The sequence below is a fragment of the Parasaccharibacter sp. TMW2.1882 genome (genome assembly GCF_023337635.1).
GTDB classification, from domain to species: domain Bacteria; phylum Pseudomonadota; class Alphaproteobacteria; order Acetobacterales; family Acetobacteraceae; genus Bombella; species Bombella apis.
In genome coordinates, this window is record NZ_NWUT01000002.1 from 115,343 (window position 1) to 230,685 (window position 115,343).

Consider the following 115,343-nt stretch of genomic DNA (forward strand, 5'->3'; position numbering starts at 1 on the left):
CTCGTCGTGCCCGGCAATGCCATACAGACAGGCCCTGACGGTGCCTTTGTCTATGCCGTACAGCAGGACATGACCGTGGCCATCCGCCTCGTGAAGACAGGCTATAGCGATGACCACCATACCGTCATTCTTTCCGGTCTCCAGGAAGGGGACCAGGTCGTGACAGATGGCGTCAACCATCTGCGCCCTGGCAGCAGGGTCACCATTGCTGCCGGGCCCGGTTCCTCACCGAACCCTGCCACCACCCAACCGCACTGATGCCTGCAAGGATGCCCACGCCCCTCTCCTGCCCGCCGACCGGAAGCCCGAGCCCGTGAATCCCTCGCGCATCTTCATCGAACGTCCCGTTGCCACCAGCCTGCTCATGCTGGCCATCATGCTGGCCGGTGTGCTGGGGTACCACTTCCTGCCCATCTCGGCCCTGCCGGAAGTGGAATATCCCACCATCACGGTCTCCACCTTCTATCCCGGTGCCAGCCCGGACGTGATGAGCACCTCCATCACCGCCCCGCTGGAAACACAGCTGGGACAGATGGCCGGGCTGGACCAGATGACCTCACAGTCCTCCGGCGGCGCCTCCGTCATCACGTTGCGCTTCGGGCTGAACATGAAGATGGACATTGCCGAGCAGGAAGTGCAGGCCGCCATCAACAATGTCGGCTCCCTGCTGCCCAGCGACCTGCCTGCACCCCCCATCTATGCCAAGGTCAACCCGGCGGACACGCCTGTCATGACGCTGGGCATCACCTCCCGCATCATGCCGCTGCCGGAGGTGGAGGATTACGTCAACACACGGCTTGTCCAGAAGATCAGCCAGATTTCCGGCGTCGGGCTGGTGACGCTCTCTGGAGGCAACCGCAAGGCCTACCGGGTGCAGATCAATGTTCCAAAGCTGACCTCCTACGGCATTGCACTGGATACGGTCCGGACCATCATCGGCACAGTCAACGTCAACTCTCCGACAGGGACCTTCGATGGTCCCCAGCACGCCACCTCCCTGCGGATTGACGGGCAGATACAGTCTGTCGAACAGCTGATGGACCAGGTCATCGCCTATCAGAACAATGGGCCCATCCGCCTCCGTGATGTCGGGCGCGTGGTGGAGGGCGCAGAAAACAGCCAGCTTGCCGCCTGGGCCAACAGGACACCGGCTCTCATCCTCAACATCCAGCGGCAGCCCGGTGCCAATGTCATTGCCGTGGCGGACAATGTGCTGGCCATCCTCCCCCGCCTGAAACAGGAACTGCCACCGGGCATCGACATCATCCCCCTGACCGACCGCACGACCACCATCCGGGCGTCCGTCAAGGATGTGGGGTTCGAGCTTGTTCTGGCCATGCTGCTCGTCGTGGGGGTCATCTTCGTCTTTCTCTGCAATGTTCCGGCCACCATCATTCCGGGTCTCTCCGTCCCCCTCTCGCTGATCGGCACCCTGTCGGCGATGTACATGCTGGGCTTCTCGCTGGACAATCTGTCCCTCATGTCCCTCACCATCGCCTCCGGCTTTGTGGTGGATGATGCCATCGTGGTCATCGAGAACATTTCCCGCTTCGTGGAGGCTGGGGACGACCGCTACACTGCGGCCCTGAAGGGCGCAAAGGAAATCGGTTTCACCATCATCTCCCTGACCGTCTCCCTGATCGCCGTCCTCATTCCCCTGCTCTTCATGAGTGACGTGGTAGGCCGTCTCTTCCACGAATTCGCCATGACGCTGGCCATCACCATCACCATCTCGGCCCTGGTCTCCATCACGCTCGTGCCCATGATGTGCGCCCGGATGCTGAGCGAGCATGGCCCCACCAGACATGGCCATACCCGCCGTGAAGGTCGTCTGGCCATGTTCGCCCGAAAAACCGGCCAGATGATGGACTGGTGTATCCGCCATTATGACCATGCTCTCGGCATCGTCCTGCGGCACCAGCCCCTGACACTGCTCACCACGCTCGCCAGCCTCATCATGACCGGCCTGCTGGCCTGGTCCATCCCGAAAGGCTTTTTCCCCCCGCAGGATACGGGAGTGATCCAGGGTATTTCCATCATGCCAGCCAACATCTCTTTTGAAGGCATGAAGAAAAAGCAGGCCGAACTGGGAGCGCTCCTCCTCCAGAACCCGGATATTGTCAGCCTCTCCTCCTTCATCGGGATTGACGGCCAGAACATGACACTCAATTCCGGCCGTTTCCTCATCAATCTCAAGCCCAAAGAGATGCGGACCCACTCACTGGCAGAGATACAGGCCGGACTGGAAAAAGCCGCCACAGCCCTGCCGGGAGTTCACCTTTATACCCAACCCGTACAGGACCTCTCACTGGAATCATCCGTTTCGGCCATGCAGTACCAGTTCCTGCTGGAAACACCCGATTATGATGACTTCTCCCTCTGGGTGCCCCGCTTCCTTGATGCGCTGAAACATGAACCCTCTCTGGGAGGGGTCACCTCCGACCTTCAGGCGGATGGTCTGACCGCCATGCTGACGCTGGACCGGACCAACGGTGCCCGCTACTCCATCACCCCGCAGACGGTTGACAACCTGCTCTATGACAGTTTCGGCCAGCGGCAGGTGTCCACAATCTACACGCAGTCCAACCAGTACCGCGTGATTCTGGAGACAGACCCACGCTTCCAGAAACATGAAAGCAGCCTCTCCCAGCTCTATCTGCCCGGCATCTCTTCGGAGGCCGGAGGCAGCACGAGCGGCCCCAGCCGCCAGCCCACATCGGGACTGGTCCCGCTCCTCCAGGTCACGAGCCTTTCCCGCATCGTGTCTCCCCTGCTCATCACCCATTACGGGCAGTTCCCCGCCACGACGATCTCCTTCAATGTCGCACCGCATCATGCGCTGGGGGAGGCCACGACAGCCATTGACCATATCCGCCAGAAGATAGGCCTGCCCGCCACATTCCAGACAGCCTTCCAGGGGACAGCAGCCGCCTTCCGGAATTCCCTGACCAATGAGCTGGGGCTGGTCGTTGCTGCCATCGTGGCCGTTTATATCGTGCTGGGTGTGCTGTATGAGAGCTTCATCCACCCCGTGACGATCCTTTCGACCCTGCCCTCGGCGGCCATCGGTGCCCTGCTCGGGCTGTACGCATTCGGTATGCCGCTGGACATCATGGGCATCATCGGCATCGTGCTGCTCATCGGCATCGTGAAGAAGAACGCCATCATGATGATCGACTTCGCCCTCCAGGCCGAACGTCAGGACGGGCTGGCACCTCCCGAAGCCATACGCCAGGCCGCCCTGCTGCGCTTCCGCCCCATCCTCATGACAACCCTTGCTGCCCTCTTTGGGGCGCTGCCGTTACTTCTCAGTGTCGGGACAGGGGCGGAGCTGCGCCGCCCACTGGGCGTGGCCATCGTCTTCGGGCTGATGCTGTCCCAGCTTCTCACCCTTTTCACCACACCTGTCATCTATCTCTTCATGAACCAGTGCAGCCTGAGGGTGAAGCGCTTCTTCCGGACCTCAGCCGATGACAGCGGCCTGCCTGCCGATACACCGTGAGTCTGATCCGCCTCTTCGTCACCCGGCCTGTCGGCACCATCCTCATGACACTGGCCATGTTCCTTGCAGGCTGCATCGGCTATGTGAACCTGCCTGTCTCCGACCTGCCTGATGTCGATTTTCCGGTTGTCATGGTCATTGCCAACCAGCCGGGCGGGTCTCCCTCCGAAATCGCCAGCACGATTGCCGAACCACTGGAGCGCCACCTTGGCGCCATCGCTGGAATCCGGGAGATCACCTCCCAGTCCACCGTGAACCAGACCCGGATTCTTCTCCAGTTCGATCTGTCCCGGGACATTGACGGGGCTGCCCGGGATGTACAGTCCGCCCTGCGGGCCGCCCGGCAGGACCTGCCCACCACCCTGCGCAGCGACCCAAGCTACATGAAGGCCAACGCAAACGGGCCGCCCATCATGGTCCTTTCGTTGACTTCACCCACCCGCACGCCGCAGCAGCTCTATGATTTTGCCAACAATGTCATCATGCCCGGCCTCAGCCAGGTCGAAGGGGTAGGCAATGTGGACATCCATGGCAGTGCGCTGCCTGCTGTCCGGGTGGAAATCAACCCCCTGCGCCTCTTCCGTTACGGCATCGGCTTTGAGGACATCCGGGCCGCCCTGACCTCCGCCAACGCCCATACACCAAAGGGCTTCATAGAGCTTCAGGGGCAGCGCCTCATCCTTGCCACCAACGACCAGGCCACGAAAGCAGGTGCCTACCGGTCTCTCATCATCGCCTACCGCAACGGCCAGCCTGTGCGTCTCTCCGACGTGGCTGATGTCGTGGACAGTGCAGAGGACCTCCGACAGGCCGGTTATGTCAACGGTGAGCCGGACATCATCTGTACCGTCTATCCCCAGAGCGGGGCCAATGTCATCAGAACAACCGATGGACTGAAAGCCCGCCTGCCCCAGCTGCGCACGGCCCTGCCGGGCAATACGAAACTGGACCTCCAGCTGGACAGGTCCATCACCATCCGGGCCTCTCTGGCCGATACGCAGCGCACGCTCATCCTGTCCGTCATTCTGGTCGTGTTCGTGGTGCTGCTCTTCCTGCGGGACGGTATTGCCGTCCTCATCCCGGCCATTACTGTTCCCGCCTCTATCGTCACCACATTCGCCCTGATGGATCTCCTTGGTTATCAGCTCGACATCATGTCGCTCATGGCCCTGACTATCGTGACCGGCTTTGTGGTGGATGATGCCATCGTCGTGCTGGAAAACATCACCCGCCACAGGGAAATGGGCAAGACAGCCCAGCAGGCTGCCATAGAAGGCACCGGAGAAGTCATTTTCACCGTCATTTCCATCACACTGTCGCTGATCGTCGTGTTTGTGCCCATCCTGCTCATGGAAGGGGTATCCGGCCTGTTCTTCCACGAATTTGCCATGACGATCATTCTGGCACTCTGCGTCTCCATGCTGCTCTCCCTCAGCCTGACCCCCATGCTCGGGGCCCTGCTGCTCGCCCCGGGGGACAGATACCGCCCCACTCTGGTCCGGCGAGGCCTGCGCTGGTGTGGGGCCAGGCTGGATGATGGCTTCCGGATGCTGACAGCAGGCTACATGAGGTCACTCCATGCCATCATGCGCCATCCCGTACCCGTACTGCTCTCCCTGCCTCTCAGCCTGCTGCTGGCAGGCTGGCTCTTCGTCATCCTGCCGAAGGAACTGTTTCCCCAGCAGGATGAAAGCATGCTCATGGGACGGCTGGTAGCTGACCAGGACATTTCCTTCCATGCCTTGCAGGCCCTGACCATCCGGGTGGAAAAGCGGCTGGCAAAGGACCCGGATGTCGTCAGTGTCATTGGGGGGCCGGGCAAGCGTTCCGCCAACTCCGTGAATCTCTTCGTCACGCTGAAGCCAAAAGCCGAACGGAACGATGATATTTCCGCCACGGTCAGCCGGCTGAATCACATATTCCGACACAGGGCCGGTTTTTCCATCAGGTTGCGCCTGCCCAGCATGATCGGCGGAGGGGCACGATCAACAGACGGCGCTTATCAATACAGCCTTCAGGGCGACTCTGCGGAGGAGCTGTATCAATGGACACCCCGGGTCGTGACGGCGCTCTCCCACCTGCCCCTGCTCTCGGACGTGACCTCCGACGTGGAGGAGGGTGGCCGTGGCATCACGCTGGCCATCAACCGGGACATGGAGGCCCGCTACAGCATCACACCACAGCTTGTCAGCAACGCCCTGTACGACGCCTTTGGCCAGCGGGCTGCCTCCATCATCTATGAGCCCCTCAACCAGTACCGTGTCATCATGGAAGCTGCGCCCGTTTTCTGGGCCGATCCCGCTTTTCTGGAACAGATGCGTGTCAGTGTTACAGGGGGAACGGCCAACGGGGCCTATGCGTCCAACAACATCCGTGTCCGGGCCAGCAGCCGCCCTGCCACCATGTCGCAGAGCCAGCTTTCCTATCTGAATTCCGTGGCCAATGCTCTGGCCGGTGGCCGATCAGCCTCCAATGGTTCGGCTGTTACCACCAGCAGCGAAACCATGGTCCCCCTGCCATTGCTCGGACCGCTGAAAGCAGTCAATGCGCCGCTTGCTGTCAACCATCAAGGCCAATTTGTCGCCACGACCATCTCCTTCAATCTGGCACCGGGGGCCAGCCTGGGACCCGCCATACAGGCGGTGGAAGGCACCATGGTCCGCCTTCACCTTCCCCACACCATACAGGGGGGATTCACCGGCAACGCCGCCAGTCTGAAAAAATCCGTCAGCCGGGAGCCACTCCTGATCCTCACAGCACTGGTAGCCGTCTATGTCGTGCTGGGCATCCTGTATGAAAGCCTGATCCACCCACTCACGATTCTCTCCACACTGCCTTCTGCCGGTGTGGGGGCTCTGTTGACCGTTGATCTGTTCGGGCAGCCTTTTTCACTTCTGACCCTGATCGGCGTCATTCTGCTCATCGGCATCGTCAAGAAAAATGCCATCATGCTGATCGACTTTGCCACCCATGCCCGCCATCAGGGCAAGACGGCAGAGGAAGCCATTCTCACAGCCAGCCATCTGCGTTTCCGCCCTATCCTCATGACAACGGCAGCCGCTGCCCTCGGAGCTGTTCCACTGCTTGTCGGTGGTGATTATGGCAGTGAAATGCGCCAGCCCCTTGGCCTCGCCATCCTGGGGGGGCTCTGCCTCAGCCAGCTTCTGACACTCTATACGACACCACTTGTCTATCTGTCACTCGACCGGCTGAGCCACAGGGTGCAGCGTTCACTCTTCAAGAAACATACATGACGTAATCTGCCCTCCGTATTGGAAAAACAAAAATCTCCTCCAATACGCCATGACAGATGTGATCGAATCATTCCTTGGAGAGAAAATTGCTTCAGAAAGACTGAAATACCTGATGGTTGTATGCATCGTATCTTATATATTCTTTTTTTGGATCAAACAGATGAAGAAATCATAAATTCAGCCATGCGTGGGGACCGACAGACCTGTGACGGAAGGAATAGGCATCCACATACAGACCTGTCATCACACCACATTCAGACAGGCTGAGCCTGTTAAAAATTCTACTGCACATCTTTTGCCATCCTGGCTCAGTCATGCAAAACATCACATCCTGCCTTTCTTTCCCCACAAGATACCGCTAGCACCTTACCGGGCTTCCCTCAGCTCGCTGATATTCTTTATTCCAAAAACGTAATAATGCTCATGAACGTGCCTCCATCTGATATAACACCTCCTCACACAACACATTACCTTATCCATCATCACGCCCGGATTTTCATGTCGCTTCCCTTTCGTGCCCTTCGCTCTGCCGTTCTGACAACAGGCCTGCTTGCTACACTGGGGGGCTGCATGGTCGGGCCGGATTATCACCGGCCAAAAGCGATCATCTCCTCACGCTTCAAAGAAGCCCCTCCACCTGAGGGCTGGACAAAAGCCAATCCGGCCATGAGCAACATGCCCAAGGGAAACTGGTGGACCGTTTTCAATGATCCCACGCTGAACGGACTGGAAGAGGAAATCAGCCGTTCCAACCAGAGCCTGAAGCAGTATGAGGCGCAATACCGCAAAGCACGGGCCATGATCGACTCCGTGCGGGCCAGCCTTTTCCCTACCCTCAACGGCAAATTCGGCTTCAACCGCAATTCCAGCGGGGGCAGGACCATCAGCGGCCTGAATGCCGAACCCCATACCTTCGTCAACACCACCAACACCTGGACCATGGGGCCCAGTGCCAGCTGGACGATTGACGTCTGGGGCATGATCCGGCGGCAGATAGAACAGCAGGTCAGCTCGACACAGTCCAGCGCAGCCCTGCTGGCCAACATGCAGCTCTCCTACCAGCTGGAGTTGGCCACCGATTATATGAACCTGCGTTATCAGGACAGCCTGATTGACCTCTTCACACGCAATGTCGGCCTGTACCAGCATAATCTGGAGATTCTCAGCAACCAGCTGGCCGCCGGTGTCGCCGACCCCACCAGTGTGCTACAGGCCAAATACCAGCTGGAATCAACCCAGGCCAGTCTGGCCAACGCCCATGTGGCCCGTGCCCAATACGAGCATGCCATAGCCGTGCTGATCGGCCGTCCTCCGGCTGACCTGACCATTCCCCATGCACCGCTGCCCTTCACGCTGCCACCCATTCCACAGTTCCTCCCCTCCGACCTTTTGCAAAGGCGACCAGACATCGCCCAGGCCGAGCGGGAAATGGAAGGATACAATGCTGAAATCGGGTACGAGATCGGGGCCTTCTATCCGCAGATCACCCTGTCAGCCAGCTATGGCTACAGCGGAAATCCTATCCAGCATCTGATCCAGCTGGCAACACGCACATGGTCGCTCGGTGCAGCCGCCAGCGAGACCCTCTTCAATGGTGGGGCCCGTTCCGCTGCCGTACGGGAAGCCGAAGCCGACTACGACAACGCTGTTGCCAATTACAGACAGGTCGTGCTGAAGGCCCTGCAGGATACGGAGGACCAGCTCTCCAACCTGCATTATCTCGGCGACCAGATGACCTACCAGAATCAGGCTGTAGAGAGCGCACAGCGGGCCGTGGAAGTCTCCATGAACGAGTATCTGGCCGGAACACAGATATACACCACTGTCATCACGGCGCAGCAGACAGCCCTGCAATATGAAGAATCCCGCCTTCAGATACAGCAGCAGCGCCTCAACAGTGTCATCCGCCTCATCACCGATATTGGTGGCGGCTGGAGCACAGACCAGCTACCCAGCAAGGATTCCCTCCAGACTGACAATCCCTTCCTGCCCAGCTTCATCCAGAAAGACAAAAACTGACCGCATCAAAAAAGGCGCCCTCTCCTCTGGGGAGAGAGATGCCTTTCCACGAGGACATGATTCTGTCCCGTGCCTTCAGGAAGGCTGCTGCTCCTGACAAGGCTTCTTCTTTCGGCCCAAAAGTATCCCTACGAAAAAAGCAAATCCAGTCCATCCCCAAGGATGGTCCATTACCAGATCCTCAATTACGTCCTGCACCATCCCCAGAATCGGGCTGCTTACGTCTTTCAGATTAGAACTCATGGCATTACCTGCTTTTCTATCGGGTACTCTTACCCCGTGAAAAAAGGCCGATGCCTGATGGCACCGACCTTTCCTTTATTCTCCCATTGGAGAAAAAGCTCAAGCAGCTTCCTGATCTTCTTTCTGAACAGGGCCGCTATCTTTGCCCTTGGCCTCGACATCACGCTCGACCAGCTCAATCACGGCCATGTCGGCATTGTCGCCATAGCGGACGCCAGCCTTCAGCACACGGCTGTAGCCACCTGCACGGCCTGCATAACGCTTGCTCAGCTCAGAGAAGAGCTTGGTGACGATGGCATCATCACGCAGCTGGGCAAAAGCCTGACGGCGTGCATGAAGTGTGCCACGCTTGCCCAGCGTGATCAGCTTCTCGACAACCGGGCGAAGCTCTTTGGCCTTCGGCAGAGTCGTGGAGATCTGCTCATGCTTGATGAGCGCAACAGCCATGTTGCGGAACATCGCAGCGCGATGAGTGGAGGTGACGCCAAGTTTACGTCCGCTCAGATTATGACGCATGTTGTTTCCCTAATCCTTCTACCCGAACTTCCCAGCCGGGGTTCTTAGAATGTCTCGTCGAGACGCCGGGCCAGATCCTCGATGCTCTCCGGCGGCCAGGCCGGGACATTCATCCCCAGCGAAAGCCCCATGCCTGTGAGCACTTCCTTGATCTCATTCAGCGACTTACGACCAAAATTCGGAGTCCGCAGCATTTCCTGCTCGCTCTTCTGCACGAGGTCGCCAATATACACAATATTGTCGTTCTTCAGGCAGTTTGCGCTACGCACGGAAAGCTCAAGCTCATCCACCTTACGCAGAAGGTGACGGCTGAACGGCAGATCATCCTGCGGCTCTTCATTCTGAACCGGACGCGGCTCATCGAAATTGATGAAGAGCTGAAGCTGATCCTGCATGATGCGGGCAGCCAGTGCCAGTGCGTCTTCCGGAGTGACGACTCCGTTTGTCTCGACACTCAGCAGCAGCTTGTCATAGTCGGTGACCTGTCCAACACGGGTCGGCTCCACCTTGTAAGACACACGCTGCACCGGCGAATAGATCGCATCAATGGGGATCAGCCCGATCGGTGCATCATCCGGACGGTTGGCAGAAGCAGGGACATAACCCTTGCCCATGTTCACCGTGAATTCCATGCCAAGCTTGACATCATCGTCAAGCGTGCAGATCACCAGCTCCGGATTCATGATCTCAATGTCATGGCCCGTCTGAATCTGCCCAGCCTTCACTTCTCCCGGCCCTGTTGCCGTGAGAACCATACGCTTCGGGCCCTCACCATGCATGCGCAAAGCAAGCTGCTTCACATTCAGCACGATGTCGGTCACATCCTCACGCACACCCGCAACGGATGAGAATTCGTGAAGGACCCCGTCAATCTGGATGGCCGTAACAGCAGCACCCTGAAGGGAGGAAAGAAGAATACGACGCAGGGCGTTGCCCATCGTCAGGCCAAAGCCACGCTCAAGCGGCTCTGCAACGATGGTTGCCATACGGGAAGGAACCGGGCCAGGCTCGACTTCAAGCTTCTCCGGTTTGATGAGAGACTGCCAATTTTTCTGGAGAACCAAGATCATGGCCTTTCAAACAACGAAGCCCGCCACAGGATGGCGGTGCCAGGCCCGCACTGTCGTGCGGTACGAACTCACCAAGGTCAATCTGGCTGCACCATCCATTCGTGACAGCCAGACCTACCAGATTTTTGCGTCCAGATCAGACGCGGCGACGCTTGCGCGGACGGCAACCGTTATGCGGCACCGGCGTCATGTCGCGGATGGATGTGATCGTGAACCCGACAGCCTGAAGGGCACGCAGAGCGCTCTCACGCCCTGAACCAGGACCGGAAACCTCAATCTCCAGCGTTTCCATGCCATGCTCGCGGGCCTTGCGCCCTGCATCCTCGGCAGCAACCTGAGCTGCATACGGGGTGGACTTGCGGGAGCCCTTGAAACCCTGTGCGCCGGAGGAGGACCAGGCGATGGCGTTGCCCTGGGCATCAGCAATCGTGATCATCGTGTTATTGAAGGTGGAAAGAACGTGAGCAACACCGGAAATGATGTTTTTACGTTCCTTCTTACGGATACGCGGTGCGGCAGCCTTGGCCATAGTATGCTTGTCCTATTAAATCTGCGATAGGGTGAAAGAAGCGGCGCCTATCAGCGCGTTGCCTTCTTCTTACCTGCAATGGCAACAGCCTTACCCTTGCGGGTACGGGCGTTGGTATGCGTACGCTGACCACGAACCGGCAGACCACGACGATGACGCAGGCCACGATAGCAGCCAAGGTCCATCAGACGCTTGATGTTCATCGCCGTCTCACGACGGAGATCACCCTCCACACGATAATCGCTATCGATCAGGTCACGAATCTTCGTCACCTCATCATCAGACAGCTCATTCACGCGCTTGGCATTGTCGATACCGAGCTTCTCACAGATAGCCTGTGCGCTCGAAGGACCAATGCCATAAACATAGCGCAGACCGATGACCACCCGCTTGTTGGTCGGAATGTTTACGCCGGCAATACGTGCCACGCCAATTCTCCCATCCACACGGCCCAAAGCCGTGTTTACAAAAATCTTTGTCTGACCGGACCATGGCCGCTCACCGGCGTCGGTCCCCAGAACGATTCCAGCCCCACCATCAGGGCCGTACGCTCACCTTATGCTGGGCGAATATACTGCCCTGCCAGACAAGTCAAACCATAAAGATCACTTTTTCGTGATCAGCTCATTCATTCAGGAGCCTGCCCGATCGAGAATGGCATCAATCGCCCTCCCGACTGTTTCGACATCCTGCATACCATCAATGCGGTTCAGACGACCGTTCTGCTCATAATAGGGCAGGATGGGGGCCGTCTGCTTCCGGTACATCTCCAGCCGGGCATGGATCACCTCAGGATGATCGTCAGCCCTGCGAGAGCCATCTTCATGCTGCCGTTCAGACAGACGCTTCACCAGCGCTTCCTCACTGACCTCCAGAAGAATGACTGCATCAATCTTAAGCCCCTGCTCCTTCAGCATGGAGTCCAGAATCTCTGCCTGGCTTTCAGTCCTCGGGAAACCATCAAGGATGACACCCTTTCCACAGTCAGGCTGAGCGATACGGTTTTCAATCATCTGAACGATGATCGGATCAGGAACAAAATGCCCCTTCTCCATCAACGCCTTCACCTCCACACCAATCGGTGACTGCGCCTTCACCTCGGCACGAAGCATGTCCCCTGTTGAGATCTGCTTCATGCCCCGGCTGTCTTCAAGACGTTTTGCCTGTGTCCCTTTGCCCGCACCCGGCGGGCCAAGAAGAATGATGTTCACCGTAAGTTCCTTCTTTCCTTGCCCGCCCGGCCACGGGCTCCCTTCCGGCCACGCTGCTTGCGGATGAGCCCCTGATACTGATGGGCCACCAGATGGGACTGGACCTGTGTGACCGTATCGATCGTCACGGAGACAATGATGATCAGACTGGTTCCCCCAAAATAGAACGGCACATTATATTTGTTGATCAGGAACTGCGGCAGCAGACAGACCAGCACCATGTAGGCGGCACCGATAGTCGTCAGCCTTGAGAGAATCCGGTCAAAATAACGGGCCGTATTCGCACCCGGCCGGATACCCGGTACAAAACCACCCTGCTTTCTCAAATTCTCAGCTGTCTCTTCAGGATTGAAGGTTACCGCAGCATAGAAATAGGAGAAAAAGACGATCATGAAGGCATAGAATGCCATGTAAAGTGGCTGCCCCTGGGAAAGCCACTGCCCGACATGCCCCAGAAATCCACCATTGTTATGCATGAAGCCTGACAGCGTTGCCGGCACCAGCAGAACGGATGATGCAAAGATCGGCGGGATGACCCCGGCTGTATTGACCTTCAGCGGCATATGCGTGGAATCGCCACCATAAATGCGGTTACCCACCTGCCTCTTGGGATACTGGATCACGACACGCCGTTGTGCCTGCTCCATGAACACGATGAAGGCAATGACAGCCAGCGCCAGCAGCAGGAAAACCACGACAAAAACCGGAGACAACGCGCCAGTACGTCCCAGCTCCAGCAGGCTCCCCAGCGCATGAGGCAGGTTGGCCACGATACCCGAGAAAATGATCAGGGAAATACCGTTCCCGATACCCCGGGAGGTTATCTGCTCACCCAGCCACATCAGGAACAGGGTTCCCGTTACCAGCATCACGACATAAGAGACGAGGAAAGTCGGACCCGGCGAGATGACAGCACTGAGCCCTGCCTGCGTGTGCATGCTGCTCAGCCCCATGGCAAAGCCATAGGCCTGCACGATGGCGATCAGCACCGTCAGATAACGGGTATACTGGTTCAGTTTTTTGCGCCCACTCTCCCCTTCTTTCTTCAGCGCTTCCATGGAAGGCAAAGCCGTGGAAAGAAGCTGGATGATGATGGATGCACTGATGTAGGGCATGATGTTGAGAGCAAAAATGGTCATGCGCCCCAAAGCGCCACCCGTGAACATGTCAAACATGCCCAGGATGCCACCCTGCTGCTCCCCAACAAGCTGCCCCAGCACAGAGGCATCAATCCCCGGAACCGGGATGAATGTTCCCAGTCGATAAACAATCAACGCACCCAGCGTGAACCAGATCCGTTTTTTCAGCTCCGTCGCCTTCGCGAAGGCACCCATATTCAGGTTACCGGCCAGCTGTTCTGCGGCAGAAGCCATCTCCCCGTCCTTTCATGAAAACAGCGCCACCGCACATCGTACGGGACGCTGTTCACTAGTTCACCGTCGTCCCAGCAGGCTGGGCAGGACAGGCTCAGGCTTCAGCCTGAGCATCCTTCTTTACGGCCAGAACCTTCACAGAGCCACCGGCCTTCTCCACTGCAGCCACAGCAGCAGCAGAGGCACCGGACACTTCAAAGTTCACGCCTTGAGACAGTTCACCTTTTGCCAGAAGACGCACACCAGCAACCTTGCGGCTACCGACCAGACCAGCCTGGTACAGTGCTTCTTCCGTCACAGGAGCAGAGGCGGAAAGCTTGCCAGCCTCCAGAGCCTTGCTCACTGCACCGATATTCACCGCAGCATATTCCTTGCGGAAAATGTTGACGAAGCCACGCTTCGGCATACGGCGATAGATCGGCAGCTGACCACCCTCAAAGCCATTGATGGCCACGCCGGAGCGTGCCTTCTGACCTTTGTGACCCTTTCCGGAGGTCTTGCCCTTGCCGGAACCGATACCACGCCCGAGACGCTTCTTGTGATAGCGTGCCCCGGCGTTGTCGCGCAATTCATTCAGGTTCATATCAACCCTCCACCTTCACCAGGTGGGACACCTTGCGGATCATGCCACGGACAGAAGGGGTATCCTCCAGCTCACGGCTGGAACCGATGCCACGCAGGCCCAGCCCCTTCACCGTTTCCGCCTGACCCGGTTTGGAACCGATCACAGAAGCGATCTGCGTCACCCGGATTGTCTTGCCTTTTGTCTCAGACATTGGCAGCCTCCGTCTCTGACTGCTCACGACGTCCGAACAGCTCGAATGTCTTCTTGCCACGGCGGGCCGCAACCTGACGCGGGCTGCTTGCACGCTCAAGAGCGTTGAAAGCAGCTTTGATCATGTTGTGCGGGTTCCGGGTCCCGAGGCTCTTGGCAACAACGTCGCTGATGCCCAGGCTCTCGAAGACAGCACGGATCGGACCACCAGCGATGATCCCCGTACCAGCCTCAGCTGCACGAACGACAACCTCACCAGCACCGAAATGGCCCACTGCATCATGATGCAGAGTCCGGCCTTCTTTCATCGGTACACGGATCATGTTGCGACGGGCGCGCTCGGTTGCCTTACGAATGGCTTCCGGCACCTCACGGGCCTTGCCAGCACCGTAACCGACACGCCCCTTCTGGTCGCCAACAACGACCAGAGCCGCGAAGGCGAAACGCCGACCACCCTTAACAACCTTGGCGACACGGTTGATGGTTACCAGCTTGTCAACCAGCTCATCACCCTGCTCGCGCTCACGACCACCACGGCCGCCTTCTCTTGGCTCACGTGCCATGTGTGATCCTCCTTAGAAAGACAGCCCGCCCTCACGGGCAGCCTCTGCCAGGGCTTTCACCCGGCCATGATAGAGATAGGAGCCACGGTCGAACACGACTTCCTTGACCCCAGCCTTGACAGCGCGCTCGGCAACGAGCTTACCGATAACGGTAGCTGCTGCGATATTCGCACCCGTTTTACCGGCTTCACGAACACTCTTCTCAAGCGTAGAGGCGCTGGCCAGCGTAATTCCACGGGCATCGTCGATGACCTGGACGTGGATATTCTTGCTGGAACGGAAGACCGACAAACGCGGCCGGCCGCCGCTCTTGCGACGAAGCTGGAAACGCAGCCGCTTGCGGCGGCGTTCCTGCAATCCTTGCAGCGATGCCATTACTTCTTCTTACCTTCTTTCTGACGCAGAACTTCGGTCTCATACCGGACACCCTTGCCCTTGTAAGGCTCGGGCTTGCGGAAGCTGCGGATATCCAGAGCTACCTGACCAACGCGCTGCTTGTCGTTACCTTCAACCAGAATGGCTGTCGGGCGGGGCGTCGTGATTTTCACATCGGACGGGATCGGATAGATCACATCGTGAGAGAAACCGAGGTTCATGACCAGATTGGAACCCTGAACAGCAGCACGGAAACCCGTACCCTGGATCTCAAGCCCCTTCTGGAAGCCCTCAGAGACACCTTTGATCATGTTGGCGAACACCGCGCGGGATGTCCCCCACATCGTCCAGCTCTTGTTGGTACGACCACCCAGCGGAGACACGGTAACCTTGCCGTCGGCAATCTTCACATCAACATGAGAAGATACCGGCACGCTGAGCTCACCACGTTTACCCTTGACGCAGAACATACCGTCCTTGACAGCTGCTTCCACGCCTGCGGGGAGGTCAATAGGATATTTACCTACGCGAGACATATTCCCTCCTTAGAAGACGCGGCAGAGGATCTCGCCACCAACATTGGCAGCCCGAGCCTCGACGTCTGAAAGAACACCGCGCGGCGTGGAGAGGATGGAAACACCCAGACCAGCATAAACACGCGGCAGCTCTTTGATTTTGGAGTACACACGGCGACCCGGACGGGACACGCGATGAATCTCGCGGATCACCGGCTGACCATCTGTGTACTTCAGCTCGATACGGAACTGGGAAATGCCCTTGCGGACTTCCTCGGTCGTGTAACCGCGGATATATCCTTCGCGTTTCAGTGCTTCAAGAACACTGGCACGCAGCTTGGACGCCGGAGCAACGCAGGCAGCATGGCGGGCACGCTGAGCGTTACGGACCCGGGTGAGCATATCACCCAAAGGATCAGACATAGACATTCAGACTACCCTTTTACCAGCTGGACTTGACCATGCCGGGGATCTGCCCCGTAGAAGCAAGGTCACGCAGAGCAATACGACACAGTTCAAACTTGCGGTAGTTCCCACGGGGACGACCGGTCAGTTTGCAACGCAGGCGCACACGGGTCTGGGACCCATTACGCGGCAGCTTGGCCAGTTTAAGTGTCGCTTCGAAGCGCTCCTCCATGGAGAGAGAGCGGTTCTTGATAGTATTTTTGAGAGCGGTCCGCTTTTCAAGGTCACGCTGCGCCATGGCAGCACGACGATTATTACGGTTCACCGCAGAGACTTTCGCCATCTCGAATCTTCTCCCGGAACCTGTCAGGCCTATCCCGACGGTTTTCCAATCACCGGACTTGTAACGGAAACTCCCCCCTCATGTGAAGGGGGAAAGTCCATTTTCCCGTGATTGATACGAAAAATTGTCGCTCAGGACACGAACGGCAGATCAAATGCCTTCAGAAGAGCTTTCGCTTCTTCATCAGTTTTTGCCGTTGTCACAAAGATGATGTCCATACCACGGATGGCATCAACCCTGTCATAATCAATTTCCGGGAACACGATCTGCTCTTTCAGACCCATGGCAAAATTGCCACGGCCATCAAAGCCCTTGTTCGCCGGAAGACCGCGGAAGTCACGGATACGCGGCATGGCGATCGTCACCAGACGATCCAGGAACTCGTACATGCGAGCCTTGCGCAGCGTTACCTTACAACCGATCGGCAGCCCTTCACGAATACGGAAGCCCGCAACAGCCTTGCGTGCCACAGTCTTGACCGGCTTCTGACCAGAGATCAGAGCCATCTCTTCAACAGCGGCATCCAGCTTCTTCTGGTCAGCAGCAGCCTCACCGACCCCCATGTTCAGGACAATTTTCTCCAGTTTGGGGATCTGCATGTCGCTCTTATACCCGAACTGCTCACGCAGCTTGGCGCGGAGCTTGTCCTGATATTCCTGCTGCAGACGGGGCAGAACGGCACTCTTGTTATCGCTCATCGTTCGCTCCTCAGCCTTCGATCACTTCGCCGGTCACCTTGGCAACACGGACCTTGCGACCATCTTCCAGAACACGGAAACCAACACGGGTCGGCTTACCACTCTTCGGGTCGATCAGCTTCAGATTGGACAGATGAACAGGCATCTCACGCTCGATGATGCCGCCACCCTCGCCCATACGGTTCGGCTTGGAGTGGCGCTTGGCAACAGCCACGCCACGCACCACAGCCTTTTCCACCTTCGGCAGAACGGAAAGGACTTCCCCACGCACACCGCGGGAACGCCCTGTCAGGACCAGAACCTGATCACCTTTTTTGATACGTGCAGCCATTACAGCACCTCCGGAGCCAGGGAGATGATCTTCATGAACTTGCGGGCACGCAGCTCACGAACAACCGGGCCAAAAATACGCGTACCAATCGGCTCCTGCTGCTTGTTCAGCAGGACAGCAGCGTTCCGGTCAAAGCGGATGGCGGAGCCATCTGCACGACGCACCGGGTAAGATGTGCGAACGATGACAGCCTGATGGACGTCACCCTTCTTCACCTTCCCGCGGGGAATTGCTTCCTTGACGGATACGACAATGATGTCGCCGACCGAGGCGGTCTTCCTCTTGGAGCCACCCAGCACTTTGATGCACTGCACCCGACGTGCACCGGAGTTGTCAGCTACGTCAAGGTTGGTCTCGGGATGAATCATGTGTCTACCCCCTTATGCGCCGACAGAAGTCGAAGCGGCCTCGGCAACATCGACTCCATTACGGGAAACGACCGTCCACGTCTTACGCTTGGAGAGAGGTGCGCACTCAACGATGCGGACCACATCACCAACCTTGCATGCATTGGCGCCATCATGCGCTGCATACTTCTTGGAACGGCGGATAAACTTTTTATAGAGCGGATGCATGACACGACGATCAACAAGAACGGTCACCGTCTTGTCCATCTTGTCACTTGTCACCCGCCCTGTCAGGACGCGCCTGGGCATCGTCCGTCTCCTCTCAGGACTTGGCGGCGGACGTTTTTGCGCCCGCACGGTTCTTCGACTGGTTCAGCAGTGTCTTGATGCGGGCGACAGCACGACGCACGATCCTGACACGGCTGGTGTTCTCGGACTGGCCTGTAGCCGCAGAGAAACGCTGGTTGATCTGCTCACGCTTCAGATCCAGCAGGAGAGCCTTGAGCTCATCCTCGCTCTTTGCGCGCAGCTCGGCAACCTTATAGGTCGTCTCAGCCATTCTCAAGCCTCCCCGATACGCTGAATGAACTTGGTCTTGATCGGCAGTTTTGCAGCTGCCAAGCTAAGAGCCAAGCGAGCAACCTCCGGCGGCACCCCTTCAATTTCGAAGAGGATACGACCCGGCTTCACACGGGCTGCCCAGTACTCGGGGTTACCTTTACCGGAACCCATACGCACTTCTGCCGGCTTTGTCGAGACCGGAGTGTCAGGAAAAATACGAATCCAGACACGTCCGGCACGCTTCATGGCACGCGTGATGGCACGACGGGATGCCTCGATCTGACGAGCCGTGATACGCTCAGGCTCCAGAGCCTTCAGACCATACGCACCGAAATTCAGCTGCGTACCGCCCTTGGCCATCCCATGAATGCGGCCCTTGTGGGCCTTACGAAACTTTGTCCGCTTTGGAGAAAGCATGATTTTCTATCCTCACATCAAGCACCTCGGATAAAAGACGGGGGAAGCCCCCCGCCCCTTAACGCTGAGGAGCCTGCTCCGCAGCACGACGGTCCTGGGCCATCGGGTCGTGAGCCAAGATCTCACCCTTGAAGATCCAGACCTTCACGCCGCAGGAACCGTAAGTGGTGTGCGCTGTAGAAGTCCCATAGTCGATGTCGGCACGCAGCGTATGCAGCGGTACACGACCCTCACGATACTGCTCGTCACGAGCGATCTCGGCGCCACCAAGACGTCCACTGCATGTCACGCGGATACCCTGGGCACCCAGACGCATTGCAGACTGGATGGAGCGCTTCATCGCACGGCGGAAGGCCACACGGCGCTCCAGCTGCTGGGCGATGTTGTCTGCCACCAGAGTCGCATCGATTTCCGGCTTGCGGATCTCGACAATATTCAAAGCGACATCAGCCTTGGCCATGGCGCTGAGGGTCTTGCGCAGGGCATCAATGTCCTGACCCTTTTTGCCGATGATCACGCCAGGACGTGCGGCGTAGATCGTCACACGAGGCTTCTTGGCAGGACGTTCGATGACCACACGGGAAACACCAGCACCCGAAAGCTTCTTGCGCAGGAAAGAGCGCAGCTTCAGATCCTCATGGAGCAGACGGGCATAATCCCCGCCTGCATACCAGCGGCTGTCCCATGTACGATTGACACCGAGCCGAAGCCCGATCGGATTAACCTTATGTCCCATAGATCAGGCTGCCTTCTGCTCTTTTGAGTTCTTGCCGGCCTTCGGAGCTTCCTCAGCTTCAGCGCGCTCAGCAACAACAATCTTCAGGTGGCTGAAAAACTTCTCAACACGAGCAGAGCGACCACGGCCCCGTGCATGGAAGCGCTTCATCACGATCGACTTGCCAACCTCAGCAGTCTTCACCACCAGCTTGTCAACATCAAGCTGATGATTGTTTTCTGCATTGGCCACGGCACTCTCAAGAGCCTTCTTGACCTGCTGGGCGATACGGCGACGGGAGAACGTCAGCGCAGCGATTGCCTTGCCTGCCGGCTGGTTGCGGATCGTGGCAGCAACCAGATTCAGCTTGCGTGGGCTGACACGGATGTTGCGGGCAACAGCCTGTGCCTCTGTATCAGCCAGGGTACGGATATGCTTAGGCTTACTCATGCTCAGCCTCGCTTCGACTTCTTATCGGAACCATGACCGGTATAAGTACGGGTGGGTGAGAACTCACCAAACTTATGACCGACCATATGCTCCGTCACCTGCACAGGCAGGAACTTCTGACCATTATAGACGCCGAACGTCAGCCCGACGAACTGCGGCAGGATGGTGGAACGACGGGACCAAATCTTGATCACCTCATTCCGGCCCGATGCACGGGCCTTCTCAGCCTTGCCAAACAGATACCCGTCGACGAACGGGCCTTTCCAGACGGAACGTGCCATCTTCTATGCCCCTCTCTTACTTGCCGGTTTTACGACGACGGATAATCAGGCTGTCCGTCTTCTTGTTGGTACGGGTCTTGTAGCCCTTGGTCGGCACACCCCACGGTGTGACAGGATGACGGCCACCAGAGGTACGACCCTCACCACCACCATGCGGATGGTCGACGGGGTTCATGACCACACCACGGTTGTGTGGACGACGCCCCATCCAGCGACGACGACCTGCCTTACCAAAGTGCTGGTTCATGTTGTCCGGGTTGGAAACCGCACCAACAGTTGCCATGCACTCGGCACGCACGATACGCAGCTCACCGGACTGCAGCTTGATCTGTGCGTAACCGGCATCCTTGCCAACGAGCTGGGCATAGTTGCCAGCCGAACGGGCCAGCTTGCCACCAGCACCGGGCTTCAGCTCGATGTTGTGGATGATCGTACCAACCGGCATGGAAGCCAGCGGCATGGCGTTGCCCGGACGGACGTCAGCATGATGGGCAGCAACCACACGGTCACCAGCCTTCACGCGCTGCGGAGCCAGGATATAGGCCAGCTCACCATCCTCATAGCGGACCAGTGCGATGAAGGCCGTACGGTTCGGGTCATATTCCAGACGCTCGACCGTGCCGACAACATCGAACTTGCGACGCTTGAAATCAACATAACGGTAGGACTGCTTGTGCCCGCCGCCACGGAAGCGTACGGTTGTACGCCCGTAGTTGTTACGGCCACCAGTCTTGTTCTTGCCTTCCGTAAGCTGCTTGACGGGCTTGCCCTTCCAGAGCTCGCTCCGGTCAATCAGCACGGTACCACGAGTGCTTGGTGTCGTGGGATTAAAGTGCTTCAATGCCATGGTATCTTACCCCGCGCCTCAACCAAGCTTCGCTGTGAGGTCAATTGACTGACCTTCAGCAAGCTGGACATACGCCTTCTTGATGTCAGAACGGCGACCCGGACGACCTTTGACGCGCTTTGTCTTACCTTTCTGGATCAGGGTGCTGACACCAGCCACCTTGACGTTGAAAAGCTTCTCGACAGCGACCTTGATCTGCGGCTTCGTTGCTTCCAGAGCCACCTTGAACACAACCTGGTTCTTCTCAGAAGCCATGGTTGCCTTTTCAGTGATCAGCGGTGCACGCAGCACATCAAACAGAGCTTCCTGAGACAGGCCAGCAGCCGCCTTGCGTGCATTCAGAACTGTTTTCGTTGTCATGCCAGACGCTCCTTGAGACCCTCAAGAGCAGCGTGGGTAATCACCAGCACATCATGCTTGAGAATATCATAAACATTTGCCCCGATCGTGGGCAGGAGATCGATCTTGGGCAGATTGGCAATCGCACGGGCAAACGGCTGGTCAGCAACCTGATCCACGATCAGCGCAGACGAGCAGCCAAGAGCCTTCAGACGGGCAGCAGCCTCACGGGTCTTCTCAACGCCAGCCAGATCCTTCAGGATGATCAGCTTGCCTTCAGAAGCCTTCTGGGAAACGGCAGAGCGCAGCCCGAGACGACGCACCTTCTTGGGGAGGTCGAAACCATGATCACGGGCGACCGGACCATGCACAACACCACCGGTACGGAACTGCGGAGCTCTCAGAGAGCCCTGACGAGCAGAACCTGTCCCCTTCTGGCGATACGGCTTCTTGGTTGTGCCAGAAACGACACCCCTGCCCTTTGTTGCGTGTGTGCCAGCACGACGTTTGGCAAGCTGCCAGTTCACGACGCGGGCCATGATGTCCTTGCGGGGAACAATCCCGAAAATCTCTTCCGGCAGTGCGATTTTACCGGCACTTCCGTTTTCGAGGGTTTTGATATCGTATTCCATATCCCTCACCCGGCGGCCTCAACGGTCGCTGCCGGATATGGCGCGTCCGCATTACGGGCCTTCTTGATTGCATCGCGAACCAGAACAACACTGTTCTTGGCACCTGGGATAGCACCGCGCACCATGATCAGGTTACGCTCTTCATCCACAGCAGCAATTTCGAGGTTTTGTGTTGTCACGCGCTTGTCACCGAGGTGACCAGCCATCTTCTTGCCCTTGAAGACCTTACCAGGATCCTGGCGCTGACCTGTAGAGCCGTGAGAACGGTGACTGATGGACACGCCGTGTGTCGCCTCAAGACCGGCAAAGTTGTGGCGCTTCATGACACCAGCAAAACCTTTACCCTTGCTGCGGCCCGTGACATCCACTTTCTGACCAACCACGAAATGGGCAGCAGAAAGCTTCGTCCCCGGTTCCAGCAGGGCATCCTCTGCCACACGGAACTCGGCCAGCTTCTTCTTGGGCTCAACCTTCACACGGGCAAAATGCCCACGGTTCGCTTTTGTGACGTGCTTGGCCTTTGCAGCCCCCATACCAAGCTGGACAGCCGTATAGCCATCACGCTCCTGTGTACGGGCATCCACAACCTCGACAGCATCAAGGTGCAGCACCGTCACCGGCACATGTGTGCCGTCTTCTTTAAAGAGCCGGGTCATCCCCAGCTTTTTTGCAATCAATCCGGTACGCATCGTCTGGACCTTAGAGTTTAATCTCGACATCTACGCCAGCGGCGAGATCGAGCTTCATGAGGGCGTCCACGGTCTGCGGGGTCGGCTCGACAATGTCGAGCAGCCGGCGGTGCGTTCTCATTTCGAACTGCTCGCGGCTCTTCTTATCCACATGCGGTGAACGATTCACAGTAAACCGGGCAATATGCGTCGGCAGGGGGATGGGACCCCGAACCCGCGCACCCGTACGCTTCGCCGTATTGACGATCTCTTTCGTGCTGTTATCCAGCACGCGATGATCATACGCTTTGAGGCGAATGCGGATGTTCTGGTCGTCCATGATTTCACTTCATCCTTAATAAACCGGATGCCGTCCTACTGCATTTCTCCTAGAAATGGAACCCCGGCCGAAAAAAATTCGACCGGGGCACCAGATTCCGAAGTCAGCAGGGACTTAGGCGCTGATGGAAGCCACCACGCCGGCACCCACTGTACGGCCACCTTCACGAATAGCGAAGCGGAGACCTTCGTCCATGGCGATCGGAGCAATCAGCTCGACATCCATGGTAGCGTTATCACCCGGCATCACCATCTCGGTGCCTTCCGGCAGGGTCACAACACCCGTCACGTCCGTCGTACGGAAGTAGAACTGCGGACGATAGTTGGTAAAGAACGGCGTATGACGGCCACCCTCTTCCTTCGTCAGGATGTAGGCCTCAGCCTTGAACTTGCTGTGCGGGGTGATGGTGCCCGGCTTTGCCAGAACCTGACCACGCTCAACATCTTCGCGCTTCGTGCCACGCAGCAGAGCACCGATGTTGTCACCAGCTTCACCGCGATCCAGCAGCTTGCGGAACATCTCGACGCCCGTAACTGTCGTCTTGACGGTAGGACGCAGACCAACGATCTCGACCTCGTCACCGACGTTGACTTCACCACGCTCGACACGGCCAGTCACAACCGTACCACGCCCGGAGATGGAGAACACGTCTTCGATCGGCATCAGGAACGGACGGTCAACCGGACGCTCCGGCTGCGGGATGTAGCTGTCAACAGCCTTCATCAGCTCCAGGATGGCTTCCTTGCCCTGTGCCGGGTTACCATCTTCCAGAACGGCCAGAGCAGAACCCTTGACGATGGGGATATCGTCACCAGGGAAGTCGTAGGAGGACAGAAGCTCACGAACTTCCATCTCCACCAGCTCCAGCAGCTCCGGATCGTCAACCTGGTCAACCTTGTTCAGGAAGACCACCAGAGCCGGCACACCGACCTGACGGGCCAGCAGGATGTGCTCACGTGTCTGCGGCATCGGGCCGTCAGCAGCGGAGACAACCAGAATAGCGCCATCCATCTGGGCCGCACCGGTGATCATGTTCTTCACATAGTCAGCGTGGCCGGGGCAGTCCACGTGAGCGTAGTGACGGTTTTCCGTCTCATACTCAACGTGAGCTGTGGAAATCGTAATACCACGAGCGCGCTCTTCAGGAGCCTTGTCGATCTGGTCATAAGCACTGAAGGTTGCACCACCGGTCTCAGCCAGTGTCTTTGTGATTGCAGCCGTCAGCGTGGTCTTACCATGGTCAACGTGACCAATCGTGCCGATGTTAACATGCGGCTTTGTACGCTCAAATTTAGCCTTTGCCATCGTCTCTCTCCAAAACCTTGACCCACAAGGGCCAGAGGTATGACTGAAACTTCATGCTGGCCACCCTGGAAACCAGAAAATGGCCAGAAGCCTTATTACCGGTAAAAATTACCAGCGATAATGACTGAATGCCTTATTGGCTTCAGCCATACGGTGAGTGTCTTCCCGCTTCTTGACGGCTGCACCGCGGTTGTTCACCGCGTCCATCAACTCATTGGAAAGACGGTCCTGCATGGTGTTCTCACCACGCTTGCGGGACGCCTCAATCAGCCAGCGGATAGCCAGCGCCTGACGGCGTTCTGCACGAACCTCTACCGGAACCTGATAGGTCGCACCACCAACACGGCGGGAACGGACCTCAACGGCCGGCTTTACATTATCCAGTGCTGAGTGGAACATGGCCACCGGGTCCGCAGAAGACCCGCCACGCTTACGCAGCACTTCCAGCGCTCCATAAACGATGCGTTCAGCAGTAGATTTCTTACCATCATACATCAGCGCATTCATGAAGCGCGTAATGACGGCATCTCCGAATTTTGGATCGGGAAGGATCTCACGCTTGACAGCGCGATGACGGCGACTCATTCCAAATACCCCTTATTTCGGCCGCTTTGCGCCATACAGCGAACGGCGCTGACGGCGTTTTGCGATACCCTGCGTATCCAGCACACCACGAAGAATGTGGTAACGCACACCGGGAAGATCCTTCACGCGACCACCGCGGATCAGAACAACGCTATGCTCCTGGAGGTTGTGCCCCTCACCCGGAATATAGCTCACCACCTCATACCCGTTGGTCAGACGCACCTTGGCGACCTTACGCAGGGCGGAGTTCGGTTTTTTCGGCGTTACAGTATAAACACGTGTGCAAACACCACGCTTCTGCGGACATCCCTGCAGAGCAGGAACCTTGTTCCGCTTTGCGGCCGGCTCACGGCCCTTTGCGATCAACTGGTTGATGGTCGGCATGCGCCCTTCCCAATCCTTGTCCATATGCTGGCGGGGAAACCCCCGCCACGACATTCCGTTCTAACCGACATGCGGCTGAACCGCCTGTCTTCGCACGATTGCACAGAAGAAAGGAAAGAATCTTCCCTCCTCCAAAGCTACTTGCCTCTGGACTTAACCTTTTTTTCCAAGAAACAAAAGTAGTGCCAGATGCTATTTTTTATTCTGGGACGATTCCTTCACCTTAACAGGCGGGAACTGTCTAAGGCGCGGACCCTAAGTTGGGTTGGCCCGAGAGTCAAGCCTCTCTGCCATAACAGAGAGGCTTGACCCCAGAATTCCTCACTCAGCAGCGTCTTCTACCTCAGCTCTCCCCTTATCGAGGCGAGCCGGGGCCTGGTCTGCTGCAAGATTACGCAGACGCCGCATGGCACCGCCCGTCCCTGCCGGGATGAGACGGCCCACGATCACATTCTCCTTCAGGCCACCAAGCGTATCGATTCTGCCAGATGTGGCGGCATCGGTAAGCACACGCGTAGTCTCCTGGAAGGAGGCCGCAGAGATGAAGGACTGCGTCTGTAGAGACGCCTTGGTAATACCCTGAAGGATCGGCATGGCCTTTGCCGGCTCACGCCCCTGCTCCAGAAGCATCCTGTTGTCCCGCTCGAACTCGATCCGGTCCACAGTCTCACCAATGAGATAGGTGGAATCACCCGGCTCCAGAACCTCAACCTTCTGCAACATCTGACGGACGATCACTTCAATATGCTTGTCGTTGATCTTCACGCCCTGCAGGCGATAGACGTCCTGAATCTCATTGACCAGATAGTCGGACAGGGCTTCCATCCCCATGACCTTGAGGATGTCATGCGGCACACGGGGACCATCGACCAGCGGGTCACCCTTCTGGACAAAGTCACCTTCCTGCACGGAAATATGCTTGCCTTTGGGTATCAGGTAATCCGTCCGCTCACCCGTCTCGTCATTATGTACGATGACACAACGCTTCGACTTGTAGTCCTTGCCGAACTCGATGCGGCCATCACCTTCGGCAATGATCGCATGGTCCTTCGGACGGCGGGCTTCGAACAGCTCGGCCACACGTGGCAGACCACCGGTAATGTCACGGGTCTTGGAACCCTCGCGCGGAATACGGGCCAGCACGTCACCGGCATGGACCACGGCCCCATTCTCCACGGACAGAATACTGTCAGGAGACAGGAAGTAGCGGGCCTCGTTGCCATTGGCGAGACGGACCACATTGCCATCCGCATCCTTGAGCTGGAGGCGGGGACGCAGATCAACACCCTTGGCGGCCTGCTTATAGTCCACGACAACACGTGAGGTCAGACCGGTCACCTCGTCAACCCGCTCGACCAGCGTGATGCTGTCGATCAGGTCCTGATATTCGACCGTCCCAGCCTGCTCCGTGATGATCGGCAGCGTGTAGGGATCCCACTCTGCCATCTTGTCACCACGCTTGACCTCCTGCCCTTCGGACACCATCAGGCGGGCACCGTAAGGCACACGGTAGCGGGCCTTCTCCGCCCCGGTTTCGTCAATCAGCAGAATCTCACAGTTCCGGGACATGACCACAGGAACGTTCTGGGAATTCTGGACGACGTTGCGGTTACGGATGGTCACCTTGCCGTCACGGAAAGCCTCGACCATGGACTGCTCGGCACCACGGGTCGCCGCACCACCAATGTGGAAGGTACGCATCGTCAGCTGCGTTCCCGGCTCACCGATGGACTGGGCAGCGATCACGCCAACGGCTTCACCGATGTTGACCGGCGTACCACGGGCCAGATCACGGCCATAACAATGGGCGCAGATGCCCGCCTTGCTGTCACAGGTCAGGACGGAGCGAATTTCCACCGCTTCAATCCCGGCACCTTCGAGCATCTCGACATCAGCTTCTTCCAGCAGACGGTTGCGCTCCAGCAGTTTCTCACCCGTCATCGGATGGAACACATCCTGGGACAGGGTCCGCCCGAGGGCACGCTCTGCCAGAGAAGCCACGACCTCACCGCTATCCGTCACCGCACGGACAACGAGGCCACGCTCGCTACCGCAATCAGTTTCGGTAATGATGCAGTCCTGCGCCACGTCGACAAGACGACGTGTCAGGTAACCAGAGTTGGCGGTCTTCAGCGCCGTATCAGCCAGCCCCTTACGGGCACCATGGCTGGACGTGAAGTAATCGAGAACTGACAGACCTTCTTTAAAGTTGGCCACAATCGGCTGCTCGATGATCTCACCAGACGGCTTCACCATCAGGCCGCGCATACCGGCAAGCTGCTTCATCTGGGCCGGTGACCCACGGGCCCCGGAATGGCTCATCATCCAGACAGAGTTTGTCGGCTTGCCCGGTACCTGCTTGGAAATCTCCTTGAGCATGGCCGCCTGCACTTCATCCGTACAGCGGGACCAGGCATCCACCACCTTGTTATAGCGCTCGCCAGCGGTGATCAGACCTTCCTGATACTGCTGCTCGAACTCCTTCACCTCTTCGGTGGTTTTGTTGACCAGAGTGGTCTTTTCGGCTGGAACGATCATGTCGTCCTTGCCGAAGGAGATGCCAGCCTTGGCAGCGTGGCGGAAACCAAGAGCCATGAGACGGTCACAGAAAATGACAGCCTCTTTCTGCCCGCAGTGACGATACACGGTATCAATCACGTCGGACACCAGCTTCTTCGTCAGCTGACGATTGATCAGGCTGAACGGAATGGCCGGATGCTTCGGCAGGATCTGGGCAATCAGGGCGCGACCCGGTGTCGTCAGGATCATCTGACGGACCGGCTTGCCTTCCTCATCCTGAGCATCCAGACGCAGACGGATCTTGTCATGAAGCTTCAGCGCACCGGAAAGCAGGGCCGCCTCAATCTCGGCCACGGCCGCATAGGCAGGCGGAGCCGCCTTGATGACCTTGCCATCCTTGATCTCGGCTTCATCCGGCGTCAGACGGTACTCGGGCACCTCGAGGCTCAGATAGTACAGGCCAAGCACGATGTCCTGGGAAGGCACAATGATCGGCTTGCCGTTGGCCGGGCTGAGGATGTTGTTGGTGGACATCATCAGCACACGGGCTTCCAGCTGGGCTTCCAGCGAAAGCGGTACGTGCACGGCCATCTGATCACCGTCAAAGTCCGCATTGAAGGCGGTGCAGACCAGCGGGTGCAGCTGGATGGCCTTGCCTTCCACGAGGCTCGGCTCAAATGCCTGAATGCCGAGACGGTGCAGGGTCGGCGCACGGTTCAGCATCACCGGATGTTCACGGATGACCTCTTCGAGGATATCCCAGACTTCCGGACGCTCTTTCTCGACCATCCGCTTTGCGGCCTTGATGGTCGTGGCGTGCCCGTACTTCTCCAGCTTGGAATAAATAAAGGGCTTGAACAGCTCCAGCGCCATCTTCTTGGGAAGACCACACTGATGCAGCTTCAGCTCCGGCCCCACCACGATCACGGAACGGCCAGAATAGTCCACACGCTTGCCGAGCAGGTTCTGACGGAAGCGACCCTGCTTCCCTTTCAGCATGTCGGACAGGGACTTCAGCGGACGCTTGTTGGCCCCGGTGATGGCACGGCCACGGCGGCCATTGTCGAACAGCGCATCAACGGCTTCCTGCAGCATGCGCTTTTCATTGCGGACAATGATGTCCGGCGCACGCAGCTCGATCAGCCGCTTCAGACGGTTGTTACGGTTGATGACACGGCGATACAGGTCATTCAGGTCGGAGGTGGCGAAACGCCCACCATCCAGCGGCACGAGCGGACGCAGCTCCGGCGGAATCACAGGCACGATGTCCATGATCATCCATTCCGGACGGGCACCACTCTCGACGAAGGATTCGACCATCTTGAGGCGTTTGACCAGCTTCTTGCGGGCTGCCTCGGATGTCGCCTTGCGCAACTTCTTGCGCATGACCGTCTTTTCCGAATCGCCGTCCATCACCTCGGCGTCGTAATCGAACGGATCCGGCTCGCCACGCTCCCGGGCAGCACGGCTCAGCTCGGCCTCCTGAGCGTTCGGCAGACCCCAGTCATAGCTGGACAGCGCACGCTTGATGGCCTCGGCACCGATACCGACATCCAGACCGTCATCAGCGAATTCATCCATCAGCTCTTCGCAACGGATTTCATCCAGCAAATACTGGTCACGACGCTTGCCGTGCTTGTAGGACTCGACCTGATCGGACTCGCAGACGCCCTTGTCGAGCACCAGGAACTTCTCGAAATACAGGACCGGCTCAACATCCTTGAGCGGCAGGTCCAGCATCGTGGCAATGCGGCTCGGCAGGGACTTCAGGAACCAGATATGAGCGACAGGTGAAGCAAGGTCGATATGGCCCATCCGCTCACGGCGGACCTTGGCCAGCGTCACCTCGACACCGCACTTCTCACAGACGATTCCACGGAACTTCATCCGCTTGTACTTGCCACAGAGGCACTCGTAATCCTTGGTCGGACCAAAAATCCGGGCACAGAACAACCCGTCACGCTCCGGCTTGAAGGTACGGTAGTTGATCGTCTCCGGTTTTTTGATCTCGCCATAGGACCATGAGCGGATCTGCTCACTGGAGGCGAGCTGGATGCGGATCTGGTCAAACGTGCCTGACTGACCAGACTGACCCAGAATCTTCATGAGTTCGTTCATTTGCCGAAACCCCACTGTGCCGGGCGGCGTCCCGCCGGCACGTTAAACATGAACAATGAAGAAGAAGCGGAAAGCACTGCCCTCACAGCCCTCCCTGCTCAAGTTCGACATTCAGACCAAGCGACTTCAGTTCCTTCACCAGAACGTTGAAGCTCTCTGGAATACCAGCTTCAAAGTCGTCCTGCTCACGAACGATCGCCTCATACACCTTCGTCCGGCCGGACACATCGTCCGATTTCACCGTCAGCATTTCCTGCAGCGTGTAGGCAGCACCGTAAGCCTCCAGTGCCCAGACCTCCATCTCACCAAAACGCTGACCACCGAACTGGGCCTTACCACCAAGCGGCTGCTGGGTGACCAGCGAGTAAGGACCGATCGAGCGGGCATGAATCTTGTCATCAACAAGGTGATGCAGCTTCAGCATGTAGATGTAGCCCACCGTGGACTGACGCTCGAACTTCTCGCCCGTACGCCCGTCGATCAGCTGGGACTGACCACTCTCGCTGACACCAGCCTTCTTCAGCATCTCCTCGATGTCAGGGATGGAGGCACCATCAAACACCGGAGTTGCGATCGGCACGCCCTTGCGCAGGTTGTTGGCCAGCTCGATCAGCTGATCGTTGTCCATCGTAGCGATATCTTCATTGAAGATCTTCTCACCATAGACATCTTTCAGACGGTCCAGCAGCTCCTGCCGACGCTCACCCGTGCGCTGATATTCATCAACCATCGCACCGATGCTCTGGCCGATATTGGCACAGGCCCAGCCCAGATGCGTCTCCAGAATCTGCCCCACATTCATGCGGGACGGCACGCCCAGAGGATTCAGCAGCAGATCAACCGGCTGACCATTCTCGAGGAACGGCATGTCCTCGACAGGAACGACACGGGACACCACACCCTTGTTACCGTGACGGCCAGCCATCTTGTCACCCGGCTGAAGCTTGCGCTTCACGGCAATGAAGACCTTGACCATCTTCATCACACCAGGCGGCAGCTCGTCACCACGCTGGAGCTTCTCGACCTTGTTGTCGAAGCGGTTGTTGATGCGCTTGATGGCACCATCAAACTCACGGCACAGCGTTTCCAGCTCGGCCATGACAGCCACGTCGGCAACAGGAATATTGCGCCACGTCACACGGGGATGCTCACCCAGCAGCTCGGCCGTGATCGGTGTGCCAGCCCGCACGCCCTTGAAGCCTGCAGCAGCTTCCTGCCCGACCAGACGCTCCTTGAGGCGGTTGTAGAAGCTGCGCTCCTGGATGGCACGCTCGTCATCACGGTCCTTGGCCAGACGCTCGATCTCGGCCCGCTCGATGGCCATGGCACGCTCGTCCTTGTCCACACCACGGCGGGAGAAGACACGGACATCAACCACCGTCCCGCTCGTGCCCGGGGGCAGCTTGAGGGAGGTGTCACGTACATCAGAGGCCTTTTCACCGAAGATGGCACGCAGAAGCTTTTCTTCCGGTGTCATCGGGCTTTCACCCTTCGGCGTCACCTTGCCGATCAGGATGTCACCCGGATTGACCTCGGCACCGACATAGACAATGCCGGCCTCATCAAGGTTGCGCAGGGCTTCCTCACCGACATTCGGGATGTCACGGGTAATTTCTTCCTGACCCAGCTTGGTATCACGGGCCATGACCTCGAACTCTTCAATGTGAATTGAAGTGAAGATGTCATCCCGGGCGATACGCTCGGAGATCAGGATGGAGTCCTCGAAGTTGTACCCATTCCACGGCACGAAGGCCACGAGCACATTACGGCCCAGAGCCAGCTCACCCAGTTCGGTGGACGGACCATCAGCGATGATGTCACCGGCAGCGACCAGATCGCCAACCTTCACCAGCGGACGCTGATTGAGGCAGGTAGACTGGTTGGAACGCATGTATTTGCGCAGACGGTAGATGTCCACGCCCTGGGTGGCCCCCTGCTCGTCCGTCGCACGGATCACGATACGGGCACCATCCAGCTGGTCCACCACACCGCCACGCTTGGCAATGATGGTCGCACCAGAGTCGTGCGCCACAGGGCCTTCCATGCCGGTACCGACCAGCGGGGCATCAGCCTTCACCAGCGGCACGGCCTGACGCTGCATGTTGGAACCCATCAGCGCACGGTTGGCGTCGTCGTTTTCTAGGAACGGAATAAGCGCAGCAGCCACGGAAACCAGCTGCTTCGGCGACACGTCACAGGCGGTAACCTGTTCCGGCGGCACAAGACGGAAGTCACCGGTCTGGCGGACAGCCACCAGCTCATCCGTCAGACGATTGTCGCTCTGCTTGGCATCGGCCTGCGCCACCAGAAGGCGTTCTTCCTCCATGGCGGAGAGATACTTCCAGCCGTCCTGGAAAACGCCATCCTTCACCAGACGATACGGCGTCTCGATGAAGCCGTACTTGTTCACCTTGGCATAAGTGGCCAGGGAGTTGATCAGACCGATGTTCGGCCCTTCCGGCGTCTCGATCGGGCAGATACGGCCATAATGGGTCGGATGAACGTCACGGACTTCAAAGCCTGCACGCTCACGGGTCAGACCGCCCGGACCAAGGGCCGACAGGCGACGTTTATGTGTCACCTCGGAGAGCGGATTGGTCTGATCCATGAACTGGCTGAGCTGGGAGGAACCGAAGAACTCACGTACGGCAGCAGCAGCAGGCTTGGCGTTGATCAGGTCATGCGGCATGACCGTGTCAATATCGACAGAGCCCATACGCTCACGGATGGCGCGCTCCATACGCAGCAGACCGATGCGATACTGGTTCTCCATCAGCTCGCCGACGGAACGGACACGACGGTTACCGAGGTTGTCGATGTCATCGACCTGACCACGACCATCCTTGAGATCGCAGAGGATCTTGACCGTCCGCAGGATGTCTTCCTTGCGCAGCGTCCGCAGCGTATCGGGCGCATCCACATCCAGCCGCATGTTCATCTTTACACGGCCAACGGCAGACAGGTCATACCGGTCCTGCGAGAAGAACAGACCATGCAGCATGGCTTCTGCCGTCTCACGGGTCGGCGGCTCACCAGGGCGCATGATACGATAAATATCGATCAGCGCTTCTTCCCGCGTGGTGTTCTTGTCCGCCATCAGGGTGTTGCGGATCCACGGGCCATGCGTCCCGTCAATTGCGAGAAGCGGAAGCTCCTTCAGGCCCAGCTCTTCCAGCTCGGCCAGTTTCTCTTCCGTCAGCTCCTCGCCAGCCTCGGCATAGATTTCACCGGTCTTTTCATTGACAAGATCATGGGCAATGAAGCGACCCAGAATATCCAGACGCCCCACCTGCACAACACGGGTCTTCTCGGCGATCTTGCGAACGACACGGGCTGTCAGTTTGGTCTCGGCATCTGCCACAACCTCGCCGGTATCAGCATCCACCAGCGGGCTGAGCAGCTTCAGGCCACGGAAGGCATCCGGCTCAAACGGGCGGGCCCACTCGCCACCCATGCGGGTGAAGGGCACGAGATCGTAGAAAGTGGAGAGAATCTCGTCCTCATCCATACCGGCAACTTCGAGTGTATCGACGTCACCACCCTCGGCCAGCTTGGCTTCACGAGCCTTGAGGTAATTGTCACCTTCCAGTGCATAGAGCAGCGTGGTAACCGGCAGCTTGCGCTTGCGGTCGATGCGGACATGGATGATATCCTTGGCATCGAACTCGAAATCGAGCCAGGAACCACGGTAAGGGATGATACGGGCAGCAAAAAGATACTTCCCGGAAGAGTGTGTCTTGCCCTTGTCGTGATCGAAGAACACGCCGGGACTACGATGCATCTGGGAAACGATGACACGTTCCGTCCCGTTGATGATGAAGGTCCCGTTGTCCGTCATGAGCGGCATGTCGCCCATATAGACTGGCTGCTCCTTCAGGTCGTGAATGGAGCGAGTCCCCGTATCCTCGTCAATATCCCACGTTGTCAGACGCAGAATGACCTTCAGCGGGGCTGCATAGGTCAGGCCACGCTGGATGCACTCTTCCACATCGTATTTCGGTTCTTCGAATTCATAATACTGGAAATCCAGCCGCCCACGGCCAGCAAAATCATGAATCGGAAAAACTGAACGGAACACCTCCTGAAGGCCAGCCGGCTCCCGGCTGTCGGGGCGCACATTCATCTGCAGGAAAGCTTCATAGGAAGCCCGCTGCACGTCAATCAAATTAGGCATCGGCGCAATTTCGGGAATGCGCCCGAAGCTCTTGCGGATCCTCTTACGCCCTGTGAACGATTTTGTGATCGCCATCTTATCCTGCCTCTGAACCAGACCTTCAAGTCGTCCGCTATGTGACCATCCCATTAACCCCATGGAATATCAGACGACTTGAACGGCTGGCTTAATCCTGTCTATGACGCGTGACGGAATGCCTTACTATAGACAACTTCCCTGTCAACGGCAAATGGGGCGGGCACCATAAAGCACCCGCCCACTCGCTCCAACGGCTCCCCCAAAGGGGACCGCATGGATACAGCTCTTACTTGATCTCGACGGTAGCGCCGTTCTCTTCCAGAACCTTCTTGATCTTCTCGGCCTCGTCCTTCGTGGCGCCTTCCTTGATGGTCTTCGGAGCGCCCTCGACCAGGTCCTTGGCTTCCTTCAGGCCCAGACCCGTGATGCCACGGATTTCCTTGATGACGTTGATCTTCTTGTCACCAGCCTTGGCCAGAACAACATCGAACTCTGTCTTCTCGGCAGCAGCTTCACCACCAGCAGCCGGAGCAGCAGCAACAGCAGCAACCGGAGCAGCAGCGGAAACGCCCCACTTCTCTTCGAGCAGCTTGGACAGCTCGGCAGCTTCCAGAACGGAGAGAGCGGACAGTTCGTCAACCAGTTTTGCCAGATCGGCCATGATAATATCCTCTAAGATGCGTAAATGTCAGGCGGCGTCGCTCATGCGGGCCACCCCGTTAATCAAGCGGCTTCCGTGTCGCCTGTTCTGGCATAGGCACCAAGAACGCGAGCAAGCTGCCCAGCCGGAGCCTGGGTGACGCCTGCGATGCGGGTTGCCGGGGTACTGATCATACCAACCAGCTGTGCACGCAGCTCGTCCAGAGATGGCAGGGAGGCCAGTGCCTTGACGCTATCAGCCGTAAGGGTCTGATTGCCAAGGGCACCACCAAGTACCACCAGCTTGTCATTCTTCTTGGCGAACTCGACCAGCACCTTCGCCACGCCAACCGGCTCATCCGACCAAGAAATGGCCGTCGGGCCTTTAAGCAGCGGCGCAATGCCGTCGAACTGGGTCCCATCCAGAGCACGGCTGACCAGCCGGTTCTTCGCAACCCTGTATGTCGCACCTACAGCGCGGATGTTGCGGCGCAGTTCTGTCGCATCGGCAACCGTCAGACCCAGATTCTGGGTGACGACAACCATGGACGTGCTACCAAACACCTTGCTGAGGGACTCGACAAAGGCCCGTTTTTCCGTACGGTCCAAAACCTGTCTCCTCGTTAGTCCGATTGCTCGGACCAGGTTACCCATAGGCCCCGCCCTGCCCAAAGGCACAACAGAGCCCGCTCGCCTGTCCATGATAAGGAAGACCGCATCGCACCCAGAGGGCCTGATACGCTCTGCCCGTCTCACGCCTGCGCCCGAAAAGGGCTTTAAGGGATGACACCCACATGCGTTCTAGGACAGGAAAGGAGCAGCCTGGGCTGCTCCAGAACACCACCCTGGAGGGTGGCGATTCCATAATCTCCCCTCAATCAGCCTTCAAAGCTGGAGAGATCGATACGCACACCTACCCCCATTGTGGAGGAAAGTGAAGCCTTTTTCAGATAAGTCCCCTTCGCACCGGACGGACGGGCCTTCTGGAGCGCATCCACCAGAGCCTTCACGTTCTCAGCCAGCTGAGACTCGGAGAAAGAAGCCTTGCCGACGCCAGCATGAACGATACCGGCACGCTCGGCACGATATTCCACCTGACCGGACTTGGCAGCCTCAATGGCACCCTTGACGTCCATCGTCACGGTACCGAGACGGGGGTTCGGCATCAGGCCGCGCGGACCAAGAATCTTACCCAGACGTCCGACCAGAGCCATCATGTCCGGGGTGGCAATGCAGCGATCGAACTCGATCTCACCAGCCTGCACCTTCTCGGCCAGGTCTTCCGCACCGACAACCTCGGCACCGGCGGCAGCAGCTTCCTCAGCCTTCGGGCCACGGGCGAACACACCGACACGCAGCGTCTTGCCCGTACCGTGCGGCAGGGAGATCAGACCACGGACCATCTGGTCAGCATGACGGGGATCAACACCGAGACCGATGGAGAATTCAACCGTCTCATCGAACTTGGCCGTTGCGTTGCTCTTCACCAGAGCGACAGCGTCGTTCAGGGAGTACAGCTTGTCACCATCAACCTTGGCGCGCAGGGCGGCAATACGTTTGTTCTTGGCCATGTTCTCAGCCCTCCACCACATCAAGACCGATGGAACGGGCAGACCCTGCCAGCATACGCACGGCACCATCGATGTCGTTTGCGTTCATGTCCTGGAACTTCTTCTCAGCAATCTCACGCAGCTGGGATGTCGTCACGGACCCGACGGAAGACGCACGGCCAACCGTCTGGGAACCCTTGGTGATCTTCGCTGCCTTCAGCAGGAAGTAGGTGTTCGGCGGCGTCTTCGTAATGAAGGTGAAGGTACGGTCCGCATAGGCGGTGATCACGACCGGGATCGGCATCCCCGGCTCAAGACCCTGCGTCTTTGCGTTGAATTCCTTACAGAACTGCATGATGTTCAGACCGCGCTGACCCAGCGCCGGACCGACCGGCGGAGACGGGTTAGCCTTGCCAGCCGGAATCTGCAGTTTGATGTAGCCAACTACTTTTTTGGCCATATCCGGGACTCCCTAATTTACAGTTCCCGAACCGTGGTTGAGACGGCAGGGATCATCCCCGCCTCCCACGTTCGACTGAGAGGGTGCCTAGACCATTCCGCCCATACCGTCAAGCAGGAATCAGGGGTGCGCTGGCACGGCAGCTGCCCCCGTCAGGTCACGTTCCGCAACGGGTGGTTCGATCTCAGAACCCTTCTGCGGGGTTCCCACCGGCACCTCACCGGCGGGGCGGGCATGGTGCAGCCCCTCATACTGCAACGGCCCAATCGGATCGATGCTCTTTATGTCCGGCAGGAGCCTGTCCGACCAGCCACCGCCAAGGGCACGGATGAGCCTGACCGTGGACTGGAGCTGCCGTGTCTGCGCCTGCACCTCCAGCAGGCGGGCCTTCAGCGCATCCTGCTGGGCCACCAGTGCATCCAGATAGTTCGTCAGCCCCCCCGTATAAAGAGCCATCGTCATGGCCTGTGTCCGCAGTGCAGCATCCACTGCCTGATGCTGCTGGAGCCGTTCCTGATGGTATAGGGCTGTCTGGCTCAGCCCATCCTCAACATCCTGAAAGGCCGCCAGAACCGTCGCCCGATAGGCGTCCACGCGTTCCCGATATTGCGACCAGGCCCGTTGCAGGGCCGCACGCCGCATCCCCCCCGTGAAAAGCGGCTCCACAGCCTGCACGGCCACCCGCCAGAACGCCTTGGAGATGCTGGCCAGATCAAACCCGGCATCCTCGAAGCCACCCGTCGCACTGATGGTGATATGGGGATAGAAAGCTGCCCGGGACACACCAATGGCCCGTGCAGCGGCAGCCATCTGCCGCTCGCTCATGGCCACGTCGGGCCGTCTCTCCAGCAGTGTGGATGGGATACCTTCCTTCACCCGGATGGTATCAAAATGCAGCCGGAAATCCTTGACCGGCTGGATGTGGAAACTGGCAGGCACCATGTTCACCATGACAGCAATGGCATGTTCCTGCACCTGCCGGGTCGCCTCCAGATAGCTCCTTGCCGCCTGTGCGGAGTACAGCTCATTCTCCGCACGGGAGACATCCAGCCCCGCACCAATGGCCCCACCCTGCCGCAACCTCGTGATCTCCACGGCCGTACGGAAATACCGGATGGAATCATCATAAACAGCCAGCTGGGCATCAATCCCACGCAGTGCCATGTAGTTTGATGCCAGCTCGGCCTGGAGACTCAGCCTCGTCAGTGCATATTCAGCAGCCCCGGCCTGCGCCAGATTTTTCTGCATGTGCGTCTGGTTGCGGATGGCATCCCAGAAATCCGGCTCCCACGTGGCGGCACCGCTATAGGCGACGTTGGATTCATAAATGGGCGTATTGTTGCTCCGCCGCAGGAAGAGCCGCCCATCAGACTGCTTGTTCCGGCTCATCTGCGCCCCACCGGCCAGCTGCGGATACAGACGACTTTCCGTCTCACGGGCGATGTCACGCTCCTGCGTGAAAACCTCCGCCGCTGCCTGAAGGTCCGGATTATAGACGTTCAGCCGCTCTTCCAGCTCATCAAGCTGGGGATCGTGGAACAGCTTCCACCATTCTCCCCGCACGACTGCATCGGCCGGCTTGGCATCCCCCATGATGCCTTTGCCTGCCCACCCCTCCGGGTAAATGAAATGTGGCCTGTGATAGTTCGGAGCCAGATCACATGATGTCAGAAAAAAAGAGAGCCCTCCTGCCAGAAGGGAGACCGTCTTCCACACCCCTGTTGCCATCAGTGCTGCCCCTGTTCCTGTCTGACAGGCGCAGAATCGGATGCCGTTGCCCCTCTTTCGCCCGGCTTTGCCTGATCATCAGGGCTGTTTTCCTCCGGTGGTGGCATCGCACCGACACGCCTCAGATCATTCGATGTCACATTCGGCACTGGCTTCTCAGTATCCTTGGGTTTGACATCATTATATCCACGGGTGGGTGTCACAACCCGGACCTCATCACCATCCAGCATGTCGGCTGTCGGATTGGCCACAATCTCATCATCCAGGGACATGCCGGAAAGAACCTGTGTCGTCATGCCAAAATTCGTACCGACCTGCACAGTCTCCAGCCGGACATGATGATTCACAACCTTGGCCACCTGCATCCCCTGGGCACGGAAGATGAGAGCACTGGTAGGCACAATCAGCACGTTCGGGTCGCCGGGAGCCTGGATATGCGCCGTGGCGTAAGAATTGGGCCAGAGCAGCCCATCAGGATTGTCCAGCACCAGCTCGGTCGTCACGGTCCGGGTTGCGGCATTGAAGGCATTGGCCGTGGCCAGAAAACGGGCCTTGAACACACGCCCCGGATATTGTGGCACGCTGAGCTCCGCACTGATGCGGGGCGAAATGACACTGGCAAAATCCTGCGGTACCGATACGAACACACGGATCCGATGCACATCCGCCACGGAAAACAGCTCGGCGATCGCCCCCCGTGAATTGAGATTGCCCCCGGCCGCGTTCACATAATCCCCGACATTGACCAGACGGGACGTCACGATCCCATCAAAAGGGGCTACGATACGTTTGAAATTCTCCAGCGCCTCCACCCGTTCAACTTCATGGGCGGCAGCGTCAAGCTCGGCCTTCTGGGCAGCGGCATTGGCAGCCTGCACATCCACCTCCTGCCGGGAGACGGCCTGTGTCCCCCGCAGGGCTGTCCAGCGCTGCGTGGTAATCAGCGCCAGTTTGTAACGGGCATTGATGACCTCATAATGCGCCTTGGCCGCCGCGTACTGGGCATCAATGCTCGGCGTGCTGACCTCCGCAAGAAGGTCGCCCCGCTTCACGTGGGCCCCGTAATCCTTGTACCACATCTTCACATAACCAGAGACCTGCGCATAGATCGGCGCCTCATACCAGGCTGCCAGATTGGCAGGCAGGTCCACGGTCCGGGTGGCAGGACCCGGCTGCGCCTTTATCAGCACGACACGGGCAATGGCACTATCCTGCGTCTCCCGCACCAGCTCTCTCCTGTGCAGGGCACGCTGTACAAGCCCCAGTACAACCAGCCCTGCAAGCACCGCCAGAAGGATGAGAATCAGCAGGCGCCCCCTGCCACGAGCCGGAGATGGAGTCTGATGGGGGGACGGATTCATGAAGGTTCTCCTTCTGGAGTGGCCCGGTCACTCTTCGGGGCACCACCATGGATCAGGGCAAAAACGCAGGGGACAAACAGCAGCGTAGCCACCGTGGCCATCATCAGCCCGCCGATCACGGCCTTGCCCAGCGGCGCATTGGAGGAATTGCTGATGGACATGGGGATCATGCCGATCATCATGGCAAGGGCTGTCATCAGCACGGGCCGGATGCGTTCAAATCCGGCTTCCGAGGCGGCAAGAACGGCATTGCCGTGTTCCTCCAGCCGCTCCCGGGCAAAAGCCACAACCAGCACGGCATTGGCCGTGGCTGTCCCCATGCACATGATGGCCCCTGTCAGCGCCGGAACGGACAGGGTCGTATGGGTCAGGAACAGGCTCCACGCAATCCCGCCCAGAGCGGCAGGCAGAGCCATGACAATGACGAACGGATCCAGCCACGACTGAAAGTTCACGACAATGATCAGATAGACCAGCACGATGGAAAGCAGCAGCCCGCCAATCAGCTGGACATAAGCATTGTTCATCGTCACGACCTGCCCACGCACCACCATGCTGGACCCATGCGGCAGGTCAGGCCGGACGCTTTCCACCTCCCGGTTTACAGCACGGGACAGAGCCCCGAGGTCGATCCCTTCTGCCGCCACGTAGATGTCAAACACCGGCATGATGTTGTAATGGGAGACTTCCGCCGGTGTCCCTGTCTGTTCGATATGACTGACACCACCCAGTATCTGCATGGTCCCGTTCTGCGGGTTGCCATCCCCCTTGTCGAGCGGCATCTTCTCCAGGTCATTGAGGGTCTGGAGGTACATGGCCGGGGCCTGCACGTCGATCAGCTGTGAAGTGCCCTGCGGGTTGAGGTAATAAGTCTGCCCGACCTGCGAACTCCCCGAAAGGGTTGTCAGCACATTGAAGGCGATATCACGCTCCGTGATGCCGGTGCCCATGGCGAAACTGCGATGGGCATTGATGAGCATGGTCGGCTGGGTCATGGGCTGCTGGACACTGACATCCACCGCACCGGGAATTCTGCGCAGACGCTGGGCCAGACGGACGGCGAAGGCATAATTATGCTGGAGATCCCGCCCGACAATCTGGACATCAATGGGAGATGGCAGGCCAAAATTGAGAATCTTAGCTGTCAGATCGCCCGGCTGGAAGGTGAAACCTATCCCCGGGAAAGCCGTGCTGAGGGCCGTACGCAGGCGCTTGCGGTATTCGGCGATCGGACTTTCATCATCCTCCAGCTGAATGGTGACATCACAGTCCTGTGTTCCTGTCGTGGGAGAGGGCACCATGGCCTGGTTCATCTGGCTCATCGGCAGGCCGCAGTTATTGACGATCAGCTTCACCTGACCCGGCAGGGCCTCACGGATTTTCTTTTCAATCAACCCGCTGAGTTTGGCACTTTCCTCAATACGGGTTCCGACCGGAGCCCGGAAATGCATCTGCATGGTCCCGGATTTGATCTCCGAGAAAAAATCCTGCCCGACAAAGAAAAGCAGAAGAAGAGACGCCAGCGCACCGGAGAGGAAAAGAATGATGAACCGGGCCCGTATCGCCAGTACGGCCAGAAGAACATCATGATAACTTTGGCGGAACCGCTCGAAATATGCCTCAAATCTCTCCTGGAACCTGCCAAAGAAACCCTTTTTCCGGCTGGCATGGTCAGGATGGCGCTGCTGCTCCACCTGTGCGGCCAGAAGCCAGTTCGCCATCGTCGGGACGAGCGTTCTGGAAAGAACGAAAGAGGCAATCATCGCAAAAATGATGGCCTCGGCCATCGGCATGAACAGCCATCCCGCCACACCTGTCAGTTCAAAGAGCGGGAACCAGACAATGCAGATGCAGGTGGTCGAAACGAATGTCGGGATGACGATCTGGTTGGCAGCATCGACAATGGCAGGCTCAAGCTCCTTGCCCATATGAAGGTGGGCATCAATATTCTCGATCATCACCGTGGCATCATCCACGAGAATACCGACAGCCAGAGCCAGACCGCCCAGCGTCATCACATTGATGGATTGCCCGGCCAGGCTGAGGCCAATCAGAGCCGAAAGCATGGCCAGCGGAATGGAAACCGCTACGATCACGGTCGAACGCCACGACCCCAGAAAGAGCAGAACCGTCAGGCTGGTCAGGATGGCAGCGGTGATCATTTCCCGCACCACATCGACCACGGATTCCTTCACGAAGCTGGATGCATCGGTGAGAATATCCATGCTTGTGCCGGGGGGAAGCGTCTTCTGGATATCCGGCAGAAGTTTCTTCACCCCGCTCACCACATCCAGCGTGGAAGCGTTCCCGCTCTTCAGGATGACGATCATCACCGCCTGCTTGCCTCGCACCAGCACGGCGTTCGTCTGCGGCGGCCCACCCTTGTGGACCCAGGCCACATCCCGCAGATAGATGACGGAATTACCCACCTGCTTGATGGGCATCCGGTTGAAAGCGGCAATATCCATGGGGGCAGAATTGGTCCGCACCATGAAATCCATGGCACCGACCTTCTGATCCCCGGCCGGAAGCACGATATTCTGCCTGTTCAGGGCGCTGGCCACATCCACGGCAGAGAGACGGTGCGCCAGAAGCTTCACCGGGTCGATATCCACCATGATGTCCGCTGCCACACCACCATAAGGATTGGGGATGGCCGTCCCCGCTACGGAAACCAGCTCCGGCCGTATGAGGTTGGAGGCCATGTTATAGACCTCCGAAGCGGACATGTTGGGATTGTTGACCTGCAGGGTCAGGACAGGGACGGATGATGCATCCAATGCCAGAATGAGCGGCGGCGTGGCCCCGGTGGGCAGCTGCTTGATGACCGTCTGGGACACGGAAGTGATCTGCGTCTGGGCAACGCTGGTATCCGTACCGGGCTGGAAGAAGATTTTGACAATCCCACGCCCGTAATAGGAGTTGCTCTCAATGTGCTCGATATTGTTGACGGTCGCCGTCAGGGCGCGCTCATAATAATAGACGATACGGCCGGAGACTTCCTCTGGCATCAGCCCTGTATAGGACCAGACAGCTGCCACCGTCGGAATCCTGATGTTGGGGAACACGTCCGTCGGCGTGCCCAGGATGGCCCTCACCCCGAAAATGAGGATCATGATGGACATGACCACAAACGTATAGGGCCGCCGCAGGGCGGTCAGGACAATGGCATTCATGACGGGCAGGACCCCATGTCGGATAGGGGCAGTCCCAGCATGAAGGCCCCCTCACCCATCCCCGCTTTCATTCGATAGGCTGTCTTCTCTGTCTCGATACTGCTGGGCAATCTGTCTCTCCACCTGGACGGGCCACAGGTGCCCGAAGGCCCCAACCCTGCGTCCGGGGGATTATAACGACGCAACCCAAAGAAAAAATGCTTTTCATCTGAAAAGATTTTTAAGAACACGGTTCCGTTACCAGCCTTTTATCTGCCACGGCCCATCACACCTCACCCTGCGCACTGGGCCTGTTCAGGAACCGGGAAAACAAGACGGAACACGGTTCCGCTGCCAACATCCCCCTGACGGTTCTCATCAATCACGAGACGGGCCTCATGCAGCCGGACGATGGCCGCCACAAGGCTCAGCCCCAGCCCGCTGCCGGGCACGTGGCGGCTCTTGTCTGCCCGGTAGAAGCGGCCCATCACGGCATCACGCTCCTCCACCGCAATACCAACCCCGGTATCCCGCACCTCGAACCACGGTTCCCCCAGCTCGTTCCGCCCTGCCCGTAGAGTGACAGCTCCCCCCTCCCCCGTGAATTTCAGAGCATTGTCCAGAAGATTGGCCAGAACCTCGTTCAGCAGGTCGGCATCCCCCCAAAGCTCCACGGGGCCTTCATGAGGTATCACGGACAGGGTCAGCCCCTGCGTTTCTGCATTGGGCTCGTACAGATCAGCCATGTCGGCAATGAGAGGCATGATATCCATGCGCCTGAAACCAGCCCTGCGCTGACCATTTTCAATCTCCCCGATCCTCAGCAGGGCCGTAATGACAGAAAAACACTGCTCGAGATCCCTCTGGCACAAAGCCATTGCCTGCTCGAAGCGGAGCTCCTCCTCCGGGGTCGATGTCAACGCCTGTACAAAACCGTTCAGGCGATCCAGCCGGGCCTGGACACGGGCCAATGGTGTACGGAGATCATGGGCAATGTCGTTGCCAACATCCCGCATTTCACCCATCAGCTGCTCCAGACGGTCCAGCATTCTGTTGACCGACCCGGCAAGACGGTCAAGATCATCATGACCGCGCCCGACAGGCAGGCGCTCCCGAAGCTGCCCCTTGACGATCTGCTCGATGGAATGATGCATCTTGGTGATGCGCCCCAACGCACGGCGGCTGAGGATCATCCCCGCCATGAGAGCAAACAGTACGACCGGAACCATGGAGAACAGGGCGCATTGCCGGGCTACACGCCGCAGCTCATCCACCATGTGGCGGGAGCGCCCCAATACCAGAAGGCGGGTCTTCCCCGGCTGCATCCCCGGCACTTCCACCACAAGAAAGCGCATGACCGTCACGGAATGATCCGGCAGGACAAAGGAGAGGTTCTGGGTAGAAGGACTGGCCGTAAGCCCTGCGGGCCACGTTGTCATGTCCCCGGCTATGGGGTGATGGTCCCTGTCGAACAGGGCGGCAGCATTCAGGAAGATGCGCAGCTCGCTCGTGCTGCGTTCTTTCAGCCGGACCTCCAGATCACCCGGGGCCTCCTGCATCAGGACCGAAGCAGAACGGCGCAGCAGGTCGTTGGTGCGCAGCTGCTCATAAGTACTGATCTGCCCATAAAGCAGGATCAGCTCCAGCAGCATCCCCAGCACGACGACACAGACAAGCCCCAGCGTCAACCGGAACGCCGCCGTGCGAAACAGGTCACTCCGGGACACGCAGGCAGAACCCGGCACCACGGATGCTGTGGATCAACGGCTCCTCGCCATCCCGGTCCACCTTGCGACGCAGCTTGCCGATATGCACGTCCACCAGATTGGTGCGGGGGACGAACCGGTAATTCCAGACATCCTCCAGCAGCATGGTCCGGGTCAGCACCGTATTGGGGCGGCGGATCATGTATTCCAGCAGCCGGAACTCCCGTGGCAGAAGGTCGATCTCCCGCCCGTCCCGTCGCACCCGCCGTTCCAGAAGGTCCATCTCCAGCGGCCCCAGCTTCAGCATGGAGGTACGGCCATAGATGGGACGGCGCAACAGGGCTTCCAGCCGGGCGGCCAGCTCTTCCATCACGAATGGTTTTGTCAGGTAATCGTCCCCGCCCGCCTTCAGGCCACTGATGCGGTCATCCACGGCTGACAGGGCCGACAGGACCAGAACCGGCATGGTCATGCCCTGCTCCCTCAGGGTCTCCAACACGCTCAGCCCGTCCATGCCCGGCAGCATGCGGTCCATCACCAGCAGGGCATAATCATCCCGGCGGGCCATCTCCAGCCCCTCGGTCCCTGTTGCTGCACGTGAAACCTCATAGCCACGCCCGCACAGATCCCCCACGATCTCTTCCGCAAGACTGTCGTCATCCTCGACAAGAAGGAGCTTTACCGGGGCCTGTCCCTCACCCTCCAGCGGAGCATCGCTGGGCCATGGCTGCCGTTCCATCTTCTTCATCTTCTTTTCCGCCGCCATCGCATCGCCCCTCCTCTGGCCACCATCACACACCAGACCGCCCTGCCGCAGCCTGTCCGGCCGCCACGCCACTGGCCCAGGCCCACTGGAAATTGTACCCTCCCAACCAGCCTGTCACATCCACGGCCTCTCCGACAACATACAGCCCCGGTACCGTGCGGGCCTCCATGGTCTGGGAGGACAGGTCTCTCGTATCCACACCGCCCCGCATGACCTCTGCCTTGGCGTAACCCTCCGTACCCGCCGGGTGGAGAACCCAGTCACTCACCTGCGCTGCCAGGGCACGCACCGCCTTCGCTGGCTGTTCCGCCAGCGGGCGGTCATCCAGCATTCCAGCAACCAACACCTTCACCAACCGGGCGGGCAGGGCCTCCAGCAGGGCGGGCGCATGAGCCTTCGGGCGCTGCTGGCAGATACTCCGCATATCCTCATGAACATCACGCCCCGGAGCCAGATTCAGGCGCAGGGCTTCATGCCTGTCCCACCATGACGATATCTGAAGGATGGCCGGGCCGGACACACCCCGATGGGTGAAGACCATTCCCCCCGTGAAGACCGGCTTCTTCCGCCCGGCCAGCGAAGCCGTGACCTGAAGGGACACACCAGCAAGATTCGGCTGGGCCGCTTCAAGAAGAAAAGGCACGAGGGCCGGAGCGGGTGGCACAATCCGCAGGCCGAACTGCCGGGCCAGCTTCAGGGCAATGTCGGTGGCGCCCAGCTTGGGCAGGGCCAGCCCCCCCGTTGCCAGAATGATGGACCGTGCCCGCACCGGCCCCTGTGATGTCTCCAGTGTGAAACTGTGACCATCATGGCTCACATCACTCAGGGAACAGCCCAGCTGGAACGTAACCCCGCCAACCCGACATTCATCTTCCAGCATGGAAACAATCTGCCGGGCCGATTCATCGCAGAAAAGCTGTCCCTCTTCCTTCTCATGCCAACGAATGCGGTATTTCTCGACAAGGGACAGAAAATCCTGCGGGCGGTACCGGGCCAGAGCGGAGCGGCAGAAACGGGGATTTTCAGAGCGGTAATATGTCCAGTCCGCCTTCAGGTTGGTGAAATTGCACCGCCCACCACCAGAAATGAGAATTTTCCGCCCCGGCTGATCGGCATGGTCCAGAAGGACAGTCCGCGCGCCCCTCTGCCCTGCCGTGGCAGCCGCCATCATGCCAGCTGCCCCCGCCCCCATGACGGCCACATCCCACATCACCATGTCTGCCCCACGCCCTTCATGACCTGTCAGAAATCAAGATCGGCATAATGGGCAGGTGGTTTCACGCCGCTGACACGGTCACCCAGAAGATCACGGAAACAGGGGCGGGACTTTATGCGGGCGTACCAGTCCCGCACGCACGGAGCCCGGCGCCAGTCGATATCACCCAGAAAATCCAGGGCGGAAATATGGGCCGCAGCCGTAAAATCTGCCGCTGTCAGAACAGAACCCCCCAGCCATGTCCGTGTTTCGGCCAGATAGCCAATGTAATCCAGATGGAAACGGAGATTCTTGTACCCTGCCTGAAGAATCTTCCCATCAGGATGCCCCTGCCCGAAAAGACGCTTCTCCACCTTTTCCCCCAGAAGGTTGACCATGACTTCCTGCTGGAAGAGCCGCTCAAACCAGTCCATGAGGCGGCGGACTTCCACCCGTTCAGCCAGATTGCGCCCCAGAAGAGAGGTCTCCGGGTAGGCATCCTCCAGATATTCGGCAATCACACGCCCGCCAGGCACGACCATGCCACTGTCCTCCACCAGAACGGGCACCTCGCCTGCCGGATTCAGTTCGTGAAACCGTTCATTCTGCTCCCACGTCTTTTCCACGACGAGCTCAAACGGCAGCTTCTTCTCTGCCAGCATGAGCCGCACAAAACGCGATTGCGGAGACAGGGGTAAGTGATGCAGTATACGCATATGTTTTTCCTACGGCATTTTTGCATCAGGGAACAGAGACCATTCCAATCAGTCCAGACACAACCACGGTGATCCACAGTTCATGTCCAGCCCATCAGCATCTCCGTCGTTTCATCCGTCAGATGCGTCCGCAGTGCAAGCCCCAGGTACCAGCAGAATGACCATCCGTGCCCGGGGCCGGTCTTTCCTGGCACTCATTCTCTCCCCAGAAGCCCCGCTGAAGGACTGGCTGGCCGGACTGGATGAGCATATGAGGCGCGCCGCCGGATTCTTCAACCGCCAGCCCGTCATTCTGGACCTCAGCCTGCTGGATGAAAATACGGAAGGACTGGCCGGTTTCCAGCAGGAACTGCGCCAGCGCCATATCCATCTGATCGGCATTGAGGGGGGAGATCGCCACTGGGCAGCCCTCCAGTCATGGGAGTGGCCCATCGAACTCCAGGGCGGGCGCCCGAGCGGGCCCGTGAACCTGCCCGATGGCGAAGAGCCGCAGGCGGCCGAGCCCGCCACTGCGAACCTGAGCGAACCGCTCATCATCAACCGGGTCGTACGCTCTGGCCAGTCCATCCAGAATCCCGATGGGGACGTCATCGTGCTGGGGGCCGTCTCCTCTGGTGCGGAGATCATTGCCGGTGGGTCCATCCATGTTTACGGGCCGTTGCGCGGGCGGGCCATTGCCGGGGTGGACGGCCATCCCCAGGCCCGCATCTACACCGCCAAGATGGAGGCCGAACTGCTCGCCATTGACGGTTTCTACATGGTGGCCGAAGAAATGCCGGAAGACTCCGTGGGGAAAGCCGCACAGGTCTATCTGGAACAGGAACGGCTGAATGTGACTCCCCTCCAGGCAGGGACTGTCAAAATATGACTTTTTCCTTTTTTGAAAAAAGAAAACTGCCCACTTGTGACACGGAATGTCTTATCAATGCTTAATCATCACTGTAGAGTATGAAGCAACAAGGCAAGGTTCCCTTTTACTGAACCTTAATCATCTGCAATAATGTCCACAAATAAGGCTCATGAGCCGACTGCGGGAAAGCTGAAAATTTCATGGCAAAGATCGTTGTTGTTACATCCGGCAAAGGGGGCGTTGGCAAAACGACAACAACAGCCGCCCTTGGGGCCGCCTTGGCGCGAAGCGGACAGAATGTGGCTGTGGTCGACTTTGACGTCGGGCTCCGCAACCTGGACCTCATCATGGGGGTCGAACGGCGGGTCGTGTTCGACCTGATCAACGTCATCCAGGGGGAAGCCACACTCCATCAGGCCCTGATCCGTGACAAGCGCTGTGATACCCTGTCCATCCTGCCGGCCTCCCAGACCCGGGACAAGGACGCCCTGACAAGCGAGGGCATAGAACGGGTGATGAACGAGCTGCGGGAGCGCTTCGACTGGATCCTCTGTGACAGCCCAGCCGGCATTGAGCGCGGGGCCCAGCTGGCCATGCATCATGCCGACCACGCCGTGATCGTCACCAATCCGGAAGTCAGCTCCGTCCGTGACTCTGACCGCATCATCGGTATGCTCGACAGCCAGACAGCCCGGGCACAGAAAGGTGAGACGGTCGAGAAGCACCTGCTTCTGACACGCTATGACCCGAGCCGGGCCTCCCGTGGTGAGATGCTGAGTGTTGAAGATGTCGTGGGCATCCTCTCCCTGCCCCTGCTTGGCGTCATTCCCGAAAGCGAAGATGTCCTCAAGGCCTCCAACGTCGGGGCTCCGGTCACTTTTGCCTCCCCGGAGAGCGTCCCTGCCCTGGCCTATTTCGAAGCCGTGGCCCGCCTGGAAGGCAAGGACATCCCCGTCACCATCCCGACCGAAAAACGTGGTCTGTTCGACCGCATCTTCAAAAAGAGGGGATCATGAGTTTTCTGGACAGCTTCTTTTCCCGGAAACGCCCCGAGGCAAGCAGCAATGTAGCACGGGACCGGCTGCAGATCCTGCTGGCGCATGAGCGGCAGGCGCAGGAAGGTGGGGACTCAACCCTCCTCCGGACTCTCCATGCTGAAATCCTTGAAGTTCTGGCACGTCATGTCTCCATTGATGAAGACAATGTGCAGATCAAGATGGATCGGGGGCAGAAATGCTCCAAGCTGGAGATCGACATCCAGGTCCCGCAGAGTGGCCTGCGGGCGCAGGTTTCCACCATGACCCCCAATGAGGACCTGTAGTACTCCCTTTCCCTTGACCAGACCTTGTGCGGGGCCTGCCCCGCCACTGTCTCCCTATACCTGACAGGGATGCTGCCAGGCCGGTTTCTGCAGTCTTCGCTGCTCCGCTCCCCAGAGGAGCTTTTTTTGTCCCATAATGAACGATTCATCATAGTTAATTATGTGTCCAAGACAGCACAGTACGGCGCCTTTCATGCAACAGGTGCCCTGTCACACCCTCTATCCCATGGTCTTGAAGACGACTGTTCTATATCAGACAGGCGCATAGATGTTTCTATTTTTCACTATGAAGAATAGGGGTTTGCCCGGATGATCCCCCGTGTGCAAGGTCCTGCTTCACCTGCTGGAAAGTTGGTCTCTGATGCGTTCCCTGCCTCCTTCACGTCGCCTGACTACCCTCCCCTCCCTGCTTGGCATCGGGCTGGGCTGCATGACGGCTCTATCCTCCCAGGTCAAGGCGGCAACCAGAGACCAGACCATGGCACCGGCACAGGAAAAAATATCTGCCACAGGAAAGCCCAAACCCATCACCAGGCGGCAGGCCACCACCCCGTTGCGTCAGAAACACGTCCAGCAGGTGCCCGGCGGAACGGAAACACTCATCGTCACCGGGACACGGGAGATCGGGAAAAAGGCCCGTGATTCCATTGCACCCATTGATGTCGTCTCCAGCCGGCAGCTCACCAGTACCGGCCAGCCAACCCTGCGGGATGCCATGCAGCTCCTGCTGCCATCCCTCACCGTCCCCACAGGCGGCTTTGATGCAGGCGCCCTGACGGATTCCATCAGCCTGAGGGGACTGAGCTCCAATGAGACGCTGATCCTCGTCAATGGGCACAGGCGGCACACCACGGCCAACATCTATGCCGATTCCGGGCCGCAGCAGGGCACGACCCCGACCGACATCGACATGATCCCCCTCTCTGCCATCGATCACATCGAAGTGCTGCGAGATGGTGCCTCGGCCCAGTACGGATCGGATGCCATTGCCGGGGTGGTGAACATCATCCTCAAGAAGCAGGATCACGGACTGACGATCCGGTCCAACAGCGGCATCACAAGCAAGGGAGACGGCTACCAGCAGGGCATCTTCATTGATGGCGGGGCCTCCTTCGGGGAGGACCGTGGCTTCATCCATGTCAGTGGCGACCTCGTGCATCAGGACCACAGCTTCCGCTCCGGACCGGACAGCCGGACCGGAACAACCATCAACAAGATCCTGAGCCAGCCGGAACAGACCCGGGAGTCCGTAGCCATCAATGCAGGCTATGACATCACCAACACGCTCCAGCTCTACAGCACGGCCACCTATGCCCACCGCCATGCGGAGGCCTTCCAGAATTACCGTCTGCCCTCATCCCTTGCCAGCACACCCGGTTACGCCGCCATCTACCCGGACGGCTATTCCCCCCTCCAGACGCTGGAAGAAAATGATTTTGAAATCACGGCAGGGCTGAAAGGCCGTCTGGCAGGCTGGCACTGGGACCTGTCCAGCACGTACGGGCGGGATTTCGACAATATCGGCCTGAAGAATGACGCCAACAAGGCCCTTCCCGCCTCCGCCCTGCAAACCACCTACAACAGGGTGCAGGGCTTCAATGACACGCAGTGGAACAACGAGCTGAACCTGAACAGGAAGCTCAATCTGTCCTTCTGGCCCCACAGCATCAATCTCGCCGGAGGGGCCGGATACCGTTATGAAGCCTACTCCATTGCTGAAGGCTCCAGTGCCAGTACCTATGGCGGCGGCACCAGCCTGGCCCTCGCCGGAACAAGCCCCCGCAGTGCGGGCAACTCCAACCGTGACGTGGTCTCCGGTTATGTCGACATTTCCACCCATCTGACAAAGCACTGGCAGCTGGACATGGCCGGACGGTACGAACATTACACCGATGTCGGCAACACGCAGACCGGCAAGATTTCCACCCGTTATGACGTGTCAAGGAGGCTTGCCTTCCGGGGGACATTCAGCAACGGCTTCCACGCTCCCACACTGGCGCAGGAACATTATTCCGCCCTGACCCTCTCCCCGACCGTGGCCCGTGGGCTGGTGGCCGCCACCTCTCCCGGAGCCCTGGCCAGCGGGGCCCAGCGTCTGAAACCGGAGCAGAGCACGAATGTGGAAGGGGGCATCATTGCCGAACCCTTCAAAGGGCTGCATGTCACGACCGATTTCTACCAGATCGACCTGCGGGGCCGCATCCTGCCCGGGAACAACCTCTATGGTGTGGAAGCCGCCAACATTCTGGCAGCCAACGGCATCACCGACCTGCCCGCCAACATCACGAACAACAATCTGTCCACCCAGTGGTTTGCCAATGTGGCGAACACCCGCACGCAGGGCATGGACATGACCATCACCTACACCACGAAACTGCGCCACGCCGGGCGCATCAACTGGGATGCCGCCATCAACCTGAACCGCACCAGACTGCGCCATCAGGCGACCCGCAGCGACGGCACGCCGGTCCTCAACGCCCCCAGCCGGGCCTACATCACGACTGCGTATCCCCGCAGCAAGATCATCTTTGGTGGCACATGGGTATCCCCGGCGCATCGCTGGGCCGTTGCCCTGCATGAAATCCGGTACGGGCAGACGACCTCCGCCCTGACCTATTACCGGAACAACAATACCTCAACGGCCTCGACCACCAATTACCTCCAGTTCCATAACAGACCGAAATGGACGACCAATCTTTCGGTGACGTACAACATCAACAAAATCTGGAGTACAACACTGGGCGGGAACAACATCTTCGCCGCCTTCCCCAGCAAGGTGCCTCATGGCAACCGTTATCTGGGAGCCGCCAAATACTACCTGAGCACATCCCAGCTCGGCATCAATGGCGGCTACTATTATCTGGACGTGTCAGCCCACTTCTGAAAAGTGGGCCAGACGGTCACATCTCGGCCCATGTCCGCAGCAGGTTGTGATACACGTTGGTCAGCCGCAGGACCTCCGCATCCTTGGGGCCGTGGCTCTGGGTCAGGGCCATGATGCTCTGGTCAAGGTCGAACAGGATGGACCGGTGCTCCTGCGAGCGGATGACGGACTGCGCCCAGAAAAAAGACCCCCAGCGGCTGCCCCGTGTCACGGGAGTGACCGTATGCAGGGCCGTGGTGGGATAGACAATCATGTCCCCCGCAGGCAGGCGCACCCTCTTTTCCTCTGAAGGCCCATGAAGGACCAGCTCGCCCCCGTCATATTCATCAAGATCGGAAATGAAAAGCGTGCTGGACACGTCCGTACGGATGCGGTGCCCCGTACCGGGAATGGGCCGCAGGGCGTTATCGACATGCGCCCCGAAATTCATCCCCACATCATAACGGTTGAAGAGCGGCGGCACGAGACGCAGGGGCAGCACGGCACTGTTATAGAGCGGGTTCGTGCCCAGCTTGCGCAGGACAAACGTGGAGAGCTCCTTCCCCAGCGGGCTGTCTGGAGCGATCTGAAGATTGTTCTTCACACTGCCAGACTGTGACCCGGCTGTTCCCCGGCCATCCACCCATTCTCCCGCGGCCAGACGGGACCGCAGGTCAGCCAGCTCTTCTGCCGAGAGAACTCCCGGAATATGCAACATCATGAGATCATGCCTTTCAGGCAGGCCAGCAGCCTCGCCACCTACAGGAAAAGGAGCAGACAGACCTGCCTGCTCCATGTGAAACCTTCACACCATCATCCACCGGTTTCAAGACCGGACATGCAGAAGGCATGGCCGGCCCCGACACTCAGTAATCCATGGTCAGACGGCCAAGGAATGTCCGCCCCGGTGCGGGCGTGGCATAGCCGCTGAAGAGACTGTTGTAGTTCAGCCGATTGGCCAGATTGTACCCGTTGAGAGAGACCTGCCAGTGCCGCCCGAAATGATGGGAAATGACGGTGTCAAAATCCACATTGGCAGGCACTTTGGAGGTATTGTTGTTATCCAGATACACTTTCTGACGCCATGTCAGACCACCACCGATGGTGAAGTTCCACGGCGTACCGGGGAAGGCCTCATAGGCGGACCAGAGGGTCGCCTGATTGTGCGGCACGTACTGGATCTGGTTATGCATCCGCCCGCCACCATTGGAGGACGTCTTCGGGTCATACAGGGCGTAAGTGGCCGTGATGTTCCAGCCCGGCAGGATCATGCCACCAAGGGAGAGTTCCATGCCTTGGTTGCGCTGCTGGGCACCCGTGTTGATAGTGGAGTTGGAGACCGGGTCTGTCGTCAGGGCATTGCTCTTGTCCAGACGGAAAAGCGAGATGGTGGCCCCCAGGCGGTCATGCAGCAGACTGAACTTGCTGCCGACCTCATACAGGCGGGCACGCTGCGGGCGTGTATCCACGGTTCCCTTTGATCCCGGCCGGACCGGTATGGCCCCGCTGGTCACATACATGCCCGTCGGCGTGGTGGAGCTGGCATAGGTGAAATAGACCGTCTGCCACTTCGTCGGTGTCAGCACGAGGCTGGCCGTCGGGTTGAAGGTGTTGGTCGTCTGCGGGAAGCTCCTGTCCGGGTTGTTCGGCAGTTCGGACAGGCCGGACGTCCGGTAGTTGCTCTGCCAACGGTCCCAGCGGAACCCGCCCTTGATGGACGCCCAGTTCGTCAGCCATATCTGGTCATACAGGAAAATACCCGTGTCGAACCCATACCCGCGGCTGTTCGGCTTCTTGCCGATACCGGCAATGTTGGGCATGGAATTGGCCTGTGCGGAAACACGGCGCACCATCGCATCCGGCACATTGTGCGGGTCTGGATACAGCATGTTGGCGGTCGGCACCGCCTTTGTGAGGGAAGCCCCCTCATAGGTGTCCTGATGACGGGAATCATGGACATATTCCATGTCAAACCCTGTCACGACCTGATGCCTCAGAAAACCTGTCTTGAAGTCGGCCTGCAAGGAGGCGACGTCCTGGAAAGACCAGCTGTTTTGCTTGTAAGGCAGCGGCACGCTCCCGTTGGTATTGCGGGTGATCACACCGGCACCGTAATTGCCACTGTTCAGCGCATTGACGCACTTCGTGCCGCACTGCACCTTGGAGGCCTCAAAGTCACGGCTGTACTCACCGAAGCGCAGATCATTGTGGAATGTCAGATGATCGTTGAAGATGTGCTTCAGGCGCAGCGTCTCCATCGTGTCATCGGTATGATTATGGTCCTGCTGCTTGCCGTACCAGTTCTGCCGGGGCACGCCATATTCCGAGATCGGCCGCCCATAGGCGGACCCACGGGCCTTGACGACCGGCATCCCGTAATCCGGGATGCTGTTGTCCGTCTCATGCATCACCTGAAGCACGACGGTCGTCTTCGTCCCCAGTCCGAAGGCTACGGATGGCGCAATGCCCCAGCGATGATCCCAGACATGGTCCCGCCCGACCACATTGTTGGACGCCCCCAGCCCTTCCAGACGGAAGGCCGTGGTGTCGTTGATCCGCTTGTTCACATCCACCGTGCCACGGAAATAATCCGCTGACCCGCCACTGAAATCCACGTTGTAATGGTCGTTGACCGTCGGCGTCTTCGTCACGACATTGATGGCACCACCGGTCGTTCCGTTACCGAAAACCTGTGAGGACGGCCCCTTGATGACATTGACGGAATCATAGTTGAAGCTGTCACGGGAATAGACGCCGAAGTCCCGCAGGCCATCTTCGTAGATGTCATTCTGTGCCGGGAACCCACGGATGAGAAACTGGTCCCCGTTGAGACCACCGGCCCCTTCCCCGACGGAAGCCGTGATGCCGGGGACGTTGCGCAGGGCCTCATCCAGAGACTTCGCATTCTGCTGCTTGATCAGTTCCCGGGGAACGACATCAATGGTCTGCGGCGTGTGCATGACATCCTGCGGCATACGTCCCATGTCGTTGCCTGCATGCATCGTGTTGAACGGATGACCGATGACATGGATACGCTCCACCTGCGTTGCCTGCACACCATCCTGTGCCGCCCGGGATGCAGATGTTCCGGCTGTTGTCTGTTCCGCATGTGTTCCATCTGATGTGGCAACGCCATCCTGATGCAGGGCTGTTGTGTCAGCAGCATAGGCCCCCCCAGCGACACCACCCAGTGTCAGGACAGCCGAAGCCGGCTTGAGGCATTGATGGATAAAACGACTCATACAAAGGTGCTCCACATCAGGGTAATACGACCTCCACCAAGGAGAGACACCTTCCATAGATGATAATTATTCTCAGTTTCAAACCATAAAAATCATACCAAATCGTTTACAGATAAGATTGTGTCTTAATTGCCACAATATGACACACCATTACCATAATGGCTGTTTCCTGCTGTTTTTCAGCATGTTGCTACCTCCACTCCCATGTCGTGAACAGGTATTGCCGATTATTTCTTAGAACTGACAGGATAAACCGAACACAAAAACAAGAGCCCGTTCCCCAGCCCCAATGCGGAGCCATACCTTCAGGCCGGACAGTATGTCCGGCCTGAAAAAACAGCTCAGTAATCCATGGTCAGACGGCCAAGGAATGTCCGCCCCGGTGCAGGGGTAGAATAGCCACTGAAGAGCGTGTTGTAGTTCAGCCGGTTGGCCAGATTGTATCCGTTGAGAGAGACCTGCCAGTGCCGCCCGAAATGATGGGAAATAACGGTGTCAAAATCCACGTTGGCGGGCACCTTGGAGGTATTGTTGTTATCCAGATACACACCCTGCCGCCATGTCAGCCCCCCACCGATCGTGAAGTTCCATGGCAGGTTGGGGAAGGCCTCATAAGCGGACCAGAGAGTCGCCTGATTATGCGGCACGTACTGGATCTGATTATGCATAGGCCCGCCATTGTTGGAAGATGTTTTCGGATCATACAGCGCATAAGTAGCTGTGATGTTCCAACCCGTCAGGATCATCCCCCCGAGGGAGAGTTCCATGCCCTGGTTGCGCTGCTGGGCCCCCGTGTTGATGGTGGAGTTGGAGACCGGGTCTGTCGTCAGGGCATTGTCCTTGTCCAGACGGAAGAGCGAGATGGTGGCCCCCAGGCGGTCATGCAGCAGGCTGAACTTGCTGCCGACCTCATACAGGCGGGCATGCTGTGGCCGGTTATCCACCGTTCCTCCATTCTTGCCCGGCCGGACCGGCACGGCCCCGCTGGTCACATACATGCCCGTTGGTGTGGTGGAGCTGGCATAGGTGAAATAGATCGTCTGCCAGCTGGTCGGTGTCAGCACGAGGCTGGCCGTCGGGTTGAAGGTATTCTTCGTCTGCGGGAAACGCTTGTCCTCATTCGGGACGGGGCGGTTTTTCTCATTCAGGGTCGTCTCTGGCCCACCTGTTACGGTGTACCCACTCTGCCAGCGGTCCCAACGGAACCCGCCCTTGATGGACGCCCAGTTTGTCAGCCAGATCTGGTCATACAGGAAGATGCCCGTATCAAACCCATAACCATGATTGTCCGGCTTTCTGCCCAGCCCGGCAATGTACGGCATGCTCTTCGGATTCTCCCCTCCCGGCACACGACGGGCCTGTGCATCCGTTACCTCATGCGGATTGGGATAGAGCAGATTGGCCGCAGGAATGGTCCCGGCATAGACGTCCTGATGACGGGAATCATGGACATATTCCATGTCAAACCCTGTCACGACCTGATGCCGGAGAGACCATGTCTTGAAGTCGGCCTGCAGGGACGCAACGTCCTGGAAGGACCAGCTGTTCTGCTTGTAGGGCAGCGGCACACTGTTGCCCGGCGTCGTGCGATTGACCAGCCCCTTGCCAAAATCACCGCCATTGATCGCATCAATACAGCCAGCCCGGCACACGACCTTCGAAGCTTCAAAATTACGGCTGTATTCACCGAAACGCAGATCATTGTGGAAGGTGAAATGCCGATTGAAAACATGCTTCAGCCGCAATGTTTCCATCGTGTCGTCGGTGTGATTATGGTCCTGCTGCTTGCCAAAGAAATTGTGCCGCGGCACGCCATATTCAGACAAAGGCCGCCCATAAGCCGACCACTTTGTCTTGATGACCGGCATCCCGAAATCTGGCACGCTGTTATCTGTCTGGTGCATCACCTGAAGAACAACGGTCGTCTTCGTCCCCAGCCCAAAGGCCACGGAAGGCGCAATGCCCCAGCGATGATCCCAGACATGGTCCCGACCCACCACATTGTTGGACGCTCCCATGCCTTCCAGACGGAAGGCCGTCCTGTTATTGATGGTCTTGTTCACATCCACCGTGCCACGGAAATAATCCGCTGACCCGCCACTGAAATCCACGTTGTAATGGTCATTGGCCATCGGCGTCTTCGTCACGACATTGATGGCGCCGCCAGTCGTTCCGTTACCGAAAACCTGTGAAGACGGCCCCTTGATGACATTGACGGAATCATAATTGAAGCTGTCACGAGCGTAGACACCGAAGTCCCGCAGGCCATCTTCGTAGATGTCATTCTGTGCCGGGAACCCACGGATGAGAAACTGGTCCCCATTCAGGCCGCCAGCCCCTTCCCCGACGGAAGCCGTGATGCCGGGGACATTGCGCAGGGCCTCATCCAGAGACTTCACGTTCTGCTGCTTGATCAGTTCCCGAGGGACGACATCAATGGTCTGCGGCGTGTGCATGACATCCTGCGGCAGACGCCCCATGTCGTTGCCTGCATGCATCGTGTTGAACGGATGACCGATGACATGGATGCGCTCCACCTGCGTCGCCTGCACGCCCTGCGTCTGGGCATCATTGACAGAAGGCGCTGGTGTCGTCGTTTCCTGCCCTGTTGGCGTGCTTTCTTCCTGATGGGAGGCAGAAGCAGCCAAAGCCCCCCCTGCCATGCTCCCTAAAGTCAGCACCGCTGAGACCGGTTTTAGACATTGATGGATAAAACGACTCATGGAAACAACCTTTGTCCTGAAAGGGTCACGCACATCCCCAGCGGGATAGCCGCTCATAAATGCGACTAATTCTTAATTTTAACTTTAAGAAATTGTTGTCCTTTGCAGAAATTTGATAAATGTGTCGTAAAAAACACATTTATTTTAATCTTTTGTTTATTATCTATAAGACAGACACAGTTCCTCTCATGATTTTTGTTAATATTTAAACAATTAAATATTAACCATTGCGATCTCCCATAAAAAAACTGCGCCTTCCCAAACGGGAAAGGCGCAGAATCCAGCAGATGATCCGTGTCTGAAGGGTAGATCAGTAATCCATGCTCAACCGCCCAAGGAAGGCCCGCCCCGGAGCCGGTGTTACCCGGTTCGTGAAGAGTGAGTTGTAGTTGAGACGGTTGGACAGGTTGTAGGCATTCAACGACACGACCCAGTGCCGGTTGATGCGGTGCGAGATGTAGGAATCGAACTCCACGTTGGCGGGCACCTTCGCCGTGTTGGCAAGGTTCAGATACACGCCCTGCCGCCATGTCAGCCCCCCACCGATGGTGAAGTTCCAGAGCTTGCCGGGAAAGGCTTCATAAGCAGACCACAGCGTCGCCTGATTGTGCGGCACGTACTGGATGTTCCGGCCATGATTGGGACCGGACATCACCCGCGGGTCATACAGGGCATATGTGGCCGTCACGTTCCAGCCCGGCAGGATCATGCCTCCCAGGGACAGTTCCAGCCCCTGGTTGCGTTCCTTCACACCCGTGGCCAGTACCTGCCCGGCGACCGGGTCCGTCGTCAGGGCATTGCTCTTGTCCAGCCGGAAGAGCGAGATCGTGGCCCCGAGACGGTCATGCAGCAGGCTCATCTTGGACCCCACCTCATAGAGCTGGGAGCGTTCAGGCTGGGTGGCCACCTGCCCGTTCACGGGGCGGATCGGCAGGGCACCGTTGGTCACATACATGCCCATCGGCGTCGTGGAGCTTGCATAGGTGAAGTAGAAGGTCTGCCAGCTGTTGGGCGTGATCAGCAGGCTGGCCGTCGGATTGATGACGCCCTTCGTGTCATGATAATCCAGTGCCGCAGACGGCGCCTTGCCCAACGGGCCACGGGCCGCCGCACTCTCCTGCCCGTCCGCTCCCCATGTCCTGTACATGGTCTGCCAGCGGTCCCAGCGCAGCCCACCCTTGGCGGACAGCCACTTGGTGAACCAGATCTGGTCATACAGGAAAAGACCCGTATCGAATCCATAGCCACGGGAATCCGGCCGCCCCAGACTGTAATTGGTGTTCTTCCAGCAGTTTCCGGAATCCGCCCGGCAGGTCGCATAACCATAAGCGTCACGCTGCGGATGGTAGGTGTTCTGCCACGGAATGGCCCGGTGGGCACCCACGGCATCATACGCATACTGGCGACGGGAATCCTGCACATATTCCATGTCGAATCCCGTCACGACCTGATGGCGCATGAATCCCGTATTGAAGTCCGCCTGCAGGGAGGCCACGTCCTGAAAGGACCAGCTGGACTGCTTGTACGGCATCGGCCCGCCATTGAGGCCCACACCGGCAGCCGGATCGACCTTCTTGTACCCCGGATTGTATATCTGCATCTCGGAGCAGGACGCGTTGGCACATTGCGGCGTGGAGGCCGCAAAGTCCCGGCTGTATTCACCGAAGCGCAGGTCATTGTGGAACGTGAAATGACGGTTGAAGACATGCTTCAGCCGCAATGTCTCCATCGTGTCATCGCTGTTGTCATGGTCCTGCGTCTTGCCGTACCAGTTGCCCCGGCGCACGCCGAGAGACGACTGCTCCGTGATGGGATGGCCCTTGACGACCGGCACGCCATAATCCGGCACGTTGCGGGAGGTCTGGTGCATCACCTGCAACACGACCGTCGTTTTCGTGCCGATACCAAAAGCGATGGACGGCGCAATACCCCAGCGGTGGGAATAGGCGTAATCACGCCCCACCACATCATTGGAATTCCCCATACCCTCCAGACGGAAGGCCGAGGTATCCCCGATGCGTTTGTTCACATCCACCGTGCCACGGTAGAAATTCCCCGACCCACCACTGAAATCGGCTCCGTAATGATCCTTCAGTGTCGGGGTTTTGGTGATGATATTGATGGCCCCACCTGTCGTTCCGTTACCGAACACCTCGGAGGACGGCCCCTTGATGACATTGACGGAATCCTGAAAGAAACTGTCACGGGTATAAACCCCAAAATCCCGCAAACCATCTTCATAAATGTCATTTTGCGCCGGGAAGCCACGGATGAGGAACTGGTCGCCACTCATTCCTCCAGCCCCTTCCCCCACGGAAGAGGTGATGCCGGGAACATTCTTCAGGGCTTCCTCGAGCGATTTTGCATTCTGCTGCTTGATGAGCTCCCGGGGAACGACATCGATCGTCTGGGCCGTGTGCATGACATCCTGCGGCATCCGGCCCATGTCGTTGCTGGCATGCATCGTGTTGAACGGGTGGCCGATGACATGAATCTGCTCGACCCCCTTGGCCTGAATTCCTCTGGAATCATCTGTTCCATCTGCAGGAGACGTTACATCCTGGGCAACCCTGTTTGCCGCTCCCGGCTCTGCATGGGCACTCCCTACAACACCCCCCATTGTCAGAACTGCAGATAACGGCCTGAGACCACTACGGATGAAACGACTCATATATACCACCAGAAAAACAACATTATTCAGAAGCCGTTCTAGGTGATAATAATTATCATTATATAATAAAGTTTAATTTAAAGATCGGACACACACCCTCCCTCACCAACAGAAGAATGGCAGGAAACTCATGTTTTTTCTAAAAAAAGCAGATGGGAACAGTCAATGAAACCAGTCACAGAGGAACAGTGAAAGGTATATCCTATTATAGGAATTAATTTATTTTATTCCCGATCAAAAGACCGGGGATGACACAGCCTGACAAGGTGACGGCGACAGAGCAGATCATCCGGGGCCCCGCTCTGCTTGCAGGCCAGCTCCAGCTCCTGCGTTGCCTCCGCTGCCTGGGAGAGAGCAACCTGAGACCAGCGCCTCATGCCCGCCAGAAAAGCATCCTTGTGACGAAAAAAGACAGGTGGCTTCAGGGCAGCCATGGCCTCCTGCCGGGACTGTCCCTCCTGCACCAGAAAAAACGCCCGCTGGAAGCGCTCCAGCACGGACAGTGTCACACGGGCAAAAGCAACAGGGCTGGCCCCATCCCCCATGGCCCGCTCAAACGCCCGGTCAGCCTCCAGCCGGTTCCCCGCCAGGGCCGCATACACCGCATCATCAAGGGACGCCTGCCCCGAATCCCCCACGCAGGCCTGGACGTCATCAACGGTCAGGGTGCTACCCGGCTCACCGTAAAGACGCAGTTTTTCCACTTCACTACGGACCAGCGTCCGATCATGCCCCAGATGACCGAGCAGCCACGCCATGCCATCACGATCCAGCCGGATATCATCTTCCGCCAGAATATCGCTCACCGTCCGGGCAAGGTTGCGCCCTTCCTCCGGATAACACCCGATGGACGCCACCTGCCTGTGTTTTTCTGCAAACTGCCGCAGCTTGGAGCGACTTCCCAATCCCGGCCCTTCCAGAACGACCAATGTATCGCTCTGATGCTCCAGAAGGGATTTCAGCTGGCCAAGAGCGCCATCCTGCACACCACGCAACCAGACAGCACGCCGCCCCCCTGTCAGGGACAGGGCCAGAGCCTCCTCCTCCAGCCTGTCCTGCTCTTCCGCTTCCAGCCGGGCCAGACGAAACGGGTCATCCAGATCATCCAGTATGGTCTGGACAGCCTCCCTCGCCCGCTCACGGATCAACCCGCCATCATCTCCGTGGAGAAGAATCACACGCCAGCTGCCAGCCTCCTTCAGAGTCTGCCTGGCAGCCTGCGTCTTGATCTTCACAGACCGTTATCCTCTTCGTCCTCCAGATTCCGGCTGTCCTCACCCGTCCATGTGGAGGCGTTGTTGCTGCTGCGCCCCGTTGCATTGGCTGGGAAGCCATCAACACCAATATAGCGCATGTCCGTCCGCTGCGTGCCGGGCAGACGGTCCAGATAGGGATCACGCCCCGGACGGATGGACTTCTCCTCTCCCAGAGACTGATGCGCCCGGAACCAGACAGCCACCTGCATGGTGATGTCATGCGCCAGGCTTTCCCCGATCCGTTTGTAAAGCGTTTCGTTATTGAGCGTCTGGGCAAAATACTGCTCAATGTTCATGTTGAAGCCGTCCAGAGTGCGGGCATAGCCCCGTGCCAGCACCTTGCTGGTATCCCCGACACGATAAAGCCGCCAGTCAGCCCAGCCAACACCACGGGTACGACCCGAGGTATTGTCCTGATGGATATCGATCGACTCCAGAGAAGCCGTGGCATTCACACGCAGGATGTACCCCTCCGGCCGTTCGGGCCCATCCCCCGCCATTTCCTTTTGCAGGCCAAGGCGCAGCTCCTGCCCGAAACGGGTCGGAATGTTCGCTACATAAACATCCTTCAGCTGGGCATTGACGGCAGCATCCTTCTGCCCAGCCTGCCTGCCATAAAGTGGCTGGAAACCACACGCTCCCAGACTGGCAAGCCCGACCCCGGCCAGCAGGATGCCAAGGCCCCGGCGAGCCACTTTCTTCATCCGGGAGTTTCCGTTCATCCAGCCTCTCCCGCTCAGCCCGCTACCACAAAATTGACGATCCGGTTCGGCACATGGATCTCCTTGACGACCCGTTTGCCTTCCAGCGCTTTCGCCACATTCGGCTCGGCCCTGGCCTGTGCCAGCACAGTCTCCTTCGCCTCATCAGGGGCGCAGGTGATCGTACCACGCAGCTTGCCCAGCACCTGCACGGCAATGGTCACCTTCTTCACCGCCAGCAGGCTCTCATCCGCTTCCGGCCAGCTCCGCTCCACCACCATCGGGCCTTCCGGCTCCAGCAGCAGCATCAGCTCCTCGGCCAGATGCGGCATCATGGGAGAAACCAGCATGGCCAGAACATGGGCGGCCTCACGGCGGGCGGCAGGCAGGCCCTCACCATCCCGGCCCTCAGCCTCACCCAGCGCAGAGGACAGCTCATGCAAACGGGCCACGGCCACATTCGGCGTGAACCCTTCCAGAGCCTCCGTCACGGCGGCAATGGTGCGGTGCGTCACCTGCCGCAGCTCCTCCCCGGCAGCCCCGTGGGCGGCATCCGCTCCATCCCTTGCCGCAACGGTCTGAACCTGCCGGTAGAGACGCTGCATGAAGCGCCCGGACGCTGCCACACCAGCTGCTGTCCATTCCATGTCACGCTCCGGCGGGCTGTCGGACAGGACAAACCAGCGGGCCGTGTCGGCACCGTAACGTTCAATGATCTCCACCGGAGACACCGTGTTGCGCTTGGACTTGGACATCTTCTCCGAACGTCCGACCGTCACGGGATTGCCGTTGTCCTTGCGGACCACCTGATCCCCACGCTGCTCGACCTCATCCGGGTACAGCCACTGGGTACCATCCCGGTAGCTCTCATGCGTGACCATGCCCTGCGTGAACAGCCCGGCAAATGGCTCGCTGACATCCAGATGTCCCGTCTTCTTCATCGCCCGGGTGAAGAACCGGGCATAAAGCAGATGGAGGATGGCGTGCTCGATACCGCCGATATACTGGTCCACGGCCAACCAGCCATCAGCCGCCTTGCGATCAGTTGGCGTTGCGGCCTTTGGTGCCGTGAAACGGGCGAAATACCATGAGCTGTCCACGAACGTGTCGCAGGTATCGGTCTCACGCCGTGCAGCTGCACCGCATTTCGGGCAGGAGACGTGCTTCCATGTCGGATGGTGATCCAGCGGATTGCCCGGCCTGTCAAACGTGACATCCTCCGGCAGCGTCACCGGCAACTGATCTTCCGGCACAGGGACAGCACCGCAGGACTCGCAATAAATGATGGGAATCGGGCAGCCCCAATACCGCTGACGGGAAATGCCCCAGTCCCGCAGGCGCCAGTTGGTCACGCCACGGCCAACGCCCAACTCTTCCACCCGCTCGATGGCAGCCCGGATGGCCTCTTTCGTACTCTTCCCGCTCAGGAAGCCGGAATTGTAGAGCGTGGCCTCACCCGTAACAGCCTTCTTGCCGACGCTGAAGCTGGCTTCCTCTTCCCCTGCAGGCAGCAGGACGGAAGGAACGTCCAGTCCATATTTGCGGGCAAAGTCCAGATCACGCTGGTCGCCACAGGGGCAACCGAACACTGCACCCGTGCCATATTCCGTCAGCACGAAATTGGCGATCCAGACCGGAGCCGTCTGTTCCGGGTTCAGCGGATTCACCACACGCAGCCCGGTATCGAAACCACGCTTCTCCATCGTGCTCAGGGCTTCTTCAGACGTGCCAACACGCTGACATTCTTCAATGAAGCCCTGCGCTTCCGGGTTGTCCGCCGCAATCCTGCGGGCCAGCGGGTGATCCGCCGCAATACCGATGAAGCTCAGACCGAACAGCGTGTCAGGCCGTGTGGTGAAGACCTCGATGGAATCCTCATCCACGTCATAACCCTGCGGCGGGTTATGCAGGCTGAAACGGACCCGGGCCCCCTCGGAACGGCCAATCCAGCGCTCCTGCATGGTGCGGACACGCTCCGGCCACTTGTCCAGCTCCTTCAGCCCCTCCAGCAGGGGCTCGGCAAAATCAGTGATCTTGAGGAACCACTGGGAGAGCGTCTTCTTCTCCACCAGCGCACCGGACCGCCAGCCACGGCCATCAACCACCTGCTCGTTGGCCAGCACGGTCTGGTCCACCGGGTCCCAGTTGACGGACGAATCACGTCGTTCCACCAGCCCGGCAGCCAGCATGTCGAGGAACAGCTTCTGCTGCTGGCCGTAATAGTCTGGCAGACAGGTCGCAATCTCACGCTTCCAGTCCAGCGAGAAACCGAGCCGCTGAAGCGTCCCCCGCATGGTGGCGATGTTCTGGAGGGTCCATTTGCCCGGATGAACGCCCCGCTCCCGTGCGGCATTTTCTGCCGGCAGCCCGAAAGCATCCCAGCCCATCGGGTGCAGCACGGCATAGCCACGGGCACGCTTGTACCGGGCCACCACATCGCCCAGCGTGTAATTGCGCACATGCCCGACATGCAGCTGCCCAGACGGATAGGGGAACATCTCCAGCACGTAATATTTCGGTCTGTCGGCCGGGGGCACGTCCGGCACATGGAAGATGTCGGCCTCCGCCCACCGGGCCTGCCAGTGAGGCTCACGGGCGTGGAAGTCGAAACTGGAGGAGTCAGAAACGTTGCTGGCTGTCATGTCACTCATCGGATTATGTTATTTCCCACCGCCGTTTTCGGCACGCAGCTGCCGGGCCCTCTCCAGAATACGGGCTGTGATATCCGCCGCCGTATTGGGAGCAGCCGGGGTATCCTGCCACTCTCCCCCATTGATGCGTGTCTGGCGGAAGACGCTCAGCCGGATGGCATCCGACCGCAGGCGACGGTCCAGCACATAGGCCGCAATCTTGAAACGCTCATCCTGCGTCCCCGGGGGCTGGTACCAGTCTGTCAGGATGACACCCCCCTGGGCATCGGCAGAGGCCATGGGCATGAAAGAAAGCGTATCGATCGCCCCCCGCCAGAGATAGGCATTCACCCCACCACGGAGCTGGTCATCACCACCCTGTGCGCCACGGTCCACACCCAGCAGATGGTTGCGGGGCAGCGTCAGCGAGGACGGATCCCTTGGCTTGCCACCACAGCCCGCCAGCCCCCCGACAGCCATCACCGCCAGCAGCGACAGTACCATGGGGCGGCGCAGGCTGCACCGGAGAATGGAAGAACGGGATACTGGGCGGGATGATGAAAGGAACATGGGCAAACCTGCAAAGGCCGTGCCAGGGCCGGTCTTGAACAAGGCTTCCAGCATGGCAGGGGTGGAAGCATCAACTGTCAGAACAGGTCCTTCATATCGTGTTCACCCTCACAGGCCAAGGGACATGGTACGATGACAGGCTTGCGAAACCGTAAAAAAAGCGCTAGCTAAGCGTTGCGTGTCCGCGTAGCTCAGCAGGATAGAGCACAGGATTCCTAAGATAATTGGGCACCGGGATGGCAAACCGCCCGGTGAATTCGCTCAAATTCGGGGAACGCTAACGCCATCATCAGGCCAGGCCAATCCCGAGCCAAGCCTGCCCATACGGGCAGGAAGGTGTAGAGACTGTACGGGCGACACCATGGCAGGCATAAGCCTGTGGTGAAGAGACAGTCCAGACCACGAACGGCCCTGGTACGGGTTCCGGCGGCGAAAGCCGAGGTGGCATGAATCCTGGGGTCGAGGGTTCGAATCCCCCCGCGGACACCACGCAGCACCGATAACAACCGTACTGCCGATGGAATGACAGCAGGGAAAACCCCCATGACCCAGAGAGACCTCGAGGCCCTGCGGACTTTCCAGGAATGGTTTGTCTCTCTTGCCGGCCCGGGCCTGATGCGTGTTCCCCTTCATCAGCCCACCTGCCAGAGAGACGGAATGGTCGCCATTACCCTGTACCGGCGCAATGGCTATCAGGCTGAACTGGGCTACATTCCACAAGGCAGGCGATACGCCATCTCCTTCCCTGAGGGGCAATATGCCCTCCTGTCCTTTCTTGGTGGATCGTTTGACTGTGATCCCTCCACCGTACCGGGTTTCCCAGACCCGGCTGGCCGGGCCTACCTGCCAGACAGGTTTCTGGAGCAGACAGGGCCTGATACCCACGCCCCGCAGATGGAACAGGTACACCCATGCCTGTCACTATCCACAGACATACGCACCATTGCCCTGACCAACGGTGCGCCCAGCCGGGTCGTGTTTTCATCACCCGAGGGAGATGGCGTTGTCCTTCTCTTCAGTTTTTACAAAGAAGGAGAGATGGCCAGCACTATCCGGCAACTGCACATGATCGCGGAAAAAGGACCCTGATTCTTCTGGCATTTCGTAACATGATGATTTATAATTGGTTAAAATTACCCGCCGCCAACAGACGCTGAGGGGCACTATCCGCCATGGCCACCTACTCCTATAACTCCAGCTACGACAATCTGAAAGCCATCGGAACCAACCAGGTTACTGGAAAAAGGAACTGGACCTTTATCCTGGGCGGCAACACGACCAGCACCACACAGGCACAGAGCAAACTCAACAATATTTACGTAGCCGGGACCGGTGGTCTTGGAAACAACATCTCGAACTCCCTCGCCTATGTCTATCAGAATACCCTGAACAACGGTATCGCCGTAAATGGCGGCTCTCTGGCTGCCGTCGGAAAAGTCGGTATCCTCTCGGGCGCCACAGCCCTTTCCGGAGCGTCCATCGAAGCTGTGGGGCAGGGAACCGTTCTGAATGGCATTGTCGGCTCGTCAGGGGCCGTCTTCGCAGGGGCTGTCACTCTCGCCCGCACCGACCCGAATGCGCCTTACGTCAACGGACCCGGCACGGCCATCAATCCCAGTGTCGGCTCTGGTGGATATGCGCTCGTAGGCGGTGGGGCCGCCGACTTCATCGTCAAAGGCTTCCAGGTCAACGGATCGGGTGGCCTCATGGTTGGCGGGACATTCAATCCTGGCAGCCTCTACGGAATTGGTAATGGGGGAACGGGAACCGGAGGCACCATCTTCGGCAGTCAGTCCGTTTTCTCCAACGGGCTCTCACAAAACCAGATCTTTGTCGGTAACAATGCTTTGCAGACAGTTGTCAGCAATGGTCTTTCCTCCAAAGCGACCATCATAGGCGGGACGCTTCTCAATTCCGGTGGAACCACATCCGGTGCCACGATCAGCAGTGGCGGGCAGATACGCATCACCGGCGGAACCTACGTCACCTGGCTGAATGCAGGCTATCAGAGCGTGACTGGCAGTTACGGGCTGGGGACCTCCTATGACGACACCATCACCTCCGGTGGCACGGAGGTGGTCGGCAGTGACGGAACCGTGTACCGCTCCGTCCTTTCCTCCGGGGCGGTCGGGACCATCCTCGGTGGAGGGACCTCCCTCTCTGCCAACATCGCCGGGGGAACGGAGACTGTCAGTTCCGGTGGTATCCTCAGCACAGGAACTGTCAGCAATAACGGTTCCATTTTTGTCTCTTCAGGGGGCTATGCCTCCAGCGTGGACATCAGCCAGGGTTATGCTGAGGTCACATCCGGAGGCATCGGCTCCGAATTCTCTGCCAGCAATGGCGGCACCATCCAGATTGATGGTGGCGCTTCAGTCAGCCATCCTGTCGTAAATAGCGGTGGTACCCTGACCATTGCCTCTGGTGCCGTCATTTCCAACGGGGCAACCATCAATGCCAGCCCCGATACCAGCATCGTTTTCCCTTCCGGGGCGACAGCGGACTATGTCGTGACCAACAATGGCACGACCCTCATCACTCCCGGGGCCACAATCCTCAACAATGTCGTGTACGCCACCGGTAGTGGTACAACCCTCCTCTCAGGCTCCGGTGCCACCATCGGGACGGCCCTTGCCGGGTTCAACCCCAACAGCAGCCTGGCCAGCCGCGGGACCATCGCTGTCAGCAACGGAGGGGTTCTCTCTGCTGCCACGGTCCAGCTGGGTGGGGCTGTCATTCTCGGCTCTGGCGGGACAGTTGGTGGTACTCTCAGCCTCCTCGGGGGGACGGGCTCGTTCCTCTCCGGCGGCAAGATGGATACCACCACGCCGTTGCAGGTTTCAGGCATCAGCACTTCCGTGCCCATGGGGACATGGGTTGGAGCACCGCTCGACACAGTAACATTTGGTGCCGCCCTTTATGTCGACTCCGGCTACAATTTCACGGAAATTGACGTTGGCAGCAAAGCCACAGCCACCATCAACGGAGGTACTGTCGGTACCTTCACGATCGGCAGCGGTGGGACCGACACCATTACAGGCGGGGCATCTGTCACATCTCTTGCGGCTACAAGCGGGCTGAGCACCATCTCCGGCGGAACTGTCGACAGTTTCACGGCCACAGGAGGGACCAACAATCTCGCCGCCGGGGCCTCCATCAATACGTTCAACGTCACAGGCGGTGTCAACAGCATTGGTTCTGGCGTGCTGGTCAACACGCTCAGCGCTGGCCCGGGGGCATCCCTCGCCCTCGCCAGTGGGGCGTCCGTCTCCAATGTCACGCTCAATGGCGTCAACCTCACCGTCCCTCAGGGCGGAGCAGGGATCACGCTTCTTTCTGCCCTCAATGGGGCTACGAGCATCATCAGTTCCGGCGCCCGGATCGACAGCGTCTTCCTCTCATCCGGTAAGGCAACTGTCACCTCCGGGGCCTTCATCAGCCGCCTGACCATCATGAGTGGCGCCTCTGGCGTTCTGAACTCGGGAGCTTCCGTCCAGCATGTCGAGGTAGCCAATGGCGGCTGGGTCAGCGGGGCCCGCATCGCCAACAACAGTGAACTGGCTGTTTCCTCCGGCGGGACAGCTCTTCAGACACTTGTCACCTTCGATGCCGGTACGGGGCAGCATTCTGGCGCCTCCTATACCATGGTCCAATCCGGCGGGACCCTCTCCGGGGCCTCCATTATCGGGGCTTCCGGGGCCAGCAGCAGCAACAATCTGGGGGGACTGCTGACTGTGGCCTCCGGGGCGGTGCTTCTCAACACGTCCATGGGCTATAACGCCCGCATCAAGGTGGATGGGCTGAAATACAGCAATTCCGGGAAGGTGACCATCAGGAATGGTACTCTGACAGTTACAGAAAATGGGCAGACCTGGGCGGTCGGTCTCCAGGGCAATTATGACGCCACCGGATTCGTTCTGAATGACGATGGACAGGGCAACACCATCATCGCCTATCAGAAATGCTTCCTGGCAGGCAGCATGATCCGCACCCCCAAAGGCGAAAAAGCCGTGGAGCGCCTGCGCAAGGGCGAACAGATCAATGTCTTTGTGGATGGCCGGGAAGAGATCCGTGACATCACGGCTGTCATCCAGCGTCGTGCCCGTGTCAACACATCCAGACCTGAAGACATGGCTGGCTGGTCTGTTCTCATCGCCAAGGATGCCTTTGGTGAGGGGCTGCCCAACAAGGACCTTTCCGTCACGCCAGAGCACTGCTTCTACTTTGAGGGCCGCTTTGTCCCTGCCCGTATGCTCGTCAACGGCACGTCCATCCGGTATGATCACAGTCAGGTTGAATACGATTATTACCACGTGCAGACGGAACCGCACTCTGTCATCTGGGCCAATGGTGTCCTGACGGAAAGCTGGCTGGATACGGATGAAGAAGATCTGTACAAACCGGAAGACGATTCCTCGGAAGATACCCTGAAGCTGGCAGAGCGTCATCAGCTCAACTGGGACGACCACGCCGCTGCGCCGCTGGATGTCTCCCAGACCTTCGTAAAGCCGCTGCATGACAGATTTGCCGCACGGGCCGTTGAACTCGGCATTGCCGAAGCCGGGACGTCGCACGGTGCGCCGCATGACGGCATGACAGCCGATCCTGCTCCCTATATCCGTCTGCCAGACGGGCGGACCATCCGGCCTCAGCGGCATGAAGCCGGGCGCTACCTCTTTGCCCTCCCGGCACATGCCCGCCAGGTCACGCTGGGCTCCCGGACATTCCGGCCCTCCGAAAGTATCGGCCCACACGTGGATGACCGACGTGAGCTCGGTATTCTGGTCGGACAGGTCTCCCTCTGGGTTGGCGAGAAGGAGCACATCATCACCCGCCATCTGACAGAAAAGAACCTGAAAGGCTGGGATGTCATTGAAGCCGGTCCCCATCGCTGGACGCAGGGTGAAGCAGAGCTTCTCCTGCATGATGCCCCCGCTGCCAGTGTTGGCCAGAACATGCTCAGCATTGAAGTACAGGCTGGCGGCCCCTACCGGCAGGTCTGACCACACCCCGGGGAAGCAGGATGGTTTCCCCGGGCTCCAAAACGTCATAGGCTGTTTCATCGCTTTCCAACGCAGGACTGATGGCAGCCCATGACAACAGGCCTTTTCCTGACAATCATAGAAGCCATCCTGCCCATACTGGTCACGCTCGGGCTGGGGTATCTGGCAGCATGGCGGCGGGATTTTGATTCCCATCAGGCGGGTGTCCTCATCCGCCTTGTCATGCTTTATGCCCTGCCGCTGGCCCTCTTGGCCTCCATTCTCAGCACTCCACGGGAGCGGGTCCTCTCTGCGGGCCCGCTGGCTGGGCTGATCCTTGTTGCCATGCTGGGCGTGTATGTCGTCCTCTTTGCCATCCTGCGCTGGGGGCTGGGACGCCGACAGGGAGAAGCAGCCCTGATCACCATGACCGTGACAGGCCCTTCTGTTCCCTTCATCGGGATTCCTGTTCTTGGGCAGCTCTTTGGCCCAACCAGCGCCGTTCCCATTTCCGTCGCTTCGCTCATCATGAATCTCTGTCAGATTCCGCTGACACTGATCCTGATGAATCACGACCAGCAGCGCCAACAACGGCAGCAACAGGATGCCGAAACAAACCCCACATGGCAGACCACGCTACGAGAGCTGGGGGGCCATCTGCTCCATTCCTGCCGGGAACCCGTCGTCTGGGCGCCGATGCTGGCCTTCCTGATGGTTCTGGCCAATATTCACCTGCCCCTCCCCCTCAAAAGTTCACTCCAGCTGCTGGGACACGCCACGGGCGGCACGGCGCTGTTTGCCTCCGGGGTTGTCCTCTGCGCCCGGCAGGTCCGCTTCAGCCTGCCTGTAGGACTCATGGTGCTGGGCCGAAATGTCCTTATCCCTCTTGGTGTCTGCATGCTGGCCTTTGTCTGGCACCTTCCCTCTCTGACCTTGCAGGAAGGTGTCCTCGCCATGGCCATGCCCAGCGCTGCCATGAATGTCATTCTCGCCATGCGCTATCACATGATGGAGCGTGAAATCGCCTCGGTCCTTTTTTTCGGTACGATCAGCTCCATATTGACTCTGGCATTCTTCATATGGCTGACAAACGCATGACAAATTCATCCTCCTTTCCTTCATTTCTTTTTGTCTGCACCGGCAATATCTGCCGTTCTCCTCTGGCAGAGCTGGCCATGCGCCGGGAGGCGGAACAGCGCGGCCTGATGGTCGACATTGATTCCGCTGGCACGGGGAACTGGCATGAAGGCGACCGGCCTGACCCCCGTGCCCGTGCCACGGCACGGCGCCATGGTCTGGATGGCAACCAGCTCCGGGCCCGCCAGGTCAGGACCGTGGATTTTGACCGCTTCGACCATATCATCGCACTGGACCGGTCCCACCTTGCTGCCCTGAAAAAGCTTCAGCCTGCTGGTAGCAAGGCCCATGTCAGCCTTCTGCTGGACCATGTTTCCGGTCGGCAGGGGGATGATGTGGTCGACCCCTATTACGGTCCTGAAGAAGGCTTTGAAACTACGTGGCGGGATGTTGAAGCGGGCTGCAAGGCTCTGGCTGCCCGCTTTCTGGACAGACCTTCCACCTGCTAGGCAGCGGTCAGGTTGGACCTGATCCCCGCCTGCTCCCCACCTCTTGAAAGTGCGCATCATGACGGCAACACCAAAGACACAGCAGCATCTTCTCCTGCTGGAACCGCTCCCGGAACCCACACTGGCAACGCTGGGGGAACATTTCGTCATCCATCACTTCAGCACCATGGATGAACTAAAAAAAATCGCACCGGAAATCCGGGCCATTGCCACGGGCGGGTCCTATGGTGTGGCACCGGAGGTCATGGCCGCCCTCCCCCATCTGGAGATCATCGCCGTCAATGGCGTCGGGCTGGACAGGATTGACCTTGCAGAAGCCAGGAGGCGGCATATCCGGGTTACCGTCACCACGGACATTTCCACCAATGACGTGGCCGACATGGCCATGCTCCTCCTGCTGGCCCTGAAGCGGAATCTCAGAAGCAATGAGCAGTTCCTGCTGAATGGCAGCTGGGCGGCTGGGAAACTGCCCCCTCTGGCTCATTCTCTCAATGGTCGGAAACTGGGAATCGCCGGTTTTGGTCGCATCGGTCAGGCCGTAGCCCGGCGGGCACAGGCCAGCAACATGGAGGTCGCCTACTTCAACCCCCACCCCCGTGAAGGCAGCCCTCTGACTTTTGAACCCAGCCTTGAAAAACTGGCCGCATGGGCGGATGTGCTCGTCATCACCCTTCCTGCCACTGCTGCCACAAAACATATCGTCAATGCCGACATACTGGCAGCACTTGGCAAGGATGGTGTGTTGATCAACACAGCCCGGGGCAGCGTGATTGATGAAGAAGCCCTGCTGGCCGCCCTGAAGGACAGGACGATCGCCGGGGCGGGGCTGGATGTCTTCCAGAATGAACCGACCATCAATCCGGCTTTTTCCACGCTGGACAATGTCGTGCTCCAGCCCCATCAGGCCTCCGCCACCATCGAGACACGGCTGGCCATGGGGCAGAACATCATCGACAACCTGCTGGCTCACTTCAGCGGGAAACCCCTGCTTACACCAGCCTGCTGACCCCTACGAAACATTACAGCCCGGGCCCCGTCAGACGGGTACCCGGGCTGCAAAATTCACCCTGCTGGAGCAGGCAGGCTCAGAACCATTCCTTGCGGTTCTGTACATAGATCCGATAAAAATCTTTATCAGATTTTGTCAGGTAAATCACTCCCTCGATGAAGGCGATCAACCCGATGATGACGGGAGGGAGCACCAGAATACACCCCAGAACCGACACCAGCAGCATGATCAGACCTGCCCGGGTGTATCCCAGATAAAATTTGTGGATGCCCAGCCCACCCAGAAAGAAGGCAAAAATCCAGGCAGCCGTTTGGGACTTGCCACCCACCTCTTCAAAGAGATTTCCTGCTGGCGTCTGGCCAGACCCGGGCACGATGAAAATGGACAGGGCCTCATCACCCTGCACATCAAAATCGACAACTGCACCATTCTTCAGTAAGGCACCTTCAGAGCCGAAGCTGGCCCCCTTGAAAGAGTAACGTTTTTCATCGTTCCCGCTAATGATGCCCTCACCATTGCGTATATCGTAGTTCAGGATCGTCCCGCGCATCTCATGTCTCCATCTTTACTGATTGGCCAAAACATTAAAATGAATTCGATCAGACATAAAGGAACATTTCTGTCAGAATTCCTCCCCAGACAGAAAATTGCTCCACTGGCATTTAAAAAGTAATGATTTATTCAGCAAACTGTTCCGCAATGATCCGTTCGGACAGGCTGTGATCAGGATCGAAAAGAAGCGTCACCTTCTTTTCATCGTCCAGCCTGACGATGACCTCACTCACGTCACGGATCTCCTCAGGCCCGGCCACAGCCGAAGCGGGACGCTTGTCCGTGTCATAAAGCGTAAAACGGACTGTCACGCCTGCAGGCAGGAGAGCCCCCCGCCAGTGCCGGGGCTGGAACGGAGAAATGGGCGTGAGAGACAGCAGCTCCGCCCCCAAGGGAATGATGGGCCCATGGGCCGACCGGTTATACGCTGTTGAACCAGCCGGCGTAGCCAGAATGATGCCATCACAGATCAGACGGGACATCCGCACCCGGCCATCAATCTCAATGCCTATATGAACCGTCTGACGGGTCTCCCGATACAGAAACACGTCATTGAAACCAACACCTTCATGCAGCTCGCCAGACTTTGTCCGGGCCCACATGTGCAGGGGAGCAATCTCCGTATGCTGGGCATAAGCCAGCCGCTGGGGCAGGTGATCCTCCGCCGGGCTGTTCATGAGGAAACCGATTGTCCCATAATTCATGCCAAAGACAGGAATATCACTGCCACAGATATGCAGCAGCGTCTCCAGCATGAAGCCATCCCCCCCCAGACACACCAGCACCTCGGCCTGGTCCAGCGGGACATTGCCATAACGCTCAGTAAAACGCTCCAAGGCTTCCTGTGCAGCCTCGGTGGAAGCAGCAACAAAGGCAATGTTCATGGAACGGCTCAGGGAGACCCGCCACCCTGATGCTCGATCACATCATAGGCAGCTGAACCGGGGTAGGCCCCTTTGCGGACATCCAGGACCGAAGGACAGACCAGCCTGTCCTTGTCGTACAGGGCCAGTACCCAGATTTTCCGCCCATCGAGGCTGACCAGCCCATGCACCTTCACCTCATTGGCCAGACGCACGAACGGCAGCAGGGATTCCGGCATGACAACATCCCGCCCATCAGCGAACAGGACCCCATCACCCGTAATGCGACTGACCGTACCGGTGAAGACCGGAACGGGCTTCACGTCATACTGGCAGTCGGCTGCCTGAGCCACCACAGGAAGCCCGCCCAGCAGGCTCCCCATCAGGACGAAAAGAGCAGAAAATCGGGTGATCATCATGGAACCTCAATGTCTGAAGTGGCGCATCCCCGTGAAGACCATGGCAATCCCGGCAGCATCGGCTGCGTCAATCACTTCCTGGTCCCGGATGGACCCACCGGGCTGGATGACAGCCGTGGCCCCTGCGGCAACCACACTCTCCAGCCCGTCCGCAAAGGGGAAGAACGCATCGGAAGCAGCAACGGACCCTTTTGTCAGAGCCTCGGACTCCCCGGCTGCATGTGCGGCATCCTCACTCTTGCGGGCGGCGATCCGGGCACTGTCCACACGGGACATCTGCCCGGCACCGATGCCCACCGTAGCCTGATTCTTCACATAGATCACGGCGTTGGATTTCACATGTTTGGCAACACGGAAGGAGAAGAGAAGATCCGCCATTTCCTGCGCTGTCGGCTTGCGTTTGGTCACGACCTTCAGCATGTCCTCCGTGACATGCCCGTTATCCCGGCTCTGGGCAAGGAACCCGCCAGAAACGGACCGGAAGGACAGGCCCGGAGCCTGTGCATCCGGCACACCTCCGGTCAGCAGCAGGCGCAGGTTCTTCTTCTTCGCCAGAATGGCTTTCGCCCCCTCATCAGCATCAGGAGCCACGATCACCTCGGTAAAGATCGCACTGATCTGCTCCGCCGTAGCCTCATCCAGCGTGCGGTTCAGGGCCACGATTCCACCAAAGGCTGAAACCGGATCGCAGCGCAGCGCAGCCTTCCATGCCTCAACCAGCGTGGCGGCAGAAGCCACACCACACGGATTGGCATGTTTGACGATCACCACCGTCGGCTCGTCAAACTCGGCCACAGCCTCGAAGGCAGCATCCGTGTCATTCAGGTTGTTGTAGCTCAGAGCCTTGCCCTGAATCTGCCTTGCCGTGGCCAGACCGGGCCGAGCACTGCCATCCCGATAGAAGGCCGCTGCCTGATGGGGATTCTCACCATAGCGCAGCAGCTCGTCACGCTGGCCGGAGAGTGTCAGGACCGGCGGCAGGGCGACCTTGCCCTCTTCATCACCCTGGCGGGTAAACCAGGCGGAGATCATGCCATCATAAGCTGCCGTATGGGTGTAGGCCGCAGCGGCCCAGCCCCGGCGTTCGGCCAGCGTCGTGCCGCCCTGCTCCAGAGCCGCCAGAAAGCCCGCATACTGGGCCGGGCTTGTCAGGATGGCCACGGAGGCAAAATTCTTGGCGGCAGCCCGCACCATGGCCGGACCACCAATATCGATATTCTCCACGCACTGCTCTGCATCCGCACCGGATGCCACCGTGGCCGCAAAAGGATACAGATTGACGCAGACCAGATCGATCGGCGCAATGCCATGTTCCTGCATCTGCGCCTTATGCTCTTCCTTGTCCCGCCGCCCAAGGATACCGCCATGAATCCACGGTACCAGCGTCTTGACCCGGCCATCCAGAATCTCGGGGAAGCCCGTATGCTCGGAGACTTCCTTTACCGGCAGGCCAGCCTCACGCAGCGTGCGGGCCGATCCACCCGTGGAGAGGATTTCAACATTCCGGGCCACGAGGGCACGGGCCAGATCAACCAGCCCTGTCTTGTCGGAAACGGACAGAAGGGCACGACGGGGAGAAAAGCGTGTATCAGTCATGCTTGTGGCATATCCCTCACCTTCCGGCTGTGCAAGACAGATTCACATCACGACCTCGCAAAAAAGCCACGTTTCTGTCTCCCCAGCCCTACCGGACCGATCTTTCCCCGCTCCTTCCTCCAGCCTCTGCCGTCATGCGCTGCTCGGTGGCAGCCAGCACGGGCTGCCAGCCCCCACCCAGTGCCCGATAAAGACTGACAGCGGCCAGTGTCGTCTCCATCCGCAGATCCGCCAACGTCACCTGACTGGAGAGCAACATGGACTCCGCCCGGTCCACTTCCAGAAAAGGTACGGCCCCATCCTCATATTGCAGGCGGGCAGCCCGGTAAGCCTTCCGGTTCTGCGCCACAAGTTCCGTGACATGCTGATAGCGGAGCTGAATCTGGGCCAGCCTCGTGATGGCATCATCCACATCCCGCCACGCATTCAGGACCGTCTGCCGATACGCCAGAGCAGCTTCCTGCTGCTCGGCCTTCTTCAGGGACAGCGTGCCCCGCAGGCGCCCCCCCTCAAAGATCGGCACGTTCACGGTCGGGCCAAGCGTGAAATACTTGGCCGCAGGCATGAAGAAGTCCCCGGCCGAAAGGCTCTGCGTCCCCAGATTGCCCGCCAGATTGATATCCGGATAGAAGGCCGCCTTCGCTGCCCCGACCTCCGCCGTGGCCGCATGGAGGCGGGCATCCGCCACCATGATATCCGGCCTGCGCTGCGCCAGACTGGAGGGCACATCCACCCCGACAGAAACGGGCACATCCAGCTGGGGCTGGACCGGCAGAAGGTCCTCCTCCAGCGCACGGGGCGGAAGGTCCAGCATGACCCCCATCGTGTTGATCAGGGCGGCCTGCATGTCTCGCAGGGGCGGCAGGGCACTGTCCGTCTGCTCCACCTGCCCACGGGCCTGCGCCACTTCCAGATCATTGGCCGCCCCCTCCTTCTGGCGGGCCAGCACGAGGGCCAGATCATGCCGCACGAGGGCCTGATGCCGTTCTGTCAGGCCTATCTGGGCCTGAACCGCCCGCAGGCGCAGATAGGCCTCCACGAAATCGGCCAGACGGGCCAGCGCAATGCCACGGGCATAGGCCTGCTGCTCGTCCACACGGGCCTTTCCGGCTTCCACAAGGCGACGGATGCGGCCAAACACATCCATGTCCCACGAGGCCGAGCCGATATTGGCATACTGCTCATATTGCAGGTTGGAGCCCGGAGCTGGCTGGGCGAGCGTCAGGAAGCCCTTCCGGCTCTGCTGTGTCCATGTATAGGACCCGGCCCAGTTCAGGCTGGGAACACCTTCCGCCGCCACGACCTTCAGCTGCCCCCGGGCCTGAAGCACACGGGTGGCGGCCTGCCGGATATCCAGATTCTCCCGGGAGAGCCGCTCCACAAGCCGGTTCAGGACCGGGTCATGCCATTGCTGCCACCAGCTGACATCCACCGTGGCCGGACTGGTGAAACCACGGCTCCGCCTCTCCCGCACATCCGCCGCCTTCTGCCAGGCGGCAGGCCGATCGTTCTCCTTCGGAGTATGATAGTCCGGCCCCATCCGCACACATCCACCCAGAGAGACCAGCCCCAGCATGGCCCATCTGGCCACTTTCCCCCGACCGCAGACAGACAGACCCTTCATGCTCATTTGTCCGTCACCGCCCGGTCCGTCCGGGTCTGCGCCCTGACCACGGAACTCAGCCCCGTATCCACGGTCGTCTCGACAGAGAAACCCATCCGCAGCAGGCGGGCCAGAGGCTGCCCCGGCACCAGCGTGATCTTGACGGGCAGACGCTGGACGATCTTGGTGAAGTTGCCGGTCGCATTCTCCGGGGCCAGAGGCGCAAAGGCCGCACCGGAGGCCGGAGGCACGCTGTCCACAACACCATCAAGGTCGATGTCGTACGCATCCACATGGATGTGGGCCTTCTGGCCGGGGCGCATGTGCTGGAGGGCCAGCTCCCGATAGTTCGCCTCGATCCAGAGCTGGTCCATCGGCACGACCACCATCAGGGCTGCGCCATCAGGCACATAGTTGCCGCTCTGCACCGTGCGCTCCCCGACCATGCCATCAAAGGGCGCACGGATGGCCGTATAGGACAGGTTCAGCTCGGCCTGATGCACCCGTGCCCGGTCCACGTCCACCTGACGGCGGCTGGAATCCTGCCGGGCCTCCAGCACACGGAGCTGCGCCTCGGCGGCATCCCTCTGGGCCTCCGCTGCCTGAAGGGACGCCGTCAGATCATCCAGACTGGCCCGGGTCCGCTCACCCTCTTCCCGGCTGCCTGCACCATTGAAGGCCAGATGGGCATAGCGGCTGGCATTCTGCCGTGCGAACAGGAGCTGGGCGGAAAGCTGGGCCACCCGTGCCTTTGCCTCGGCAATGATGGCGGGCTGGCGGGCCACGCTGGCAGCGGCATCCATCACGAGGGCACGGTCATGGGCTTCCACCGCCCGGGCCTGGTCCAGGGCCGTCTGATAGTCCCGTGGGTCCAGCTGCACCAGAATGTCCCCGGCATGGACGGTCTGGTTGTCATCCACCGGGACGGACACGACCTGCCCCGGCACACGGGGAGCAATGACGCTGTAATGGGCCGTCACGTAGGCATCATTCGTCCAGACATGCGCTGCGGGCACAAAAACAATGACCAGCACGCTGATGATGAAGGCAAGGATGATCCCCCCGGCCAGCAGGAACGGCCAGCGTCGCCGTCTTTCCCGTGCCAGAGCAGCCCCGTCACTCGGAACCGTTCTGGTGACACTGGCCTGCGGGCGGGCATCTCCGGCCTGTTTGTCTGATTTCTGCGTCATCCCCATCTCCCCCGCCTTGTCATGCCCATCATCCCGTGTCTCTGCTCTTCCCTCATGCCCTGACTGTCTCCTTGTGATGAGCTGCCGGATGGTCAGGGGATTTCCTTGCTCCACGGGGAGCGAACACGACCCATGGCGGATAGGTTCGCACGGGGACAAGCAGGATGAAAACCATCAATACCCCCAGCAGGGCGGCCAGAACGCAGAACAGGTCCGACAGGGTCAGAACGGCTGTCTGATGATGGAACTGCTCCTTGAGGTACCCCATGCTTCCCCGATAGCGGGGCCGTCCGTCCGGCAGGAGCGGTGTCGGACTCTGGATGAGCGGGCTGCTGCCCTGCACCAGCGCATAACGATACTGCCCCAGATGATCCGCCAGCCTGTCCGAATGAAGCCCGCCCCGCCAGCGGCCCACAAGCTCCATCAGCCATGTACCACCAACCATCATGAAGGCCCGTGGCATGTTCACCAGAGCCACGGCAAAGGGCGATTCTTCCGCCACCACAGCATTGGTGGACATCAGCAGAAGGGAGGACAGCACCATCACACCACCAATCCCCTGAAGAAACTGCCAGAGATAGAATTCCGGCCTCTGCCACACGGAAGTGACCAGTGAATCTCCACAACAGGCGATGAACATGCAGACCATGCCGAAGAAGCCGACAATCCGGCAATCCACATCCCGCCGGTTGAGCAGGTAACCCACCAGCGGGGCTATGGCGATCTCCACGGCGGCGACTTCCAGCGTCACGAGATAGCTCTGCTCGGGCCGGTACCCCACAACCTTCGTCAGGAACTGCAAGGGCACGGCGGAGGCCGAAAGGGACACCACCACGAACAGGCTGATCCCCCCGACCCCGTAAATGTAATTGTTCCGGCTGAGCAGCTGAAAACGGAAAAACGGCAGAGGATGCTTCCATTCATTCCAGATCAGCAGTGGCACAGCTGCCAGCCCGATGGCGCCCAGCACACAGACCAGCGGTGAATTGAACCAGTCCAGCCAGTCCCCAAGGGAGAGGACGGTCGTCAGGCACCAGGCCGCCACGGCAAAGAACAGAAGGCCATACCCGTTGAAAATATGGAGCCGATGATGCTGTGGCTCCATGACGGGCATCCCGTACCAGATGAGCAGCCCTGCCAATGCTCCCAGCGGAATGGCCTGAAGGAAGATCCACTGCCAGCTGAGCAGGTCCGTCCATAATCCGGCAAGCATTGTCCCAAGATAGGGGAAACAGGTGGAAACCAGCGTGTAGGCCACCAGGCCATAGGCCCGGAGGTTGAAGGGCAGTATCTTGAGAATGGAAAACATGAGCAGCGGGATGGCGAAACCACCGGCCAGCCCCTGCACACTCCGCAGGATGTAAAGCAGGAGCGGCGTCTGGCAGAACGCCGTGGGCACGATGCTGCACACCGCCAGTCCCAGCACGAAAAAGGCCCACCGCCGCAGGCTGAAAGTAATGGCCATCCACGGCGAAAGTCCGGCCCCGATGACCTGTGCTGACGTATAGAGACTGACAAACCAGCGGGACGGATCATGGCTCAGTCCCATCCCGCCCATGATGTCATTGAGACCCTGCGCCGAGACCTGTTCGTTCAGTGTCGTCATGATGGCCGTCAGCAGCACACCGGACAGGCCGATGATTGACGTCATATGAGCACGAACAGCCTGCAACAATCCCTCCTGACTGACTGGTCAGAGTTGTATCAGGGAACGGGATACATTTTAACTGAAAGATCACTTTTTCATGATTATCCGACCAGTCTGTTACCTGAATACAACAGGCACCCCGTCCACACTCTTTCCTGTAGCGAGATACAAAAATGGCGGGGTACAGCCATGCCGTACAGCCCGCCATCTTTCAGACCGGGGGAACTCCCCCCGGTTCATGCAGCGCCAGTCTTAGCGCAGGCCCAGAGCCTTGGTCCGCTTGGCGACTTCCTCAGGAGACGCATCGCCAGCTGTCAGCCAGGAACCACCGACACAGCCAACGGTCGGCAGGGCCAGCCAGTCCTTGTAGGTAGCCTCGGTGATGCCGCCTGTCGGGCAGAAACGCACGCCAAGGTTGCCAAACACGGCGGACAGACCCTTGAGGGCCGGGATGCCACCGTTGGTCATGGCCGGGAAGAACTTGAAGCGGCGCAGCCCCAGGTCCAGACCCATCATGATGTCGCTGGCATTGGCCGTGCCGGGCAGGAACGGAATGTCACGCTCCAGCGCACCCTTGGCCAGAGCCGGCGTGATGCCCGGGCTGACGATGAACTTCGCACCGGCCTTGATGGCCTTGTCCATCTGCTCGGTATTCAGCACCGTACCGGCACCGACCAGAGCTCCCTCAACCTTGGACATCTCAGAGATGACATCCAGAGCAGCCGGTGTACGCAGTGTCACTTCCAGAGTGGAGATGCCACCAGCGACCAGAGCCTCGGCGATCGGACGGGCCTTGGCCACATCCTCAACCACCAGAACAGGCATAATCGGGCTGCGGTCCATCACCGCATCCAGTCTCTCGATGTAGCTCATACCTCGGTTCCTTTCTCAACATCGTCACCGATTTCTTCAAGTTCACGATCCATCATGAACAGCATCGGTGAAGCACCCTCTTCGGCGGACGGAGCCACCTCACGCATGAGGGCGAACAGTTCACGCCCCGTACCGGCTGTCGCACGGTGCGGCTTGGTCGGCGTGCGGGCGGCCCATTCCTTCTCATCCACCAGAGCTTCCAACTTGCCGGTGCGGGCACAGACACGGATGACATCGCCATCACGCACCTTGGCGAGCGGTCCGCCCACCTGGGCTTCTGGACCAACATGCACCACGGCCGGAACCTTGCCGCTGGCACCGGAGAGACGGCCATCCGTCACCAGAGCCACCTTGAAACCCTGGTCCAGCTCGACGCCGAGGGACGGGATCAGATTGTGCAGCTCGGGCATCCCGTTGCCGCGGGGCCCCTGGCCGATGACGACCACAACGACATCACGATGCAGCTCGCCAGCCTTCTGGGCCTCCTTCACGGCGGTCTGGGACTGGAAGACACGGGCCGGAGCCTCGATGGTCAGCAGGTTGTCTGCCACGGCGCTGGACTTGTACACGCCACGACCCAGATTGCCCTGAAGCAGCTGGATACCCCCCACCGGGTGGAACGGCTCCTTCGCACCACGCAGGATTTCCGGATCGCTGGAAGGCTTGGCCGGCGTGTAGACGACGTTCTTGTCATTCCCCATCAGGGCACGCTTGGCGTAGTCCTCAAGGCCGTTTTCGGAGATGGTCGGAGCATCACGGTGCAGCAGACCTGCATCGGACAGCTCGGCGATGACCGTCGGCAGGCCACCAACCTCGTTGAACTTGTTCACATCGGACGGACCGCTCGGATAGACCTTGCAGAGTGTCGGCACGACGGCGGAGAGATCGGAGAAATCTTCCCAGTTCACGATGATGCCAGCAGCACGGGCCACGGCCGGGATATGGATGGTATGGTTCGTGGAACCACCTGTTGCCATCAGGCCGACAATCGCATTGACGATGGCCTTCTCATTGACAACTTCCGCCATCGGGCGGGGATCCTTGCCCTTGTTGCTGATCTCGACCAGACGATGCACACCGGCACGTGTCATGGCCTGACGCAGTGGCGTATCAACCGGAATGAAGGAGGAATCCGGCATCATCAGCCCAAGGAACTCCGCCATCATCTGGTTGGTATTGGCCGTACCATAGAAAGTACAGGTCCCTTCGCTGTGATAGGAAGCCATTTCGGCTTTCATCAGCTCATCCTTGCCGATCTTGCCCTGCACATAGAGCTGACGGACACGGACCTTTTCCTTGTTCGGCAGGCCGGAGGTCATCGGGCCGGAGGGGATCAGCATACCCGGCAGGTGGCCGAAGCGCAGCGCACCCATCAGCAGGCCCGGCACGATCTTGTCGCAGATGCCAAGCAGAGCAACACCATCATACATGGCATGGCTGAGACCGACAGCCGTGGACTGGGCGATCACATCACGGGAGAACAGGGAGAGGTCCATCCCCTCCTGCCCCTGCGTAACGCCGTCACACATGGCCGGAGCCCCACCAGCAACCTGAGCCGTGGCACCAACCTCACGCGCAAAAACCTTCATCTGCTCTGGATAACGGCCATAGGGCTCGTGTGCGGAGAGCATGTCATTATAGGTCGTAATGATCCCCAGATTGGGACGCTGCTCAAACACCAGCTCCTGCTTGTCAGCAGCGCTGGAGGCAGCGACGGCGTGAGCCAGGTTGCCACAGGTCAGCCGGGACCTATCTGCACCTTTTTCACGATTACGCTCCATAAGAGTGAGGTAACGACGGCGGGACGTCTTGGACCGCTCAATAATTCTGGACGTTACACTCTCAACAACGGAATTCAGAGACATTGAAGCACTCGCTGTTCGGCTGGACACCCCACAGACAGACGGATAATTCCCCCTGAGAGACACGGCATCATATTATCATCGCTCGCTTTCCACTCTCATCGAGGAAAGCATGCATCGCCTTTTTTAGGGAAAGACGTCTCACCGGGCAAGCGGGCCACCCATGCACATCTCAGTCATCATCATCTCGCCTACGGCAAGTCCATTTTACGAAAAAGGGCAGTTTCCGGTGGGTTTTTAAAGAAAAACCCAGCTGGAGCCTCATGCTGCCATGCATGAAACTCCAGTCTGGGCTTTGTGAAACGAACCCCTCGGCATGCCGGATCAGAGCTCAGCTGGGCGAGTCACGCCCCTGCTCCTCCTCACGGAAGCTCGGCCACTGGCCATCAGCCAGAGAAACGAGAGACGGCGTGGCCACATGGAGACGGCGGCCATATACCCAGTCATTGGTCAGAACATTGCGTACATACTGGCGCGTTTCCGGGCTGGGCAGGCACTCTATGAACATCAGCGGGTCCTGAAGACCCTTCTGGCCGCTTTCCCATCGGAGAATGGCCTGCGGTCCCGCATTGTAGGAGGCCAGAACTTTCAGCAGCGACGCCCCATCACTCTGTTCCCCCTGGGCAAGGCTGTGGGCCAGATAAAGCATATAGAGCTGCCCGACCTCCAGATTATAGCCCGGCTCCCGCAGGCGGCGCTGCATTTCCTGATTGAAATCATCACTGGAAGCCGCTGCAACCGTCTGAGGCAGGTGGTACTGCTCACTTACGAAGCTGGCCGTCGTCGGCCTCACCTGCATCATCCCGTACGCCCCGGCAGCCGATGATGCCGTGGCGTCAAAATTGGATTCCATCCGGGCCACCGCATAAACGAGCGCCGACGACAGACGGAAACCATGATGGGGCCGCAGGTCGGGCAATGGCCCCAGAGCATCCTTGAACTCTTCTTTATGATCCAGTTTTGCCAGCGCCTGCTCCATCTGGTCAGCCAGAGCACGCATCCCGGCCTTTCTGACGACGAGCTGGAGCGAATGTGCCCGAACAGGGTCAGCCAGCGCATCCTGCCACATCTGGCGGGCCAGCATCTCGGCACGCCCCTGCTCACCGAGCTGGATCAGGGCGAAAAGATGCTCCCCCTCTCCCATGGAGGCCACGACATTAATGTCCACCTCACTCAGGGATGCCTGCTTCGCACCAGCCCGCCCGATCGTGGAAAGGGCGCCGGAAACGGCAGCGGCCTGTGATTTCTCGGAATGCAGCAGGCGCCCGGCCAGCAGGCCATAGAAACTCTCACTCTGCACGGATGTCCGGCGCAGCCATGTACGATACAGGGCTGTCTTGCCGTGCCGCTCCGCCACACGTCCGGCCCAGAAAGACGCCGCAGCCTGCACGTCACCATCTGTCTGCTCGGCATTGGCCGCCGTTTCGAACAGGCTGTAGGCCGCATCAAGCTGGCCCTCCCGCCAGGCAGCCAGACCAGCTGCAAAAGCAGGAAGCCCAACCCGGTACTGCCCTTTCTCCAGTCCGGCAGAACCAACACGCAGCGCTGTCCGTGTATCACCCTGGCTCAGAGCCTGCATGGCAATCTCGCCATACAGCTGGGCAGCATAAGCCGGAGACATCCCCGGTGTGACACGCAGCTGGGCCAGTGCCCTGCGGACACCTTCCTCCCCGGAGGAGGCCTTGTCCATGAGGTCCCGCTCCAGAAAACCATTGCGGACCAGTGTCTGGGAAAAGGGCGTCGCCCGGTCGGACTGCTGAATATCCGCAACATTCCGGTACCCGGCAGACGGGGCAGCAGCAGACACCCCCCGACGCAGCTCTTCCTGCTTCTGCCTGAGCAGCGGGGCATCAGGAAGAGCCGGATAACGACGGAGCCAGCTGTCCAGCTCGGACTCGGAAGGAGTGAAATATATACTCAGGTACCGCTCGGCCAGATAATCCGGCAGCAGGAGCTGTCCCGCCGTGCCATCCGTCCCCGAGCCATGGGTCAATTCCCCGAGACGGGCCGCATCACCTGAGCGGACTGCCGCAAAAAGCGCCCTGTAGTGTCCGGCCACCGTGGCCGGCAAAGGATGAGGCAGGGAAACCCCCGCCATGGAAGAAGGTGGTGCATCGTGGCCCTCACCGTCTGAATACTCCGGCACGTGGGACGGAAAAGAAAGAGCCTGCCCCTGCGCCGGAAAAACAGTGTTTCCCGCCAGAATGGCAGCACCGAGAACGGCACCACGCCACACTGCGGGAGACCCACATGGCAATATCCATCGCATAATGCCGAGGGACGTAACCCGCTTTTATTTTTCTGGCAACCCTTGACGTCAAGCCAGACAATTCCAGTGTGCCTTTCATAGTAACGGCTCCCTAGCCAGGAATCCAGAATATTCTTCTGATTTTACACGCTGTTAGCTTTTTTTCTGTATCTGGTCAGCGACAGAATTAAGAAATTATGAAATTCACTCCCATTCCGGCCCTCAGCCTCCTGCATCAACACCTGTTCCCGACTACGAATCGGCAGCCTGCGCTGCTTCCTGTGAGAGAGTCGCATCCAGCAGGAGCATGTCAGCCCACAGCGCCTTCCGTCGTCCCGCCGTTTCCCCCAGCTGGGCCGGGTGCCAGAGAGGTAACAGAGGCACACCCCCCTCCAGCCCCGGCACATGAGCCTCATGCCAGCGCCCCCGCAACTGACTCAGCCGGGAGGTATTCTGTAAGAGCATGGCAGCGGGCGTACTGCCCATCGTCACAATCCGGCGAGGTCGTGCCAGTGCCACTGCCCTGTGCAGAATGGGCAGGCAGGCTTCCACATCACGCTGTGAGGCACGCTGCCCTCCCGGCGGGCGCCAGGGGATGGCCGGCGCCATGGAAAGCTGGGACCGCTTCAACCCTATGGAGGCCAATATCCTGTCCAACAGGGCCCCCATGGGACCAGCGAAAAGAGTTCCATGCCGGTCCTCATCCTCATTTGGCACATCCCCCACCAGCAGAAATGGGGCTCCCTCCACGATGACAGGTGCCAGATGATGCTTGGCCGTCCGCATCAGGCCAACGCCCGGCAGCTGCTGGCTGGCCTTCAGCAGGGCGGCAACATCCCGGGCCGCAGCGATATCAGCCAACACCTCGTCCCGCCCCCTGACAACACGACGGGACGCGGAAGGTTTCTCCACTGGAGCAGCAGCCTTCTGGCGGGCCCGCACACGATCCGGCAGAACAGAGCTCTCACCCCAGACATCCCACGGCATGTCCTCCATGACAGCGTCCACACCCCATTCCTGATGCAGACGGAGGGCAGCAAGAGCATCCTGAGCAGAGCAGGCCGGGAAAGATGCCATGATGAGCGAGATCTCTTCTCTACAGTTCCACGGGATGAAGGGGCGGCTGCACCCCCTCATGGTCTTTGAGCTTTCAATTTGTTACATAGCCTCATCGGAAATGAACACCCCTCCCCCGGACATGGTGCCAGAGCAGATCAGTCTCCCGCCTTGCCCGGCCTCTTCTGCAAGGATGCCCTGCCATGGCGCTGCATCAGGATATGGCTCACGCCAAGATCAATCTGTTCCTCCACGTCACCGGGCGCCGTGAAGACGGATACCACCTGCTGGACAGTCTGGCTGTCTTTGCTGGAGCGGGTGACCATCTCCACCTCTCCACCGGACCACAGGGTCAGGCAGACAGCCTCACGCTACAGGGTCCTTTCGCAAAAGGGCTGGAAGCGGATGAAAACAACCTTGTCCTGAAAGCCGCCCGGGCCCTGCGCCAGACCCGGGGGGAGGAAGCAGCCAGACAGCCCGCCGCTGCCCTCACGCTGGAAAAACGGCTACCGGTGGCATCCGGCATTGGCGGGGGCTCTGCCGATGCCGCCTGCGCCCTGCGCCTGCTGACCCGTTACTGGAGCCTCCCAATGGAAGCGGCCGCCCATGTCGCCCCAACACTGGGGGCGGATGTCCCAGTCTGTCTGGCACAAAAAGCCACACGCATGGAAGGGATTGGTGACATCCTGACAGCAGCCCCGCCCCTGCCAGAAATGGGGATGCTTCTGGTCAATCCGGGGGTCGGTGTCTCCACCCCGAGCATTTTCCGACGTCTGGCAGAAACAGGCGGCATCACCCCCCGCCCGCCACTTGCCTTCCCGGAAGCAGGCTGGCCCACGCTGGACGCTCTCATCGCCTTTCTGGCGCAGACGGAAAACGACCTCCAAGCCCATGCCATCGCTCAGGCGCCCGTCATTGCAACCGTACTGGAAACTCTGGCGACCCTACCGCAGGTGCGGTTCCATCGCATGAGTGGGTCAGGAGCGACCTGTTTCGCCCTGTTCGAGACAGCTGACCAAGCCATCAGGGCCGCAGACCATCTGATGGACAGGGACATAGCCCAGGCATGGTGGCACTGGGCAGGACCGGTCCTGCCCTGAACCCACCGGCATTCAGAATGCCCTGCAACAGAAAAGGCCCGCTGCGGAAGAGCGGGCCTTTTTCCATATCAGGAACAACCAGAACCAGCTTACTGTGCTGCACTCTTCAGCCGGGTGTTGCATTCGGAGTAATAACCGCCACCCTTCTGGATCCATTTCAGGCTGCCATTACGCCCGCTGCTTTTATTGGCATTATACTGTGCCAGGCAGGTCTTCATACGCGCCTTGCCCGGTGAGAGAGACGCAAACTCCGGCGAAACACGAGCCGGGAACAGGACATTCCCGCTGGCAACCGGAGCAGCTGCAGCTGGCGCAGCCGGCTTGCCTGTCTCAGCCGGGGCAGAAGCGACCGGCGTGGAGGCAGCAGGAGACTGGGACTGAGCAGCCGCAACGCTGCCCGTGCAATGGTCCAGCTTGAAATCGGCATACTTCTGACCATTCAGCGTACCGGCCTTCTTCGCATCGCTGAAAGCCTGACGACAGGCCGCCGCAGACATCTTGCCCGCTGGAGACGGAGCAGCCAGAGCGCCCTGAACACCCAGTACGGAACAGGCCACCATGGGCAGGCACAGACGCAACAGTTTCATAGTCTCACCCCTTTTTCATCGTTCGTGATAGCGCAGCCACAGGGGCAGAACGCCACAGTCAGCCGGGCGGATAGCCCGGCCTCACCGTACTGCCTACCAGCCTTATAGGGCTGCCCTGCCTCCGGCAAGAGACAAAACAGCCCTGCCAGTGCCTCAGTTCAGTCGCTCGCCATGCTGGGTCAGGTCCAGACCCATCTGCTCTTCCTCGGCAGAGACACGCATACCGATCAGCCTGTCCACAACCCAGAAAATGAGGGCCGTCAGCACGACAGACCAGACAATCGTGACACCGACAGCCTCAGCCTGCCGGAGAAGCTGGCTCCATCCGCCGCTCACACCGGCAGGACTGGCTGCCGTCGCTGAAAGCGGCCCATAAGCAAACACACCTGTCAGAAGGGCTCCGACAATGCCACCAACACCATGCACACCAAAGGCATCCAGACTGTCATCATAGCCTAGCCTGTTCTTCAGCACGGCAGCGCTGTAGAAGCAGACGCCACCGGCTATCAGACCGATGGCCAGAGCCCCACCGGGCAGCACATAGCCAGCAGCCGGGGTCACAGCCACAAGGCCCGCCACCGCACCGGAGATGATGCCCAGCGCCGTCGGCTTGCCATGCCGCCACCATTCCACCACCATCCAGCCAACACCACCACCAGCAGCGGCGATCTGCGTTGTCAGCATGGCCATGCCGGCACGGCCATTCGCACCGAGTGCCGACCCGGCATTGAAGCCGAACCAGCCCACCCAGAGCAGGGAAGCCCCGATGATGGCATAGGCCAGATTGTGCGGGGACATATCATCCCGCTTCAGCCCATACCGACGGCCGATCATGATGGCACAGACAAGACCAGCCACCCCGGAATTGATATGCACGACCGTTCCACCCGCAAAATCCACGGCACCAAGACCAGCCACCCAGCCCAGCGGACTCCAGACCCAATGGGCAATGGGAGAATAGACCAGCAGGGACCAGAGGATCGTGAACACGCAAAGTGCCGCAAAGCGGATTCGCCCGGCAAAAGCGCCTGTCAGCAGGGCTGGCGTGATGATGGCGAAGGTCATCTGATACATCAGATAGACACTTTCCGGGATGGTCATGGGGGTTTCAGCCGAAGTCCCGGCGCCCAGCGTGAAGGCTCCGTCCGCACCCTGATGGATATGCTCTGCCACACCCCCCAGGAAGAAACGGGACAGATCACCAATCCAGGGTGTGCCCGTCGTGAAGGCCAGACTGTAGCCCAGCACCATCCAGACAATGCTCACAATACAGCATATGCCAAAAGACTGGATCATGGTGGACAACACGTTTTTGCGCCGCACCATCCCGGCATAGAAAAGAGCCAGACCAGGAATGGTCATCAACAGGACCAGCGCCGTGCTGACCAGCATCCAGGCGGTATCACCCGTATCAATCGCACGCATCACAGAGCTCCCTCGCCGGTTTCCCCAGTACGGATACGCACCATCTGTTCCACATTGGTAACCATGATCTTCCCATCACCGATGCGGCCTGTCCGGGCCGTCTCCGTGATGGCCTGGATGATGTCTGGCACACGCTCATCCGCCACGACTGTCTCCACCCTGATCTTGGCAATGAAGCTGACCGTATATTCCGCCCCACGGTAAATTTCCGTCTGGCCTTTCTGGCGCCCAAAGCCCCGTACCTCCGTCACTGTCAGGCCATGCACGCCAAGCTCGGCAAGAGCTTCCCGCACATCGTCCAGTTTGAACGGTTTGATGATCGCCGTTACAAGTTTCATCCCTTGCGGCCCTCTCCCATGGCTCTTCTGCTGCATGAAGACAAAATCGTGCCACCTTCATAACGATTTCTGCAAGACTTTCTTTTCCGCAAGGATAGGGCTAGACACGATAGACCTGCTCCTTTGACGGAAAGTACCGCCATGACGGGAGCATCCTGCCATTCACCGGGCCGGAAGGAACATCTGCCATGGGCACGGATTACGACCTCTGCATAAATGGTGGTGGCCCCATCGGGGCGACACTGGCCTGCCTGCTTGCGCAGAAAGGGCTGCGCATCCTCCTTCTGGAGCGGGCTCCCCTCTCTCCCACCCCGGCGCAGAATCCCGATGGCCGGGCGTATGCCCTTGCTGAAGGCGTCCGCCCCCTGCTGGAAGAAGCGGGAATCTGGCAGGCCCTGCCCCTGTCTCCCCAACCCATCACCACCATCCATGTCACCGATAGTCAGGGGCGCATTCCCTCGGCATCCCGCAGCAGCATTGCAGACGGGCTGAGCCTTACCGGTGATGATGCCCCAGAAGGCCGCCCCTTCGGCTGGATGGTGGAAGCCCACAACCTTCTGGCAGCCATCGCCCGTACCCTGATGGCCCAGCCGGGGCTGGATGTCCGGGCACCAGCAACGGGCCGCTTCACCTTCTCGCCCGACAGCGCCCGGATCACCCTGGATACGGGGGACACCGTTACGGCCTCCCTTGTCATTGCCGCAGACGGGCGACGCTCCCTCCTCCGCGAGCAGGCCGGCATCGGGCTGACCCGCATTCCCTATCACAAGGTTGCCCTGGTCAGCGTTCTGGCCCATGAGAAACCCCATCACGGCAGTGCTCTGGAAAACTTCCTGCCGCAGGGGCCTTTCGCCCGGCTCCCTCTTCCTGCCACCGAAGCCCACCCTCACCGCTCCGCCATCGTCTGGACAGACCGGCCCGAGCGCATCGACCATTTCACCCGGCTTGATGCCCGCAGCTTTGCCCGGCTGGTTCAGGACCGTCTCTGTGGGGAAGACCTTGGTGCGCTAGAGCAGGCAGGCACCCACTGGACGTACCCTCTAGCATCGCAATATGCCCATCGCTATTGCGCCACACGGCTGCTTCTGGCCGGGGATGCAGCGCACGGGCTGCACCCCGTGGCGGGTCAGGGCATGAATCTCGGCTTCCGTGATGTCCGCACCCTGAATGACCTTCTGGGAGACGCCCATGCGCAGGGACAGGATCTAGGAGACCCTGCACTGCTGCGACGCTATCAGCGTCTCAGCCGTCCGGGCAATCTCGCCATGCTGGCAGGCTGCGACATGATGGAGCGGCTCTTCAGCACCGACATGCCCCTCATCCGTCATGCTCGCCATGCGGGACTCATGGCCCTGAAGCGCCTGCCATCCCTGCGTCATGGTTTTGTCCAACGTGCCATGGGGCTATAAGAAAACAGCTATGGCCACTTTTCTCGACAGGTTTCCACACTCCTCATCAGAGCCCGGATTTCTGGAAGAATTCTGGACCACCATGCGGGCGCAGGCCTGCGGCTGTTCCGATGCTCTGATCCAGGGGCTTTTTGCAGTGAATATCTGCAACCATGCGGATTTTGCCTCTGCCCTGACATCACTGATCAGCGCCAAGCTGACAGACCGGGCCATGTCGGAAGCCGCCCTGATGCACCTTGTCGCCTCCACGCTGGAGGCCAGTCCCGACATCGTCCGGGCTGCAGCATCGGATATCGTGGCGACCTTCCAGCGGGACCCCGCCTGCCCGGACCTTGCTACGCCGTTCCTGTTCTTCAAGGGGTTTCATGCCCTGCAATCCTACCGTATTGCCCATCATCTCTGGCTGGCTGGCCGCAGACCACTGGCCTATCACTTCCAGAGCCGTGTGAACGAGAAATTCGGTATAGACATCCACCCTGCCGCCCGCATCGGCCAGCGCATCACAATCGATCACGGCACAGGTATCGTCATCGGGGAAACCACCATCATTGAGGATGACGTCTCCCTCTTTCAGGGGGTCACGCTCGGGGGAACCGGCAAAAACAGCGGGCAGCGCCATCCTGTCATCCGGCAGGGCTGCATGATTGGCGCTGGTGCCAAAATACTGGGCCATCTGGAAATCGGTGCCCATGCCCGTGTCGGAGCCGCTTCTGTCGTGCTGGGCAATGTCCCGCCCCGTTCCACCGCCGTGGGCAACCCCGCCCGTATCGTCCGTTTTGGCGACATGGACCAGGACTTCACGAATTATCAGATATGACCGGCACGCCCCGACTTATCCCCAGTTCAGGGGACAGGTTGGGGCATCATCCTGTGTGCCGGGACGGGAAGAATGTGGATGGAATCAGGCGACTCCTGAGAAAACCGCCCTCTTCTACTGTTGATGATCTGTTCCGGCCCTCTTTTCAGCTCACCACAAAGCCGGAACACCCACCAATGAAAAAGCCGGACCGATGCATGACTGCACCGGCCCGGCTCCTTTCCCAGGATTCAGCTCCTGAAAGCCTCAGCCCTTACTGGCGGGAAAAATGGAAGCTCATCCCGTAATCATAGGTCTGACCCGGCTTCAGCTCGATGCTCGGGAAGTTCGGCATGTTCGGGCTGTTCGGGAAGAATTCAGGCTCGAAAGCCAGAGATTCCCATTTGCCATAGGGGCGGCCAGACGGACCCTGATAATTGCCATACAGATGGTTGCCGGAATAGAACTGCATCCCCGGCATGTTGGTGGCAACTTCCATCACACGGCCGGAACGGGGATCCGTCACACGGGCCACGACACGCTCCGTATTGCCCGGCTGGGATGGGCCGATGAGGACCATGCACTTGTCATAGCCACCCTGCGGAGCCATCTGCGGGTCTGCACTGCCCAGACCTTCACCCACCGTGCGGGGCTGACGGAAATCGAACGGCGTCCCCTCAACAGAGGCCAGCTCACCCGTCGGAATGGAGTGCTCGTCTGTCCTCAGGAAACGGTCAGCATAGATCTGCACCACTTCCGGAGCAATGCTCCCGGAACCCTCGCCATTGAGGTTCCAGTAGTTGTGCGTGGACAGGTTCACGACCGTCGGAGCCTTGGTCGTCGCATTGAACTTCAGGCTCAGCGTGTCGTTGCCGCTCAGACGATAGGTAACCTGCGTCTTCAGCTCACCCGGGAAGCCCTGATCACCATCGGGGCTGACCATCTTCAGCACAACATAGGCCCCCTGGGAGTCCACGCCCTTGCGAACGATCTTCCAGAGTTTGCGGTCAAAGCTCTCAGCACCGCCATGGAGGGTGTTCGGCCCCTCATTGACGCTCGTATGATACTTTTCACCTTCCAGAGTGAAGACACCACCGGAAATACGGTTGGCCACACGCCCCAGCACGGCACCGAAGTGCGGGTCGGAGTTATGGTTTTCGTACCCGGCAATGTTCGGAAAGCCCAGAACAACGTTCCCCAGACGGCCATTGCGGTCCGGCACGTCCATCTCATGGATGATGGCGCCATAGGTCAGCACGACAACCTTCACCCCATGATCATTGGTCAGGGTGATTGCCTGCACCTTCTTGCCAGTGGAAAGACGACCCCAGTCCTTTGTCTGGACCGTTGGCGCTGCGGCAGCCATGCCAGACAGGGCCACACTGGCAACCAAAGCGCTGGCAGACAGAAGCCAGCTGCGACTCTTCAGAAAAGACATAAAATCTCTCGCACTCCACGAAATACAGGACCCGCCAGGACGACGGGCTGCGCTCCTCCCGGGAGGGGGCAGGAAGCGTCCCCTTCAGGGCTGGTGTCCATCAGAAAACCTAACGATGCAAAAATGCAATACTTCTTTTTCTTAACATGCCTGATATTCGAAAGGGGTAGGCAGCATGGAGCAAGTACCATATGCTTGAGTTCACTGGTCTTCATGACTTGCGCATGTGGAATCAGACGTATGTTACGGCCCGTTCCCGTTAAAGGTATGCCGCTGCCATCTCCTGGTGGATGACGTGGCAAGCCGCATAGCCGGGCCTTGAAGAAAGAAAAAAACAGGAGCGGCAGCAGCATGGCGTGCACAGGCAGCACAAAACAGCATCATCGAGGCAGACTCACTGCACTTTCCGCACTGGTCGGCTGCCTGGCCCTGCTGTCGCTCGGCGGGTGTGGTTCCCTCCACGCCAAGCCGCCGACCGACCCGGACGATCTGGCGGATTACAAGGCGGTCAACGACCCTTACGAGCCTTTCAACCGCAAGATGTTCAGCCTCAACATGTGGGTCTATCACAAGGCCCTGCGGCCGGTAGGACGGTTCTGGAAAAACAACATTCCCCAGCCCATCCGCACCTCTGTCGCCACGCTGAACGAGACATGGCGCCAACCCGCCGTCTTCTTCTCCGATGTGGGGGCAGGGCGCCCGCGGCGTGCGGGGGATTCCTTCATGCGTTTCCTGCTGAACATGACGACGGCTGGCTTCTATGACGTTGCCCAGCATCTTGGCTACAAGCAGCATGAGACAGACCCTGGCATGGTCATGGCGCTGTGGGGGGTCAAATCCGGGCCTTACATTTTCCTGCCCGGGCTTGGTCCTACCAATTTCCGTGATGCCGCAGGCTATGCCATCGGCCAGGGGCTGACACCCATCAACTACGTGCCCAGAGGGTATGGCCTCATCAGCTTCAACTGGGGCTACAACATTCTCGGCACCTTCAATACCTTTGCAGACAGTACAGACCAGCTGGACCAGCTGGAACACCAAAGTCTCGACCCTTATGCTTTCATGCGAAGTGCATGGCAGCAGCAGCGTCAGAGCCAGATCGATACCCTCAAGGCTGATCACCGCGCCACCACCCCCGACTGGTACTGACCATTCCGTCCCCATGAGGACAGCCTTTATCGGAAGGATCCCTAAACATGATGCTCCGTCAGCTTACACGCCGCACCATTCTGGGAGCTGCCAGCCTGTTCGCTCTCATTCCCACGCTGGCCTTCGCCACTCCCTCCAGTGATGAAGCAAAGGCGTTTGTCAATGATTTTGGCGGGAAACTGGTGGCCGTCCTGAACAGCGACACTTCGCTGGACAAAAAGCGCGAAGCCCTTCTGCCCCTCCTGCGGGCCAATGTGGACGTACCAGGAATCGGCCGCTACTGCCTGGGCCGCTACTGGCGGATCGCCACGCCGGAACAACAGAAGCTTTATCTTGAGCTGTTTCAGGACGTACTGCTGAATGCTGTCACGGCCCGCGTGGGGGAATATCAGAACATTTCCGTCCGCCTGGTGGACAGTGTGCCCTCCCCGGCAGGCCAGAAGGTGACCCTTCAGATTTCCCGTCCGCATCAGCCCCCCATCCTGATGACGGCCGTCATTGATGGCGAACCGCCCAAGGTGGTGGACCTGTATGGTGAGGGTGCCAGCATGCGCCTGACACAGCGCAGCGACTACACGACCTACCTCACCCGCCATGGCGGGCAGGTACAGACATTGATCGACGCCCTCAAGCATCAGCTGGGTCGGCACTGATCTCTCCATTCACAACGGATCAGCAACGTGGAGGGGGCCATAAGCCCCCTTTTCGCTGACTGGCCTGTTTCTCCAACCATGTCCCCGGAATGACTGACGACCTCTCCCTCTTCGATTTCACGCTCCCTCGTGACCATATCGCCACAGAACCTGCCCGCCCCCGTGACATGGCACAGCTCCTGCATGTCGTCCCACCGGCCCTTGCAGGAACTGATGATGCAACCCTCTCCCTCCATCGCATCCGCAATCTTCCCGAACTGCTGAAGGAAGGCGACCTGCTCGTCGCCAATGATACGGAAGTCATCCGGGCAAAAATGGAGGCCCGACGGGGTGACGCAAAAATCGGCATCACGCTGGACCGCATCCTGCCGGAAGGGCAGTGGCATGCCCTCGCCCGCAATGCCCGCAAGCTCCGCCCCGGTGACCGGCTCCACTTCGAGGATGATCCCGTCACGGCGGACGTCCTGACCAATGAGGGCGATGGGGCCGTGACCCTCCGCTTCTCGGTCGAAGGCGATGAGTTCGATGACTTTCTGGAACGCCGGGCCGCCCTGGCCCTGCCGCCTTACATTGCCCGCCCCAATGGTCCGACTGAAGCCGACAACAGCGACTACCGCACCATTTTCTCCCGCTTTCGTGGGGCCGTGGCGGCACCGACGGCAGGACTGCATTTCACGGAAGAACTGCTGGAGGCCCTTGCGGCCAGAGGCATACAAAAACAGACCCTCACCCTGCATGTCGGAGCCGGGACGTTCCTGCCCGTCCGCAGCACCATTGCCGAACATAAAATGCATGCGGAATGGGGCCATATTGATGAGGAAACGGCCCGTCTCATCAACGAGACCCGTGCCAATGGCGGCCGTGTCGTTGCCGTAGGCACCACCAGCCTGCGCCTGCTGGAAAGTGCGGCGGATGAACAGGGTATCGTTCATCCATGGACAGGCGAAACCTCCATCTTCATCCGGCCGGGCTACCGCTTCCGGGCGGTGGACGCCCTGCTGACCAACTTCCACCTGCCCCGCTCCACCCTTTTCATGCTGGTCTGTGCCTTTGCCGGTACGGAGACCATGCGCCATGCCTATCATCACGCCATTGCCGAAGGGCTGCGCTTCTATTCCTACGGTGATGCCTGCCTTCTGGAACGTGCCCCATGACGACCGAGTCCATCCGCCCCAACCTTACCCCATCCGACCGCATGCACTGGCAGAAAGACGCCCAGTGTGGGCGGGCCCGGGCAGGCTGGCTGCATACCCGTCATGGCAGCGTACCGACACCGACCTTCATGCCGGTCGGAACCGTCGGGACCGTCAAGGGCATCACGATGGACAATGTGCGGGCCACCGGGGCGGGCATCGTGCTGGGCAACACCTATCACCTCATGCTGCGCCCCACGGCCGAGCGGGTCCAGCGTCTCGGCGGGCTGCACCGCATGATGGACTGGCCCGGCCCCATCCTGACAGATTCCGGCGGATTCCAGGTCATGTCTCTGGGGCCGCTGCGGAAGATGGATGAGGATGGCGTCACCTTCCGTTCCCACATTGATGGCAGCTCCCACCGTCTGACGCCTGAAAGCTCGACGGACATCCAGTACAAACTGGATGCCACCATCACCATGGCCTTTGATGAATGTCCGGCCCTGCCCGCCACGAAGGACGTGCTGGAAGCCTCCATGGAGCGGTCCATGCGATGGGCCGCCCGCTCCCGTGAAGCCTTCATCGCCCGCCCCGGCTATGGGCAGTTCGGCATCGTGCAGGGCGGCACGGAGCAGGACCTGCGGGAACGCTCCGCCCTTGCCCTGCGGGAGATCGGCTTCGAGGGCTACGCCATCGGAGGGCTTGCCGTAGGCGAAGGGCAGGAGCTGATGTTCTCCACGCTGGATTACACGACTCCCATGCTGCCCGAGGACCAGCCCCGCTATCTGATGGGCGTCGGCACGCCAGATGACCTGCTGGGTGCCGTCATGCGGGGCTGCGACATGTTCGACTGCGTCATGCCGTCCCGTGCAGGCCGTACTGCCCGGGCCTATACGGAGCGGGGCACGCTGAATCTCCGCAATGCCCGCTTCGCCGAGGACACCCGCCCCATCTCCCCCGAAGATGACAGCCCGATGGCAGGCCGGTACAGCCGGGCCTATCTGCACCACCTCTTCCGGGCCAACGAGATGCTCGGGCCGATGCTCCTGACCCTCCACAATCTCGCCTATTATCAGCGGCTCATGCGCCAGATACGGGCCGCCATCGTGGCAGGAACGCTGGAACAGACCGCCACCCAGCTCCGCCAGAACTGGGCCAGGGGCGACTGGAGCGAGGATGAATGGCCCATGCCCCGCTACCAGCAGGGCTAGGTCGTTCCTTCAGGGCACCTGTCCTTCATAGCTCCCCCAATGGGTGGCCAGCTCCCGCACGATTGGGCTGGCCACCTGATAGGCCGCACTGGTGGAGGCATAAAGGCCCGGCAGGTTTTCCTCATGCGCTGCATTGGCCAGCATGGTGGCCGGTGCCACGCCGTTGGGCGGCATGTCGAAATTGCTGGTCGTCCGCAGGATGAGGAGGCGCCGGTCATCCACACGTCCTGCTCTGGCCTGCAACGCCAGTGCCTGACAGAGGCCAATGTCCTCCTCTGCCGTCGTGACCATCTCGCCCTGATGGTCCGTCCAGTAAGCGACCCAGCGTTCCGCCCACCGGTTCATGAGCGCTCCAAGCCAGTATGTCTCACCGGAGATCGTATCACCCATCATCACATGCGGCGGCTTCAGTGCCTCGGGGAAACCCTGATAGGCCCGGCGATGGGCCTGAAGTTTTTCATTGTCCGGCAGAGCGATATGGCGTGTCCTTTCATAAGCCCAGCGCACAAGGGAAGGTCGCAACGTATAGGCCATGTCCCCAGCGATGGAATGGAGCGGTGGCCGTGGCTGCTCATCCGGTACATGGCCCTGCAACGGCGTAAAACCATCCGGCCAATCGGACGGAATTTCACGTGAATCAATCAGATGGGCTGCCCCGCCATTCACGACATGCAGCGCCCAGGCGGCAGACCCGATGCTGCCCTTATTGGGATTCACACCGGCAATCCCTGCCAGAACGAAATAGGCATGGCGGAGGTCAAACCGGGGGTCCAGCGCCAGAGCGGTAATGGCCGCTGCCATATGGCCCGGTCCCTCACCACTGACCAGCCCAAGCACATGGTCTTGCGCATTATAGCGAAGGACACCGTGCTCCGTCCCCGATGCAGGCAGTGTTTGTTCCAGCGGGTACTGTTCCACCCAATGCTGGAACTCTCCCGGCATGTCGCCACTATCCTGCCCCAGCTCGAAGGTTGTCACCACCACGACGTGTACCTCCAGCGGGACAGCCTGTGCCGGACGGGCAGACCCCGCCCCCGCTGCCACCAGCCCGACCAGAAGACCAAGACCATACATCCAGCCCGCCTTCACTGCCTGTCTCATCACATGCCTTTCCTTCCCATCGTTCTCTCCGGCCTGTCTCAGGGCACGGACCGCAGCAGGGGATTCTTCATCACATCCTGCCCGAAAGCCTGAAAACGGGCCTCCAGCTGCCATTGCAGCCGTGCCTTCATATTGTCCTTCAGAAACCGTTCACAGGCTGGAGCGGCGCTTCCACCCGGCACCATGCCCGAACAGGCCGGCACAGCCTGCCCCAGATGATGCCCGGCCCAGAGGCTCTGCCCCGGCATGAACCCATATTCCAGCCCCGTACGGGACAGCTGGACAAGTGTCGGATAATCCAGATGGTAGGCCAATACGGCCCGCATGTATTCCTGCGTCAGATCGCTACGGGACACACCTTCATCATCTGTCGAGAGCGCCACGGGCACACCGGCCTGCCTGTAAAGCGAAAAAGGATGCCGCCCATCCCGGATACCCAGAATCTCATCATTGCTGGTCAGATTGATCTCCACCAGAATGGAGCGCCGTGCCATCTCTTCCAGCAGAGAAGCCGGGTCATGCTCCCACAGAACATCCACACCATGGCCGATCCGCTTGGCCCCCGCCACGTCAATCGCCGCCCGGATATGATGGTCCAGATCGCCCAGCGGCACGAGAGACGGTGTCACCTCCCCCGCATGAAGGCTCAGATTCGTCCCCGGATACAGCCGGTTCAGAGTATGGAACATCTGCATGTGCAGGTCATAGTCCCGCAGGGCCACCGGATCATCTTCCGGCGCCACGATGTTGATGCCGACCAGCCGGGTATCCTGGCGGGCACTCTCATACGCCGCCACGAGCTGCACCCAGACAAACGGTGCCGGAAATGTCCGCAGGGCAGAATACTGATAGCGCACCGTCACCCCACACCCTGCGGAAGCCTGCGCTGTGCCGCACTTCATGATGGTTCGGGCACGGGCCTCCATCTCATCAATGGCCGCATGGGACAGGGCTGCCATCCGCCCCAGGGCGGGCTTCAGAGCCTCATAAGCCCGACTGAAATCAGCTTCCGTCCTCAAGGGAGGCAGGGCAGCAGCCTTCATCATCTCCCCCAATGCATCAAAGGTAATAGGAGCGATCTGCAATTCCAGATACTGCACATTGTCACGGGCAGCCCGCTCGGCAGCCTCGGCCAGCATGTCCCCCTGATGCCTTGACTCCACCGCCATGAACCGCAGAAAGGTCGCAAAGAAATGATCATGGCCGGAGCGGTCATGTTCCGTAGGAATGAAATTGCGCATGGACAACGCATTGACCATCTCATTCCAGCCGGTTTCATTCCCTGGCAGACCATCTGCCGGAACCTGCCCCTCCCCCGGCTTTGGACAATGACTGGCCAGAATGGTCTGCTCCTTCAGCGAAACGCAGAGACCATCCCCCGCTGCCCATTTGAGGAAACTCTCGGCATAGACCGCCCCGGAAAGATGGTTGTGCAGGTCCGCTCCCTTGGGGAAGGCCCTAAGGAACAGCTCCAGCCGGACAGGGTCGGTCTTCACCCTTTCGAACAGGGTCGCCACGGAAGGCGGGGCCGCCACCGGGGCAGCAGACACCCGACCTGTCTGGCCAGCAAGAAAGACAAAAAAGGCAAAAACAGCAGAACAAAAGAATCTCATGCCTCATGATGGCGGCCTGCGCCGGAGCTGACAAGAAAATCCCTTTCCACACACAATGCCAGCTGCCACACTTCCCCCATGCACGCTCCTCCTCCACCCCCACCACAGTTGCAGAAGCGCAGCCTCAGCCTGTACGGGCACAGAACCTCCATCGCTCTGGAAGCCGAATTCTGGCAGGTTCTGGAGACCATGGCCCGTGCCGAACAGCTTGCCCTGGCAGCCTTCATCGCCCGGCTGGACAGGCATCGCCCCCCGGAACAGACGCTGGCCTCCCTGCTCCGCCTCACGGCACTACGCTTTGCCCTGAACCAGGCCCCGTCAGCCCCCGTGTGACCCGTCTTGGAAAGACCGCATATTCCTGTTCCGCCCTCCCCTGTCCCCGTGATAGAGTTTACAACCATGTGAACAGGGAGGGCATCGATGGCTTTCTGGGGGAAAATGTTTGGTGGTATTGCCGGTTTTGCCGCCGGGGGGCCGGTCGGCGGTCTTCTCGGGGCCATTCTGGGCCATATGAGCGATACAGACAGACTGTTGACCCCGCTCTCCGGCACATGGGGCGACCGTTTCCCCGCACGGGGGCAGCCCGACCCGCATAATGCCGCCTTCTTCACCGCCGCAAAACTCTCTGCCCTGCTGGGAAAGACGGATCAGCTCTACGGCCTTGGTGTCGTCACGCTCTCCGCCAAGCTGGCCAAAATCGATGGCCCCGTGAACCGGGCCGAGATTGAAGCCTTCAAGACGGCCTTCCGGTTCCCTGAAGACAACCAGAAAGAGGTTGGCCTGCTTTTTGATCGGGCCCGGAACCGGACGGACGATTTCGAACTTTATGCCCGTGAGCTGGGGCGTGCCTTTGCCGACAAGCCGGAGCCACTGGAAACACTGCTCAGCGTCCTCTTCCGCATTGCCAGGGCAGACCTGCCTGCCGGGGCCCCGCTGCATCCGGCAGAAATGGACTATCTCCGCCGGACGCACAAAGCCTTCCGCCTTTCAGAACGGGCCTGGGAGCGGGCCGAGGACGGCCAGCCCCGGGCTGCCTCCACATCATCAACGGCAGAGTGCTATCGTGTGCTGGGCATCAGTGCAACGGCAACGGATGGCGAAGTCCGGACACGCTGGCGTGTGCTGATCCGTGAACATCACCCGGACCGTCTTGCCCAGCGCCCCATGAGCGATGCTCAACGGAAAGCAGCACAGGAGCGTGTGGCCCGCATCAATGCCGCATGGGACCAGATAAAGCGGGACCGTGGCCTGTAAGGCGGGTCTGCTCCATCACGGCTGGGGTTGCTGTCCCCCCAATGGCACAGCCACCCAGCGCAGCCCCTCACCATCCTGCACCAACAGAAGAATATCCGTCCGCTTCAGCTCACGGGCACGGTCCAGCGCAGCCTGCAGGGCCTCCGGTGTATTGACCTCCTGCTGCCCGACCTGAAGCACCAGATTCCCTTCCGTCAACCCACGGCTGGCAGCGGGGCTACCCTCATAGACACGCATCACCAGCACACCCCTCTGGCTGTCAGTCAGGCCATACTGCGTCCGGGCCGCTTCATCGACCACGCCCAGCTTCACCCCCAGTTCTTTCAGGGTCTTTACCGGATGTTCCGGCGGGTGCGTGTCGGAAGGAAGGGGATCCTTCTCATCGGGGTTGCGCCCCAGGGTCAGATCCAGCGTCTGATAGCTGCCACGCCGCCAAAGGGTGAAATGCACCGTCTCTCCCGGTTGATACCCCGCCACGAGCCGGGGCAGGGTCTGGCCTGTCACCGGCTGACCATTCAGGGCTGTCAGAATGTCCCCAACCTGCAAACCTGCCTTCCGGGCCGGTCCATCCTTGCTGACCTCGGCAACGATGGCCCCCGTTCCCCGTTCTTTTCCGGGCACATCCGCTTTCCAGAAATCAAGGTCTTCTGCCATGTTGCGGGTGACATCCTGATAGCGCACACCCAACCAGCCACGCCGGACATGGCCTGTCTGCCGCAACTGGTTGATGATGCCTCGGGCATCATCCGAAGGAATGGCAAAGCCGATGCCGATGGAATCCCCACCAGACCCGCCATAAATCAACGTATTGATCCCGATGACCTCACCCTTCAGATTGAAGAGCGGGCCACCTGAATTACCGTGATTGATGGCTGCGTCCGTCTGGATGAAGTCGTCATACAAACCGTGATCGACATTCCGCTTGCGGGACGAAATGATGCCAGCTGTCACCGTGCCACTCAGACCGAACGGATTGCCGATGGCCAGCACCCAGTCTCCGATGCGGGCATCGTCACTATGCCCCAGCGGGACGGACGGCAGGGGCCGGTCTGCCTTCACCTGAAGGACGGCAAGGTCCTCCTTGCTGTCCCGCCCGACAATCCGTGCCGGATATTCCGTCCCATCCGACAGGGTCACGCTCACCTGCTGGGCATTGTCAATGACGTGATTGTTCGTCACCACCACGCCAGAAGGATCGATGATGAAGCCGGACCCCAGCGCCTGTACCTGACGGGCAGGGTGCCCATCGGCATGACGGCGGTGGAGATAGTCATGGAAAAACTTCTCGAGCGGTGACCCTGGCGGGAAAGGGGATGATTGCGGCCCGGACGGTGTACTGCCATCCGGCCCGTCCGGCTGCTGTTCATCAGGGTGGATCACGCTGGAGACGGAAATATTCACCACAGCAGGCAGGAGCCGCTCCACCAGTGCCGCAAAACCGGGCATCATGGCCGCCTCATGCGCAGCACGGGTTGTCACGCTCCCCCCCTGCGGCAGCTCTTCCCCCGGCAGGGTCGGCATCGGCACATCATCCTGCGCCCAGGCTCCACCGGACTGGCCAAGAATACCAGAAAGCACGAAACAGGACAGCCATCGGGCCACCCTCATGCGGGAGGAAGACAGAAGAGAAGAAGACATGAATCGGCTCATGCTGTAGAATCTACTCCACGGCGGACCGGACGTCATCCTTCCAGCCTGCAAGTTTGTGTTTTTTTGCCTCATGAGGGGCGTTGCATGAGAGGTCCTGCCCCATGACAGCCACCGACATCTCTTCCCTGAAAGACCTCATCTCCGACTTTCTCACAACAGAAGAGACTGCACATCAGACCAGCATAGAAGCCCTGACACTGGAAGATGGCCATCTCCACCTCATTCTGCGGACAACAGCTAAAGGTGCGGCGTTCCTCCAGGACGCTCAGACGACACTGGAGGACAGGCTCAGGCAGCACCCCGCCGTCAGCAGTCTGACCCTGTCCCTCACAGCTCATCGCCCGGCAGGCCCCGCCCCCCGCAAGGCCGGTGCAGAAAGCGGGCACCGGCCTCTGGCCCTCGGGAAGCGACCCACAGGCCGCTCCACCCCCCCGGAAGCCTGCTTGCCCGATGTGCGGGCCGTCATTGCCGTGGCGTCCGGCAAGGGAGGCGTGGGGAAGTCCACCACAGCCGTCAATCTGGCATGCAGCCTGGCCCGGCTGGACCTTCGGACCGGCCTGCTGGATGCTGACATTTACGGCCCCTCTCTTCCCCACATGCTGGGTGAAACCCAGAAACCTGTTGTCGAGAATGGCAGGCTGCGCCCACTGGAACGCTGGGGCATGGAGACGATGTCCATCGGCTATCTGGTTGACAAGGAACAGGCCATGATCTGGCGTGGTCCCATGGTCATGGGCGCCCTGACCCAGCTCATGAGTGATGTGTCCTGGGGGGCGCTGGATGTACTGGTGGTCGATCTGCCACCCGGCACCGGAGATGCCCAGCTGACCCTGACCCGCAAGCTTTCGGACAAGCTGAAGGCCGGTGGGGCCGTCATCGTCTCCACCCCGCAGGACATTGCCCTGCTTGATGCCCGCCGGGGTGTCACGCTGTTTGAGAAGACCGAAACGCCCGTGCTGGGGCTGATCGAGAACATGTCCTATTTCTGCTGCCCGCACTGTCAGGAACGGACTGACCTCTTCGGCCATGGTGGGGCCCGCAAGGAAGCCGAGGCCCTCAACATTCCTTTCCTTGGGGAAATTCCCCTGCTGCGGGATATAAGATGCAGTGCTGATGAAGGAACCCCTCTTGTCCTGCGTGACCCGGATCATCCTGCATCACAGGCTTACAGAGCCATTGCCCGCACCCTGAAGGATAGACTGTTTCCCTCTTCGTGCTGACCGGCAATCCTGCCCACCTCTTTGACCAACCCACGGAAGCCCATGCCGACTTTCTGCCATCCCCGTTTCTTCCTCCTGACAGGCCTTGTGCTCTCCCTGCTCAGCATGGGGGGCTGTAACAGACCCAACCAGGCCATCGGCCATCGTGGCCTTTCTTCTGATGGCTATGGCTTTGTACAGGATGGCCCTGTCCTTGCGCCCCCAGCCCATCTCATGCAGCACCAGAAGCCCGCCACCACGGGCCGCTGACCTGTCCGGCTGTTTCCTGGCCGGGATTTTTTCCCCACTCCCCTGATTTTCCACTTGATTTCTGGAGGGAAAAATGAGATGTACGGCCCCGTTGCCGGATTAGCACAGTGGTAGTGCAGCGGTTTTGTAAACCGAAGGCCGGGAGTTCGAATCTCTCATCCGGCACCACGATTTTCCCTGAAAATAGGCCGTTCCCCAGTGCTTCATGCCTGACGCATGTAGTATGTAAGACGCTGCTTTCCGTCCCCTACCCGACACGAAACCGGGCCCCCCGCGACGCACAGGCAGACGCCCCGTCGGCGTAATCATGCCAGAGGAGACGGAAGCGTCCTGCTGCACCTACCTTTCTCCCTCCCATCAGAATGAAGTAAAAGCAGCACAACATTATCCATCCCCACATCAAAGGCATCCCCTACTCCATGAAAAGCACCCTGCCCGGCTTCATCACACTGTCCCGCCTGTTCGACATGTTTGAAGGAGCGGCCATGTTGATCCTGTCCATCTGCATCACGCTGGTGGCCTGCCTGGGGCTGCTGCATGTCGTGGTGGCAGTGGCAAAGCTCATCATCCATGCCGGCCTCAGCCCCACGGAGCCTGCCATATTGCAGGAAGTCTTCGGGCTGTTCTTCACCGTCCTGATCGCCTTGGAATTCCGCCACTCCATCCTCGTTCTTCCCGGTTCGGAATCACAGGGAATGATCCGCATGAGGTCCGTCCTGCTCATCGGCATGATGGCAGCCGTACGCAAGTTCATCGTGCTGGACCTGAATGGCGTGAATGTCCGTGAACTTCTGGCGCTTTCAGCCGCTGTTCTGTCACTCTCCGCCGCTTACTGGCTCGTCCGTGGCAAAGCCATGACCCGCACGGACCCTACGCCTCAGCCTCCTCCATCCAACCAGTAAGCCCATAAAAAAAACCCCTTTCCGGCCTGTGGCTGGAAAGGGGCCCGAACCTCCTGCTTCCCCTTTGCATCGGGAAGCAGGAAGCGTCATCAGAAGAGCTGAATGTGGGACTTGAAGCCCAGCATGGCGGCGTCCTTCAGGACACGCTGCATCCCCGGATGGAAGTAATACTGGAAATCCGGCGCAAAGGTCACACCCCGCATGACATGGATGCGGTAGGTGGCCTCCAGCGTGCTGCCCCAGCGCTGCACACCATAAGACCCCCACAGGAGCGGCGCCCCGCCACTCGCATAATAGGCGGTCGCCCCCTCTGGAGCCATCCCATGATCCACCTGGAACCGCTGCGCAGCACGGGTATAGCTGCTGGAACCGGTATAGGAGAAGGAAACACCCACCGTATCCAGCGGGCGGGCTGGCCAGAAGCCCGTATCCACAAGACCGAATGCATACAGCTTGCCACGCATGGCTGTGGCTGGCTTATTCCAGTATGCATCAAAGAAGGCCACCAGTCCCCCTTCTGGCGTGTCCTGTGTCTTGTTCTTCATGATCATCTGGTCCGCCAGGAACCACATGCTCCAGTTGAAATTGCGACGGATGCCCGTACCGGGAACCTCATCGCCCACCCCCTGACAGGTCGGGCAGTTGGGGATGGTCATCCGGGTCCGCCATGCATTGCGCCGATTGGGAGGACTATACACACCAAGATAATGGTCGGACGTATCCGGGGAGAACCCAAATTTGTAGTGACCCGGCAGCTGCTGTTTACCAAACTCAGGCTCCCAGCCAACCTCGATCGGGGTCACGACCCCGCTGATGGTCCCGCCATTGAACTTGAACCCGCTGCGATTCTGCTGCACGCCATAAATACCGCGCTCGGGAAAATAGACACCGACCTGGATGTAGGTACTGTCTGTAGGACGGCCACGAATACGGGCCCCCCAGCTTGACCCCGGATAGGATGACCGTGTGTACGTATCCGTAACGGCCTTGGGGTTTCCGCAGAAAGCGTTGTTCATGAAGTTACAGTAGATCGGGCTGATGGCGAAGTCCGAATCCATGGACATGCGGCCTGCTGCGATATTCAGCCGTCCACCCCAGAGGGTCTCTTCCCCGTAGAAATAGACGAGATGGAACGCCACGTTACCACCACCACCATAGATTTCCTGGCTGGGGTTCACATTGTCGCCAAACATCCTGCTGGCTGGAATACCGTAACGGCCTACACCGATGACATGGGTCTGGAACCCGGGGATCCCGGCCAGCTTGTACCAGTCAATGTCATTCTCGAAACCATACTGTCCCGTATTGGAGGACCCCTGCCTCAACCCCAGTCCTTTCCTCGGAGAGGTGATGGCACCAGAAAATTCGTTGGTGTTGTCCAGCAGGACGACCACACCACGATCCCGCAGCCACTCATTCCAACGCATTTTCTGGAAGAGTGCTTCTGGCCGGGGCAGCGGCGGCCCATCATTATTGGTCGGATCCCCTTCATGCAAAGGAATGTTCACGCGCTCGAGCAGCTCACGCCCGTTCTCACCGAACACACCGAATTCTTCCGTCGGATAATTGGAATATGGCCGACGCCGCAACCCCATGTCATGGATATAATGGGCCGCCGTCTTCTCGGCATCCACTACCTTCGGTTTCTGCACCACGGATACCTGCTGGACAGGTTTTCCGTCCCGTGTAAGGATGACCTGTCGCTCTGGTGCTTTCTCTGTCTGCTTTACGACGGCAGGTGTCTGCATGGCATGAGACAGGGCACCCTGGGCCGAATAGAGCAGAGGCTGACCTGCCCGGCTGCCATCAGCGGCCATCGAAGGCGAAGCCCCAAAAGACATTGCCGCCACGGATGGCAGCAGAACAGAGCAGGCCCCCACACGGGACCTGTTTAAAAAAATACGCAGAATAGTCAGCATGGAAAACGCTGCCATATTCCCACTTCTCCCCAACAACTGGCCCGATTGCACAAAACACACCGCAAAAGTGGCCCCGTCACTTCTTATAGGGAAAATCTGACGAAAAAAAGTAGCTCATACAGCCTGCTTGCTCTGAAAGAAATCAAGTGACCTGCTGAGCACATCACGGCACACCCGCTCGGGACAGCCGGCTGTCTTGAGGATATGTTCCTCCGGACAGAAGGCAAGCATGCGCGCCACCCTGCCCATCATGCCAGGGTACAGCCCCATATAGGCCTCCACCAGACATTTCTTTGGCAGAACCGCCGTACTGCTACAGGCCGGGGCTGAAGGGCCAAGCTTCAGCAGTGCCAGATTTTCCATGACGATGCCACAGATGGCCAGACGCATCTTCTGCAACGCCCGGGCTGACAGGACGTCCATTCCGTACAGCCACGTCACCAGAACATTGACCCAGACACCCAGGGAAAGCGCTTTGACATCCAGCTTCGTCAGCTCATAAAAGCCGCTGCTGGTCTGGCCGGGCAAAGTATCCACAAACCATGAAGCAAGGTCAAAACAGGCTGCCAGCCGCCCGATGTTCAACGCTTCTCCTATGGAACAACGCTGGAACATGCTGGCAGGGATGAAAGAAATGACAATCTCATCCACCTCCCGCACCAAGGGAGGGTGATGACGCAGGATCGAATCATAGACACTGTCATTGCCGCTGCCATCTCCCTGGCCGACAAGACACCGTTTCTCCTGCCCCAGCCCGCCCGTGCCGGGAAATGGCCATTGCCCCTCGAGAAGGACAGGGAGCATCTGTACACCCATCCCTACAAGCCCTGCGGATTCATGATACCCGGCCAGAAAACGTCTGGCCGGCCCTGCAACGTGGCCATGCGGCTGAAAAACGGCACCCCGGGCGGTTTCGGCAATGACGCCAATAAGATTCGCCCCCTGTTCCCTCCCTGCCATCAGCTCTCTCCAGATGCTCCGATGCGGCCAGCCACAGCTTGCGGTACCACACCGGATAACCTTGCCCTACTTGGCACATAGAACATAGGTCAGGGTCAGAACAAGGTAAAATTGCCCCTGTCTTCTTTCAGGTCCGCCGTCTGGCCATACCGCAGCATATCCCTTATCTGCGAAAGCTTTACACCCGCCAGAACGGTACCCATCCCATAACGGGGATTGCCGATCTCCGGAGCCGCCTGTTCCACCTGCTCCAGCACGGTACGGACGGCTTCAACCTCCTGTGTCAGGGCATCAAGACTCTGGAGCCGTTCCATCTGCCCGGCATCCAGCTCTCCCGTGCCGACATAATCTGAAACGACATCCTGAACATCCGAGAGCCGACCACAGACATCATCCAGAATGGCCCCCAGCCTCTTCATCAGCACCGAGGCCCTTATGCTGTCTGCCTCCCCGACAGGCTGGGTTCCTGTATCTTTGGGCATCATCTTTCTCTCTCCATACCGGCCTCTCCCATCATCACGACCGGTCGCCGGTCAGCACAGGTTCTGAAGAACTTTTCCTGTCGTTGGCCAGAAACGGATACGCCGCACCTGGTTGCCACCAAAACTGTAAGACACACAGCGGATCTCCTCCCGCCGGAAATAATCCAGAAGAAAACCGACATTCTCCTGACCAATGTCACTGGCAATGGACAGCACGGCCGCTCCACCAAACGCCTTGCACTGGAAACGCTCCCGCACGCCCCCTGCCTTCATGAGCCCGGTTTCCAGCCCTTTCATGGCGTTTACCCCGTACAGATAGGCAGCTGCATCCATGCTCCCCATGCAGTCCTCTCCGGGCAGAAGGAAATGGTTCATACCCCCTACCCCTGCCTGAAGATCATACATGCAGACTGAAATGCACGACCCCAGCAACGTGCCGAACACCACGCCGGGGTCATCCGAAATGGCGATTTCGCCCTGGATAACAGTCGTGATCTTCAGCAGGTCCGTCACCTGATGGGCCCGAAAACTTTCTCCAGGGTTTCCTTCAGCTTGGCGACCGTATAGGGCTTGGCCAGAAAATTGTTGACCCCCGCCGCAACGGCCTTCTGCACCAGCCCGGCATTTGCCTCACCTGTCAGAATGATGAACGCCAGTTTGGCTGTCTTCGGGTTGGAGCGCACGGCCTCCAGCAGGGCCAGCCCATCCATGCCCGGCATGTTGAAATCTGAAATCACGAGATGGATGGGGTTGGCCTCCAGATATTCCAGAGCCTCCTTCCCATCCTTACGCTGCACGACCCCTTTGAAGCCGAGCGCCGCCATGTGGCTGGCCAGAACCTGCCGGATGGAGGCCTGATCATCTACAATTAAAGCGCGAATCTGAGATGCGGACGGCATTTATGAACCTTTCTGCCTTCTGATAATCACTCTTTGTCAGGATGGCCTGACATCAGGAACGCCACGTCAGGCGTTCATCTTTCCTAGTGCAGGCCCATGGCCAGGCCGGGAATGTCCATCAGGGAGCCAACCTTTTCCACAGCTCCCAGCTCGGCAGCGACACGAGGCATACCATAGACGACCGAGGAGGCCCTGTCCTGCCCTATGGTCCGTGCCCCGGCCCGCCGCATGGCCAGCAACCCTTCTGCACCATCCTGCCCCATGCCTGTCAGGATGATCCCCAGTGAGGTCCTGCCTGCCGTCTGGGCAATGGAATGGAAGAGCCTGTCCACCGATGGCCGATGACCACCAACAGGCTCCCCAGACCGCAACCTTGTGAAAAGCCGTGGGGCATGTCCCTCCAGCACGAGATGGGCCTCCCCACCGGGAGCAATACGGACCATGCCGGGAGCCAGCATCTCCCCATCCTGCGCCTCGGCAACGGAAAGCTGCGGGATCAGGCTATCCAGACGGGCAGCAAAACTGGACGTATAAAGCGAAGGCATATGCTGGCATATGACGATGGGCGGACTCTTGGCCGGGAAGTCTTTTATCACCTCTTCAACAGCTTCCACCCCACCGGTGGAAGAGCCAATCCCCACCACATCGAACGGTGTCCGCCACGACGCCGTACCGCTGCCTGCGACAGGCTCTGTCCGTACAGGCCGGGGGCCCGGGGTCGCCTGCCGGTGGCCGGGCTGATAGCGGGCGGCTTCCAGCACGATCTGCCCCAACCCGGCAAAGGCTTCCCCGGCCCCGCCCTGCTTGGGAAAACATTCAAAAGCTCCCATCTGGAGAGCCGTGATGGCCGTATTGGCCCCCCGTGTGGTCATGCTGGACACCATCACCACCGGGATCGGCCGCAGCCGCATGATCTTTTCCAGAAACTGGAGCCCGTTCATGCCCGGCATCTCGATATCCAGCGTAATGACATCAGGCTGGTCGGCGATGATGAGGTCCCGTGCCTCGATGGGGTTCGATGCCATGCCAATGACATCAATCTCGGGATATTTGAGAAAAGAGCGCCTTATCAGCTCTCTGGCGGTTCTTGAATCATCCACTACAAGAACCTTGACCCGTTCTTTCATGGCCTCAACCCTTTTTCATGTAGATTGTCGGCGCCACAGCCTCGAGATGGCACTCCCTGATGCAGTCCACCCGCTCGGAATGACCCACATAGAGAAATCCGCCCGGCACCAGCCGTTCGGCAAGACGCTTCCACAAGGCATTGCGGGTTTCGTCATCGAAATAGATCACGACATTCCGGCAGAAAATGACATCAAACTGACCTTTGAAAGGCCAGTCCCGATTCAGGTTGAGCTGCCGGAACGTGACAAGGCGCCGTATCTCCCGTGCCATGCTGAACTGCGCCATCTCCACGGGTTCCATGTAGGCATCCCGCCAGCGCTGCGGCACACTCTGCACCTCCTCGCCGGGGTACTGGCCAATGCGCCCTGTCTCCACCACTGCGTGGTTGATGTCCGTTGCCAGAATCTTGAGATCCATCCGCAAGGCATCCGGCAGCTCCGCCATGATGGACATGGCCATGCTCCATGGCTCCTGCCCTGTCGAACAGGCTGCCGACCAGAAACGCCCCCGCCCTCCGGCACGCAGTTTCTGCCCCAGCTGGGGCAGGACATGCGTCTCCAGATGTTCAAAATGACTTTTCTCCCGGAAGAACTGCGTCACATTGGTTGTCAGAACACAGATGAGCTCCTTCAGCTCCTCCTGCCCCTCCCTCATGCTGACGTAATCCAGATAATCACGGAAGGACGCCCGCCCGGTAGCACGGATGCGCCGGGACACACGGGAAAACACGAGACTGCGCTTGGAGATGGGCAGACTGATTCCTGCTTCCTGCCGGGCGATCTCCTGCACACGCCGGAAATCAGCCTCCGAGTAGGAGAAACCGCCCTGTGGCTCCATGTTCATCATCAGCCTGCCCTCATCCTGCGGCCGTACCGACGGCCCCATCTCCCAGCAGGCGGGTCAGAACAGTATCCAGCCGCAGGATGCGGATGACACGCTCCCCAATGCTGACAAGACCACTCAGCTCAGCTGCACCACCATCAACGGAAATGGGCTGTATCTCATCCAGGGCAATCTCCGTGATGCCGATCACACTGTCCACAAGCAGCCCGCATGTAGCACGGTTCTGGCCATCCTCAATGATGATGACCACACGCCGCTCATTGTCGGCCTCCGGCACGGCCCCCAGATAGTTGGCAAGATTGACGACCGTTACGATATTGCCGCGGATATTGATGGCCCCTTCCACATAGGCAGGGCAATGCGGCAGGTAGGTCGGGTCTTCGAACTCCCTGATTTCCTTGATGCTCAGGATGGGAATGCAGTATCGCTGGTCCCCCACGGTGAAGATGATCATCTGCTCCCGTCCCCCGGAGGGAAGGGCCGAAGCCCCGTTCACCTGTCCGTCTGTCTGTTTCTTTTCTTCCAGAGACATAAGATCCATGACTTTCTTTCCTGACCTGCCTGTTATGCTGCCCGCTCTGCGATGGCTTCCAGCGCGCGGGTATCAACACGTTTCGTTGCGGAAACAATCAGTGTTGAAACATCAAGAATGAGAGACACGCTGCCATCCCCAAGAATGGTTGCAGCCGAAACACCCTTGATCTGGCGGTAATTCTTCTCGATGCTTTTGATGACAACCTGAGCCTGGTCGCGGACACCATCCACCACCAGCGCTGCCCGGGCACCAGCCTCGTTCTCCACGACAAGGACAATCAGCTGCCCCTCTTCCCCGGCGCGACCCATGTGATGGGTCTCTTCCTGCACACTCTCAACCTCCGGGAGGGTCAGCTCGTCTCCCAGATAGATCAGCGGGATGCAGCGCCCCCGCACGGAAACGACATGACTGCCATCCGGAATGGTGTACACATCATCCTTCAGCTGCACCGTGACAAGTTCCACAACGGATGATACCGGCACAACCATGGTGGACCCACGGCACTCGATGAGCATCCCATCCAGCACGGCGAGGGTCAGCGGCAGGCTGAGGGTGAAGAGTGTCCCCTTGCCCTGCGTGCTCTTGATGTTCACACGCCCACCAAGATTCTGGATGGCCTGCTTGACCACATCCATCCCGACACCCCGCCCCGAAAGGTCAGATACGGTTTCAGCGGTGGAAAAGCCCGGAGCGAAGATCAGCTCGTTGATCTCATTTTCCCCGAGCGATGCCCCGGAGGGGACAATCCCCCGTTTGATGGCTGTCTGAAGGACACGCTGGGTATTGATCCCACCGCCATCATCCCTGATCTCGATGAGAATGCGCCCGGAACGGTGACGGGCGGAGAGCCATATCGTACCCTGAGCCGGTTTCCCTGCCGCAAGACGGGCCTGCGGGGTCTCAATCCCGTGGTCCACCGCATTGCGCAGCATATGGGTCAGCGGATCCGTCAGGTTTTCGATAAGGGTCCGGTCAACCTCTGTCTCCTCCCCTTCCAGCACGAGCGCCACATCCTTGTCCGCCAGGCTGCTGGCCTCCCGCACTACACGCTGCATCCGCTGGAACACGTTGCGGACAGGCTGTGCACGGATCGCCATGACGGCTTCCTGAATATCCCGTGTCAGTGTCTTGATGACAGCCAGCCGCTTGAGCAGTTCCGGGTCATACAAGGCTCCCTCCCGTGTCAGGGCTGATTCAAGAGAGGCCTGGCCAATGACCATCTCCCCGACCATGTCCATCAACATGCCGATCCGCCCGATATCAACACGGATGGAAGCGTTCTGCTCCCGCTTGCGCCCCGATTTTGCCGGAGCAGCAGGAGCGGCGGCCTGTGCCT

The 115,343-nt window shown here is 59.3% G+C and carries 103 protein-coding genes and 1 tRNA gene (2 of these 104 running past the window's edge); 26 read left to right on the forward strand and 78 right to left on the reverse strand.

The genetic code is table 11. The features are described from left to right. The 4 genes from CO583_RS06145 to CO583_RS06160 form a co-directional block, all read left to right on the forward strand. On the forward strand, positions 1-258 hold the 3' end of the coding sequence (locus tag CO583_RS06145; protein WP_248630624.1) for an efflux RND transporter periplasmic adaptor subunit. It extends 939 nt beyond the left edge of the window; only the last 258 of its 1,197 coding nucleotides appear in the window; its start codon lies off the left edge, out of view; it ends in the stop codon at positions 256-258. Between the two features lie 55 nt (positions 259-313). Beyond that, a complete protein-coding gene (locus tag CO583_RS06150) occupies positions 314-3,502 on the forward strand; it encodes an efflux RND transporter permease subunit (protein WP_284438451.1) in 3,189 nt (1,062 codons plus the stop codon). Continuing rightward, a complete protein-coding gene (locus tag CO583_RS06155) occupies positions 3,499-6,756 on the forward strand; it encodes an efflux RND transporter permease subunit (RefSeq protein ID WP_249103270.1) in 3,258 nt (1,085 codons plus the stop codon). The genes CO583_RS06150 and CO583_RS06155 overlap by 4 nt, the downstream gene beginning before the upstream one ends. A gap of 498 nt (positions 6,757-7,254) precedes the next feature. After that, positions 7,255-8,775, forward strand: a complete 1,521-nt coding sequence (locus CO583_RS06160) for an efflux transporter outer membrane subunit (RefSeq protein ID WP_249103272.1) — start codon at positions 7,255-7,257, stop codon at positions 8,773-8,775. A 342-nt stretch (positions 8,776-9,117) separates the two neighbouring features. On the opposite strand, the gene rplQ is transcribed toward CO583_RS06160, so the two are convergent. The 43 genes from rplQ to CO583_RS06375 form a co-directional block, all read right to left on the reverse strand. Next, positions 9,118-9,534, reverse strand: coding sequence for a 50S ribosomal protein L17 (rplQ, locus tag CO583_RS06165; protein ID WP_043557864.1), 417 nt, complete (start codon positions 9,532-9,534; stop codon positions 9,118-9,120). A 44-nt stretch (positions 9,535-9,578) separates the two neighbouring features. Further along, on the reverse strand, positions 9,579-10,598 hold the full coding sequence (locus tag CO583_RS06170; RefSeq protein ID WP_043558320.1) for a DNA-directed RNA polymerase subunit alpha: 1,020 nt from the start codon (positions 10,596-10,598) through the stop codon (positions 9,579-9,581). Positions 10,599-10,740: 142 nt separating this feature from the next. Beyond that, positions 10,741-11,133: a 30S ribosomal protein S11 gene (rpsK, locus tag CO583_RS06175; RefSeq protein ID WP_043557862.1), complete on the reverse strand. Its 393-nt coding sequence runs from the start codon at positions 11,131-11,133 to the stop codon at positions 10,741-10,743. 50 nt (positions 11,134-11,183) lie between these two features. Continuing rightward, on the reverse strand, positions 11,184-11,561 hold the full coding sequence (rpsM, locus tag CO583_RS06180; protein WP_043558318.1) for a 30S ribosomal protein S13: 378 nt from the start codon (positions 11,559-11,561) through the stop codon (positions 11,184-11,186). A 204-nt stretch (positions 11,562-11,765) separates the two neighbouring features. Then, a complete protein-coding gene (locus CO583_RS06185) occupies positions 11,766-12,344 on the reverse strand; it encodes an adenylate kinase (protein WP_043557861.1) in 579 nt (192 codons plus the stop codon). Beyond that, entirely contained in the window at positions 12,341-13,717 is a 1,377-nt protein-coding gene (gene secY / locus CO583_RS06190) for a preprotein translocase subunit SecY (RefSeq protein ID WP_043557860.1), read from the reverse strand. Before secY ends, CO583_RS06185 begins: the two co-directional genes overlap by 4 nt. A gap of 94 nt (positions 13,718-13,811) precedes the next feature. Then, positions 13,812-14,300: a 50S ribosomal protein L15 gene (gene rplO, locus CO583_RS06195; RefSeq protein ID WP_248630626.1), complete on the reverse strand. Its 489-nt coding sequence runs from the start codon at positions 14,298-14,300 to the stop codon at positions 13,812-13,814. 1 nt (position 14,301) lies between these two features. Beyond that, on the reverse strand, positions 14,302-14,493 hold the full coding sequence (rpmD, locus tag CO583_RS06200; RefSeq protein ID WP_043557856.1) for a 50S ribosomal protein L30: 192 nt from the start codon (positions 14,491-14,493) through the stop codon (positions 14,302-14,304). After that, positions 14,486-15,055 carry a 30S ribosomal protein S5 gene (gene rpsE / locus CO583_RS06205; protein ID WP_043557855.1) on the reverse strand — a complete coding sequence of 190 codons (570 nt, stop codon included), beginning with the start codon at positions 15,053-15,055 and terminating at the stop codon, positions 14,486-14,488. Before rpsE ends, rpmD begins: the two co-directional genes overlap by 8 nt. Positions 15,056-15,067: 12 nt before the next feature. Further along, the gene (rplR, locus tag CO583_RS06210) at positions 15,068-15,430 is read right to left on the reverse strand and encodes a 50S ribosomal protein L18 (protein ID WP_043557853.1); all 363 of its coding nucleotides are present in this window, start codon (positions 15,428-15,430) and stop codon (positions 15,068-15,070) included. Next, complete coding sequence (rplF, locus tag CO583_RS06215; RefSeq protein WP_043557852.1) at positions 15,430-15,966, reverse strand: 50S ribosomal protein L6; 537 nt, start codon at positions 15,964-15,966, stop codon at positions 15,430-15,432. Before rplF ends, rplR begins: the two co-directional genes overlap by 1 nt. Before the next feature lie 9 nt (positions 15,967-15,975). Continuing rightward, positions 15,976-16,374 (reverse strand): 30S ribosomal protein S8, encoded by a 399-nt coding sequence (rpsH, locus tag CO583_RS06220; RefSeq protein ID WP_043557850.1) that lies wholly within the window; start codon positions 16,372-16,374, stop codon positions 15,976-15,978. Positions 16,375-16,387: 13 nt separating this feature from the next. Further along, a complete protein-coding gene (gene rpsN, locus CO583_RS06225) occupies positions 16,388-16,693 on the reverse strand; it encodes a 30S ribosomal protein S14 (protein WP_043557849.1) in 306 nt (101 codons plus the stop codon). Between the two features lie 131 nt (positions 16,694-16,824). Continuing rightward, positions 16,825-17,391, reverse strand: a complete 567-nt coding sequence (gene rplE, locus CO583_RS06230; RefSeq protein ID WP_043557848.1) for a 50S ribosomal protein L5 — start codon at positions 17,389-17,391, stop codon at positions 16,825-16,827. Between the two features lie 10 nt (positions 17,392-17,401). Continuing rightward, on the reverse strand, positions 17,402-17,722 hold the full coding sequence (gene rplX / locus CO583_RS06235) for a 50S ribosomal protein L24 (RefSeq protein WP_081562857.1): 321 nt from the start codon (positions 17,720-17,722) through the stop codon (positions 17,402-17,404). Beyond that, positions 17,722-18,090 (reverse strand): 50S ribosomal protein L14, encoded by a 369-nt coding sequence (gene rplN, locus CO583_RS06240; protein ID WP_043557844.1) that lies wholly within the window; start codon positions 18,088-18,090, stop codon positions 17,722-17,724. The genes rplX and rplN overlap by 1 nt, the downstream gene beginning before the upstream one ends. Before the next feature lie 12 nt (positions 18,091-18,102). Then, on the reverse strand, positions 18,103-18,378 hold the full coding sequence (gene rpsQ, locus CO583_RS06245; protein ID WP_043557843.1) for a 30S ribosomal protein S17: 276 nt from the start codon (positions 18,376-18,378) through the stop codon (positions 18,103-18,105). A 13-nt stretch (positions 18,379-18,391) separates the two neighbouring features. Beyond that, positions 18,392-18,628 (reverse strand): 50S ribosomal protein L29, encoded by a 237-nt coding sequence (rpmC, locus tag CO583_RS06250; RefSeq protein ID WP_043557842.1) that lies wholly within the window; start codon positions 18,626-18,628, stop codon positions 18,392-18,394. 2 nt (positions 18,629-18,630) lie between these two features. Continuing rightward, positions 18,631-19,047, reverse strand: a complete 417-nt coding sequence (rplP, locus tag CO583_RS06255) for a 50S ribosomal protein L16 (RefSeq protein WP_043557840.1) — start codon at positions 19,045-19,047, stop codon at positions 18,631-18,633. 58 nt (positions 19,048-19,105) lie between these two features. Next, positions 19,106-19,783: a 30S ribosomal protein S3 gene (gene rpsC / locus CO583_RS06260; RefSeq protein ID WP_043557839.1), complete on the reverse strand. Its 678-nt coding sequence runs from the start codon at positions 19,781-19,783 to the stop codon at positions 19,106-19,108. Positions 19,784-19,786: 3 nt separating this feature from the next. Further along, positions 19,787-20,212, reverse strand: coding sequence for a 50S ribosomal protein L22 (gene rplV, locus CO583_RS06265; protein WP_043557837.1), 426 nt, complete (start codon positions 20,210-20,212; stop codon positions 19,787-19,789). A 2-nt stretch (positions 20,213-20,214) separates the two neighbouring features. Further along, positions 20,215-20,493: a 30S ribosomal protein S19 gene (gene rpsS, locus CO583_RS06270; protein ID WP_043557836.1), complete on the reverse strand. Its 279-nt coding sequence runs from the start codon at positions 20,491-20,493 to the stop codon at positions 20,215-20,217. Positions 20,494-20,509: 16 nt separating this feature from the next. After that, positions 20,510-21,340, reverse strand: coding sequence for a 50S ribosomal protein L2 (rplB, locus tag CO583_RS06275; RefSeq protein ID WP_081562856.1), 831 nt, complete (start codon positions 21,338-21,340; stop codon positions 20,510-20,512). Between the two features lie 18 nt (positions 21,341-21,358). Then, on the reverse strand, positions 21,359-21,655 hold the full coding sequence (locus CO583_RS06280) for a 50S ribosomal protein L23 (RefSeq protein WP_181005181.1): 297 nt from the start codon (positions 21,653-21,655) through the stop codon (positions 21,359-21,361). Between the two features lie 41 nt (positions 21,656-21,696). Then, the gene (gene rplD / locus CO583_RS06285) at positions 21,697-22,311 is read right to left on the reverse strand and encodes a 50S ribosomal protein L4 (protein ID WP_043557831.1); all 615 of its coding nucleotides are present in this window, start codon (positions 22,309-22,311) and stop codon (positions 21,697-21,699) included. Positions 22,312-22,316: 5 nt separating this feature from the next. Then, positions 22,317-23,000 carry a 50S ribosomal protein L3 gene (gene rplC / locus CO583_RS06290; protein ID WP_043557830.1) on the reverse strand — a complete coding sequence of 228 codons (684 nt, stop codon included), beginning with the start codon at positions 22,998-23,000 and terminating at the stop codon, positions 22,317-22,319. 10 nt (positions 23,001-23,010) lie between these two features. Then, entirely contained in the window at positions 23,011-23,319 is a 309-nt protein-coding gene (gene rpsJ / locus CO583_RS06295; protein WP_018980179.1) for a 30S ribosomal protein S10, read from the reverse strand. 114 nt (positions 23,320-23,433) lie between these two features. Continuing rightward, positions 23,434-24,624 carry an elongation factor Tu gene (gene tuf, locus CO583_RS06300; protein ID WP_043557828.1) on the reverse strand — a complete coding sequence of 397 codons (1,191 nt, stop codon included), beginning with the start codon at positions 24,622-24,624 and terminating at the stop codon, positions 23,434-23,436. 108 nt (positions 24,625-24,732) lie between these two features. Continuing rightward, complete coding sequence (gene rpsG / locus CO583_RS06305) at positions 24,733-25,209, reverse strand: 30S ribosomal protein S7 (protein ID WP_043557827.1); 477 nt, start codon at positions 25,207-25,209, stop codon at positions 24,733-24,735. Positions 25,210-25,221: 12 nt separating this feature from the next. After that, positions 25,222-25,593, reverse strand: a complete 372-nt coding sequence (gene rpsL / locus CO583_RS06310) for a 30S ribosomal protein S12 (RefSeq protein ID WP_023979007.1) — start codon at positions 25,591-25,593, stop codon at positions 25,222-25,224. Positions 25,594-25,914: 321 nt separating this feature from the next. Further along, positions 25,915-30,231, reverse strand: a complete 4,317-nt coding sequence (gene rpoC / locus CO583_RS06315; RefSeq protein ID WP_043557824.1) for a DNA-directed RNA polymerase subunit beta' — start codon at positions 30,229-30,231, stop codon at positions 25,915-25,917. 82 nt (positions 30,232-30,313) lie between these two features. Next, the gene (rpoB, locus tag CO583_RS06320; RefSeq protein ID WP_248630627.1) at positions 30,314-34,480 is read right to left on the reverse strand and encodes a DNA-directed RNA polymerase subunit beta; all 4,167 of its coding nucleotides are present in this window, start codon (positions 34,478-34,480) and stop codon (positions 30,314-30,316) included. 229 nt (positions 34,481-34,709) lie between these two features. After that, on the reverse strand, positions 34,710-35,084 hold the full coding sequence (gene rplL / locus CO583_RS06325; RefSeq protein WP_043557822.1) for a 50S ribosomal protein L7/L12: 375 nt from the start codon (positions 35,082-35,084) through the stop codon (positions 34,710-34,712). Between the two features lie 62 nt (positions 35,085-35,146). Next, positions 35,147-35,671: a 50S ribosomal protein L10 gene (rplJ, locus tag CO583_RS06330; RefSeq protein WP_043557820.1), complete on the reverse strand. Its 525-nt coding sequence runs from the start codon at positions 35,669-35,671 to the stop codon at positions 35,147-35,149. A gap of 269 nt (positions 35,672-35,940) precedes the next feature. Further along, entirely contained in the window at positions 35,941-36,633 is a 693-nt protein-coding gene (gene rplA, locus CO583_RS06335; protein WP_043558313.1) for a 50S ribosomal protein L1, read from the reverse strand. A gap of 4 nt (positions 36,634-36,637) precedes the next feature. Then, a complete protein-coding gene (gene rplK / locus CO583_RS06340; protein WP_043557819.1) occupies positions 36,638-37,072 on the reverse strand; it encodes a 50S ribosomal protein L11 in 435 nt (144 codons plus the stop codon). A gap of 120 nt (positions 37,073-37,192) precedes the next feature. Further along, the gene (locus CO583_RS06345; protein ID WP_043557818.1) at positions 37,193-38,800 is read right to left on the reverse strand and encodes an efflux transporter outer membrane subunit; all 1,608 of its coding nucleotides are present in this window, start codon (positions 38,798-38,800) and stop codon (positions 37,193-37,195) included. Beyond that, positions 38,800-40,161: an efflux RND transporter periplasmic adaptor subunit gene (locus CO583_RS06350; RefSeq protein ID WP_052348862.1), complete on the reverse strand. Its 1,362-nt coding sequence runs from the start codon at positions 40,159-40,161 to the stop codon at positions 38,800-38,802. The genes CO583_RS06345 and CO583_RS06350 overlap by 1 nt, the downstream gene beginning before the upstream one ends. Next, positions 40,158-43,337: an efflux RND transporter permease subunit gene (locus CO583_RS06355; protein WP_086431268.1), complete on the reverse strand. Its 3,180-nt coding sequence runs from the start codon at positions 43,335-43,337 to the stop codon at positions 40,158-40,160. The genes CO583_RS06350 and CO583_RS06355 overlap by 4 nt, the downstream gene beginning before the upstream one ends. A gap of 272 nt (positions 43,338-43,609) precedes the next feature. Continuing rightward, positions 43,610-45,043, reverse strand: coding sequence for a HAMP domain-containing sensor histidine kinase (locus CO583_RS06360; protein ID WP_043558309.1), 1,434 nt, complete (start codon positions 45,041-45,043; stop codon positions 43,610-43,612). Further along, positions 45,030-45,761 carry a response regulator transcription factor gene (locus CO583_RS06365; protein WP_052348917.1) on the reverse strand — a complete coding sequence of 244 codons (732 nt, stop codon included), beginning with the start codon at positions 45,759-45,761 and terminating at the stop codon, positions 45,030-45,032. The genes CO583_RS06360 and CO583_RS06365 overlap by 14 nt, the downstream gene beginning before the upstream one ends. A 52-nt stretch (positions 45,762-45,813) precedes the next feature. Beyond that, positions 45,814-46,998 (reverse strand): NAD(P)/FAD-dependent oxidoreductase, encoded by a 1,185-nt coding sequence (locus tag CO583_RS06370; RefSeq protein WP_408902065.1) that lies wholly within the window; start codon positions 46,996-46,998, stop codon positions 45,814-45,816. A 32-nt stretch (positions 46,999-47,030) separates the two neighbouring features. Beyond that, positions 47,031-47,699 (reverse strand): glutathione S-transferase family protein, encoded by a 669-nt coding sequence (locus CO583_RS06375; RefSeq protein WP_043557811.1) that lies wholly within the window; start codon positions 47,697-47,699, stop codon positions 47,031-47,033. Positions 47,700-47,856: 157 nt separating this feature from the next. On the opposite strand from CO583_RS06375, the gene minC reads away from it, so the two are divergent. The 4 genes from minC to CO583_RS06395 all read left to right on the forward strand — a co-directional run bounded on the left by minC (position 47,857) and on the right by CO583_RS06395 (position 52,754). Continuing rightward, on the forward strand, positions 47,857-48,567 hold the full coding sequence (gene minC / locus CO583_RS06380; protein ID WP_103765221.1) for a septum site-determining protein MinC: 711 nt from the start codon (positions 47,857-47,859) through the stop codon (positions 48,565-48,567). Between the two features lie 182 nt (positions 48,568-48,749). Then, positions 48,750-49,565, forward strand: coding sequence for a septum site-determining protein MinD (gene minD / locus CO583_RS06385; protein ID WP_081562853.1), 816 nt, complete (start codon positions 48,750-48,752; stop codon positions 49,563-49,565). Beyond that, positions 49,562-49,870 (forward strand): cell division topological specificity factor MinE, encoded by a 309-nt coding sequence (gene minE / locus CO583_RS06390; protein WP_043557807.1) that lies wholly within the window; start codon positions 49,562-49,564, stop codon positions 49,868-49,870. Before minD ends, minE begins: the two co-directional genes overlap by 4 nt. A gap of 361 nt (positions 49,871-50,231) precedes the next feature. Further along, positions 50,232-52,754, forward strand: a complete 2,523-nt coding sequence (locus CO583_RS06395; RefSeq protein ID WP_043557805.1) for a TonB-dependent siderophore receptor — start codon at positions 50,232-50,234, stop codon at positions 52,752-52,754. Positions 52,755-52,770: 16 nt separating this feature from the next. Here CO583_RS06395 and CO583_RS06400 read toward each other — a convergent pair whose 3' ends face one another. From CO583_RS06400 to CO583_RS06435, 8 genes are all read right to left on the reverse strand, one after another. Beyond that, positions 52,771-53,454, reverse strand: a complete 684-nt coding sequence (locus CO583_RS06400; RefSeq protein WP_043558305.1) for a Fe2+-dependent dioxygenase — start codon at positions 53,452-53,454, stop codon at positions 52,771-52,773. A gap of 145 nt (positions 53,455-53,599) precedes the next feature. Beyond that, on the reverse strand, positions 53,600-55,975 hold the full coding sequence (locus tag CO583_RS06405) for a TonB-dependent siderophore receptor (RefSeq protein WP_249103274.1): 2,376 nt from the start codon (positions 55,973-55,975) through the stop codon (positions 53,600-53,602). Between the two features lie 341 nt (positions 55,976-56,316). Beyond that, the gene (locus CO583_RS06410) at positions 56,317-58,698 is read right to left on the reverse strand and encodes a TonB-dependent siderophore receptor (protein ID WP_081563396.1); all 2,382 of its coding nucleotides are present in this window, start codon (positions 58,696-58,698) and stop codon (positions 56,317-56,319) included. Positions 58,699-59,008: 310 nt separating this feature from the next. Further along, entirely contained in the window at positions 59,009-61,369 is a 2,361-nt protein-coding gene (locus CO583_RS06415; protein WP_248630630.1) for a TonB-dependent siderophore receptor, read from the reverse strand. Between the two features lie 224 nt (positions 61,370-61,593). After that, on the reverse strand, positions 61,594-62,604 hold the full coding sequence (gene holA, locus CO583_RS06420) for a DNA polymerase III subunit delta (RefSeq protein ID WP_081562687.1): 1,011 nt from the start codon (positions 62,602-62,604) through the stop codon (positions 61,594-61,596). Next, entirely contained in the window at positions 62,601-63,347 is a 747-nt protein-coding gene (locus CO583_RS06425; protein ID WP_227431506.1) for a hypothetical protein, read from the reverse strand. The genes holA and CO583_RS06425 overlap by 4 nt, the downstream gene beginning before the upstream one ends. 14 nt (positions 63,348-63,361) lie before the next feature. After that, on the reverse strand, positions 63,362-65,977 hold the full coding sequence (gene leuS / locus CO583_RS06430) for a leucine--tRNA ligase (RefSeq protein ID WP_249103276.1): 2,616 nt from the start codon (positions 65,975-65,977) through the stop codon (positions 63,362-63,364). A gap of 9 nt (positions 65,978-65,986) precedes the next feature. After that, complete coding sequence (locus tag CO583_RS06435; RefSeq protein ID WP_043558583.1) at positions 65,987-66,526, reverse strand: DUF3576 domain-containing protein; 540 nt, start codon at positions 66,524-66,526, stop codon at positions 65,987-65,989. Positions 66,527-67,069: 543 nt separating this feature from the next. Here CO583_RS06435 and CO583_RS06440 point away from each other — a divergent pair. The 5 genes from CO583_RS06440 (at position 67,070) to CO583_RS06460 (ending at position 74,100) form a co-directional block, all read left to right on the forward strand. Continuing rightward, positions 67,070-67,615 carry a hypothetical protein gene (locus CO583_RS06440; protein ID WP_103765224.1) on the forward strand — a complete coding sequence of 182 codons (546 nt, stop codon included), beginning with the start codon at positions 67,070-67,072 and terminating at the stop codon, positions 67,613-67,615. An 83-nt stretch (positions 67,616-67,698) separates the two neighbouring features. After that, positions 67,699-71,529 carry a Hint domain-containing protein gene (locus CO583_RS06445; protein WP_248630631.1) on the forward strand — a complete coding sequence of 1,277 codons (3,831 nt, stop codon included), beginning with the start codon at positions 67,699-67,701 and terminating at the stop codon, positions 71,527-71,529. A gap of 90 nt (positions 71,530-71,619) precedes the next feature. Next, a complete protein-coding gene (locus CO583_RS06450; protein WP_086442070.1) occupies positions 71,620-72,606 on the forward strand; it encodes an AEC family transporter in 987 nt (328 codons plus the stop codon). Then, on the forward strand, positions 72,603-73,094 hold the full coding sequence (locus CO583_RS06455) for a low molecular weight protein-tyrosine-phosphatase (protein ID WP_086431275.1): 492 nt from the start codon (positions 72,603-72,605) through the stop codon (positions 73,092-73,094). The genes CO583_RS06450 and CO583_RS06455 overlap by 4 nt, the downstream gene beginning before the upstream one ends. 58 nt (positions 73,095-73,152) lie before the next feature. Next, entirely contained in the window at positions 73,153-74,100 is a 948-nt protein-coding gene (locus CO583_RS06460; protein WP_248630632.1) for a 2-hydroxyacid dehydrogenase, read from the forward strand. A 79-nt stretch (positions 74,101-74,179) separates the two neighbouring features. Here the strand turns inward: CO583_RS06460 and CO583_RS06465 are convergent, their stop codons facing one another. From CO583_RS06465 to CO583_RS06515, 11 genes are all read right to left on the reverse strand, one after another. Continuing rightward, positions 74,180-74,653, reverse strand: a complete 474-nt coding sequence (locus tag CO583_RS06465; RefSeq protein WP_248630633.1) for a TM2 domain-containing protein — start codon at positions 74,651-74,653, stop codon at positions 74,180-74,182. A 127-nt stretch (positions 74,654-74,780) separates the two neighbouring features. Continuing rightward, positions 74,781-75,539, reverse strand: coding sequence for an NAD kinase (locus CO583_RS06470; RefSeq protein WP_043558284.1), 759 nt, complete (start codon positions 75,537-75,539; stop codon positions 74,781-74,783). An 8-nt stretch (positions 75,540-75,547) separates the two neighbouring features. Beyond that, positions 75,548-75,937: a hypothetical protein gene (locus CO583_RS06475; RefSeq protein WP_081562697.1), complete on the reverse strand. Its 390-nt coding sequence runs from the start codon at positions 75,935-75,937 to the stop codon at positions 75,548-75,550. Positions 75,938-75,943: 6 nt separating this feature from the next. Beyond that, the gene (gene purH, locus CO583_RS06480) at positions 75,944-77,533 is read right to left on the reverse strand and encodes a bifunctional phosphoribosylaminoimidazolecarboxamide formyltransferase/IMP cyclohydrolase (RefSeq protein WP_248630634.1); all 1,590 of its coding nucleotides are present in this window, start codon (positions 77,531-77,533) and stop codon (positions 75,944-75,946) included. A gap of 88 nt (positions 77,534-77,621) precedes the next feature. After that, positions 77,622-79,157, reverse strand: a complete 1,536-nt coding sequence (locus CO583_RS06485) for an efflux transporter outer membrane subunit (RefSeq protein WP_248630635.1) — start codon at positions 79,155-79,157, stop codon at positions 77,622-77,624. A gap of 2 nt (positions 79,158-79,159) precedes the next feature. After that, positions 79,160-80,326, reverse strand: coding sequence for an HlyD family secretion protein (locus CO583_RS06490; protein WP_248630636.1), 1,167 nt, complete (start codon positions 80,324-80,326; stop codon positions 79,160-79,162). A gap of 52 nt (positions 80,327-80,378) precedes the next feature. Then, positions 80,379-81,977: an MFS transporter gene (locus tag CO583_RS06495; RefSeq protein ID WP_248630637.1), complete on the reverse strand. Its 1,599-nt coding sequence runs from the start codon at positions 81,975-81,977 to the stop codon at positions 80,379-80,381. 249 nt (positions 81,978-82,226) lie between these two features. Further along, complete coding sequence (eda, locus tag CO583_RS06500) at positions 82,227-82,847, reverse strand: bifunctional 4-hydroxy-2-oxoglutarate aldolase/2-dehydro-3-deoxy-phosphogluconate aldolase (RefSeq protein ID WP_043558277.1); 621 nt, start codon at positions 82,845-82,847, stop codon at positions 82,227-82,229. After that, positions 82,844-84,712, reverse strand: a complete 1,869-nt coding sequence (edd, locus tag CO583_RS06505; protein WP_043558274.1) for a phosphogluconate dehydratase — start codon at positions 84,710-84,712, stop codon at positions 82,844-82,846. The genes eda and edd overlap by 4 nt, the downstream gene beginning before the upstream one ends. Positions 84,713-85,040: 328 nt before the next feature. Then, positions 85,041-86,807 carry a transglycosylase SLT domain-containing protein gene (locus tag CO583_RS06510; protein WP_249103278.1) on the reverse strand — a complete coding sequence of 589 codons (1,767 nt, stop codon included), beginning with the start codon at positions 86,805-86,807 and terminating at the stop codon, positions 85,041-85,043. A gap of 402 nt (positions 86,808-87,209) precedes the next feature. Continuing rightward, positions 87,210-88,094, reverse strand: coding sequence for a uracil-DNA glycosylase (locus CO583_RS06515; protein ID WP_249103280.1), 885 nt, complete (start codon positions 88,092-88,094; stop codon positions 87,210-87,212). 122 nt (positions 88,095-88,216) lie between these two features. Between CO583_RS06515 and CO583_RS06520 the strand changes: the two genes are divergently transcribed. Further along, entirely contained in the window at positions 88,217-89,113 is an 897-nt protein-coding gene (locus tag CO583_RS06520; RefSeq protein WP_249103283.1) for a 4-(cytidine 5'-diphospho)-2-C-methyl-D-erythritol kinase, read from the forward strand. Positions 89,114-89,202: 89 nt separating this feature from the next. Here the strand turns inward: CO583_RS06520 and CO583_RS06525 are convergent, their stop codons facing one another. The 3 genes from CO583_RS06525 to CO583_RS06535 all read right to left on the reverse strand — a co-directional run bounded on the left by CO583_RS06525 (position 89,203) and on the right by CO583_RS06535 (position 91,463). Continuing rightward, the gene (locus CO583_RS06525) at positions 89,203-89,700 is read right to left on the reverse strand and encodes a hypothetical protein (protein WP_248630640.1); all 498 of its coding nucleotides are present in this window, start codon (positions 89,698-89,700) and stop codon (positions 89,203-89,205) included. A gap of 153 nt (positions 89,701-89,853) precedes the next feature. Further along, on the reverse strand, positions 89,854-91,125 hold the full coding sequence (locus CO583_RS06530; RefSeq protein WP_043558267.1) for an ammonium transporter: 1,272 nt from the start codon (positions 91,123-91,125) through the stop codon (positions 89,854-89,856). Next, a complete protein-coding gene (locus tag CO583_RS06535) occupies positions 91,125-91,463 on the reverse strand; it encodes a P-II family nitrogen regulator (RefSeq protein ID WP_043558265.1) in 339 nt (112 codons plus the stop codon). The genes CO583_RS06530 and CO583_RS06535 overlap by 1 nt, the downstream gene beginning before the upstream one ends. A gap of 188 nt (positions 91,464-91,651) precedes the next feature. Between CO583_RS06535 and CO583_RS06540 the strand changes: the two genes are divergently transcribed. Continuing rightward, complete coding sequence (locus tag CO583_RS06540) at positions 91,652-92,872, forward strand: FAD-dependent monooxygenase (protein WP_043558262.1); 1,221 nt, start codon at positions 91,652-91,654, stop codon at positions 92,870-92,872. A gap of 82 nt (positions 92,873-92,954) precedes the next feature. Next, positions 92,955-93,689, forward strand: coding sequence for a serine O-acetyltransferase (gene cysE / locus CO583_RS06545; protein WP_227449693.1), 735 nt, complete (start codon positions 92,955-92,957; stop codon positions 93,687-93,689). A gap of 253 nt (positions 93,690-93,942) precedes the next feature. On the opposite strand, the gene CO583_RS06550 is transcribed toward cysE, so the two are convergent. Continuing rightward, positions 93,943-95,106, reverse strand: a complete 1,164-nt coding sequence (locus CO583_RS06550) for an aldose epimerase family protein (RefSeq protein WP_043558260.1) — start codon at positions 95,104-95,106, stop codon at positions 93,943-93,945. A 351-nt stretch (positions 95,107-95,457) separates the two neighbouring features. On the opposite strand from CO583_RS06550, the gene CO583_RS06555 reads away from it, so the two are divergent. The 4 genes from CO583_RS06555 (at position 95,458) to tgt (ending at position 99,252) form a co-directional block, all read left to right on the forward strand. After that, positions 95,458-96,255, forward strand: a complete 798-nt coding sequence (locus CO583_RS06555) for a VacJ family lipoprotein (RefSeq protein ID WP_081563399.1) — start codon at positions 95,458-95,460, stop codon at positions 96,253-96,255. 47 nt (positions 96,256-96,302) lie between these two features. Further along, complete coding sequence (locus CO583_RS06560) at positions 96,303-96,908, forward strand: phospholipid-binding protein MlaC (RefSeq protein ID WP_227449678.1); 606 nt, start codon at positions 96,303-96,305, stop codon at positions 96,906-96,908. Positions 96,909-96,997: 89 nt separating this feature from the next. Next, positions 96,998-98,062: a tRNA preQ1(34) S-adenosylmethionine ribosyltransferase-isomerase QueA gene (queA, locus tag CO583_RS06565; protein ID WP_086442085.1), complete on the forward strand. Its 1,065-nt coding sequence runs from the start codon at positions 96,998-97,000 to the stop codon at positions 98,060-98,062. 41 nt (positions 98,063-98,103) lie between these two features. Further along, positions 98,104-99,252: a tRNA guanosine(34) transglycosylase Tgt gene (gene tgt, locus CO583_RS06570; RefSeq protein ID WP_086442121.1), complete on the forward strand. Its 1,149-nt coding sequence runs from the start codon at positions 98,104-98,106 to the stop codon at positions 99,250-99,252. Positions 99,253-99,261: 9 nt separating this feature from the next. On the opposite strand, the gene CO583_RS06575 is transcribed toward tgt, so the two are convergent. Both CO583_RS06575 and CO583_RS06580 read right to left on the reverse strand, forming a co-directional pair. Then, positions 99,262-100,353, reverse strand: a complete 1,092-nt coding sequence (locus CO583_RS06575) for a purine nucleoside permease (RefSeq protein ID WP_248630696.1) — start codon at positions 100,351-100,353, stop codon at positions 99,262-99,264. Between the two features lie 38 nt (positions 100,354-100,391). Beyond that, positions 100,392-101,966, reverse strand: a complete 1,575-nt coding sequence (locus tag CO583_RS06580) for an adenosine deaminase (protein WP_248630641.1) — start codon at positions 101,964-101,966, stop codon at positions 100,392-100,394. A gap of 78 nt (positions 101,967-102,044) precedes the next feature. Between CO583_RS06580 and CO583_RS06585 the strand changes: the two genes are divergently transcribed. Further along, positions 102,045-102,299, forward strand: a complete 255-nt coding sequence (locus CO583_RS06585; RefSeq protein ID WP_043558252.1) for a ribbon-helix-helix domain-containing protein — start codon at positions 102,045-102,047, stop codon at positions 102,297-102,299. 87 nt (positions 102,300-102,386) lie between these two features. After that, complete coding sequence (locus CO583_RS06590) at positions 102,387-103,220, forward strand: TerB family tellurite resistance protein (protein ID WP_043558249.1); 834 nt, start codon at positions 102,387-102,389, stop codon at positions 103,218-103,220. Between the two features lie 15 nt (positions 103,221-103,235). Here CO583_RS06590 and CO583_RS06595 read toward each other — a convergent pair whose 3' ends face one another. Further along, complete coding sequence (locus tag CO583_RS06595) at positions 103,236-104,858, reverse strand: Do family serine endopeptidase (RefSeq protein ID WP_227449680.1); 1,623 nt, start codon at positions 104,856-104,858, stop codon at positions 103,236-103,238. Between the two features lie 113 nt (positions 104,859-104,971). Here CO583_RS06595 and CO583_RS06600 point away from each other — a divergent pair, with 113 nt between their 5' ends. The 4 genes from CO583_RS06600 (at position 104,972) to CO583_RS06615 (ending at position 107,241) form a co-directional block, all read left to right on the forward strand. Then, positions 104,972-106,090 carry an Mrp/NBP35 family ATP-binding protein gene (locus CO583_RS06600; RefSeq protein WP_248630642.1) on the forward strand — a complete coding sequence of 373 codons (1,119 nt, stop codon included), beginning with the start codon at positions 104,972-104,974 and terminating at the stop codon, positions 106,088-106,090. Positions 106,091-106,132: 42 nt separating this feature from the next. Then, a complete protein-coding gene (locus CO583_RS06605; protein WP_081562719.1) occupies positions 106,133-106,339 on the forward strand; it encodes a hypothetical protein in 207 nt (68 codons plus the stop codon). 93 nt (positions 106,340-106,432) lie between these two features. Beyond that, positions 106,433-106,507 (forward strand) — tRNA-Thr (locus CO583_RS06610). Between the two features lie 251 nt (positions 106,508-106,758). Then, positions 106,759-107,241, forward strand: coding sequence for a phosphate-starvation-inducible PsiE family protein (locus CO583_RS06615; RefSeq protein ID WP_086442091.1), 483 nt, complete (start codon positions 106,759-106,761; stop codon positions 107,239-107,241). Between the two features lie 89 nt (positions 107,242-107,330). Here the strand turns inward: CO583_RS06615 and CO583_RS06620 are convergent, their stop codons facing one another. The 9 genes from CO583_RS06620 to CO583_RS06660 all read right to left on the reverse strand — a co-directional run. Beyond that, entirely contained in the window at positions 107,331-109,175 is a 1,845-nt protein-coding gene (locus tag CO583_RS06620) for a carbohydrate porin (protein WP_248630644.1), read from the reverse strand. Between the two features lie 99 nt (positions 109,176-109,274). Next, positions 109,275-110,120 (reverse strand): hypothetical protein, encoded by an 846-nt coding sequence (locus CO583_RS06625; protein WP_043558241.1) that lies wholly within the window; start codon positions 110,118-110,120, stop codon positions 109,275-109,277. A 95-nt stretch (positions 110,121-110,215) separates the two neighbouring features. Further along, positions 110,216-110,605 (reverse strand): hypothetical protein, encoded by a 390-nt coding sequence (locus CO583_RS06630; protein WP_043558238.1) that lies wholly within the window; start codon positions 110,603-110,605, stop codon positions 110,216-110,218. 48 nt (positions 110,606-110,653) lie between these two features. Beyond that, positions 110,654-111,115: a chemotaxis protein CheD gene (locus tag CO583_RS06635; protein WP_043558235.1), complete on the reverse strand. Its 462-nt coding sequence runs from the start codon at positions 111,113-111,115 to the stop codon at positions 110,654-110,656. After that, positions 111,112-111,501 (reverse strand): response regulator, encoded by a 390-nt coding sequence (locus tag CO583_RS06640; RefSeq protein WP_043558231.1) that lies wholly within the window; start codon positions 111,499-111,501, stop codon positions 111,112-111,114. The genes CO583_RS06635 and CO583_RS06640 overlap by 4 nt, the downstream gene beginning before the upstream one ends. A gap of 83 nt (positions 111,502-111,584) precedes the next feature. Continuing rightward, a complete protein-coding gene (locus CO583_RS06645) occupies positions 111,585-112,628 on the reverse strand; it encodes a chemotaxis response regulator protein-glutamate methylesterase (protein ID WP_043558228.1) in 1,044 nt (347 codons plus the stop codon). Between the two features lie 4 nt (positions 112,629-112,632). Beyond that, on the reverse strand, positions 112,633-113,475 hold the full coding sequence (locus tag CO583_RS06650; protein WP_043558227.1) for a protein-glutamate O-methyltransferase CheR: 843 nt from the start codon (positions 113,473-113,475) through the stop codon (positions 112,633-112,635). Positions 113,476-113,485: 10 nt separating this feature from the next. Beyond that, on the reverse strand, positions 113,486-114,013 hold the full coding sequence (locus CO583_RS06655; RefSeq protein ID WP_227431512.1) for a chemotaxis protein CheW: 528 nt from the start codon (positions 114,011-114,013) through the stop codon (positions 113,486-113,488). A 23-nt stretch (positions 114,014-114,036) separates the two neighbouring features. After that, a protein-coding gene (locus CO583_RS06660; protein ID WP_103765238.1) for a chemotaxis protein CheA crosses the window boundary here: on the reverse strand, positions 114,037-115,343 show its 3' portion. 910 nt of this gene lie beyond the right edge of the window; only the last 1,307 of its 2,217 coding nucleotides appear in the window; its start codon lies off the right edge, out of view; it ends in the stop codon at positions 114,037-114,039.

What these genes read in the sequence shown, in the direction of transcription:
- CO583_RS06540 (WP_043558262.1), top strand. Translation starts at nt 91,652, where the DNA reads ATGGGCACGGATTACGACCTCTGCATAAATGGTGGTGGCCCCATCGGG.
- rpsN (WP_043557849.1), bottom strand. Translation starts at nt 16,693, where the DNA reads ATGGCGAAAGTCTCTGCGGTGAACCGTAATAATCGTCGTGCTGCCATG.
- CO583_RS06535 (WP_043558265.1), bottom strand. Translation starts at nt 91,463, where the DNA reads ATGAAACTTGTAACGGCGATCATCAAACCGTTCAAACTGGACGATGTG.
- CO583_RS06490 (WP_248630636.1), bottom strand. Translation starts at nt 80,326, where the DNA reads ATGACGCAGAAATCAGACAAACAGGCCGGAGATGCCCGCCCGCAGGCC.
- CO583_RS06595 (WP_227449680.1), bottom strand. Translation starts at nt 104,858, where the DNA reads ATGTCTTCTTCTCTTCTGTCTTCCTCCCGCATGAGGGTGGCCCGATGG.
- rplE (WP_043557848.1), bottom strand. Translation starts at nt 17,391, where the DNA reads ATGAGCGATAACAAGAGTGCCGTTCTGCCCCGTCTGCAGCAGGAATAT.
- rplD (WP_043557831.1), bottom strand. Translation starts at nt 22,311, where the DNA reads ATGGAATACGATATCAAAACCCTCGAAAACGGAAGTGCCGGTAAAATC.
- CO583_RS06520 (WP_249103283.1), top strand. Translation starts at nt 88,217, where the DNA reads ATGGCGCTGCATCAGGATATGGCTCACGCCAAGATCAATCTGTTCCTC.
- CO583_RS06560 (WP_227449678.1), top strand. Translation starts at nt 96,303, where the DNA reads ATGATGCTCCGTCAGCTTACACGCCGCACCATTCTGGGAGCTGCCAGC.
- tuf (WP_043557828.1), bottom strand. Translation starts at nt 24,624, where the DNA reads ATGGCAAAGGCTAAATTTGAGCGTACAAAGCCGCATGTTAACATCGGC.
- CO583_RS06510 (WP_249103278.1), bottom strand. Translation starts at nt 86,807, where the DNA reads ATGGCGGGGGTTTCCCTGCCTCATCCTTTGCCGGCCACGGTGGCCGGA.
- CO583_RS06630 (WP_043558238.1), bottom strand. Translation starts at nt 110,605, where the DNA reads ATGATGCCCAAAGATACAGGAACCCAGCCTGTCGGGGAGGCAGACAGC.
- purH (WP_248630634.1), bottom strand. Translation starts at nt 77,533, where the DNA reads ATGACTGATACACGCTTTTCTCCCCGTCGTGCCCTTCTGTCCGTTTCC.
- edd (WP_043558274.1), bottom strand. Translation starts at nt 84,712, where the DNA reads ATGTCTCTGAATTCCGTTGTTGAGAGTGTAACGTCCAGAATTATTGAG.
- CO583_RS06445 (WP_248630631.1), top strand. Translation starts at nt 67,699, where the DNA reads ATGGCCACCTACTCCTATAACTCCAGCTACGACAATCTGAAAGCCATC.
- CO583_RS06620 (WP_248630644.1), bottom strand. Translation starts at nt 109,175, where the DNA reads ATGGCAGCGTTTTCCATGCTGACTATTCTGCGTATTTTTTTAAACAGG.
- rpsL (WP_023979007.1), bottom strand. Translation starts at nt 25,593, where the DNA reads ATGCCGACCATCAACCAGTTGATCGCAAAGGGCCGTGAGCCGGCCGCA.
- rpsQ (WP_043557843.1), bottom strand. Translation starts at nt 18,378, where the DNA reads ATGCCCAGGCGCGTCCTGACAGGGCGGGTGACAAGTGACAAGATGGAC.
- CO583_RS06475 (WP_081562697.1), bottom strand. Translation starts at nt 75,937, where the DNA reads ATGATGATCACCCGATTTTCTGCTCTTTTCGTCCTGATGGGGAGCCTG.
- CO583_RS06495 (WP_248630637.1), bottom strand. Translation starts at nt 81,977, where the DNA reads ATGACGTCAATCATCGGCCTGTCCGGTGTGCTGCTGACGGCCATCATG.
- rplL (WP_043557822.1), bottom strand. Translation starts at nt 35,084, where the DNA reads ATGGCCGATCTGGCAAAACTGGTTGACGAACTGTCCGCTCTCTCCGTT.
- CO583_RS06640 (WP_043558231.1), bottom strand. Translation starts at nt 111,501, where the DNA reads ATGCCGTCCGCATCTCAGATTCGCGCTTTAATTGTAGATGATCAGGCC.
- rpsJ (WP_018980179.1), bottom strand. Translation starts at nt 23,319, where the DNA reads ATGGACGACCAGAACATCCGCATTCGCCTCAAAGCGTATGATCATCGC.
- CO583_RS06515 (WP_249103280.1), bottom strand. Translation starts at nt 88,094, where the DNA reads ATGAGGGGGTGCAGCCGCCCCTTCATCCCGTGGAACTGTAGAGAAGAG.
- rplP (WP_043557840.1), bottom strand. Translation starts at nt 19,047, where the DNA reads ATGCTTTCTCCAAAGCGGACAAAGTTTCGTAAGGCCCACAAGGGCCGC.
- CO583_RS06605 (WP_081562719.1), top strand. Translation starts at nt 106,133, where the DNA reads ATGCCGACTTTCTGCCATCCCCGTTTCTTCCTCCTGACAGGCCTTGTG.
- CO583_RS06350 (WP_052348862.1), bottom strand. Translation starts at nt 40,161, where the DNA reads ATGAATCCGTCCCCCCATCAGACTCCATCTCCGGCTCGTGGCAGGGGG.
- cysE (WP_227449693.1), top strand. Translation starts at nt 92,955, where the DNA reads ATGCGGGCGCAGGCCTGCGGCTGTTCCGATGCTCTGATCCAGGGGCTT.
- minE (WP_043557807.1), top strand. Translation starts at nt 49,562, where the DNA reads ATGAGTTTTCTGGACAGCTTCTTTTCCCGGAAACGCCCCGAGGCAAGC.
- rplA (WP_043558313.1), bottom strand. Translation starts at nt 36,633, where the DNA reads ATGGCCAAGAACAAACGTATTGCCGCCCTGCGCGCCAAGGTTGATGGT.
- CO583_RS06615 (WP_086442091.1), top strand. Translation starts at nt 106,759, where the DNA reads ATGAAAAGCACCCTGCCCGGCTTCATCACACTGTCCCGCCTGTTCGAC.
- CO583_RS06355 (WP_086431268.1), bottom strand. Translation starts at nt 43,337, where the DNA reads ATGAATGCCATTGTCCTGACCGCCCTGCGGCGGCCCTATACGTTTGTG.
- CO583_RS06345 (WP_043557818.1), bottom strand. Translation starts at nt 38,800, where the DNA reads ATGGCAACAGGGGTGTGGAAGACGGTCTCCCTTCTGGCAGGAGGGCTC.
- minD (WP_081562853.1), top strand. Translation starts at nt 48,750, where the DNA reads ATGGCAAAGATCGTTGTTGTTACATCCGGCAAAGGGGGCGTTGGCAAA.
- CO583_RS06590 (WP_043558249.1), top strand. Translation starts at nt 102,387, where the DNA reads ATGGCTTTCTGGGGGAAAATGTTTGGTGGTATTGCCGGTTTTGCCGCC.
- CO583_RS06395 (WP_043557805.1), top strand. Translation starts at nt 50,232, where the DNA reads ATGCGTTCCCTGCCTCCTTCACGTCGCCTGACTACCCTCCCCTCCCTG.
- CO583_RS06645 (WP_043558228.1), bottom strand. Translation starts at nt 112,628, where the DNA reads ATGAAAGAACGGGTCAAGGTTCTTGTAGTGGATGATTCAAGAACCGCC.
- CO583_RS06465 (WP_248630633.1), bottom strand. Translation starts at nt 74,653, where the DNA reads ATGCGCGGGACGATCCTGAACTACGATATACGCAATGGTGAGGGCATC.
- CO583_RS06450 (WP_086442070.1), top strand. Translation starts at nt 71,620, where the DNA reads ATGACAACAGGCCTTTTCCTGACAATCATAGAAGCCATCCTGCCCATA.
- rpoC (WP_043557824.1), bottom strand. Translation starts at nt 30,231, where the DNA reads ATGAACGAACTCATGAAGATTCTGGGTCAGTCTGGTCAGTCAGGCACG.
- CO583_RS06650 (WP_043558227.1), bottom strand. Translation starts at nt 113,475, where the DNA reads ATGATGAACATGGAGCCACAGGGCGGTTTCTCCTACTCGGAGGCTGAT.
- CO583_RS06580 (WP_248630641.1), bottom strand. Translation starts at nt 101,966, where the DNA reads ATGAGATTCTTTTGTTCTGCTGTTTTTGCCTTTTTTGTCTTTCTTGCT.
- CO583_RS06410 (WP_081563396.1), bottom strand. Translation starts at nt 58,698, where the DNA reads ATGAGTCGTTTTATCCATCAATGTCTAAAACCGGTCTCAGCGGTGCTG.
- CO583_RS06160 (WP_249103272.1), top strand. Translation starts at nt 7,255, where the DNA reads ATGTCGCTTCCCTTTCGTGCCCTTCGCTCTGCCGTTCTGACAACAGGC.
- rplX (WP_081562857.1), bottom strand. Translation starts at nt 17,722, where the DNA reads ATGGCTGCACGTATCAAAAAAGGTGATCAGGTTCTGGTCCTGACAGGG.
- rpmC (WP_043557842.1), bottom strand. Translation starts at nt 18,628, where the DNA reads ATGGCTGAGACGACCTATAAGGTTGCCGAGCTGCGCGCAAAGAGCGAG.
- rplK (WP_043557819.1), bottom strand. Translation starts at nt 37,072, where the DNA reads ATGGCCAAAAAAGTAGTTGGCTACATCAAACTGCAGATTCCGGCTGGC.
- rpsH (WP_043557850.1), bottom strand. Translation starts at nt 16,374, where the DNA reads ATGTCTATGTCTGATCCTTTGGGTGATATGCTCACCCGGGTCCGTAAC.
- CO583_RS06365 (WP_052348917.1), bottom strand. Translation starts at nt 45,761, where the DNA reads ATGGAACGGCAGCCATGGCCCAGCGATGCTCCGCTGGAGGGTGAGGGA.
- CO583_RS06415 (WP_248630630.1), bottom strand. Translation starts at nt 61,369, where the DNA reads ATGAGTCGTTTCATCCGTAGTGGTCTCAGGCCGTTATCTGCAGTTCTG.
- eda (WP_043558277.1), bottom strand. Translation starts at nt 82,847, where the DNA reads ATGAGCTACATCGAGAGACTGGATGCGGTGATGGACCGCAGCCCGATT.
- rplB (WP_081562856.1), bottom strand. Translation starts at nt 21,340, where the DNA reads ATGGCATTGAAGCACTTTAATCCCACGACACCAAGCACTCGTGGTACC.
- rplC (WP_043557830.1), bottom strand. Translation starts at nt 23,000, where the DNA reads ATGCGTACCGGATTGATTGCAAAAAAGCTGGGGATGACCCGGCTCTTT.
- rplN (WP_043557844.1), bottom strand. Translation starts at nt 18,090, where the DNA reads ATGATTCATCCCGAGACCAACCTTGACGTAGCTGACAACTCCGGTGCA.
- CO583_RS06575 (WP_248630696.1), bottom strand. Translation starts at nt 100,353, where the DNA reads ATGAGACAGGCAGTGAAGGCGGGCTGGATGTATGGTCTTGGTCTTCTG.
- rplF (WP_043557852.1), bottom strand. Translation starts at nt 15,966, where the DNA reads ATGTCTCGCGTAGGTAAATATCCTATTGACCTCCCCGCAGGCGTGGAA.
- CO583_RS06425 (WP_227431506.1), bottom strand. Translation starts at nt 63,347, where the DNA reads ATGAACGGAAACTCCCGGATGAAGAAAGTGGCTCGCCGGGGCCTTGGC.
- rpsS (WP_043557836.1), bottom strand. Translation starts at nt 20,493, where the DNA reads ATGGCACGTTCCGTCTGGAAAGGCCCGTTCGTCGACGGGTATCTGTTT.
- CO583_RS06585 (WP_043558252.1), top strand. Translation starts at nt 102,045, where the DNA reads ATGCACGCTCCTCCTCCACCCCCACCACAGTTGCAGAAGCGCAGCCTC.
- CO583_RS06440 (WP_103765224.1), top strand. Translation starts at nt 67,070, where the DNA reads ATGACCCAGAGAGACCTCGAGGCCCTGCGGACTTTCCAGGAATGGTTT.
- rplR (WP_043557853.1), bottom strand. Translation starts at nt 15,430, where the DNA reads ATGGCATCGCTGCAAGGATTGCAGGAACGCCGCCGCAAGCGGCTGCGT.
- CO583_RS06555 (WP_081563399.1), top strand. Translation starts at nt 95,458, where the DNA reads ATGGCGTGCACAGGCAGCACAAAACAGCATCATCGAGGCAGACTCACT.
- CO583_RS06435 (WP_043558583.1), bottom strand. Translation starts at nt 66,526, where the DNA reads ATGTTCCTTTCATCATCCCGCCCAGTATCCCGTTCTTCCATTCTCCGG.
- rplQ (WP_043557864.1), bottom strand. Translation starts at nt 9,534, where the DNA reads ATGCGTCATAATCTGAGCGGACGTAAACTTGGCGTCACCTCCACTCAT.
- CO583_RS06470 (WP_043558284.1), bottom strand. Translation starts at nt 75,539, where the DNA reads ATGAACATTGCCTTTGTTGCTGCTTCCACCGAGGCTGCACAGGAAGCC.
- tgt (WP_086442121.1), top strand. Translation starts at nt 98,104, where the DNA reads ATGCACTGGCAGAAAGACGCCCAGTGTGGGCGGGCCCGGGCAGGCTGG.
- CO583_RS06525 (WP_248630640.1), bottom strand. Translation starts at nt 89,700, where the DNA reads ATGAAACTGTTGCGTCTGTGCCTGCCCATGGTGGCCTGTTCCGTACTG.
- rplV (WP_043557837.1), bottom strand. Translation starts at nt 20,212, where the DNA reads ATGAGTAAGCCTAAGCATATCCGTACCCTGGCTGATACAGAGGCACAG.
- CO583_RS06600 (WP_248630642.1), top strand. Translation starts at nt 104,972, where the DNA reads ATGACAGCCACCGACATCTCTTCCCTGAAAGACCTCATCTCCGACTTT.
- CO583_RS06370 (WP_408902065.1), bottom strand. Translation starts at nt 46,998, where the DNA reads ATGTGGGATGTGGCCGTCATGGGGGCGGGGGCAGCTGGCATGATGGCG.
- CO583_RS06400 (WP_043558305.1), bottom strand. Translation starts at nt 53,454, where the DNA reads ATGATGTTGCATATTCCGGGAGTTCTCTCGGCAGAAGAGCTGGCTGAC.
- CO583_RS06625 (WP_043558241.1), bottom strand. Translation starts at nt 110,120, where the DNA reads ATGGCAGGGAGGGAACAGGGGGCGAATCTTATTGGCGTCATTGCCGAA.
- CO583_RS06455 (WP_086431275.1), top strand. Translation starts at nt 72,603, where the DNA reads ATGACAAATTCATCCTCCTTTCCTTCATTTCTTTTTGTCTGCACCGGC.
- rpsC (WP_043557839.1), bottom strand. Translation starts at nt 19,783, where the DNA reads ATGGGACATAAGGTTAATCCGATCGGGCTTCGGCTCGGTGTCAATCGT.
- CO583_RS06530 (WP_043558267.1), bottom strand. Translation starts at nt 91,125, where the DNA reads ATGCGTGCGATTGATACGGGTGATACCGCCTGGATGCTGGTCAGCACG.
- CO583_RS06550 (WP_043558260.1), bottom strand. Translation starts at nt 95,106, where the DNA reads ATGTCTTTTCTGAAGAGTCGCAGCTGGCTTCTGTCTGCCAGCGCTTTG.
- queA (WP_086442085.1), top strand. Translation starts at nt 96,998, where the DNA reads ATGACTGACGACCTCTCCCTCTTCGATTTCACGCTCCCTCGTGACCAT.
- CO583_RS06405 (WP_249103274.1), bottom strand. Translation starts at nt 55,975, where the DNA reads ATGAGTCGTTTTATCCATCAATGCCTCAAGCCGGCTTCGGCTGTCCTG.
- rpsK (WP_043557862.1), bottom strand. Translation starts at nt 11,133, where the DNA reads ATGGCCAAGGCTGCCGCACCGCGTATCCGTAAGAAGGAACGTAAAAAC.
- leuS (WP_249103276.1), bottom strand. Translation starts at nt 65,977, where the DNA reads ATGAGTGACATGACAGCCAGCAACGTTTCTGACTCCTCCAGTTTCGAC.
- secY (WP_043557860.1), bottom strand. Translation starts at nt 13,717, where the DNA reads ATGGCTTCTGCCGCAGAACAGCTGGCCGGTAACCTGAATATGGGTGCC.
- rpsE (WP_043557855.1), bottom strand. Translation starts at nt 15,055, where the DNA reads ATGGCACGTGAGCCAAGAGAAGGCGGCCGTGGTGGTCGTGAGCGCGAG.
- rpoB (WP_248630627.1), bottom strand. Translation starts at nt 34,480, where the DNA reads ATGGCGATCACAAAATCGTTCACAGGGCGTAAGAGGATCCGCAAGAGC.
- CO583_RS06460 (WP_248630632.1), top strand. Translation starts at nt 73,153, where the DNA reads ATGACGGCAACACCAAAGACACAGCAGCATCTTCTCCTGCTGGAACCG.
- rplO (WP_248630626.1), bottom strand. Translation starts at nt 14,300, where the DNA reads ATGAACCTGAATGAATTGCGCGACAACGCCGGGGCACGCTATCACAAG.
- rpsG (WP_043557827.1), bottom strand. Translation starts at nt 25,209, where the DNA reads ATGAGTCGCCGTCATCGCGCTGTCAAGCGTGAGATCCTTCCCGATCCA.
- CO583_RS06485 (WP_248630635.1), bottom strand. Translation starts at nt 79,157, where the DNA reads ATGAAGGGTCTGTCTGTCTGCGGTCGGGGGAAAGTGGCCAGATGGGCC.
- CO583_RS06375 (WP_043557811.1), bottom strand. Translation starts at nt 47,699, where the DNA reads ATGCGTATACTGCATCACTTACCCCTGTCTCCGCAATCGCGTTTTGTG.
- minC (WP_103765221.1), top strand. Translation starts at nt 47,857, where the DNA reads ATGACCATCCGTGCCCGGGGCCGGTCTTTCCTGGCACTCATTCTCTCC.
- CO583_RS06655 (WP_227431512.1), bottom strand. Translation starts at nt 114,013, where the DNA reads ATGGATCTTATGTCTCTGGAAGAAAAGAAACAGACAGACGGACAGGTG.
- rpmD (WP_043557856.1), bottom strand. Translation starts at nt 14,493, where the DNA reads ATGTCTGAGACAAAAGGCAAGACAATCCGGGTGACGCAGATCGCTTCT.